The 115,343-nt window shown below is 71.5% G+C and carries 92 protein-coding genes, 1 pseudogene and 1 riboswitch (2 of these 94 only partly in view); of the genes and pseudogenes, 70 read left to right on the plus strand and 23 right to left on the minus strand.

All coding sequences use genetic code 11. The features are described 5' to 3' along the window. Both ACYVNR_RS01970 and ACYVNR_RS01975 read left to right on the plus strand, forming a co-directional pair. Positions 1-730 carry the 3' portion of a malic enzyme-like NAD(P)-binding protein gene (locus ACYVNR_RS01970; protein WP_461046204.1) on the plus strand. Its footprint begins 677 nt before the window's first position, so the window shows 730 of its 1,407 coding nt (coding positions 678-1,407); its start codon lies beyond the left edge, outside the window; it ends in the stop codon at positions 728-730. Positions 731-743: 13 nt separating this feature from the next. Further along, the gene (locus ACYVNR_RS01975) at positions 744-1,604 is read left to right on the plus strand and encodes an SDR family oxidoreductase (RefSeq protein WP_461046206.1); all 861 of its coding nucleotides are present in this window, start codon (positions 744-746) and stop codon (positions 1,602-1,604) included. Positions 1,605-1,646: 42 nt separating this feature from the next. Here ACYVNR_RS01975 and ACYVNR_RS01980 read toward each other — a convergent pair whose 3' ends face one another. Further along, positions 1,647-2,054, minus strand: coding sequence for a hypothetical protein (locus tag ACYVNR_RS01980; RefSeq protein ID WP_045190302.1), 408 nt, complete (start codon positions 2,052-2,054; stop codon positions 1,647-1,649). Positions 2,055-2,272: 218 nt separating this feature from the next. Here ACYVNR_RS01980 and ACYVNR_RS01985 point away from each other — a divergent pair, with 218 nt between their 5' ends. Next, the gene (locus ACYVNR_RS01985; RefSeq protein ID WP_458800917.1) at positions 2,273-3,283 is read left to right on the plus strand and encodes an aldo/keto reductase family protein; all 1,011 of its coding nucleotides are present in this window, start codon (positions 2,273-2,275) and stop codon (positions 3,281-3,283) included. Positions 3,284-3,366: 83 nt separating this feature from the next. On the opposite strand, the gene ACYVNR_RS01990 is transcribed toward ACYVNR_RS01985, so the two are convergent. Further along, positions 3,367-5,364 carry a hypothetical protein gene (locus ACYVNR_RS01990; RefSeq protein ID WP_461046209.1) on the minus strand — a complete coding sequence of 666 codons (1,998 nt, stop codon included), beginning with the start codon at positions 5,362-5,364 and terminating at the stop codon, positions 3,367-3,369. Positions 5,365-5,535: 171 nt separating this feature from the next. Between ACYVNR_RS01990 and ACYVNR_RS01995 the strand changes: the two are divergent. From ACYVNR_RS01995 to ACYVNR_RS02015, 5 genes and pseudogenes are all read left to right on the plus strand, one after another. Further along, positions 5,536-5,667 (plus strand): annotated as a pseudogene (locus tag ACYVNR_RS01995) (hypothetical protein); the annotation flags it as partial. A gap of 71 nt (positions 5,668-5,738) precedes the next feature. Next, a complete protein-coding gene (locus tag ACYVNR_RS02000) occupies positions 5,739-7,199 on the plus strand; it encodes an ATP-binding domain-containing protein (RefSeq protein ID WP_461046211.1) in 1,461 nt (486 codons plus the stop codon). A gap of 211 nt (positions 7,200-7,410) precedes the next feature. Then, the gene (locus tag ACYVNR_RS02005; protein WP_045190008.1) at positions 7,411-7,986 is read left to right on the plus strand and encodes a cupredoxin domain-containing protein; all 576 of its coding nucleotides are present in this window, start codon (positions 7,411-7,413) and stop codon (positions 7,984-7,986) included. A gap of 50 nt (positions 7,987-8,036) precedes the next feature. Beyond that, positions 8,037-8,465 (plus strand): hypothetical protein, encoded by a 429-nt coding sequence (locus ACYVNR_RS02010; protein ID WP_461046213.1) that lies wholly within the window; start codon positions 8,037-8,039, stop codon positions 8,463-8,465. 80 nt (positions 8,466-8,545) lie between these two features. Next, complete coding sequence (locus ACYVNR_RS02015) at positions 8,546-9,925, plus strand: pyridoxal phosphate-dependent decarboxylase family protein (protein WP_461046215.1); 1,380 nt, start codon at positions 8,546-8,548, stop codon at positions 9,923-9,925. Positions 9,926-9,960: 35 nt separating this feature from the next. Here the strand turns inward: ACYVNR_RS02015 and ACYVNR_RS02020 are convergent, their stop codons facing one another. Further along, positions 9,961-11,319 (minus strand): wax ester/triacylglycerol synthase domain-containing protein, encoded by a 1,359-nt coding sequence (locus ACYVNR_RS02020; protein ID WP_461046217.1) that lies wholly within the window; start codon positions 11,317-11,319, stop codon positions 9,961-9,963. 277 nt (positions 11,320-11,596) lie between these two features. Here ACYVNR_RS02020 and ACYVNR_RS02025 point away from each other — a divergent pair, with 277 nt between their 5' ends. The 3 genes from ACYVNR_RS02025 to ACYVNR_RS02035 all read left to right on the plus strand — a co-directional run bounded on the left by ACYVNR_RS02025 (position 11,597) and on the right by ACYVNR_RS02035 (position 15,211). Continuing rightward, the gene (locus tag ACYVNR_RS02025) at positions 11,597-13,684 is read left to right on the plus strand and encodes a CARDB domain-containing protein (protein WP_461046219.1); all 2,088 of its coding nucleotides are present in this window, start codon (positions 11,597-11,599) and stop codon (positions 13,682-13,684) included. Next, positions 13,681-14,136, plus strand: coding sequence for a hypothetical protein (locus tag ACYVNR_RS02030; RefSeq protein ID WP_458800930.1), 456 nt, complete (start codon positions 13,681-13,683; stop codon positions 14,134-14,136). The genes ACYVNR_RS02025 and ACYVNR_RS02030 overlap by 4 nt, the downstream gene beginning before the upstream one ends. A gap of 157 nt (positions 14,137-14,293) precedes the next feature. Beyond that, a complete protein-coding gene (locus ACYVNR_RS02035; RefSeq protein ID WP_461046221.1) occupies positions 14,294-15,211 on the plus strand; it encodes a universal stress protein in 918 nt (305 codons plus the stop codon). Positions 15,212-15,226: 15 nt separating this feature from the next. Here ACYVNR_RS02035 and ACYVNR_RS02040 read toward each other — a convergent pair whose 3' ends face one another. The 3 genes from ACYVNR_RS02040 to ACYVNR_RS02050 all read right to left on the minus strand — a co-directional run bounded on the left by ACYVNR_RS02040 (position 15,227) and on the right by ACYVNR_RS02050 (position 18,637). Continuing rightward, the gene (locus ACYVNR_RS02040; protein WP_461046223.1) at positions 15,227-16,549 is read right to left on the minus strand and encodes a nuclease-related domain-containing protein; all 1,323 of its coding nucleotides are present in this window, start codon (positions 16,547-16,549) and stop codon (positions 15,227-15,229) included. Between the two features lie 133 nt (positions 16,550-16,682). Then, positions 16,683-17,237: a universal stress protein gene (locus ACYVNR_RS02045; protein WP_052677190.1), complete on the minus strand. Its 555-nt coding sequence runs from the start codon at positions 17,235-17,237 to the stop codon at positions 16,683-16,685. Continuing rightward, entirely contained in the window at positions 17,234-18,637 is a 1,404-nt protein-coding gene (locus ACYVNR_RS02050) for an MFS transporter (protein WP_461046365.1), read from the minus strand. Before ACYVNR_RS02050 ends, ACYVNR_RS02045 begins: the two co-directional genes overlap by 4 nt. Before the next feature lie 271 nt (positions 18,638-18,908). Here ACYVNR_RS02050 and ACYVNR_RS02055 point away from each other — a divergent pair, with 271 nt between their 5' ends. The 3 genes from ACYVNR_RS02055 (at position 18,909) to ACYVNR_RS02065 (ending at position 22,105) form a co-directional block, all read left to right on the plus strand. Beyond that, positions 18,909-19,343 (plus strand): ChaB family protein, encoded by a 435-nt coding sequence (locus ACYVNR_RS02055; protein WP_458800936.1) that lies wholly within the window; start codon positions 18,909-18,911, stop codon positions 19,341-19,343. Between the two features lie 241 nt (positions 19,344-19,584). Beyond that, on the plus strand, positions 19,585-20,997 hold the full coding sequence (locus ACYVNR_RS02060; RefSeq protein ID WP_461046226.1) for a S8 family serine peptidase: 1,413 nt from the start codon (positions 19,585-19,587) through the stop codon (positions 20,995-20,997). A 184-nt stretch (positions 20,998-21,181) separates the two neighbouring features. Further along, positions 21,182-22,105, plus strand: a complete 924-nt coding sequence (locus tag ACYVNR_RS02065; RefSeq protein ID WP_045189993.1) for a universal stress protein — start codon at positions 21,182-21,184, stop codon at positions 22,103-22,105. Positions 22,106-22,124: 19 nt separating this feature from the next. On the opposite strand, the gene ACYVNR_RS02070 is transcribed toward ACYVNR_RS02065, so the two are convergent. Beyond that, on the minus strand, positions 22,125-22,559 hold the full coding sequence (locus ACYVNR_RS02070) for an SRPBCC family protein (RefSeq protein ID WP_458800940.1): 435 nt from the start codon (positions 22,557-22,559) through the stop codon (positions 22,125-22,127). A gap of 99 nt (positions 22,560-22,658) precedes the next feature. Between ACYVNR_RS02070 and ACYVNR_RS02075 the strand changes: the two genes are divergently transcribed. Further along, positions 22,659-23,039 carry a VOC family protein gene (locus tag ACYVNR_RS02075; RefSeq protein ID WP_045189989.1) on the plus strand — a complete coding sequence of 127 codons (381 nt, stop codon included), beginning with the start codon at positions 22,659-22,661 and terminating at the stop codon, positions 23,037-23,039. Between the two features lie 30 nt (positions 23,040-23,069). On the opposite strand, the gene ACYVNR_RS02080 is transcribed toward ACYVNR_RS02075, so the two are convergent. The 3 genes from ACYVNR_RS02080 to ACYVNR_RS02090 form a co-directional block, all read right to left on the minus strand. Further along, positions 23,070-25,484 carry a Tex family protein gene (locus tag ACYVNR_RS02080; RefSeq protein ID WP_461046229.1) on the minus strand — a complete coding sequence of 805 codons (2,415 nt, stop codon included), beginning with the start codon at positions 25,482-25,484 and terminating at the stop codon, positions 23,070-23,072. A gap of 78 nt (positions 25,485-25,562) precedes the next feature. Then, positions 25,563-26,348 (minus strand): FadR/GntR family transcriptional regulator, encoded by a 786-nt coding sequence (locus tag ACYVNR_RS02085; protein ID WP_045189987.1) that lies wholly within the window; start codon positions 26,346-26,348, stop codon positions 25,563-25,565. Then, complete coding sequence (locus ACYVNR_RS02090; RefSeq protein ID WP_461046232.1) at positions 26,341-27,771, minus strand: amidase; 1,431 nt, start codon at positions 27,769-27,771, stop codon at positions 26,341-26,343. Before ACYVNR_RS02090 ends, ACYVNR_RS02085 begins: the two co-directional genes overlap by 8 nt. Positions 27,772-27,934: 163 nt before the next feature. On the opposite strand from ACYVNR_RS02090, the gene ACYVNR_RS02095 reads away from it, so the two are divergent. The 11 genes from ACYVNR_RS02095 to arfC all read left to right on the plus strand — a co-directional run bounded on the left by ACYVNR_RS02095 (position 27,935) and on the right by arfC (position 37,978). Continuing rightward, complete coding sequence (locus ACYVNR_RS02095; protein WP_045189983.1) at positions 27,935-28,990, plus strand: isocitrate/isopropylmalate dehydrogenase family protein; 1,056 nt, start codon at positions 27,935-27,937, stop codon at positions 28,988-28,990. Further along, positions 28,987-30,522 carry an ABC transporter substrate-binding protein gene (locus tag ACYVNR_RS02100; RefSeq protein WP_461046234.1) on the plus strand — a complete coding sequence of 512 codons (1,536 nt, stop codon included), beginning with the start codon at positions 28,987-28,989 and terminating at the stop codon, positions 30,520-30,522. Before ACYVNR_RS02095 ends, ACYVNR_RS02100 begins: the two co-directional genes overlap by 4 nt. Before the next feature lie 3 nt (positions 30,523-30,525). Then, complete coding sequence (locus ACYVNR_RS02105) at positions 30,526-31,476, plus strand: ABC transporter permease (RefSeq protein WP_045189979.1); 951 nt, start codon at positions 30,526-30,528, stop codon at positions 31,474-31,476. Continuing rightward, the gene (locus tag ACYVNR_RS02110) at positions 31,473-32,390 is read left to right on the plus strand and encodes an ABC transporter permease (protein ID WP_082080818.1); all 918 of its coding nucleotides are present in this window, start codon (positions 31,473-31,475) and stop codon (positions 32,388-32,390) included. The genes ACYVNR_RS02105 and ACYVNR_RS02110 overlap by 4 nt, the downstream gene beginning before the upstream one ends. Then, a complete protein-coding gene (locus tag ACYVNR_RS02115) occupies positions 32,387-33,445 on the plus strand; it encodes an ABC transporter ATP-binding protein (RefSeq protein ID WP_461046236.1) in 1,059 nt (352 codons plus the stop codon). Before ACYVNR_RS02110 ends, ACYVNR_RS02115 begins: the two co-directional genes overlap by 4 nt. After that, entirely contained in the window at positions 33,442-34,272 is an 831-nt protein-coding gene (locus tag ACYVNR_RS02120; protein WP_045189975.1) for an ATP-binding cassette domain-containing protein, read from the plus strand. Before ACYVNR_RS02115 ends, ACYVNR_RS02120 begins: the two co-directional genes overlap by 4 nt. Next, positions 34,269-35,795, plus strand: a complete 1,527-nt coding sequence (locus ACYVNR_RS02125) for an aldehyde dehydrogenase family protein (RefSeq protein WP_461046238.1) — start codon at positions 34,269-34,271, stop codon at positions 35,793-35,795. The genes ACYVNR_RS02120 and ACYVNR_RS02125 overlap by 4 nt, the downstream gene beginning before the upstream one ends. After that, complete coding sequence (locus tag ACYVNR_RS02130; protein ID WP_458800960.1) at positions 35,788-36,573, plus strand: SDR family NAD(P)-dependent oxidoreductase; 786 nt, start codon at positions 35,788-35,790, stop codon at positions 36,571-36,573. The genes ACYVNR_RS02125 and ACYVNR_RS02130 overlap by 8 nt, the downstream gene beginning before the upstream one ends. 78 nt (positions 36,574-36,651) lie before the next feature. After that, positions 36,652-37,086: a hypothetical protein gene (locus ACYVNR_RS02135; RefSeq protein WP_045189971.1), complete on the plus strand. Its 435-nt coding sequence runs from the start codon at positions 36,652-36,654 to the stop codon at positions 37,084-37,086. Positions 37,087-37,223: 137 nt separating this feature from the next. Then, a complete protein-coding gene (locus ACYVNR_RS02140; RefSeq protein ID WP_461046241.1) occupies positions 37,224-37,487 on the plus strand; it encodes a hypothetical protein in 264 nt (87 codons plus the stop codon). Further along, positions 37,484-37,978 (plus strand): channel accessory protein ArfC, encoded by a 495-nt coding sequence (arfC, locus tag ACYVNR_RS02145; RefSeq protein WP_461046243.1) that lies wholly within the window; start codon positions 37,484-37,486, stop codon positions 37,976-37,978. Before ACYVNR_RS02140 ends, arfC begins: the two co-directional genes overlap by 4 nt. 145 nt (positions 37,979-38,123) lie before the next feature. Here the strand turns inward: arfC and ACYVNR_RS02150 are convergent, their stop codons facing one another. Then, positions 38,124-38,552 carry a hypothetical protein gene (locus ACYVNR_RS02150; RefSeq protein ID WP_461046245.1) on the minus strand — a complete coding sequence of 143 codons (429 nt, stop codon included), beginning with the start codon at positions 38,550-38,552 and terminating at the stop codon, positions 38,124-38,126. A 476-nt stretch (positions 38,553-39,028) separates the two neighbouring features. Continuing rightward, positions 39,029-39,658, minus strand: a complete 630-nt coding sequence (locus tag ACYVNR_RS02155; RefSeq protein WP_461046247.1) for a DUF6318 family protein — start codon at positions 39,656-39,658, stop codon at positions 39,029-39,031. A 360-nt stretch (positions 39,659-40,018) separates the two neighbouring features. Here ACYVNR_RS02155 and ACYVNR_RS02160 point away from each other — a divergent pair, with 360 nt between their 5' ends. From ACYVNR_RS02160 to ACYVNR_RS02180, 5 genes are all read left to right on the plus strand, one after another. Next, complete coding sequence (locus ACYVNR_RS02160; RefSeq protein ID WP_461046249.1) at positions 40,019-42,838, plus strand: McrB family protein; 2,820 nt, start codon at positions 40,019-40,021, stop codon at positions 42,836-42,838. A gap of 7 nt (positions 42,839-42,845) precedes the next feature. Further along, a complete protein-coding gene (locus ACYVNR_RS02165; protein WP_045189961.1) occupies positions 42,846-44,078 on the plus strand; it encodes an McrC family protein in 1,233 nt (410 codons plus the stop codon). A 116-nt stretch (positions 44,079-44,194) separates the two neighbouring features. Further along, entirely contained in the window at positions 44,195-44,794 is a 600-nt protein-coding gene (locus tag ACYVNR_RS02170; RefSeq protein ID WP_461046251.1) for a DoxX family protein, read from the plus strand. 168 nt (positions 44,795-44,962) lie between these two features. After that, positions 44,963-48,313, plus strand: a complete 3,351-nt coding sequence (locus ACYVNR_RS02175) for a TM0106 family RecB-like putative nuclease (protein WP_461046253.1) — start codon at positions 44,963-44,965, stop codon at positions 48,311-48,313. A 158-nt stretch (positions 48,314-48,471) separates the two neighbouring features. Continuing rightward, positions 48,472-50,205 (plus strand): 13E12 repeat family protein, encoded by a 1,734-nt coding sequence (locus ACYVNR_RS02180; RefSeq protein WP_461046255.1) that lies wholly within the window; start codon positions 48,472-48,474, stop codon positions 50,203-50,205. Between the two features lie 297 nt (positions 50,206-50,502). Here ACYVNR_RS02180 and ACYVNR_RS02185 read toward each other — a convergent pair whose 3' ends face one another. Next, complete coding sequence (locus ACYVNR_RS02185; RefSeq protein ID WP_461046257.1) at positions 50,503-51,948, minus strand: ADP-ribosylglycohydrolase family protein; 1,446 nt, start codon at positions 51,946-51,948, stop codon at positions 50,503-50,505. A gap of 140 nt (positions 51,949-52,088) precedes the next feature. Here ACYVNR_RS02185 and ACYVNR_RS02190 point away from each other — a divergent pair, with 140 nt between their 5' ends. The 3 genes from ACYVNR_RS02190 to ACYVNR_RS02200 are packed head-to-tail and all read left to right on the plus strand — an operon-like array spanning position 52,089 to position 54,306. Further along, positions 52,089-52,451, plus strand: coding sequence for a hypothetical protein (locus ACYVNR_RS02190; protein WP_461046258.1), 363 nt, complete (start codon positions 52,089-52,091; stop codon positions 52,449-52,451). Continuing rightward, complete coding sequence (locus ACYVNR_RS02195; RefSeq protein ID WP_458800981.1) at positions 52,444-52,977, plus strand: hypothetical protein; 534 nt, start codon at positions 52,444-52,446, stop codon at positions 52,975-52,977. The genes ACYVNR_RS02190 and ACYVNR_RS02195 overlap by 8 nt, the downstream gene beginning before the upstream one ends. A 24-nt stretch (positions 52,978-53,001) precedes the next feature. After that, entirely contained in the window at positions 53,002-54,306 is a 1,305-nt protein-coding gene (locus ACYVNR_RS02200; protein ID WP_461046260.1) for a lipid II:glycine glycyltransferase FemX, read from the plus strand. A gap of 17 nt (positions 54,307-54,323) precedes the next feature. Here the strand turns inward: ACYVNR_RS02200 and ACYVNR_RS02205 are convergent, their stop codons facing one another. From ACYVNR_RS02205 to ACYVNR_RS02215, 3 genes are all read right to left on the minus strand, one after another. Then, positions 54,324-55,223: a hypothetical protein gene (locus ACYVNR_RS02205; protein ID WP_461046261.1), complete on the minus strand. Its 900-nt coding sequence runs from the start codon at positions 55,221-55,223 to the stop codon at positions 54,324-54,326. A gap of 70 nt (positions 55,224-55,293) precedes the next feature. Then, the gene (locus tag ACYVNR_RS02210; protein ID WP_461046262.1) at positions 55,294-56,094 is read right to left on the minus strand and encodes a hypothetical protein; all 801 of its coding nucleotides are present in this window, start codon (positions 56,092-56,094) and stop codon (positions 55,294-55,296) included. A 112-nt stretch (positions 56,095-56,206) separates the two neighbouring features. Further along, positions 56,207-56,827 (minus strand): DUF4232 domain-containing protein, encoded by a 621-nt coding sequence (locus tag ACYVNR_RS02215; protein ID WP_461046264.1) that lies wholly within the window; start codon positions 56,825-56,827, stop codon positions 56,207-56,209. Positions 56,828-56,926: 99 nt separating this feature from the next. On the opposite strand from ACYVNR_RS02215, the gene hrpA reads away from it, so the two are divergent. Both hrpA and ACYVNR_RS02225 read left to right on the plus strand, forming a co-directional pair. After that, the gene (gene hrpA, locus ACYVNR_RS02220; protein ID WP_461046266.1) at positions 56,927-60,862 is read left to right on the plus strand and encodes an ATP-dependent RNA helicase HrpA; all 3,936 of its coding nucleotides are present in this window, start codon (positions 56,927-56,929) and stop codon (positions 60,860-60,862) included. A 103-nt stretch (positions 60,863-60,965) separates the two neighbouring features. Next, complete coding sequence (locus ACYVNR_RS02225) at positions 60,966-61,889, plus strand: proteasome assembly chaperone family protein (protein WP_045193064.1); 924 nt, start codon at positions 60,966-60,968, stop codon at positions 61,887-61,889. Positions 61,890-61,907: 18 nt separating this feature from the next. On the opposite strand, the gene ACYVNR_RS02230 is transcribed toward ACYVNR_RS02225, so the two are convergent. After that, the gene (locus tag ACYVNR_RS02230) at positions 61,908-63,665 is read right to left on the minus strand and encodes a DNA polymerase (RefSeq protein WP_461046268.1); all 1,758 of its coding nucleotides are present in this window, start codon (positions 63,663-63,665) and stop codon (positions 61,908-61,910) included. Then, positions 63,658-64,842 carry a MalY/PatB family protein gene (locus tag ACYVNR_RS02235; protein ID WP_461046270.1) on the minus strand — a complete coding sequence of 395 codons (1,185 nt, stop codon included), beginning with the start codon at positions 64,840-64,842 and terminating at the stop codon, positions 63,658-63,660. The genes ACYVNR_RS02230 and ACYVNR_RS02235 overlap by 8 nt, the downstream gene beginning before the upstream one ends. 194 nt (positions 64,843-65,036) lie before the next feature. On the opposite strand from ACYVNR_RS02235, the gene ACYVNR_RS02240 reads away from it, so the two are divergent. The 6 genes from ACYVNR_RS02240 (at position 65,037) to ACYVNR_RS02265 (ending at position 71,565) form a co-directional block, all read left to right on the plus strand. Continuing rightward, positions 65,037-65,786 carry an EcsC family protein gene (locus ACYVNR_RS02240; protein ID WP_461046272.1) on the plus strand — a complete coding sequence of 250 codons (750 nt, stop codon included), beginning with the start codon at positions 65,037-65,039 and terminating at the stop codon, positions 65,784-65,786. Continuing rightward, a complete protein-coding gene (locus tag ACYVNR_RS02245; RefSeq protein WP_461046273.1) occupies positions 65,783-66,283 on the plus strand; it encodes a YkvA family protein in 501 nt (166 codons plus the stop codon). The genes ACYVNR_RS02240 and ACYVNR_RS02245 overlap by 4 nt, the downstream gene beginning before the upstream one ends. 97 nt (positions 66,284-66,380) lie before the next feature. Further along, the gene (locus ACYVNR_RS02250) at positions 66,381-67,553 is read left to right on the plus strand and encodes a DUF4192 domain-containing protein (RefSeq protein ID WP_461046274.1); all 1,173 of its coding nucleotides are present in this window, start codon (positions 66,381-66,383) and stop codon (positions 67,551-67,553) included. Between the two features lie 102 nt (positions 67,554-67,655). Continuing rightward, positions 67,656-67,770: riboswitch (SAM riboswitch) on the plus strand. Positions 67,771-67,785: 15 nt separating this feature from the next. Continuing rightward, positions 67,786-69,060 carry a homoserine O-acetyltransferase MetX gene (gene metX, locus ACYVNR_RS02255; RefSeq protein WP_461046276.1) on the plus strand — a complete coding sequence of 425 codons (1,275 nt, stop codon included), beginning with the start codon at positions 67,786-67,788 and terminating at the stop codon, positions 69,058-69,060. 133 nt (positions 69,061-69,193) lie between these two features. Continuing rightward, a complete protein-coding gene (locus ACYVNR_RS02260) occupies positions 69,194-69,592 on the plus strand; it encodes a universal stress protein (protein ID WP_045193071.1) in 399 nt (132 codons plus the stop codon). Between the two features lie 341 nt (positions 69,593-69,933). Further along, positions 69,934-71,565 (plus strand): RNA polymerase sigma factor, encoded by a 1,632-nt coding sequence (locus ACYVNR_RS02265; protein WP_461046367.1) that lies wholly within the window; start codon positions 69,934-69,936, stop codon positions 71,563-71,565. A 54-nt stretch (positions 71,566-71,619) separates the two neighbouring features. Here the strand turns inward: ACYVNR_RS02265 and ACYVNR_RS02270 are convergent, their stop codons facing one another. Genes ACYVNR_RS02270 through ACYVNR_RS02280 form a run of 3 tightly spaced genes read right to left on the minus strand, consistent with a single transcriptional unit; the run spans position 71,620 to position 76,203 of the window. Further along, positions 71,620-73,938: a transglutaminase family protein gene (locus ACYVNR_RS02270; RefSeq protein WP_461046278.1), complete on the minus strand. Its 2,319-nt coding sequence runs from the start codon at positions 73,936-73,938 to the stop codon at positions 71,620-71,622. After that, complete coding sequence (locus ACYVNR_RS02275) at positions 73,935-75,143, minus strand: DUF58 domain-containing protein (protein WP_461046280.1); 1,209 nt, start codon at positions 75,141-75,143, stop codon at positions 73,935-73,937. Before ACYVNR_RS02275 ends, ACYVNR_RS02270 begins: the two co-directional genes overlap by 4 nt. Before the next feature lie 49 nt (positions 75,144-75,192). Then, entirely contained in the window at positions 75,193-76,203 is a 1,011-nt protein-coding gene (locus ACYVNR_RS02280) for an AAA family ATPase (protein ID WP_045193075.1), read from the minus strand. Positions 76,204-76,695: 492 nt separating this feature from the next. Between ACYVNR_RS02280 and mraZ the strand changes: the two genes are divergently transcribed. The 18 genes from mraZ (at position 76,696) to ACYVNR_RS02370 (ending at position 97,241) form a co-directional block, all read left to right on the plus strand. Then, complete coding sequence (gene mraZ, locus ACYVNR_RS02285) at positions 76,696-77,127, plus strand: division/cell wall cluster transcriptional repressor MraZ (RefSeq protein WP_045193076.1); 432 nt, start codon at positions 76,696-76,698, stop codon at positions 77,125-77,127. Positions 77,128-77,474: 347 nt separating this feature from the next. Then, positions 77,475-78,485: a 16S rRNA (cytosine(1402)-N(4))-methyltransferase RsmH gene (gene rsmH / locus ACYVNR_RS02290; protein ID WP_461046282.1), complete on the plus strand. Its 1,011-nt coding sequence runs from the start codon at positions 77,475-77,477 to the stop codon at positions 78,483-78,485. Beyond that, the gene (locus tag ACYVNR_RS02295; protein ID WP_458801012.1) at positions 78,482-79,171 is read left to right on the plus strand and encodes a hypothetical protein; all 690 of its coding nucleotides are present in this window, start codon (positions 78,482-78,484) and stop codon (positions 79,169-79,171) included. Before rsmH ends, ACYVNR_RS02295 begins: the two co-directional genes overlap by 4 nt. A 497-nt stretch (positions 79,172-79,668) precedes the next feature. Next, positions 79,669-81,456 (plus strand): peptidoglycan D,D-transpeptidase FtsI family protein, encoded by a 1,788-nt coding sequence (locus ACYVNR_RS02300; protein ID WP_461046283.1) that lies wholly within the window; start codon positions 79,669-79,671, stop codon positions 81,454-81,456. A 47-nt stretch (positions 81,457-81,503) separates the two neighbouring features. Then, the gene (locus ACYVNR_RS02305; RefSeq protein ID WP_461046285.1) at positions 81,504-83,075 is read left to right on the plus strand and encodes a UDP-N-acetylmuramoyl-L-alanyl-D-glutamate--2,6-diaminopimelate ligase; all 1,572 of its coding nucleotides are present in this window, start codon (positions 81,504-81,506) and stop codon (positions 83,073-83,075) included. After that, a complete protein-coding gene (locus ACYVNR_RS02310; protein WP_461046287.1) occupies positions 83,072-84,448 on the plus strand; it encodes a UDP-N-acetylmuramoyl-tripeptide--D-alanyl-D-alanine ligase in 1,377 nt (458 codons plus the stop codon). The genes ACYVNR_RS02305 and ACYVNR_RS02310 overlap by 4 nt, the downstream gene beginning before the upstream one ends. Further along, positions 84,445-85,530: a phospho-N-acetylmuramoyl-pentapeptide-transferase gene (mraY, locus tag ACYVNR_RS02315; RefSeq protein WP_045193082.1), complete on the plus strand. Its 1,086-nt coding sequence runs from the start codon at positions 84,445-84,447 to the stop codon at positions 85,528-85,530. The genes ACYVNR_RS02310 and mraY overlap by 4 nt, the downstream gene beginning before the upstream one ends. Then, positions 85,527-87,017, plus strand: a complete 1,491-nt coding sequence (murD, locus tag ACYVNR_RS02320; RefSeq protein ID WP_461046289.1) for a UDP-N-acetylmuramoyl-L-alanine--D-glutamate ligase — start codon at positions 85,527-85,529, stop codon at positions 87,015-87,017. Before mraY ends, murD begins: the two co-directional genes overlap by 4 nt. Then, a complete protein-coding gene (ftsW, locus tag ACYVNR_RS02325) occupies positions 87,014-88,288 on the plus strand; it encodes a putative lipid II flippase FtsW (protein WP_045193084.1) in 1,275 nt (424 codons plus the stop codon). Before murD ends, ftsW begins: the two co-directional genes overlap by 4 nt. Then, a complete protein-coding gene (gene murG, locus ACYVNR_RS02330) occupies positions 88,285-89,394 on the plus strand; it encodes an undecaprenyldiphospho-muramoylpentapeptide beta-N-acetylglucosaminyltransferase (protein ID WP_461046292.1) in 1,110 nt (369 codons plus the stop codon). The genes ftsW and murG overlap by 4 nt, the downstream gene beginning before the upstream one ends. Continuing rightward, on the plus strand, positions 89,391-90,902 hold the full coding sequence (gene murC / locus ACYVNR_RS02335) for a UDP-N-acetylmuramate--L-alanine ligase (protein ID WP_461046293.1): 1,512 nt from the start codon (positions 89,391-89,393) through the stop codon (positions 90,900-90,902). The genes murG and murC overlap by 4 nt, the downstream gene beginning before the upstream one ends. After that, a complete protein-coding gene (locus tag ACYVNR_RS02340) occupies positions 90,902-91,669 on the plus strand; it encodes a cell division protein FtsQ/DivIB (RefSeq protein WP_461046369.1) in 768 nt (255 codons plus the stop codon). Before murC ends, ACYVNR_RS02340 begins: the two co-directional genes overlap by 1 nt. Before the next feature lie 327 nt (positions 91,670-91,996). Beyond that, the gene (gene ftsZ / locus ACYVNR_RS02345) at positions 91,997-93,340 is read left to right on the plus strand and encodes a cell division protein FtsZ (RefSeq protein WP_045193087.1); all 1,344 of its coding nucleotides are present in this window, start codon (positions 91,997-91,999) and stop codon (positions 93,338-93,340) included. Positions 93,341-93,422: 82 nt separating this feature from the next. After that, positions 93,423-94,169 (plus strand): peptidoglycan editing factor PgeF, encoded by a 747-nt coding sequence (gene pgeF, locus ACYVNR_RS02350; RefSeq protein WP_461046296.1) that lies wholly within the window; start codon positions 93,423-93,425, stop codon positions 94,167-94,169. Continuing rightward, positions 94,166-94,918 (plus strand): YggS family pyridoxal phosphate-dependent enzyme, encoded by a 753-nt coding sequence (locus tag ACYVNR_RS02355; RefSeq protein WP_461046298.1) that lies wholly within the window; start codon positions 94,166-94,168, stop codon positions 94,916-94,918. The genes pgeF and ACYVNR_RS02355 overlap by 4 nt, the downstream gene beginning before the upstream one ends. 39 nt (positions 94,919-94,957) lie before the next feature. Next, a complete protein-coding gene (locus tag ACYVNR_RS02360; protein WP_045193090.1) occupies positions 94,958-95,440 on the plus strand; it encodes a cell division protein SepF in 483 nt (160 codons plus the stop codon). A gap of 96 nt (positions 95,441-95,536) precedes the next feature. Beyond that, entirely contained in the window at positions 95,537-95,821 is a 285-nt protein-coding gene (locus ACYVNR_RS02365; RefSeq protein ID WP_045193091.1) for a YggT family protein, read from the plus strand. A 130-nt stretch (positions 95,822-95,951) separates the two neighbouring features. Continuing rightward, positions 95,952-97,241: a DivIVA domain-containing protein gene (locus tag ACYVNR_RS02370; RefSeq protein ID WP_461046301.1), complete on the plus strand. Its 1,290-nt coding sequence runs from the start codon at positions 95,952-95,954 to the stop codon at positions 97,239-97,241. 131 nt (positions 97,242-97,372) lie between these two features. Here ACYVNR_RS02370 and ACYVNR_RS02375 read toward each other — a convergent pair whose 3' ends face one another. Next, positions 97,373-98,254, minus strand: a complete 882-nt coding sequence (locus tag ACYVNR_RS02375) for a hypothetical protein (protein WP_461046303.1) — start codon at positions 98,252-98,254, stop codon at positions 97,373-97,375. A gap of 19 nt (positions 98,255-98,273) precedes the next feature. On the opposite strand from ACYVNR_RS02375, the gene ACYVNR_RS02380 reads away from it, so the two are divergent. The 8 genes from ACYVNR_RS02380 (at position 98,274) to ACYVNR_RS02415 (ending at position 112,170) form a co-directional block, all read left to right on the plus strand. Further along, positions 98,274-98,756 (plus strand): TraR/DksA family transcriptional regulator, encoded by a 483-nt coding sequence (locus ACYVNR_RS02380; RefSeq protein ID WP_458801028.1) that lies wholly within the window; start codon positions 98,274-98,276, stop codon positions 98,754-98,756. A gap of 44 nt (positions 98,757-98,800) precedes the next feature. Next, positions 98,801-99,406 carry a signal peptidase II gene (gene lspA, locus ACYVNR_RS02385; RefSeq protein WP_045193093.1) on the plus strand — a complete coding sequence of 202 codons (606 nt, stop codon included), beginning with the start codon at positions 98,801-98,803 and terminating at the stop codon, positions 99,404-99,406. After that, positions 99,399-100,331 (plus strand): RluA family pseudouridine synthase, encoded by a 933-nt coding sequence (locus ACYVNR_RS02390; RefSeq protein ID WP_461046305.1) that lies wholly within the window; start codon positions 99,399-99,401, stop codon positions 100,329-100,331. The genes lspA and ACYVNR_RS02390 overlap by 8 nt, the downstream gene beginning before the upstream one ends. Before the next feature lie 115 nt (positions 100,332-100,446). Continuing rightward, positions 100,447-104,037 carry a DNA polymerase III subunit alpha gene (gene dnaE, locus ACYVNR_RS02395; protein WP_045193094.1) on the plus strand — a complete coding sequence of 1,197 codons (3,591 nt, stop codon included), beginning with the start codon at positions 100,447-100,449 and terminating at the stop codon, positions 104,035-104,037. Positions 104,038-104,047: 10 nt separating this feature from the next. Further along, the gene (locus ACYVNR_RS02400; RefSeq protein ID WP_461046308.1) at positions 104,048-105,190 is read left to right on the plus strand and encodes a winged helix DNA-binding domain-containing protein; all 1,143 of its coding nucleotides are present in this window, start codon (positions 104,048-104,050) and stop codon (positions 105,188-105,190) included. Continuing rightward, positions 105,191-106,156, plus strand: coding sequence for a pseudouridine synthase (locus tag ACYVNR_RS02405; RefSeq protein ID WP_045193095.1), 966 nt, complete (start codon positions 105,191-105,193; stop codon positions 106,154-106,156). A gap of 161 nt (positions 106,157-106,317) precedes the next feature. Continuing rightward, positions 106,318-109,749: an ExeM/NucH family extracellular endonuclease gene (locus ACYVNR_RS02410; protein ID WP_461046310.1), complete on the plus strand. Its 3,432-nt coding sequence runs from the start codon at positions 106,318-106,320 to the stop codon at positions 109,747-109,749. 312 nt (positions 109,750-110,061) lie between these two features. Beyond that, entirely contained in the window at positions 110,062-112,170 is a 2,109-nt protein-coding gene (locus ACYVNR_RS02415) for a S9 family peptidase (protein WP_461046312.1), read from the plus strand. Positions 112,171-112,203: 33 nt separating this feature from the next. Here the strand turns inward: ACYVNR_RS02415 and ACYVNR_RS02420 are convergent, their stop codons facing one another. Further along, on the minus strand, positions 112,204-113,463 hold the full coding sequence (locus tag ACYVNR_RS02420) for an endonuclease (RefSeq protein ID WP_461046314.1): 1,260 nt from the start codon (positions 113,461-113,463) through the stop codon (positions 112,204-112,206). A gap of 233 nt (positions 113,464-113,696) precedes the next feature. Between ACYVNR_RS02420 and ACYVNR_RS02425 the strand changes: the two genes are divergently transcribed. Both ACYVNR_RS02425 and hisD read left to right on the plus strand, forming a co-directional pair. Beyond that, entirely contained in the window at positions 113,697-114,293 is a 597-nt protein-coding gene (locus ACYVNR_RS02425; RefSeq protein ID WP_461046316.1) for a DedA family protein, read from the plus strand. Positions 114,294-114,337: 44 nt separating this feature from the next. Then, positions 114,338-115,343: the 5' portion of a histidinol dehydrogenase gene (gene hisD, locus ACYVNR_RS02430; protein WP_461046317.1), read on the plus strand. Its footprint extends 362 nt past the window's final position; only the first 1,006 of its 1,368 coding nucleotides appear in the window; it begins with the start codon at positions 114,338-114,340; its stop codon lies beyond the right edge, outside the window.

A 115,343-nucleotide genomic window follows, 5' to 3' on the forward strand; every position in this document is an offset into this window, starting at 1 on the left:
CCTGCTCGACATCCCGGTCTTCCACGACGACCAGCACGGCACGGCGATCGTCGTGCTGGCCGCCCTGACGAACGCGCTGCGCGTCGTCGGGAAGTCCATCGAGGACGTCCGCATCGTCGTCTCGGGGGTGGGTGCGGCCGGTCACGCCATCATCCGGCTCCTGCTCAGCCAGGGCGCCGTCGACATCGTCGCGGCGGGCCGCGACGGCGCGGTGCACGCGGGTGACGAGAACATGGAGCCGTTCCGTCGGTGGATCGCCGACCACACCAACTCCCGGCACGAGACGGGCTCGCTACGCCAGATCCTGGTCGGCGCCGACGTGTTCATCGGGGTGTCCGCGCCCGACCTGCTGACCGGCGACGACATCGCGACCATGGCCCCCGGTGCCGTCGTCTTCGCCCTCGCCAACCCGGTTCCGGAGGTCGACCCGATCGCCGCCGGCGAGCACGCCGCCGTCGTCGCCACGGGCCGCTCCGACCACCCGAACCAGATCAACAACGTGCTGGTCTTCCCCGGCTTCTTCCGCGGGCTGCTCGATGCCGGGGTCTCCGACATCACCGACGAGATGATGGTGGCCGCGGCCACGGCCATCGCCGACACCGTCGAGCCGGGCGAGCTCAACCCGAGCTTCATCATCCCGAGCGTCTTCGACGCCACGGTCGCCCCCGCCGTCGCCGCCGCCGTATGCCGTGTGGCCGGGTCCGTGCCGCGGCAGGGCCCGGCGCGCTGAGAGGGGGAGGGCCATGATCGCGATCGTCGGCGGCACCGGCCGCCTCGGCCGGCTCGTTGCAGCACGTCTGGTGGAGGGTGGGCACGACGTGAGGGTCGTGGCCCGCTCGGCGCCGAGCACGCCCGTTCCCGGTGCACAGTTCGTCGCAGCCGACCTGCGCGAGCCGGACAGTCTCATGGCGGTCCTTGACGGCGTCGACACCGTCGTCGCGGCGGCCCACGGCCTGGACCCGACCAAGGGGGAGTCGCCGGCTGAGATCGACCGGGACGGCAACATCGCCCTCATCGACGCGGCCCGGGCTGCCGGGGGCGTCGACGTCGTGCTCGTGTCAACCGTGGACGCGTCGCCCGACCACCCGCTGGAGCTGCACCGGATGAAGTGGCAGGCCGAGCAGCACCTGCGGGGCAGCGGGATCGGCTGGACGATCGTGCGAGCGAGTGCCTTCGCCGAGATGTGGATCGAGCTGATGCAGACCTCGGCGCGCAACGGGAAGGGGCCGCAGATCTTCGGGCTGGGCGAGAACCCGCTGAACCTCGTCAGCGTCAGGGACGTCGCGGTCGCGGTCGCGCGAGCCGCCACGGACCCGAGCCTTCGGGGCCACGTGGTGGACGTCGGCGGGCCCGAGGACCTGACGTTCAACGAGCTCGCCCGGCTCGTGCGGCCGGGCGTGGCTCCCCGTCACGTCCCGCGCGTCGCCTTGCACGTCATGGGCCAGACCGCTCGGCCGTTCCGGCCCGCTCTGGCACGCATGGCCCGGATGGGGCTGGCAATGGACCGCGCGGACCTGCGGTTCGACCCGTCGGCCAGCCGGGCGGCATACCCGTGGCTGCCGTGCACCTCGGTGCGCGACCTTGTTGGCAGCGCCCGGCCGTGACAGGGCCCGTCCGCGAGCGGGCGGGCCCGGTGATCCGGCCGGTCAGGCCGCCCGACGGCTCCGTGAACCGGCATGCACGACGGCGCCCTCGCGCACGACGTCGTCGCTCTCGACCCTCGCGCCGTCCCAGATGTGGGCGTGCGCGCCGATCTTGACGCGCGCCCCGATCCTCGCGTCGCGTCCGACGACGGCTCCGGCGCCGACGTGCACCGTCGAGCCGATGACGGCGTGCGGGTGGACCGCGGCCTCACGGTCGACCCACGCGCCCTTGCCGATACGGGCTCCGGCTCCGACGACCGCACCGCGGTCGACGTACGCAGACGGCCCGATGTAGGCGGTCGGGTCGACGTGGGCGTGCGACTCCACGAATCCGCCGCCGTTCTCGTGACGGACGTAGCGCAGCATCATGCCGTTGTCCTCTTCGAACTCCTCGTACTTCCTCTGCCGCATCGGGTGCACCCCCTTCGTGTCCAGACGAGGGCACTCTGCCCACGCGTCACTCATGCGGATCAACGTTCAAGTGAACTTCAAGATTCCGCGGAGGCCGGCTGCAGGACCGCCGGTCTCACCGCAACGTCTGTACCCGTCCGGACAGTTCCTCCGACACCTGTCTCACCACGCGACTTCACCGTTCCGTGACCCCCGGCCACCCGGCATACGGTGTGGGGATGAACTTCCGATACCTGGGTAACAGTGGACTCAAGATCTCCGAGATCACCTACGGCAACTGGCTGACCCACGGCTCACAGGTCGAGAACGACGTCGCGACGCAGTGCGTGCGAGCCGCGCTCGAGGCGGGCATCAGCACGTTCGACACCGCCGACGTCTACGCCAACACGAAGGCCGAGACCGTCCTCGGCGAGGCCCTCAAGGGCGAACGGCGCGAGAGCCTCGAGATCTTCACGAAGGTCTACTGGCCCACCGGACCGGGCGGCAAGAACGACACCGGCCTCTCTCGCAAGCACATCATGGAGTCGGTCAACGGCTCGCTGAAGCGGCTGCAGACCGACTACGTCGACCTCTACCAGGCGCACCGCTACGACACCGAGACGCCGCTCGAGGAGACGATGCAGGCGTTCGCCGACGTCGTGCGCCAGGGCAAGGCGCTCTACATCGGCGTCAGCGAGTGGACCGCCGAGCAGATCCGTGAAGGCGTCTCTCTCGCGAAGGAACTCGGCTTCCAGCTCATCTCTAGCCAGCCGCAGTACTCCATGCTCTGGCGGGTCATCGAGGGCGAGGTCGTGCCGACGTGCGAGGAGCTCGGCGTCAGCCAGATCGTGTGGAGCCCTATCGCCCAGGGCGTGCTCACCGGCAAGTACCAGCCGGGCCAGCAGCCTCCGGAGGGCTCCCGGGCCGCCGACGAGAAGGGCGGCGCCGACATGATCAAGCGCTTCATGAACGACGACGTGCTCACCCGCGTGCAGGGGCTCAAGCCGATCGCCGACGAGGCCGGCCTGACCATGGCGCAACTCGCGGTCGCTTGGGTGCTCCAGAACCCCAACGTCGCCGCAGCGCTCGTGGGCGCGTCCCGCCCCGAGCAGGTCGCCGAGAATGTCAAGGCGGCCGGCGTGAAGCTCGAGCCCGAGCTGATGAAGCGGATCGACGAGGTGCTCGGCGACATCGTCGAGCGCGACCCGGGCAAGACGAAGGAGACGGCGCCGCAGCAGCGCGTCGCCTGACGTCGACGTCAGCGTGCGTATGCCGCCCAGCCGGATTCGCGAGGCTGGGCGGCATACGCTTCTAGCCGTGTGTCAGGCGGACACTACGGCGTGATCTTCGTCAGGCGGGTGGACCAGTTGCCGAGCGAGGTGCGCGTGCCGCCGCAGCTGCCGATCGGGGCCGTCAGGTACTGGCTGAGCGTGCACGTCTGGGCGATGTACTCGGACGCCATCCAGATCGAGCTGCCGTCGGTGACGGCGGCGCCGTAGTCACCCCAGCGCGTGCGCGGCGGGTCACCCACGAATGCCTTGTAGCTGGTGAACCCGTCATCCGGGCCGAGACCCTTGCCGACGATGTGGATCTGTCCGACCGCGCCCGTGGACGAGATGGGGACGTAGCCCGCGCTCGGGTAGTGGTTCGAGCCCGTCACGGTGAAGGCCATGGCCCCCTGGCCGCTTGGCAGCATGGTGATCGCCGGGTAGGTCAGGTCGCTGTCAGCGAGGGCCAGGTAGCCCTGCTTCTTGATCGATCCGCCGACCTTGCCGGCGCCGTTGATCGACGGCTGCAGCGAGAACCATGCGATTCCCGCTCGCAGCTGTCCGTTGACGCGCACCGCGGTGTCGAGGGCACCCCACAGCACGCCGCTGGTGTACCAGGTCTGCTGCATGCGGGTGTCGTTCGCGTCGGGGCTGGAGAGCACCTCGTCGTGTGCTGGCTCGTCGACGAAGAAGAGGTTCCAGCATCCCGTGAGGCCACCGACGACCGTCGTCGTGTCGTTGATGCACTCGCCGAGCGGGATGTCACCGGACTTCTGTTGCATCGTGGGTGGGAAGACGTAGGTCTGGCTCGTGACCAGACGGCTCGTCACCCGGAGATCCGGGGTCGACGCGTCGAGCGACGCGGTGTTCGTCAATGCCCAGAGACCGATGCGCTTGGCCGTGCCGGTCGGGTTGCCGGTCTCGGAGCCGTCACCGGCCACCGAGCTGAGCATGAACTCCGTGCCGTTCGCGTCGGTGGCGTACTGGCTGGCAGGTGACGTCGCGGGCCAGACCGTGAAGCCCGGCGTGCCGGAGAGCTGAAGGTTCTGCACCAGGGTCACGTCGAGAGACGCCGGGTGCTCGGCGAGCTGCCGCTTCGAGAACGCGAAGACCTGGGCGGCGTTGAAGTTCGGGCCGAAGAGGTCGTACTCGTTCGTCGTGACGTAGATGCCGTTCGCGTCTCCACCGATGTGCGGGTAGTCCTGGAAGCACGGACCGGGCGCGGTGCCGTCGAGCGTGCAGTGGTGGTTCGGCGTCCCGTCAGTTCCGTCGTTCTGCGCGGGCACGGAGTAGACCGTCCACGCCCCGGTCGGGTCCCCGGTGTTCGACACGGCGACGTCGATCGTGTTCTTGCCGTTGAAGTTGCCCTGGTCATCGACGAACAGCGTCGTGATCGCGACGACGAAACGGTTGAAGTCCGGGTCGTAGTGGCAGACCGGGTCGATCACGTTGGGTCCGACCGCGCCTGTGGCCCGGTCGATCGCCGCCGGGTAGCGGAAGAACGTGTTGAGGTCCTGGACGGCGGTCACGGGCACGGCGTTCGCGTTGTAGACCCGCAGCACGCTGTTGACCGACTCGACCGTGAAGCCGTTGCCGACGCAGAGCGCCTGGTCAGGTGGCTCGAGCGAGAACTGGTTGCCGCCGTTGGCGAGGCGCTGGTCGCGGTGGTTGAGGCCCTGGATGCTGGCCTGGACGTCCGGGTTGGAGGCCGCGACCGCGCTGGACGCCACCACCGGGGCGTCGAGCGGGTGCTTCGGGAAGATTCCGTGCTTGAAGTTCGGGTCGGGTCGTGTGGACGGGACCGCAGGACCCTCGTCGTCGGGTCCGGCTCGCAGCTCGGGCTGTTGCAGCCCGTCGGCGCCAGCAGCGAAGGAGCGGATCGATGTCGTGCCAGTGGACGGGACCTGGCGGGTGTCAGAAGGGGCGGCGTTCGCGGCTCCTGGCAGACTCAGCAGGGCTGCAGCGATGGCTGCGGCTCCGCCGGTGGCGATGATCTTTCGCATGAGCACCTCCGAGGGGTTTCTGCACCAGCGCGTCGCGTGGGCCTCCTCCGGGTCGTTCATGCGGAGCTCGGCCCACACGACTTTCGAATCTACGCTCGGCGTTGTGTTGCCGGACGGCTTTGGGTTTTTTGCCCTCCGGGTGCGCAATGCCTGCAGGTGTCCGGTCGGCGCGCGCGACGGCATACGTCCGATGTGCCGCACTCGGCGCCCCCGGGTGGCTAGCCTGCGGCCATGGCACAGGGGGAGGCTGCGCGCTTCGCGCACGAGTCGGAGCGGGTCGTGTGGGAGCGACTGCGGGGCACGGTGGCCGACGGCACGGTCCTGCTGGCCAACGTACGCCTCACGTCGCAGCGCAAGGACCACGAGCTCGACATTGTGGTGCTCATGCCCGACGTCGGCATCGTGGTCGTGGAGGTCAAGGGCGGAGTGTGTCGGTGGACGCGCAGGGTCAGTGGTGGTCCGGCGGCGGCACCCGCAAGAGCCGCGTGCGCCCCGTCGAGCAGTGCCGCGACGGGAAGTACGCGCTGCGCGAGTTCATCGAGGCCGACCCTCGGTGGAGGAACCACCGCAGCAGGGTGCGGTTCGGCCACGCGGTAGTCGTGCCCTTCACCGACCTCGCCGACGACTTCGCCACGACGGACTGCCCCCGCTGGATGATCAGCGGCAGCCGCGACCTCGACGACCTCGCCGGGCGCATCCACGACGTCGCCGCCATGCAGGAGAACGAGCAGCGCGTCCCGAGCGACGGCGACATAGCGCTCGTCGTCGAGATCCTCACGGGCAGGGGTCGTCCCGTGCCGGACGTCGCGGCCGACGCCGACGAACGCGCGGCGACGGCCGACCGCCTCACGCAGGAGCAGGCCGCGCTGCTCAAGGCCACGCGGCTCATCCCGCGCATGGAGATCCGCGGTGGGGCCGGCAGCGGCAAGACGATCCTGGCGCTGACCCAGGCGAAGGACCTGACGCGGGGACAGGGCGACCGGCCGGCGCAACGCGTGGCGCTCGTCTGCTACTCGATCGGGCTGTCGCAGTACTTCATGCGCCAGCTGGCCGGGGTGCCGCGGCGCCACCACCCGGCGTTCGTGGGCTCGTTCGAGGACCTCGCCAACGAGTGGGGCATCGACACCGCGTCGCACGACCGCAACGACGCGGACTTCTGGGAGCGTGACCTCGCGGCCCGGATGACCGAGATCGCGAGCGGGCTGCCCGACGGCAAGAAGTTCGACGCCGTCATCGTCGACGAGGCGCAGGACTTCGCGGACCACTGGTGGTTCCCGCTCATGAAGGCGTTGCGCGACGAGGACGAGGGTGGGCTCTACGTCTACTCGGACGAGAACCAGCGCATCTTCGCCCGCTTCGGTCAGCCGCCGGTGCCACTCGTGCCGCTCGTGCTCGACCACAACCTGCGCAACACGCAGCAGATCGCACGCGCGTTCGGCCCGCTGGCGCCCATGCGCATGCACCTACGCGGCGGTGACGGCGCCGAGGTCACCTTCGTGCCGTGCGCCCGCGACGACGCGGTGGGCGTCGCCGACGACCAGGTCGACGTGCTGCTCGCCACGGGCTGGGAGCCGCAGCACGTCGCGCTGCTGACGATGGGGTCACGACACCCGGCACAGGTCGAGCGACAGGAGGCCCAGGGGCACGTCGGCTACTGGAGGTCGTTCTGGGACAACGACGACGTGTTCTACGGGCACGTCCTGGGCTGCAAGGGGCTCGAGCGGCGCGCGGTCGTGCTCTGCGTCAACGCCAAGAACACCGAGCGCGCGCGGGAGATGCTCTACGTGGGCATGTCACGCGCGACCGACCAGCTCGTCGTCGTCGGCGACCCCGACTTCGTCCGCGAGATCGGAGGCAGCCAGGTCGCCGCGCGGCTCGGTCTCGAACCTCGCTGACAGAGGCAACGTGGGTGCGCATGGAAACCGAATTCTCCGTCCGCGCAGGATGATTCGGACGCAAGCGCACTCTGGCCCCACCACACCGAGCGCTACGGCCGATTCACCGGCAGGCAGTCGTTGAAGGGCGTAGCGTGCGGGGTTGCGATACGTGCGGGCCCTCCCCTCGAGAGCACTCTGCCCCCGACGCCCGCCCCGCAGTGGAGAAGACATGTGGCACAGGAAGATCAGCATCGCCTTGTCAGCCGGTTCTCTCGCAGCACTCAGCGCCCTCGCCCTCGCCGGACCGACCGAGGCCTCGCACCAAGGGGGTGAGCGCGTCAGGATGCACGACGACTGCGACCCTGCGACCTTCAACGCAGTCCTGGGCCCCGGCGCGTGCGTCGGCGACGGGGAGACCACCGTCGACCAGCTCTTCGCGGAGCTGACCGCCACGCAGACCGCCAGGGCATGGAACTTCGACCCGTCCATGCTCACGATCCGAGAGGGCCGTCCGGTCCTCGTCGAGAACAGGGGCGGCGAGACGCACACCTTCACGATGGTCGAGCACTTCGGCGGCGGCTTCGTGGCGCCCCTCAACCAGCTGTCAGGCAACCCGGTCCCGGCCGAGGAGTGCGCCACCACGCTGCCGAACGGCGACCTCGCGCCGAAGCCGCCCTCGAAGGTGAACGTCTTCGTGACCGCCGGGGCGAAGGAGGCCTTCAGCACGGCCCACCTCATGCCGGGCACCTACCTGTTCGAGTGCTGCATCCACCCGTGGATGCGGGTCGTGCTCACGGTCAGGTAGCTGGGGACAACTCCGACGGGGCAGGCCCCAGCCCGGCCACGATGGCGGACATGACCTTCCAGGACCTGCCCCCACGGGCCACCGAGATCCCGCTCACCGACGTCCGCATGGCCGGCGACGTCATCGACCTCATCATCGGTGAGGCCGACCGCGACAACGGCTGCGTCGGGCTGATGATCTGCGACGAGCAGCACCGCGGCGTCCAACCCGTCGTGCTGCACGACCTGGGCGACGAGACCGGCCCCGACGGGCTGGTCGGCCTGCTCGAGCTCGTGCTGCCACTCGTCGCCGAGAGTCGGGGCTCTTTGCTGGTGTCGCGGGGCCGACCACGCGGGACCGCCGCCGACGACGTCGACCGTGCCTGGCACCAGACCGCCATCGACCTCTGCGCCGGGCACGGTGTCCGTCTGCTCGGCTTCCACGTCGCCACCGGTGACGGTGTCTTCCGGCTGCCCGACCCGCTCACGGCTGCCTCCTGACCTCGCAGCGGGCGGCACCCGCGGCCCGTCCGGCTCAGAGGCCTTGCGCGTGGGGCATCAGGGCGAGGAGCGTGCCGCACATGGAGCCTGATCTCGAGCATCTCTTCACCCGCGCCGCAGCCGAGGGGGCACGCCACCGGATGACCGTCGCCGACCGGCCCGTCCACCCGTACCCCGACCCGGCAGCTCTGGCGCAGGCGTTCGGCGGGCCGCTCCAGGAGGGGCCGACCGCCCCCGCCGAGGTCGTCGACGAGCTCGTCGCGGCCGCCACGCCGGGTCTGGTCGGCACCGTCGGCCCGCGCTACTTCGGCTTCGTCATCGGGGGCGCCTCGCCGGCGGCGACGGCTGCCGACCTGCTCGCGTCCGGGTGGGACCAGTGCGCCTACAGCGAGGCCCTGTCGCCCGCGGCGGCTGCCGCCGAGCGCGCGGCGGCCGCGTGGCTGACGCGCCTGCTGGGACTGCCCGCGACCGCGTCGGTGGGCTTCGTCACCGGCGCGCAGGCGGCGAACACGGTCGGGCTCGCGGTCGGGCGTCAGCGCGTGCTGGCCGACGTCGGATGGGATGTCGCGCGCGACGGGCTCTTCGGCGCACCGCCCGTCGCCATCGTCGCCGGCGACGAGCGCCACGCCACGATCGACAGGGCCGCGCGGCTGCTGGGGTTCGGCACGGCGAGCATCGTCCCCGTCGCGACCGGTGCCCAGGGTGCCGTGGACGTGCCGAGGCTGGCTGAGGCGCTGGAGGCGCTGGGGGGCCGTCCCACCATCGTGTGCCTTCAGGCGGGCAACGTGAACACCGGCGCCTGCGACGACCTGCTCGCCGCCATCCCGTTGGCCCGCGAGCACGGTGCCTGGGTGCACGTCGACGGCGCGTTCGGGCTGTGGGCAGCAGCCTCACCGCGGACCGCCCACCTCGTCGACGGGCTGGAGCTGGCCGACTCCTGGGGCGTCGATGCGCACAAGTGGCTCAACGTCCCCTACGACTGCGGGCTCGCCATCTGCGCCGACGCGGGGCTGCACGCCTCCACGATGTCGTATGCCGCCGCGTACCTCACTGGTTCGGGCGCCGTCTCCGACTTCGTCCTCGGCGACCTCACCCCTGAGTCCTCCAGGCGTGCACGGGGATTCGCGGTGTGGGCAGCGCTACGGGAGCTCGGAAGCGCTGGGGTGGCCGACCTTGTCGACCGGTCGTGTGCGCTGGCGCAGCGCATGGCCCAGCGGCTGACAGCGGGGGGCGCGACGATCCACAACGACGTCGTGCTCAACCAGGTGCTCGTCAGCATCGGGGACCCGGCTCGGACCGACGCCATCATCGAGCGCGTGCAGCGCCAGGGCGTCTGCTGGGTCGGCGGCACCACCTGGCGCGGGCTACGGCTGATCCGCGTCTCCGTCTCCAACTCGACGACGACCGAGGCCGACATCGACCTCTCGGCAGACGCGATCCTCGCCGCGGCTGCGGAGTGAAACGCGCTCTTGCGCAGTGCCGCCCGCGACACTGATCAGCGCAGCAGCAGGTCCATCTCGTCCCTCAGGTGAGCCATCAGGGGTTCCCGGTCCGCCACGACGTCGGGGTCGGTGACGACGCAGACGGAGAGGGTGCCGGCATACGAGAGCACGTCGAAGGTCACCGCGACGTTGCCGGGCGTGACGGCGATCGGCAGCAGTCGCGTCACCTCGCGACCGCAGAAGGTGAGCCGGTCGGACGGGCCGCGGACGTTGGTGACGAAGGAGTTGACCAGCCGCTGGTGGTCGACGAACCACTGCAGCAGCCCCGCTCGGGCGAGTCCGCGGAAGACGACGCCGAGCGGGGCGGCGGAGGCGGCCCGCGGTCGCCCTCGCTGCTGACGCGTGAGGTCCGCGACGCGCTCCAGCCGGTCGAGGGCATCGGTGCCGACGGGGATCCGGAACGGCACGACCCCGGTCTCGTTCCCGAGCCTGCCGGGCGTCGTCGACGTCCGCGACGAGTAGGGCACGGAGAGAACCACCGAGTCGACCGGCCCACCACGATCGGCCAGCGCGCGGCGCATCGCGCCCGCCACGGCAGACAGCAGGAGGTCGTTGAGCGTTGCGCCGTGCCGGTGGGCAGCCGCGATCGCCTCGCCGAGCGGGGCCTCGAGGACGGCCACCCGTCGGCGCGGGCCGGTCGGCCGGTTGAACGCCGTGCGCGGGCACAGGCGAGGTCGTTCCCGCCGTGCCCCGAGGTCGTGCAGGCCGGACCGGACGAGACGCAGCCGCGGGCCGACGGACCTGACTCCTGCGAGCCGGTCATGCCACGCCTCCGTCGCGAGGGCGCGGCGGGTCGGCGCGCTCGCGCCCACGTGCGCGACCGGGATCGCCGGCGTGCCGTCGGAGAGGGCGGCCAGGACCGCCAGCCCGCCGATCCCGTCGGTCAGGACGTGGTGTGTCACGAACACGAGCGCGGCCTCGCCCCCGGGGAGGCCGCTGAACCAGTGCGCAGCCCAGAGGGGGCGGTCACGGGGTAGCGCGTGGCAGGCGAGCTCGGCGGCACGGTCGAGGAGAGCCTCGTCGCTCTCCACCTGCTCGAAGGTGAGGTGCCTGGCGACGTCGAACCGGTCGTCGTCGCGCCAGTACGGGCGGCCGCAGCCGAAGGGCGCGGCGCGCAGACGTTGCCGCAGTCGAGGAACCTGTTGCGCCCCATCGCGAACCGCCGACACCACGACCGACGGGTCGAGCCGGGAGCCGCCGTCGACGACGAGGACCGCCGCGATGTTCATGGGGGCCGGGCCCCGGTCGCTCAGCAGCGTGGTGAGGTCGTTCGGCGTGAGGCGCCGGACGGCCCCGTCCCGGCGGGGGTCATCGGTGTCGCCTCTCGGGTGTGGGCGCCTGCCCGTGGCCATGCATCCACGCTAGGCCCGTCACGCAGCCGATCGGTCGGCTCTCGCGAATTTGTCGTGTGTCTGCTGCGTCACGGGGCCTCCTCCCAGCCATCGTCCAGTCTTGCCCCAGCGGAGACCCAGCAGTTCCTGACCACCTCTTGACCAAGCAGTCCGTAGCCGGGCCCGACCCGAACTCGTTGTCCCTGTCGAGCGAGCGCGCGTGTAGTCGCGTCGCCGGTCACCGGACCGAACGCCTCGGGGGTGTTCTTCACACCAGCGGACCCAGGAGCTGCCCCGCATGCCGACATCATCCAGAAACCACCGTTCACGCGCGCTGCCGCTCGTCGCGGCGGCCGGGCTCGTCGCAGCCTTCGGCGTGGCCGCTCCGGCGATCGCCGCAACGCCGGACTCGGGGTCGCTGTCCGACACGAGCACGAGCGTCCAGTGGAGCGCAGGTCCCTTCGCCGCCCCCAACGTCACGGGGACCGCGGGTGACGTCACGTGTGGACCGGAGCTGTGCGACGACTTCGCGCTGCACGTGTCCACGCCGAGCGGCTACGGCGACACGCACCAGCTCACGATCAAGGTCGGCTGGCCCACTTCCGCCGCCGACTTCGACGTCTACCTGCTCGACACGAACGGGGCCGTCGTCGCGTCGGCCGCGTCGTCCTCCGACCCGGAGGTGATCATCGCGCCGCCGACGAGCGGCGACTACACGGTGCGCGTGGTGCCGTTCGCGCCGCTCGGTGACACCGTCACGGCGACGGCGACGCTCACTGACCTTCCCGCCAACCCGCCACCCGGCACGGCGACGCCGCCGACGTTCTCCCAGTACGGCGCCCCGGAGTCGTTCGCCCAGGCGCACGATGCCGGTGAGCCGTCGATCGGCAGCAGCCACAAGACCGGCGCGACCTTCTACCAGGCGCTCTTCGGCACCTTCAAGGCGACGTGGGACGACACCGTCTCGCCGTCGCGGGTCTCGTGGGCCGACGTGTCCGCGACGCCCGCCAACGGCTGTGCCACTGGCGGCTCGACCTCGCTCGACCCGATCGGCTTCACCGACCCGACGACCGGCCGCGTCTTCGAGAGCCAGCTCGCGGGCAAGACCTCACTCATGTGCTACTCCGACGACGACGGCACGACGTGGTCGCCCAGCCAGGGCGGCGGCCTCAACTCCGGCGTCGACCACCAGACTGTCGGCGGAGGCCGGTTCTCTCCCAACGGTGTCGGCCCGTTGCCCACCTCCACCTACCCGAACGCCGTCTACTACTGCAGCCAGGACATCGCCGACGCCAACTGTGCGTCGAGCCACGACGGCGGCGTGACGTTCGGGCCGGCGGTGCCCATGTACTCGCTCCTCGACTGCGGAGGCCTCCACGGCCACGTCAAGGTCGCCCCGAACGACGGCACGGTCTACGTGCCCAACAAGTCGTGCGGTGGCAACCAGGCGGTCGCGGTCTCCGAGGACGGCGGCACCACGTGGTCGGTGCGCAAGGACCCCGCGAGCACGACCGGGGACTCCGACCCGAGCGTCGGCATCGGGGCCAAGGGCACCGTCTACATGGGCTACCAGGCTGCTGACGGGACACCGCGGGTCGCAGTCAGCCGTGACAAGGGCCGCACCTGGACCGACGACCAGAACGTCGGAGCCGCGCTCGGCATCCACAACACCGTCTTCCCGGCCGTCGTGGCGGGTGACGACGACAGGGCCTCGTTCGCCTTCATCGGCACGACGACGCCCGGCAACTACCAGGACGCAGCGACCTTCACGGGCGTGTGGCACCTCTACGTCTCGATCACCTACGACGGCGGCAAGAGCTGGGTCACGGTCGACACGACGCCGACCGACCCCGTGCAGCGCGGCTCGATCTGCACGGCCGGAACGACGTGCGGCAACGACCGCAACCTGCTCGACTTCATGGACGCGACGGTCGACAGGACCGGTCGGGTCGAGGTCGGCTACGCAGACGGCTGCACGGGCGCGTGCGCCCAGCCCGGCGGCGCGCAGAACTTCGACGCGTACGCCACGATCGCGCGGCAGCAGAGCGGCAACACCCTGTACGCCGCGTACGACGCCCTGCCCAACCTGACGCCGAGCGCGATGTCGGTGGCGAAGACCGGCGGGCTCTACGCCACGACCGCGACGGTGGCCAACACCGGCAAGGCAGCGGCCTCGGGCGTCACGACGCGCCTGTTCGTCGACGGGGTCAACGTCGCGACCTCGGTGCCCACCGACATCGCGGCCGGACGCTCGGCCACGGTGGGCTTCCCGGGCGTGCGTCTGGGCAAGGGCACCCACACGGTCGCGGTCGTCGCCGACCCCGACGGGCACGTGCGCGAGTCCGACGAGGCCGACAACCGCCGCCAGACCCAGGTGAGCCGGTGAGAGCGGGCCGCGCGCTGGTCGCGCTCGTCACCGTCGGCGCCGTGACCCTGCTGGCCGGCTGTGCCGACGAGATGGAGGACGCGATGGCCCAGACCGGTTCGGGCTCCACGCCTGCCGCGCTGGTCTGCGCGGCCGACGCGAAGGCCGTCGACCTGCCAGAGGGCTATCCCGCGCAGGCGGTCCTGCCCGACGGGATCGTCGTGACCGGCGTGCAGTCGCGCACCCAGGGACGCACGGTCGTCACCGGTGTCTCCGCGAAGCCGTTCGCCCAGACCCTGGCGGACATGCAGCGGGCCTACTCGACGCGAGGCTGGACCGCCTCCGAGGGGGAGGTCGAGGACCGTGACGCCGAGTCGAACTTCGACGGCAACGGGCTGCGGGGGAGATGGGCCATCCGCGAGATCCCCGACTGCACAGGCAACACCTCGGTGAGCGTCCTCATCGGGAAGTGATCCCTCGGCGGCGAGCGCAGTCCAGCGCTCGCCGCCGGTCCTGTCGCCCAGCGCTTGCATGTCTACGTGGTCACAGGGTGCTGCCGTCGCGCCCGCGAAGCGGGACGATGGAGGTGGCCGGAGCACACGGCCCCGACCGGCATGGAAGGGGAGAGCGATGGGCGCCGAAGCCAGCCCCACGAACACCACCACGAGCCATGGCATCGTCGTCGGATACGACGGGTCCCCCGGAGCACGCCTCGCCCTGGACTGGGCGATCGAGACCGCCAAGCGCGACGACCGTCCGCTGACCCTGATGCACTGCGTGGGCCTGACGATGACCCCGACCTTCCGCGCGTACGACCCCGGGGTCCACGCCCACACCTACGAGGAGCTGTCCCGGGGCGTTCTCGCCGAAGCCATCGACATCGCGTCGGAACAGATGAGCCGCAAGGACGTCCGGCCGCTCAGCGCGGTCGGCAACGCCTCCGCGGAGCTCGTCGGCGTGTCGCCGCAGGCGGATCTCCTCGTCACCGGATCGCGTGGCCACGGCACCATCTCGTCGGGCCTGCTCGGCTCGACCTCGTATGCCGTCACCGCGCACGCACACTGTCCTGCCGTCGTCGTGCGTGGTCCTGCGGTCGTCCATGCCGGTCCGTCGCACTCCGTCGTCGTCGCCTTCGACGACTCGAAGCCGGCCCAGACCGCCCTGCAGACGGCCATCCAGGTCGCTGCCGCGGCGGAGGCACAGCTGCACCTCGTGTCGGTCGACAACGTCGGGGGACTGGAGGCGTGGCCCGAGACCGACACCATGCTCGGCCGCGAGGAGGTCGTCGAGTCGATGCACCGGCAGGTCGAGAAGACGGTCGGTGACGTCGCCGACGAGGCCCGACGCGACCACCCTGGACTCGACGTGCGCACGAACGTCGTCGGCGGGCCCGCCGGCCATGCGATCGCCGGCTACGCGGCCGACGTGTCAGCGGGCCTCATCGTCATGGGCTCGCGAGGCCACGGCGGGTTCACCGGCATGCTGCTCGGCTCGGTCAGCCACCGCGTGATCCACGATGCCGCGTGCCCCGTCATGGTCGTGCGCTGAGACACCCGAGCCGTGCTAGCCCGTGGACCCACGGCGAGCCAGGGCGATGGCGGTCTGCTCAGCCAGCCGCGTCACCGTGCGCTCCGCCGCGGCCTCGGTGGCCAAGGCTTTTCCCTGACTGGCGCCCTCGGGGTAGCTGAACCGGAACGAGACCGAGAATGGCTGCGCCGCCTTGCTGCTCGGTTTCCAGCCGGCGAGCGCCGTGCCTTCGGGCAACCAGGCGGTCACCTCTCCGGGAAGCATGTCGATCCTAGGCTCCTGTGACGCTGTCGAGCTGAGGGAGATCCTGATCCCCAGCCCCGTGCTGACCGTCACGTCGGCGCGCTGACTCGCAAAGCGTGGCTTGCTGAGCCACCACGCGCAGGCGTCGTCGTGACGTGCCTGTTCGACCACGACTTTGGCTCCGGTCGTCCTGGCGATCACAGACCTCGTGAGGGCCTGGCAGTCCTTTCGCGGCGACGCTGGGGTGCTCGCCGACGAGCCCCCGAAGGGTGAAGCCAAGAGCGGCAGCCCTCCCTGGAAGAGCTGTGGAGCGCGCAGCGCCACCTGACTGAGAACCACGAGCATGCCGAAGCCGGCCAAGGCCCTTGTTGCGGACGGGCGGCGTCGTCCACGCCGCGTCCCGCGACCGGAACCCCGGCTGCCACGACTGCGGCTGGTCGAGTGACGCGCCTCCAGGACGGCTGGCACCGTGAGGGTGGTCGTTGAGCGGGGCCCGTCGGGCACCCCTGCTGACGCTGGTGGGTAGCAGTGGTCGATCCTGCGTGCCAGCAGCTCCCCGGAGATCGGGTCTGTCGTCAAGGGCTGGCGACGCAGCCACCTCGCTAGACGGGCGTGAGGCACGATCTCGACGCCGCGAACCCGTCGCGGGCGGAACCTCGCACCGTGCCCGCCGGCGAGAGCGACGACGGGCACCACCGGCGCTCCGAGCGTCTTCTCCATCTCACCCGCGAAGCCGGCGAGCTTGTCAAGCTCGGCGCCCTTGGCCGAGCTGCGGCCGGCGTGCTGCCAGAGGTTGTCGTCGTGCACGCTGAGACCGCCGGCCCAGTTCTTGGCATCGACGAGGAACACCCCACCGGGGCCGACGACGACGTGGTCGATGTTGGTCAGGCTCGTGCCCGGTCGCAGCAGCCGGTCGTGCAGCACGACCCAGCCTCTGGGCAGGTCTCGGAGGGCACGCGCGACGCGCCGTTCGCCTTCGGCACCCGCGGCCCAGGCACCGGCCTGCGTCTCCAACGCCTCTGCCCTGAGTCGGGCCTCGTGTTCACGCTCTCGCTCGGCGGCCGCGCGTGCCCACAGCTCCTCCGCTCGCGCCCGTGCCGATCCACCGTCCGCCATTCCCTCTTCCCCCCTGTGCCTGTGCCGCGTCGCGACCTTAGGCGGGGACAGGCAGGCCTCGGGCCCGAATCGGCACAACTCATGTCGATCCGGGCCCGAAGCAGGTCATGCCTGGGCGTGCGCAGGCCGCCCCTCAGCGCCCCGGTGGGCGCTGGAAGCCGGGGCGTCCCGCGGTGCCGGCGGCACGCTCGACGGAGCGCCCGAGCTTGCCGACCGCCTGGCCGAACGCACCCGTGCCGCGGCCGCCGAGACCCGGCGGCACGACCACGACGGGGCAGTGCGAGGCGCGAGCGATCCGGCTGCCGAGCCAGCGCGCGCCCACCTCCGTCGAGCGTCCGGCATCGATGACGACGAGGTCGGCCGACCGGCTCTCCTCGAGCATCACCGCTCGCCGCTTGCCGCCGACGACCCGGGTCTCGACCACGTGGTCGTGCCCGAGCACCCGCGCGACGTCCTCGGCCAGCCGCGACTCCTCGTCGGCCAGGGCCCTGTCGTCGGAGACGACCGACGGCACGCGACCCCCGGTCGCGGTCTCGGGGGCGTGCGGGCGCCAGGCCCGCACGGCCACGACCCGCCCGCCGCGGACGGACGCCTCCTCGACGGCCCACCTCAGCGCACCGGGCGACCCGCTCGTGGGGCTCACCCCGACGACGATCGTGTAGGTGCGTCCCAGCGCGGCGAGGTTCATGCCGCGGCTCCCGACTCCTCCGACACCTTGCTCAACGGGTCGGCGATGTCCTCGAGCGACTTGCGCTCGGCGTCGATGCCGATCGCGAGGGCCACGACGCCACCGATGATCATGATCACGGCACCGGCGACGTAGCCCCACGTCAGCGGCATACGGTCCTTGCCCTCGCCGATGAGCGTGCCGTAGAGCACCGGTGCGATCGCGCCGGCGCACTGGGCGATGACGAAGAAGTACGAGATCGCCTGGCCGCGCACCTCGAGCGGGAAGATCTCGCTGACCGTGAGGTAGGCCGCCGACGCACCGGCAGAGGCGAAGAAGAACGAGACGCACCAGAAGATCGTGTGCGTCGTCGCGCTGAGCGCCTGGGCCTGGAAGAGCCACGCCGACACGAGCAGGACGATGCCGGCCACCGTGTAGGTGAAGAAGATCATCTTGCGACGGCCGATGGTGTCGAAGAGGTGGCCGAGCAGCAGCGGGCCGAGCAGGTTTCCGGCCGCGAAGGGCAGGAAGTAGAGCGAGGTGCCCGCCTTGTCGATCTGGTAGAAGTTGGTCAGCACGAGCGCATACGTGAAGAAGATGGCGTTGTAGAGGAAGCTCTGCGTGACCATCATCGTGAGGCCGAGCACGGTGCGCCTGCCGTAGCGCCGCACGAAGACGTCCCACAGGACCTTCGGGCCCATCGCGTCCTCGGGCTTGACGAGGATCGCCCTGCTGTCGTCGACCTCGGACAGCTCGCCGCCTTCTCGCCGCACGCGTTCCTCGATCTCGTCGACGGTGCGTTCGGCCTCGTCGGCGCGTCCGTGTGTGAGCAGCCAGCGGGGGCTCTCCGGGATGTGGCGGCGCAGGTAGATGATCGACAGGCCGAGGACCGGGCCGATGAAGAACGCGAGACGCCAGCCGAGGTTCTCGGCGACGTTGTCGGGGTTGAGCAGGTAGAGGTTCGCGAGGGCGCCGAAGAAGGCGCCGAACCAGTACGTGCCGTTGATCGCGATGTCGACGCGCCCGCGGTAGTGCGACGGGATCAGCTCGTCGATGGCGGAGTTGATCGCTGTGTACTCGCCGCCGATGCCGAGGCCGGCGATGAAGCGGCAGACCCACAGGAAGCCCATGTTCGGCGCGAAACCGGCCAGGCCGGACCCGACGAGGTAGATCACCAGCGTGATGATGAAGAGCTTGCGGCGGCCCCACCGGTCGGTGAGCCGACCGAAGGTCAGCGCCCCGACGACCTGGCCGATGAGATAGATCGTGCCCGTGAGCCCGACCTGGGCGGCCGACATCCCGAGCGACTTCTGGAAGCCCGACTCCGACACGATCTGGATCTCGAGACCGTCGAGGATCCACGAGATGCCGAGCCCGATGACGACGGACCAGTGGAACTTCGTCCACGGCAGCCGGTCCATTCGCGCCGGCACCAGACTCCTGATCGCACCGTCCGTGCGCTGTTGTGCGACAGCCTCGCTCATCACATCTCCTTTGATCGATCGCTCCAACCGTCGGGCGGGGCCGTGCGGCGCCACGTCCTCGCCGTCGAGATGCGTACCCCCTGCCGAGTCGCGAGCAACGCACCCGTCGGAATGCGCCCATCGCGTATGCCGCCGCGCCCGCCCTCGCGGGTACGTGACTGTCGGGCGACGGCACAGGGACCCCGTCGGTGACACCAGGAGGAGCGACATGCCCGCCAGGAAGCGAGCCAGCAGCAGGGGCACCGACCTGCCCTCGACCCTCGAGCGGTCCTCGAAGAAGGCGCAGGACACGTGGCTGGCGACGCACGACGCCGCCGTGGAGCAGTACGGCGAGGGGGAGCGCGCCCACCGCACGGCCTTCGCGTCGCTGAAGCACTCGTTCGAGAAGGTCGGTGACCACTGGGAGGAGAAGGCCGAGAAGGGCCCGAGCGACCCGCAGGCCGCCCGCCGCGGCGCCGAGGCGCGGGCCCACCTCGACGACGGTGACACGGCTGGCGGCGTCGACACGAACGCCTCGAAGTCGCACCTCTACGACATCGCCAAGCGCCTGGGCGTGCAGGGCCGCTCGCGGATGAACAAGGCCGAGCTCGTGGAGGCGATCCAGCGCGCGAACGACCGCGCCACCGCGGCCGCCCGGGACTGACGATAGGGCTCGTCCGTCGGCTGCGACAGTTCTACGCTGGTCAGTTGGGCCGCCACGGAGACGGCCGGTGCGGTGGGACGACCACGCCGCCACCGCGGAGGAGTGAGCCATGTCGGTGTCACGAACACGGAATGGAACTCGGGGATCTCGGTCAGTAGCAGCACTCGGGGCGGCGGCTCTCGTCGCCGCCGCTGCTCTGGCCGCGGGAGTCACGGCCTCGGGGGCCTCGGCTGCGGGAGCGATGACGACCTATGTCGTCGTCTACCGCAGCGGGACGGCGACGACGGGGGCAGCGGCCGCAGTAGGGGCCGCCGGAGGGGAGATCGTCGCGAACTACGGGCGGATCAACGTCGTCGTCGCGCGCTCCACCAGCGTCGACTTCGCAGCGCGGATGAAGCAGGTCAACGGGGTCGAGGGCGCGGTGGCGACCACCCGCTTCGCCACCTCCGTCGATGGTGGCGGCGCAGCCACGAACGTCGCCGACGTCTCGACGCCGACGACGGGCGCTGCCACGTCCGCCGAGCCCCTGGCAGGTCTGCAGTGGGACATGGCGCAGATCAACGCGTTCCAGGCGCACGAGGTGACCAGGGGCAGCTCGGACGTCCTCGTCGGCGACATCGACACCGGCCTGGACTACACGCACCCTGACCTGGCCGCCAACGTCGACGACAGTGCGAGCGCCAACTGTGTCGGCGGCGTAGCCGTACCCGGCAAGGTTGCCGCGGCGGACGACAACGGCCACGGCACCCACACGGCTGGCACGATCGCGGCAGCGGCCAACGGCATCGGCATCGTCGGTGTGTCACCGGCAGTGAGGATCGCCGGTATCAAGGCAGGCGACGCCGACGGGTTCTTCTTCCCGGAGGCCGTGATCTGCGCCTTCATGTGGGCCGGCGACCACAAGGTCGACGTCACGAACAACAGCTATTTCGCCGATCCGTGGCTCTTCAACTGCAAGAACGACCCGGAGCAGCGGGCCATCTGGACCGCCGAACGCCGCGCGATCCAGTACGCCCAGAAGAACGGCGTGCTCGTCGTCGCGGCCGAGGGCAACCAGGCCGACGACCTCTCGCACCCGACGCAGGACGAGACGAGCCCAGACAACACGACGCCGGTCACCCGAGACATCACCAACGCCTGTGCCGTCGTGCCGACGGAGGTCCCCGGCGTGGTCGGCGTCAGTGCCACGGGCAACAAGCGGCTCAAGTCGTTCTACTCGTCCTTCGGCACGTCGTCGGTCGATGTCGCAGGGCCAGGCGGCGACTCGGTCCTGCAGCTGACCGCCGCGGCACCGAACGGACGCGTCCTGTCGACGTGGCCGGCCTCGTTGCTGACCGTCACCTGCCTGCCGGCCCGGCGCCTCGTGGATCCTGTCAGCGGGGCGGCGTACTGCTACCAGCAGGGCACGTCGATGGCGTCACCGCACGCCGCCGGTGTCGCCGCGCTCATCGCGAGCCGGACTGCTCAGAGCGGCAGCGCTCTTGCCGCCGCCCTACAGCGTGCCACCAACCCTCTCGCGTGCCCGGCGGACCCGACGGTCTACGACTTCTTCCCGGCCCTTGACGGCGGGGCCCTCCAACGGTGCCAGGGCGGCATCGGCCACAACAGCTGGTTCGGCTCGGGGGAGGTCGACGCGCTCAAGGCGGTCGGCTGACCCAGCCTGTACGCCGTCGGGCCGGGTCCGCGTGGCCCGACCCGGCGGCTACGCCGCGGGTGTGGCCGGTCTGTCTGAGTGGTCACACTCGCCTGCCGCTGCCCACCCTGGGGCGGGACGATGGAGGTGGCCGGAGCGAGCGGCCCCGGCGACAGCGAACGTCCAGCCCAGGAAGAGGCGCACCATGAACGGCCAGGCTCGCACCACGTACGGCATCGTCGTCGGCTACGACGGGTCGCCGGGCTCCCGGCTCGCGCTGACCTGGGCGGCGGAAGAGGCCCGCCTGCGGGGCAAGCACCTCACCATCGTGCACAGCGTGAACGTCGCGGCCGTGCCGGCCTACCCGGCCATGGACCTCAGCCAGCTCGAGCCCTCCTTGGCGCAGGCGGCCAAGACGCTCGTGGACGACGGCGCGGTGCGCGCTGCCGAGACGCTCGACGCCGCGCAGGTGGAGACGCAGTACTGGCTGGGCAGCCCTGCCGCCCAGCTCGTCGACGCCTCGAAGGAGGCTGAACTGGTCGTCGTCGGCAGCCGCGGCCGTGGTCGGGTCCTCGCCGGAATCCTCGGGTCCACGTCGTACGCAGTGGCGGCGCACGCCAGGTGCCCGGTCGTCGTCGTGCGCGGACCGGTCGACTCGTCGTCCGACGAGCCGAAGATGCCACCGCGGCCCGGGAGGGGACACGACGTCGTCGTGGGCGTCGACGACTCCGACAGCGCCGCCCGCGCGGTGGACGTGGCGGCGGAGGTGGCCGAACGCGAGGGTGCCGTGCTCCACGTCGTCCGCGTCGCGCACTCCGCCTCGATGGAGGCCTGGACCTACGCCGAGGTGGCCAAGGGCGGCACCGAGGAGACGCACGCACTGCGCGACCACGCCGAGCAGTCGGTCACCCGGGCGGCGAACCGCGCACGGGCCCGGCACCCCAAGGTGCTGGTGACCACCGAGGTGCTCTACGGCGACCCGGGTCAGTCCCTCGCCGACCTCGGCTCGACCGCCGGCCTGGTGGTCGTCGGCTCACGCGGGCACGGCGGATTCACGGGCATGCTCCTCGGGTCGGTCAGCCACCGGGTCATCCACGACGCGGCCTGCCCGGTCATGATCGTGCGCTGAGACTCGTCGAGCTCGTCGCCTACGAGTCGAGTGCCTGTGCGAAGCGCCCGAGCGCCTCGTCCCAGCGCGACTTGTCGCCGGCGCCGTCCTCGGCGATGCCCTGGCCCTCGTGGTAGAGGTCGACGCGCGTTCCGTCGCCGTCGGGCTTGAGCTGGAGGTCGACGATGCTGAGGGGTCCGTCCTCGTGCGGGTGCCACGAGACGCGGATCTGTTCCATCGGGTGGTAGCTGCGCACGACGCCGTGGGGGCCGTCGGCGCTGTGCCAGGACTCGCCCTTGCTGCCGAGCGTGACACCCGGACCGAGGAGCGCCTCGGTGCCGCGGGAGCTGATGAGGTGGCGCCACACCTCGTCGACGGGCGCACCGACCGTCAGCGTCGAGTGCACGCCCGCGGGAGATCCCTCGAAATCGGCGTCCTCTGCGTTCTCGGGGATCGACTGCGTTGAACTGCTCATGGGCACCTCCGGGTCGCGTGGACCGGCCCCTGATGGGCCGGACCCACCACAGACAGTCGACCAAAGACTGGGCGCGAAGACAATGGTTAGCCTGCCCCCATGATCGATCACTTCGGCATCAACTGCTCCGACCTGGCCGCCAGCGCCCACTTCTACGACGAGGTGCTGGCGGTGCTCGGCTACAGCAGGCAGATGGACGTCGGCGTCGCCATCGGCTACGGCTCCGAGGGCCATCCTGACTTCTGGATCAGCGCGTGGCAGGGCAGCGAGCCCAACCGCGAGATGCACTGCGCGTTCCACGCCGACTCCGTCGATGCGGTGCGGGCGTTCCACGCCAAGGCCGTCGAGCTGGGCGCCGAGTCGCTGCACGAGCCGCGCCTGTGGCCGGAGTACCACCCCGGCTACTTCGGCGGCTTCGTGCGCGACCCCGACGGCAACAACGTCGAGGCCGTCTTCCACGGCGCCGGCCCGAACGGGTGACGGCGCCGGGCGGGCAGGCGTGACGCCGCGTCAGCCGGTGTAGCCGGCCCGGCGCAACGCGTCGGCCATGGCGCTGCTGGCCGGCGGGTCGTCACGCCGCGGGCGGTTGCCCTGGCCGCCGCGGTCGCCGCGGTCGCCCTGACGCTGGCCCCCACCGCGGTGGGGCTGGCCGCCCTGGCGCTGACCGCTCGGGGCCCCCGGGCGGGCACCGCCGCGGTTGCCGCGGTCGTCCTTCGAGCCGTCGGTCGGCACCTCGTCGTCGAGCCGCAGCGTGAGCGAGATCCGCTTCCGGGCCACGTCGACGTCGAGCACCTTGACCATGACGACGTCGCCCGACTTCACGACGTCGTGCGGGTCGCGGACGAAGCTCTTCGACAGCGCCGACACGTGCGCGAGGCCGTCCTGGTGGACGCCGACGTCGATGAACGCCCCGAAGGCCGCGACGTTGGTGACCACGCCCTCGAGGGTCATGCCCGGCTCGAGGTGCTTGATCTCCTCGACGCCCTCCTTGAAGGTGGCCGTCTTGAAGGTGGGCCGCGGGTCGCGGCCCGGCTTGTCGAGCTCACGGATGATGTCGGTGACCGTGGGGAGTCCGAACGTGTCGTCGACGAAGTCGGCGGGCCGGATCGCCTGCAGCGCTGTGGTGTTGCCGATCAGCGAGGTGAGCTTCTGCCCGGTCGACTCGAGCAGGCGGCGCACCACGGGGTAGGCCTCGGGGTGCACGGCGGACGCGTCGAGCGGGTCGTCGCCGCCGGAGATCCGGAGGAACCCGGCCGCCTGCTCGAACGCCTTGGGCCCGAGGCGCGGCACGTCCTTGAGCGCCTTTCGGCTGCGGAACGGTCCGGTCGCGTCACGGTGCGCGACGATGCTGTCGGCGAGCCCGGCGGTGATGCCGGACACGCGCGTGAGCAGGGGAGCGGAGGCGGTGTTGACGTCGACCCCGACCGCGTTGACGCAGTCCTCGACGACGGCGTCGAGCGAGCGCGAGAGCGCCGTCTGGGAGATGTCGTGCTGGTACTGGCCGACCCCGATCGACTTGGGGTCGATCTTGACGAGCTCGGCGAGGGGGTCCTGCAGGCGCCGGGCGATGGACACGGCGCCGCGGAGCGAGACGTCCATGCCGGGCAGCTCCTGCGAGGCGAACGCCGAGGCCGAGTAGACGGAGGCGCCCGCCTCCGACACGACGGCCGTGGTCAGCTTCAGCTCGGGGTGGCGCTTCACCAGGTCGGCGGCGAGGCGGTCGGTCTCGCGCGAGGCGGTGCCGTTGCCGATGGCGACGAGCTCGACGTCGTGCTCCTTCGCGAGCCGCGCGAGCGTCGCGATGGACCGGTCCCACTGGTTCTGCGGCACGTGCGGGTGGATGACGTCGGTCGCAACGACGCGTCCGGTGCCGTCGACGACGGCGACCTTGACGCCGGTGCGGAAACCCGGGTCGAGACCCATGGTGGCTCGGGCCCCGGCCGGCGCCGCGAGCAGCAGGTCGCGCAGGTTGGCGGCGAACACGCGTACGGCCTCCTCCTCGGCGGCCCGGCGCAGCTGCATACGGGCGTCGATGCCGAGGTGGACGAGGATCTTCGTGCGCCAGGCCCAGCGCACCGTGTCGGCGAGCCACTGGTCGGCCGGCCGGCCGGCGTTCTCGATGCCGAAACGTCGCGCGATCGCCCGCTCGTATGCCGTCGGGCCGGGCTGCTGCTCGGCGGCAGGGTCGTCGGGGTTGATCTCGATCGAGAGGACGTCCTCCTTCTCGCCGCGGAAGAGCGCGAGGATGCGGTGCGAGGGGAGCTTGGCGAGCGGCTCCGAGAAGTCGAAGTAGTCGGAGAACTTGGCGCCGACCTCCTCCTTGCCCGAGCGCACGCTCGAGCCGACGTGGCCCTGCCTCCACACCCGCTCGCGCAGGTCGCCGATGAGGTCGGCGTCCTCGGCGAAGCGCTCGACGAGGATCGCCCGGGCGCCGTCGAGCGCGGCGGCCGCGTCAGTGACCTCGCGGTCGGCATCGACGAATCCTGCTGCGGCCGTGGACGGCTCGGTGTCGGGCGACCGGATCAGCAGGTCGGCGAGCGGCTCGAGGCCGGCCTCGCGGGCGATCTGTGCCTTGGTGCGGCGCTTCGGCTTGAAGGGGAGGTAGATGTCCTCGAGACGCGCCTTCGTCTCGGCCGACATGATCTGAGCCCGCAGGGTGTCGTCGAGCTTGCCCTGCTCCTCGACCGAGGCGAGCACGGCAGCGCGTCGCTCCTCGAGCTCGCGCAGGTAGCCGAGCCGCTCCTCGAGCGTGCGCAGCTGCGCGTCGTCGAGCCCGCCGGTGACCTCCTTGCGGTAGCGCGCGACGAAGGGGACCGTCGAGCCACCGTCGAGCAGGGCCACGGCCGCGGTCACCTGCCCGTCGCGGACGCCGAGCTCCTCCGCGATGCGACGCTCGATCGACGCGACCTTCACCTGCACGCTCACGGGCTGTTCTCCTAGTCGTCGACGACGTGACCGAGCCACGCATTCTGCCGTGCGGTCCCTGTCGGCCGTCGGGCAGGGTCACTCGTCGAGCAGGGCCTCGAGGGCGGCGCGCTCGGCCTTGGGGACGTAGCTCGCGTAGTAGTCGTAGAGGCTGTGCAGGGACGCCCGTCCGGCCTCGGGGCCGTCGCCGGCACGGATCGCCGCCAGCACCTGCTCGTGGTGGCCGAGGGACCGCTTCATCAGCGCCTGCGCGTTGCGGGCGTGGGCGATCTTGTCGGAGATGAGCGAGAGCACCGTGTCACGGACGACCCCGTTGCACACCTGGATGAGCGTGTTGCCGCTCGCGCGGGCGATGGCCTCGTGGAAGGCGAAGTCGGCCTCGCTGAACGAACCGTAGCCGCCGTCGACGGCGGTGCGCATCTGCTCGATGGCGGCGTCCATCTCGGCGAGCTGGGCCTCGGTGCGCAGCACGGCGGCGAGACGGTTGGCCGTCGAGTCGAGCATCATCCTCGACACGAGGAGCTGCGAGAGGGAGAGCCCGTCGGCGCGCGCCAGCCGGCGCATCTGCTTCGTCAGCCCGCCGGTCGTGAACGGCAGGATCTCCGGGCCGTTCGGGTCGCCGGGGCGTGATCGCACGACGCCGTTGCTCTCGAGGACCCGCAGCGCCTCGCGCACCGTGGCCCGGCTGGTGCCGAACTGGACGACGAGCTCGCGCTCGCTGGGTAGGCGCTGTCCCGGGCGCAGCTCGCCGCGGGCGATCGCCTCCTCGACCTGCTCGACGATGCGCTCGTAGAGGCGGACCGAGCGCACCGGCTCGAAGCCGCGGCCGGTCGGGGTGTGCGAGGCGGAGGGGTTGTCAGCCACGCTGGTCTCCTGCCGCGGGGATCGGCCACACAGGCGTCGCAGCCGCGCCTCGATGCTCCTCGAACCAGTCGACGGCGCGCAGCACGCCGACGTCGTCGAAGCGGCGGCCGGACACCTGCAGCCCGATGGTGCGCCCATCTGCCGTGAAGCCGCAGTTGACCGACGCGGCGGGCTGGCCCGACATGTTGTAGGGCGCGGTGAAGCCGATGTGGGCCATTCCCTCGTCGTCCTCGCCCCACGGCATCGGCCACTCGGCGGGAAAGGCGAGGACCGGCGCGACGGGGGAGAGCACGAGGTCGAAGGCCTCGGTCGCCGCGACCGTCGCCTGCTGCAGCGCCATGATGCTGGCGTAGTCGCGCAGCACCGAGCGGCCGTCGACGTCGCTCACGGCGAGCACCCACCGCTGGATGAACGGCAGCACTCTCTCGCGGGCCTCGGGGGCGAGGGCGTCGAAGTCGGCCAGCGACCGCACCCTCCAGAACTCGTCGAGGTCGTGGAGCATGCGTGGGGTCATGAACGGGTCGAGCGGGGCGACGTCGGCACCCGCGTCGGCGAACACCTGGGCGGCGGCCTCCACCGCCGAGCGCACCTCGGGGTCGAGCGGCAGGCCGCACCCGGCGTCGAGGTGCAGGCCGATGTGCAGGCCGCGGACGTCGAGGGGCTCGGGCGGCAGCACCGTGCCGAGGTCGGTCGGGGGCAGGCTGGTCCAGTCGCGGGCGTCGGGTCGGCTGATGACCGACAGCAGCAGGGCGGCGTCGCGCGCCGAGCGGGTCATCGGTCCAGCCGCCCGGCCGAGGTAGGGGGTGTCGAGGGGTACGCGGCCCGCGCTCGGCTTGAGCGTGGTCAGCCCGAGCCACGTGCCGGGCAGGCGGATCGAGCCGCCGATGTCGGTGCCGACGTGCAGGGGCCCGTACCCGCCTGCTGCGGCTGCGCCGGCGCCCGAGCTCGAGCCTCCGGTCGTCAGGGCCGGGTTCCATGGTGACCGGGTGATGCCGTGCAGGCTGGAGACGCCGGAGCTGAGCATCCCCCAGTCGGGCATGACCGTGGAGCCGAGCACGACGCCGCCGGACTCGTCGATGCGCTCCGCGACAGGGCTGCTGCGCGTGGGCACGACCGGCTCGACGCCGGCGTTGCCGGCCGGCATGGGCACGCCGGCCCGGCCCAGGTTCTCTTTGATGGTGACCGGCACACCGTCGATGGGTCCCGCGGGCTCGCTTCTGCGCCAGCGTTTCTCGCTGGCGCGAGCCGACGTCTCGGCGCCCTGGAGGTCGAGCTGCCAGAACGCGTTGAGCTCCGGCTCGCGAGTGGCGATGACGTCTGCGACGTCACGCAGCACCTCGACGGGCGAGAGGTCACCCACGGCATACGCCCGCACGAGCTCGGTGGCGGTGAGGCTGGCCGGCCGGCCAGGGGGGTGCGGCATGGGCGTCCTTCCGCGTCGGACGGCTCTCGGCCGCCTGGGCCGCCGGACGAGGTCTTGACATCCGGCCTGATGAGAGAAACGGTACCTCTCACGGCGAAAAAGTCTACTGGTCAGACCAGTGCAGATCCGAGGGTCGACGACGACCAGCACGGACAGGAGAGCGATGACGGTTCGGCTCGCAGCGATCCCCGGCGACGGCGTCGGGCCCGAGGTGGTGGCCGCCACCCTGCCCGTCCTCGCCGCCGCGCTCGAGAGCCACGGCGAGCACCTCGAGGTCACCGAGCTGGACTGGGGCGCGGACCGATTCGTTCGCGAGGGCGCTGCCATGCCCAGCGACGGCGCCGAGACCGTACGCCGTCACGACGCCGTCCTGTTCGGCGCGGTCGGTCGACCCGACGTCCCCGACCACGAGCTCGTCTGGGGCCTGATCATCGGTCTGCGCCAGCAGCTCGACCTCGCCGTCAACGTCCGCCCGGTGCGCGCCTTCGAGGGCGTCCCGAGCCGCGTCCGTGACGTGGAGGGAGTGGACCTCGTGATCGTCCGCGAGAACACCGAGGGCGAGTACGTCGGAGCCGGCGGACTGGCTCACGCGGGCACCGGCCACGACATCGGCATCGAGGTGGCCGTCCACTCCCGGCGGGTCATCGAACGGGCGGCCGAGTACGCGTTCGGGCTGGCCGCGCAGCGGCGCGGGAAGCTGGCGCTCGTGACGAAGTCGAACGCCATGCGCCACGGATACCCGCTCTGGGACTCGGTGGTGCGCGAGGTCGCGCAGCACCACCCGGAGGTCGAGCTCGAGGTCGTCCTCGTCGACGCGATGGCCGCCCGCCTCGTGCAGTCCCCGCACTCGCTCGACGTCCTACTGGCCGGCAACCTCTTCGGCGACATCCTCAGCGACCTCGCGGCCGTGCTGGCCGGCGGCATGGGCATGGCGCCCAGTGCGAACGTGCAGCCCGGTGGCGCCGTGCCGGGTATCTACGAACCGGTGCACGGCTCGGCGCCGGACATCGCCGGCCGAGGCATCGCCAACCCGACGGCCTGCCTGCTCTCCGGGGCCATGCTCCTCGACGACCTCGGGCACTCCGGACCCGCCGACGCGATCCGGACCGCACTCACCACGACCCTCCGATCCCCACAGCACCACACCCCCGACCTCGGCGGCACCGCGAGCACCTCGCAGCTGGCCGCAGCGGTCCTGCACGAGATGGAGTCACGATGAAGCCCACCCGCATCGGCACGGCGGCGTCCGCGGCGCTGCTCCTCGCCCTCACCGCGGCCTGCTCGGCAGGCTCCGGCTCGTCCAACTCGGGAGGCACCGGCGGTGCCGGCGGCTCCCAGGGCGGCGGCGACACCTCCCTGACGGTCGGCCTCGTGGCCGAGCCGGCGAGCCTCGACTTCACCACCAAGGACGGCGCCGCCATCCCGCAGGCCCTGCTCGACAACGTCTACGAGACCCTCGTGACCGTCGACCAGGACGGCAAGATCACGCCCTCGCTCGCCACGTCGTGGACCGTGTCGCCCGACGGCAAGACCTACACCTTCGAGCTCGTCGACAACGCGAAGTTCACCGACGGGCAGGCCTTCACCGCGAAGGACGCCGTCTACTCGATCAACCGGGTCAAGAAGGACTGGACGATCTCCCTCAAGGCCGCCATGGACGTCGTGGCCGACGCGAAGGCGCTCAGCGACACCAAGCTGCAGGTGACCCTGAGCAAGCCGAGCAACGACTGGCTCTACCGGATGTCGACGCGCATCGGCGCCATGATGACCGAGAAGGCGGTGGCCGACCTCGCGACCCAGCCGGTCGGCACGGGCCCGTTCGTCTTCGACCAGTGGCGACGCGGCGACTCGATCAGCCTCAAGGCCAACCCGGGCTACTGGGGCAAGAAGCCCTTCTTCCAGCAGGTCACCCTGAAGTACTTCAAGGACCCGACGGCGCTCAACAACGCGCTGCTGACGAAGACGATCGACGTCATCGGCACGGTGCAGGCACCCGAGTCGCTCGCGCAGTTCCAGGGCAACGACGCGTACGAGATCGTCGAGGGCACCACCAACGGTGAGGTGCTCCTGTCGTTCAACAACGGCAAGGCGCCGTTCAACGACCTCAAGGTGCGCCAGGCCGCGCGCTACGCCATCGACCACAAGGCCCTCATGGACACCTGCTGGGCCGGCCGCGGCACCCTCGCCGGCAGCATGGTCCCGCCGACCGACCCGTGGTACGAGGACCTGACGGGTCTCTACCCGCACGACGTCAACAAGGCGAAGTCGCTTCTCGCGCAGACGAGTGCGGCCACGACCCCGGTCCGGCTGCGCATCCCGTCCCTGCCGTATGCCGTCTCGTGCGGTCAGGTGGTCAAGAGCCAGCTCGAGCAGGCCGGCTTCAAGGTCACCCTCGACCAGCTCGAGTTCCCGGCCGTCTGGCTCTCGACGGTCTTCACCGACGCCGACTACGACATGTCGATCGTCGCGCACGTCGAGCCGCGCGACCTGCCTGCGGTCTTCGGCGACCCGAAGTACTACACGCGCTACGACAACAAGCAGCTCCAGGCAGACCTCAAGGCGGCAGACTCAGGCTCGCCCGAGCAGCAGGTGACGCTGATGAAGAAGGCGGCCCGCGAGCTGTCGGAGGACGCAGCCGGTGACGTGCTTTTCATCCTGCCGAACCTCATGGTCGCCGAGAAGGGCATCACGGGCCTGCCGAAGAACGCGATCACCGAGTCCTTCGACCTCGCCGGGCTCGCCCGCTCCTGACGGATGCTGCTCCAGGTCCTCAGACGCACCGCGACCCTCGTCGCGAGCCTCGTCGTCAGCTCGGTGCTCGTGTTCGTCTTCATGGCCCTGCTGCCGGGTGACCCGGCGCGGGTCGCCTTGGGGGTCAACGCGTCCGAGGCGTCCGTGGCGCAGCTGCGTCGGGAGTTCGGGCTCGACGAGCCGCTCGTGAGCCAGTACCTGTCCTGGATGGGTGGGTTCCTCCGCTTCGACCTCGGCAACAGCTACGTCTCCCGGGTGCCGATCGCGCCGCAGATCGTCGACCGCCTCCAGGTCACCCTGTGGCTCGTCGTGTGCGCCATGGTGCTCGCGCTCGTCATCGCGGTGCCGTTCGGCACCGTGATGGCCCTGCGGCACCGCAAACCGAGCGGGCTCGTCCTGTCGGCGATCTCGCAGGTCGGCGTCGCCGTTCCTGCCTTCCTCGCAGGCATCCTGCTCGTGACGATCTTCGCGGTGAAGCTGCAGTGGCTGCCGGCCAACGGCTGGACCCCGCCGAACGAGGACCCCGCCCAGTTCCTGCGCCAGCTCGTGCTACCGGTGCTGTCGCTCGGCCTCGTGCAAGGGGCCGTCCTCACGAGGTACGTCCGCAGCGCCATCCTCGACGTGCAGCGCGAGGACTACATCCGCACGGCCCGCGCCAAGGGCCTGGGGTCGCTGCAAGCATTGCGCCGGCACGGTTTCCGCAACGCGGCGATCCCGGTCGTCACCGTGCTCGCCCTGCAGCTGGCGACCCTGCTCATCGGGGCGGTCGTCGTCGAGCGCGTCTTCGTCATCCCCGGCCTCGGCAGCCTGTTGCTCGACCAGGTGGCCAATCGCGACCTCATCTTCGTGCAGGACATCGTCATGCTGCTCGTGCTCGCCGTCCTGCTCGTCAACTTCGTCGTCGACCTGCTCTACCTCGTCATCGACCCGAGACTGAAGGTGGCCACGCGATGAGCACCGACGCCACGCCCCGCCCTGCCGGGTCCCTCGACGGGCCGAGCGCCCCGACCGTGGCCACCGATCCGGTCGCGGTGGGCTCGGGTCCGCGTCGGCGTCCCGGCGCGAGCTTCTTCGTCGGCGCCGTCATCGTCGGCGTGGTGGTGCTGATGGCGCTCGTGTCGTTCGTCTGGACCCCGCACGACCCGACTTTCGTCGACGCCGCCGCGCGGCTGCGTCCCATCGGCGACCCCGACTACCTCCTGGGCACCGACAAGCTCGGCCGCGACGTGCTGAGCCAGGTCCTCGTCGGCGCGCGGACCACCCTTTTCGTCGGGCTCGTCGCCGTCGGCGTGGCCGGCCTCGTCGGAGTGCCGCTGGGCATCATCGCCGCCATGGCGCCCCGGGTGCTGGGCGAGCCCCTCATGCGCGGCATCGACCTGCTGCTCGCGTTCCCGGCACTGCTCCTCGCCATCATGTTCAGCGCTGTCTACGGCGGTAGCACCCTCGTCGCGATGGTCGCCATCGGCATCGCGTCGGTGCCGAGCTTCGTGCGCCTCGTCCGCAGCGGGGCGCTGCAGGTGCTCTCCACCGAGTACGTCATGGCGGCCCGGGCGGCGGGCCGTGGACCGTGGGCGATCGGCCTGCGCCACGTCCTGCCCAACGTCAGCGGCCTCGTCATCGTCCAGGCCTCGGTCTCCTTCGCCATCGCGGTGCTCGCCGAGGCAGCGCTCTCCTTCCTCGGCTTCGGCACGCCACCACCGACGCCGAGCTGGGGACGCATGCTGCAGGAGAGCCAGGAGCTGCTCTTCGCCGCGCCGAGGCTGGCAGTCGTGCCCGGCATCGCCATTGCACTGGCAGTGCTCGGCTTCAACCTCCTCGGGGACGGGCTCCGGGACCACTACGACCCGCGGATGGAGGACCGGCGATGAGTGCCGTTGCAGCGCAGCCGAGCTCACGGAGCGACGGTGCCCAACGGGTGCTCGACGTGGTCGGTCTCGACGTGCGCATCGGCCGGCACCACCTGCTCCACGACGTCAGCTTCAGCATCGACCGGGGTGAGCGCGTCGGCCTCATCGGCGAGTCGGGCTCCGGCAAGTCGCTGACCAGCCTCGCGCTGCTCGGTCTGCTGCCCGACGACACCGACGTGAGTGGCTCGATCCGACTGGCCGGTGTCAGCTGCGACCTCGTCGGTGCCCGCGAACGCGACCTCGCCGGCGTCCGGGGCCGCGACGTCGCCATGGTCTTCCAGGAGCCGATGACCGCGCTCAACCCGACCATGCGGGTCGGCGACCAGGTGGCTGAGACCATCACGGTGCACGCCGGTCGCCGGGGTCGCGACGGTCGCGGCGGGCGCGACGGTCGCGGCGGCACCGACCGGCGTACGGCTCGCCGGCGGGCCGTGGAGCTGCTCGACCAGGTGGGGCTGCCCGATCCCGGCGACGCGGCGAAGGCGTACCCCCACCAGCTCTCCGGCGGACAGCGCCAGCGCGTCGTCCTCGCGATCGCCCTGGCCAACGACCCGGCCCTGCTCGTGTGCGACGAGCCGACGACGGCCCTCGACGTCACGGTCCAGGCCCGCGTGCTCGACCTCATCGTCAGGGGAGTCGAGGCCCGTGACGCCGCCCTGCTCTTCATCACCCACGACCTGTCGGTCGTCGCCACGGTGTGCGAACGGGTGCTGGTGATGTATGGCGGTCGCGTCGTCGAGGCCGGCGCCGTCGACGAGGTGTTCCGCCGGCCCCGACACCGTTACACGCAGGGCCTGCTCGCCGCCTCGGACCTCGACGACGCCCCACCCGGTGGACGCCTGCCGACCATCCGCGGCACCGTCCCCGCGGCCGGCGCCTTCCCCGAGGGCTGCGTGTTCCGCAGCCGCTGCGACCACGCCACCGAGGTGTGCGCGACGACGCCGGCCTGGACCGGTCCTGACCCTGGCGAGGGGTTCGCCTGCCACCATCCCGCTCACGAGGAGCGCGCCTCATGACCACGCCGGCGATCACCGTCCGCGACCTGCGCCGCGACTACCGGCGACCGCGCACCTCGCTCCGGCGTCCCGGGCCTGTCGTCGAGGCGCTCAAGGGGGTGTCGTTCGACGTGGAGCGGGGCGAGCGCTTCGGCATCGTCGGCGAGTCCGGCTGCGGCAAGTCGACCCTGATGCGGCTGCTCGCCGGCCTCGACCAGCCGACGAGTGGCGAGGTGCAGGTCGAGGGGCAGACGGTCTCGGGGCTCCCGGAGCGCCGCCTCGGCTTCCTCCGCTCGAGCCTGCAGCTCGTCTTCCAGGACCCCATGGGCTCGCTCGACCCGAGGATGCGCGTGCGCGACATCATCGCCGAGCCGCTCGTCGCTCAGGGCCTGCCCGGCCGCCAGGGCCGCGTCAGCGAGCTGCTCGAGGCGGTCGGTCTGAGTCGCGAGGCGGGGGAGCGGTTTCCGCACCAGTTCTCGGGTGGGCAGCGTCAGCGCATCTCGATCGCGAGGGCGCTCGCGCCGAAGCCGTCGATCCTGCTCGCCGACGAGCCCGTGAGCGCCCTCGACGTCTCGGTGCGTGCGCAGGTGCTCAACCTCATCACCGACCTCGTCGGCGACCTCGGCCTCACGCTCGTGTTCGTCTCGCACGACCTGTCGGTGGTGCGCCACGTCTGTGAGCGCGTGGCGGTCATGTGCGCCGGCGAGATCGTCGAGACCGGTCCCACCCAGCAGATCTTCGACGACCCTCAGCACCCGTACACCCAGCGCCTCCTGCGGGCGGCGCCCAGCATGCGCCGAGCCCTCGCCGGGGCCGGCGCGGCCGACCTCCTCGGAGACCCCTCATGACCAGCACCTACACCCCGGAGCACCCCGCAGGGCTTCCCGTCGGAGACGGCTGGGTCGACGTCCAGGAGACCGCTCCCGTGACCTTCCCCTTCACCGGAGAGACGGTCGCGCAGGCGCCGATCGGCACCAGCGAAACTGCCGCACAAGCGCTTTCGTATGCCGCCGCCGTCCGTGAGCGCATGGGCTCGCTCCCGTCGCACGTCCGTCGCGCAGCACTCGTCGAGACGCACCGGCAGCTCTCCGAGCGCCGAGCGGACATCGAGCAGCTCCTCGTGCTGGAGACCGGCAAGCCGCTCGTCGACTGCCGGGTCGAGGTCGACCGAACGCTGCTGACGCTCGTCACGGCCGCCGAGGAGGTGGCGCGCCTGCACGGGGAGACGGTGCCGCTCGACCTGCTGCCGAGCGGGGAGGGGCTGATCGGGTTCTGGGTGCGCAAGCCGGTCGGTGTCGTCGTCGGGATCGCCGGGTTCAACTACCCGCTCCTCCTCGCAGTGCACAAGCTCGCGCCGGCCCTGGCGGCGGGCTGCCCGGTGGTCGTCAAGCCGGCGCCGCAGACGCCGCTCGCCACGCTGTGGCTGGTTCACGTGCTGCGCGAGGCGCTCGCAGCCGCTGGTGGTCCACGGGCGGGCATCCAGCTCGTCACGGGCGGCGTCGAGGTCGGGGTCACCCTGACCACCGACCCGCGGGTGGCTGCCGTCTCGTTCACCGGCTCGGCCTCCGTCGGTCACCAGATCGCTCGTGACGCGGCGCCCACCAAGGTGCTGCTCGAGCTGGGCTCGAACGCCGCCCTCGTCGTCGCTGCCGACGCGGACGTCGACGCCGCGGCCGACGCCGTCGTCCGTGGTGGCTACTACGCCTCGGGGCAGGCGTGCATCAGCGTGCAGCGCGTCGTCGTCGTCGAGTCGGCGCGCGCCCGTTTCCTCGACGCGCTGTCGTCCCGGATCGACCAGGTCGTGGTGGGCGACCCCCGCGACGAGTCGACCCGCGTATCGGCGCTCATCGACGCGCGCTCGACGGAACGGGTGTCGCAGTGGGTCCGCGCCGCCTGCGACGCCGGGGGCACCCTCGTGCACGGCGGCGGCATACGCGACGGGGTCATCGAGCCCACGGTGCTGCTCGACGTGCCCGACGGGGAGCTCGCGTGGGACGAGGAGATCTTCGGACCGGTCGTCGTCGTGCGGTCGGTGCCCGACCTCGACGCCGCCATCGAGGTGGTGAACCGCTCGCGATACGGCCTGCACGCGAGCGTCTTCACGGAGGGGCTCGGCTCGGCCTTCGCGGCGATCGACCGCATCGAGGCAGGAGGCGTCGTCGTCAACGAGGTGCCCGGCTTCCGGTCCGACGTCATGCCCTACGGCGGCGTCAAGGACAGCGGCGTCGGGCGAGAGGGACCGCGGTTCGCCATCGAGGAGCTGACCGTGACCCGGATGGCCATCATCCGGCCGTCGGCGAGCCGCGTGAAGACGTCGACGACAACCGACCCGGCCACGGAGCCGGAGAAGCAGGGGGGCGTCCGTGACTGAGCACGACCGACCCGACTACACGCAGCTGTTCCGCCTCGACGGGCGCCGGGCCGTCGTCGTGGGAGCCGGCAGCGGCATCGGGCGCGAGAGCGCCCTCGCCCTCGCGGCCCACGGCGCGGAGGTGGTCTGCGCCGACCGGGACCTTGCAGCGGCGCAGGAGACGACGTCGCTGGGAGCCGGCGAGGCGGCGTACGCGCTGGACGTCACCGACGGCCAGGCAGTTGCGCGTGCCGCGGACGACCTCGGAGACGTCGACGTGCTCGTCTTCACCGCGGCGACCAATGTGCGCAAGCGCCTGTTGGACTACTCGGCGGAGGAGTTCGAGCGGGTGGTCGCCCTGAACCTGCGCGCCTCGTTCGACCTCGTGCGGGCCTTCGGGGCCGGCATGGCCGAGCGTGGTCGCGGGAGCATCATCGGTTTCAGCTCCATCCGGGCGGTCACCGTGGAGCCCGGGCAGGGTGTCTACGCGGCCACCAAGGCCGGTCTCGTGCAGCTGCTGCGCACGGCGGCGGTGGAGCTCGGGCCGCGCGGCGTGCGCGTCAACGCCGTCGCACCGGGCATCGTCGACACGCCCCTGACGGCTCAGATCCACGCTGTGCCCGCGTGGTCGGAGGCGTACGCGAGCAAGAGCGCGCTGGGCCGGTGGTCGCGCCCGGACGAGCTCGCCGGCGCAGTCGTCTACCTGGCCTCCGATGCGTCGTCGTTCGTCACCGGCAGCCAGCTCTTCGTCGACGGCGGGTGGACCGCGATCGACGGGAGGTACACGCCGCCGACATGAGCCCGTCCCGGGCCGGCGTGCCCACGGGTGTGTGGACAACGCCGACCCACTGTCACCGGTCACCGTCATGCTCGTCTCATGCGCTTCGAGGATCTGCCGAGGGACTGGGCCCAACGACCGATCACCGACCCTGCCGTGCTCGAGGGTGTGGTCGACCTGATCGCCACCGACCAGTCGCGGGACGACGGCGCCACCTACCTGTTGTTGTGCCATGCCAACCGGCGGCTGCTGCAACCCGTGTGCCTGCCCGACGAGCCACGACTCGTCGACCCGTCCGAGGTGGGCGAGCGCGTCTCCCTGGCGTTGACCGAGGCCGCAAGACACGGCGTGCACGACGTCGTGATGGTCATCGCCCGGCCAGGCCGTTCGTCGGCCACGCCGCGCGACCACGACCTCCGGGCCGCCTTCGAGCGTGCCTGCCGCAGTGCGGGCGTGACGCTTCACGCGGTCGCCGTCGCGGCTCCCGAGGCGGTCACCGTGCTGCGGGGCGCAGGGGACAGCGCAGCCGCCTGAGAGACGCTCCCGCGCAGGGGAGCCGACGGGCGGCGACACCCCGCTTTCCTCCGTGTCTCGTCGTCACGGCCGGGTGTCATCGGGGTACCGTCCAAACGTGGCTGCTGTTGCGGCCGTGCCCCGATCTTGGAGGACCGATGACCCAGGCCCATCCCGCGCCGAGAGCTGGTGCGCGGTCTCGTCCTCTTGGCTGGCCGTGGTGGGCCGCGCTCGTCGTCGTGACCGTGGTGCTCGGCTTCGCGGGACGCAGCGACGGCGGGTTCTGGGGCGTGTTCCTGTGGAGCGTGGTCGGCTTCGTCGTCGGGTCGCTGGTCGCCATCGCCGTCACGGGCCGAGGAACGGCCGCGCCGGCGGCCGCTGCGCCGGTCCACGGAGAGATCACACCCGGAGGTCAGCGATGAAGTGGTGGCTCGTGCTCGTGGCCTTCGTGCTCGGTGTCCTCGTCACCTGGCTGATGACCAGGCGGGGCGACGAGGAGCCCCTCTCGAGGAGTGATCGCCCGGTCTCAGCCAGCGACGACGCCGACGCCGACGCCGGCGAGAGGCTCGATGGGGCCTCGGCCACGGCGGTGCCTGACGAGTCTCCGGGCGAGGTCGACGACGCGTCAGCCTTTGCGGGCTCACCGTCGGAGTTCTCGTCCGACCCCGGGGCGGCCGAGAGCTGGCACCGCGACGCCCAGGACGAGGATGCGCTGCTCTCGCACGAGTCAGAGCGGGAGGCGACCCGTGCCGACGTCGAGGCGAGCGTGCCTCCCGTGGCCGAAGCGACGCCCAACGGCGACGTGGCCGGAGTGGGCGAGCCCGAGACCGTCAAGGCAGTGGACGCGGTCGAGGTGGAGCCTGGCTCGGTGGGTGACGACGAACCTGACGGCGGGCCTGGCCAACGGGTCTGAGCTGCGCCTGAGGGGAGAGGTTCCTGTCACGCTCTCCGTTGGTTCACCCCATCGGGCCAGAGCTTCCTCCGTTACTGCGAGGCCGCCGCGGCACTACCGAGTCACCAGGCGACCCGATGCACAGCGGTCCGGCAGCGGTGCGCGCTCAGTGGTTGACCAGCACGCCTTTGGCCTCTCGCACGGTCACGACGGTGCTGGGACCGGGAACGGTGACCGTCGAGGGGATCTCGTCCCACGTGGTGCCGTCGAGGCTGAAGTCGGCGCCGAACGTCGTGTCGACACGGGCGGGGAACTGGCCCCTGACGCTGTAGACGTGGGTGATGTCCCCATCCGGGTAGACGCCGCCGGTCGACGTCGTCGGCCCCACTGATGAACCATCGCCGAAGACGTAGGTGAAGCCGACGAGCTTGGGACGGATCTGCACGGGGATCCCGCGCAGCACAGACCGGTCGACCTCCCCGGGCTGAAAGCCGTTCGGAGTCCAGTTGACCTTGTAGAACGTGCGCAGGTTGACCAGGGTCGTGTTGCCTGCCGGCTGGCTCGAGATCTGCGGCTTCGACCAAGGCGTCCGCATGAACGCAGCCTTGAGATCCGCCATCGTCAACGTGGGCCGCGCGCCTGGGGCGACGTCAGACGCGCAGGTATATCCGCGGATGCTCCAGGGCTCGGTGACGGCTGTTCCAACGACGGTCCGCCGCCAGATTCGGAGGAGCGGGCCGATTTGATCATCAGGGCAGTCCCGAAGCGCGTGGGTGCACGTCACCTGTTCGGTGACAGTCCCTGGACGAGCTGGCGCACAGTCGTTCAGCGACATGTACTCGTATCTGGGGGCGTCCTCCGGTCGGTCCACTATGGTGTCGCCCTGATCTCCCGGAAACTTTTCCAGCGCCAATACCTCGGCGCGCGGCATTAACTTTGCGTACGCGGAGGTTTGGTCTGCTCCACACTGCACAACTAGCGTGCACGGATCGCTAGGCTTCGGGCCGGTTGCGTTAGCCCCGGGCGCTGAAGAAAGCAGAAAGCATGCGGCCACCCCCAAGACCGCGGCCCTCATGACGTGGCCTTTTGCAGCCTCGTCATGCTCCATCGGCCAGCTTTGAAGTCGACGGACGCCACGAACGAGGCCTTGCCCCCTGGCGTTATACCGACTCGCGCGCCGGTTTTGTTTAGGATGGGGACGGAACCTTGCTCAATCTCCAAAAGTATGCTCTTGGCGTCTTGGCCGAACGTTATGGGGCTTGCGTTGGACACACTGACCAGGTCTCCCCCGTACCTCTGGCCTTTCGCTTCCAGTTGTTCGACCCCTTCCGCGAATGCTTTGCACGTTACGCACGAGTCTTCGCCGAGCGCCGCCAAGAATTCAGCATGGCCCGTGCGGAAAGCTCGGTTCAGGGCGTCGAAGTAAAACTGGGCGAACGCGACAGCACCATCTCGGTTATTCGTGCGGGCGGCGGCGGGGATTTTGGCGATGACGGGGTCGACCGTGGCGGTCGATGCCGGCGTGGTCGTGGTGGATGGGGACGCCGTCGTGGTGGTTGTCGCCGTCGACGTCACCGGGGGCGTCGCCGTGGCCGGGCCGGGGTCGCCGCCCGAGCAGGAACCGAGCGTCGCGGCCGCGACCAGCGCGGCGGCATACGGCAGAAGTCTTCGGTGTCGGTGAACCCTGGCAGCGGCGGTCATCGGCGTCCCCTGTCGATCGTCGATCATCGTGCGTGGTGTCGGCGGTTGCGTCGTCTGAAGGCCGTCGCGCCCGCTCGGTTCCTCCTCGGAACCTAGAGCCATCCTGCCCGAGCCGCACCCCGAGCGACGCCCGTCGTCCACAGCCCCCCGAGTTCGCTTCCGCCGGCCCAACGGGTGACAATGGTGACGATTCGCTGCCGTCAGGGGCCGTTCGACGCTGCGATTCCGGGGTCTCACCGGTGACACACCCACGAGTTTCGGAGCACGGGCGACTGGCAGGTAACCTTTCCGCGGTCCTGTGCGCACCTCCACGCGCGCAGTAGCTATTTCGCCCTAGAAGTGGGCGTGCAAGGGAGCCCCATGTCTCGCACCGACAGCGTCGACGTCAAGCGTTGGCGCGCGAAGTACGCGTTGATCGAACGTGCCGCTGAGGCCGACAAGGACGCCCAGGCACTGTTCGCCGAGCTCGACTCCGAGCGCGCGGCACGCAACGGGGAGCTGCGGGAGATCCTCGCCGACCTCGTGGCCTCCAGCGACCTCCTCGCCTTCAAGGAGGCGATGAACCAGTGGACCCGCAAGGACGGGCCCTACGTCGGCTTCGGGCCGATCGGTGGCCCGTGGCTGGCCGCCCTGGTCCGGCGTGCCGAGGAGGAGTACCCCGAGGTCGTCGACCTCCTCAAGCTGACCCTGCAGACCCCGGCCTCGCCGCAGGACGCGGCCGACAAGCTCCAGTCGATGGAGGCGTTCCTCGCGCGCGGGGGCGCCAGGGGTCAGCGCGCCCCCGGGCCCGGCCACACGGCATACGTCCTCTCGCTCTTCTGGTCGACCGACGACGGCGGCGAGTGGCCGCTCATGTGGGAGAACGCCCCGCACATGCTCCAGCGGCTCGGCTGGCTCGAGCGCGGCCTGAGCCACGCCGAGCGCTACGTCGCGTTCGCCGACCTCTGCGGCGCCCTTCGCCCCGAGGACCCCAAGTACGCAGCCCGCATCCTCTGGTACCTCAAGGAGACCGAGGCGTTCGTGGGCATCGCCCCCAGCGCTCTCGACGTCTGCGTCGAGGCCGCCGAGATCGCCGCTGACTTCCGCCCCTCGTCGGGCTACAGCAACGGCAAGCGCGAGGAGCGCGCCGCCGACCTGGCGCGCCAGCTGCGCGGCGAGGCCGACCACATCTCCGACAGCCTCATCGAACGACTCTCGGCCGAGACCGGCCTCTACCTCGAGGCCCCCACCCTGGCCCTGCAGCAGCACGCGGGCGAGGACGCCGCCTACCGCTCCGACCTGTATGCCGCGTGGATCCTCGTCGGCGGCGCCGGCGCCCCGGGCTTCCGCCTGTGGGTCACCCCGTCAGGCGTCGCGTTCGGCCTGCACGGTGGCTGGGAGGGCGAGAGCGACGAGCAGCACCGCGAGGTGGGCACGATCGTGCAGGAGCACCTGCCGCGTGGACTGACCTTCTTCAAGGTCCACGAGGACGGCCGCGCCGACCGCCTCGAGCCGGCCGGCCGCGAGTACCCGTCCGGCGAGGCGTTCGTCGGACGCTGGTGGAAGGGCGACGAGGCGCTGGGTCGTGCCGACTTCGTCGACGAGATCATCGCCACCGCCCGTACGCTGACGCCGCTGCTGCGCTTCATGACCTCCAGCCAGCGTGGTCCCCTCGACGACCCCAGCCTCGAGCTCGCCGCGATGGTCGACCTCGAGAGCGAGGTCGAGATCTTCCGCACCGAGCGGCCCTACCCGAGCGAGCGCGACGCCTGGCACCAGGAGCAGCGGCGCGTCTTCGCCGCCTGTGTCTCCCGCGAGGGCCTCGAGGACTTCGACCTCGCGACCTTCAAGCGCATCGTCTCGACGCGCGGCTACGGCGACATCGGCGCCCAGTCCGTGCTGATCAGCAGCATCAACGCCCTCGACGCCACCGGCATCGACGAGCTCCGGCTCATGGTGCGCGAGCTGCTGTGGGGCGAGGGGCGCGACGAGGAGCGGATCAACCGCGTCCTCGGCTCCGACGACGTGCCGGTGCAGGGCTTCGGCGAGAGCGTCGTGCTCAAGCTCTTCGCGATCGCCCACCCGGAGCACTGGCTGCCGCTCTTCGCCCTGGGCGGTGACTCGGGCAAGATCGCCATGCTCACCCGGCTCGGCGGCCCCGCCCGCTGGACCGACGGCAAGTCGCGCGGTCGCACCCACGTCGAGACCAACGCCCTGCTCAAGCAGACGCTCGACCCGCTGCTGCCGGATGATCCGTGGGGGCAGGCGCAGCTCGCGTACTGGCTCATGCGCCGCTCCGACAAGGCGCTCATGCCCGACCACGACGCGCTCGGCGAGGCTGCCCAGGAGCTGCTCATCGAGGAGGACTTCCTCCGCGAGATCCGCGCGCTGCTGGAGGAGAAGAAGCAGGTCATCTTCTACGGCCCTCCCGGCACCGGCAAGACCTACCTCGCGCAGCGGTTCGCCCAGGCCCTCCAGCCCGACCCGGCGAAGCGCGACATCGTCCAGTTCCACCCGAGCAGCAGCTACGAGGACTTCTTCGAGGGTTTCCGGCCGCAGATCGACCACCAGGGCCAGATGGTCTACGAGCTGCGCAAGGGTCCGCTCGCCCTGCTCGCCGAGGCGGCCGAGGCCGACCCGCTGACGCCGCACATCATGATCATCGACGAGATCAACCGTGCGAACCTGCCGCGGGTCTTCGGTGAGCTGCTCTTCCTGCTCGAGTACCGCTCGCACTCGGTCAAGACGAGCTACCGCCCCGACGAGGGCTTCGAGCTGCCGCCGAACCTCTACTTCATCGGCACCATGAACACCGCCGACCGGTCGATCGCGCTCGTCGACGCGGCCCTGCGCCGCCGCTTCGACTTCGTGCCGTTCATGCCGCACGACGGACCCATGGAGGGTCTGCTCCGCCGCTGGCTCGAGGCCCACGACGGTCCGGTGTGGGTCGCCAACCTCGTCGACCGCGTCAACGAGGACCTGCGGCGCGCGCTGCGGGGCCCGCACCTGCAGATCGGCCACTCGTACTTCATGCGTCCCGGACTCGACGGCGACGAGGCGACGCTGCGGCGCATCTGGGACTACAACGTCTACCCCTTCATCGAGGACCAGCTCTACGGACGCGAGCACGAGCTGGCCCAGTTCCGCTGGGAGAACGTGTTGGCCCGCTACGGCCAGCAGCTCGACCTGACGCGACCGTGACGAGCCGATGACCATCGAGCTGCCCCCGATCCCCGAGCACGGACGCTCGGGGCCGGTCCGGCTGTCCCGCGACACCCGCGCCGCCCTCGTGGCGGCGGCGGGGGAGCGGCTCGTCATCCACGCGACGGCCGACCCCGACGTCGTCACGATCGGGGCGACGAGCTGGGTGGGCGCCCTCGCCGTGCCGGGCCTCGTCGTCCGCGTCATGCCGAAGGTGTCGGTCACCAACTTCTTCGCGATGCTCGGGGCGGGGGTCTCACCCGACGCCTTCGACCACGAGCACGTGACCTGGAGCGACACGGACGAGCTGATCGACGGCGTGGCCTACTTCGCGATCCGGCTCATCGACTCGGCGACGATGCGCGGCCTCGTGCACGGCTACGTCCCTCGCGAGGAGCGGATGCGGACCATTCGCGGCCGGCTGCTCGTCGAGGAGTTCGCCCGCCGCCCGTGGAGCGCTGCCGAGCCGCAGTGCCGGTTCGACGACTTCACGGCCGACATCGTCGAGAACCAGCTCTTCCGCTGCACCCTTCAAGCGATGCTCGCGTGGCCCCAGCTCGCGCCGCACGTGAGGCGCGAGGCCCTGCGCGTCCTCGGTCGTTTCGACGGCGTCGCCGACACGCCTGCCACGAAGCACACGGCCCCGCTGCCGATCACGCGCCTCAACGAGCACTACGAGGACGCGATGCGCCTGAGCCGCCTTGTGCTGCAGGCGATGTCGCTCAGCCACGAGGCCGGCGACCAGCAGGCCAACAGCCTCATGGTCGACATGGACGACCTCTTCCAGCGCTGGATCGCCCAGGAGCTGGACCTGCGTCTCGCGCCCGACCTGCGCATCGAGAGCGACGAGGACGTGTGGCTCGACGAGGGACGCGCGGTCACGATGGCGCCCGACCTCGTCGTACGCCGGGGCAGCGAGGTCGTCCTCGTCGGCGACGCGAAGTACTCGATGGGTGCCGACGGCTACATGGCCTCGCGCGACTACCTCGAGCTCATCGCGTACACGACCGCCCTCGGGCTGCCGACGGGTGTGCTCGTGCACTGCAACAGCGACCGGGCTCCCGAATCCGAGATCGTCATCCGCAACGCGGGCACGCGCATCCTGTGCCGTCCGATCCGGCTCGACGGGTCGTATGCCGCCGTGTGCAAGTCGCTCGACGCGCTCGCCGACCTCGTGCGCGAGCTCGCGGACGCACCGGGTGAGCTCGAGGTGCCCACGCTGATCCGTTCCCGTCGCTGAACCACCTATCTCACAGATCACACTCCTACTCCTTGTAGTAGCCGAACGTCATTACTACGCTTTGTAGTACCGACAGAGAAGCTGCCGGAACACACCGAGTTCTGGAGTTGAGTTCCATGCGCACCATCCACCGCGACACACGCGTTCACGACACAGCCAAGGGTGCGGCCAGCGTCATCGACCACGCGCCGACCCACGGTGTCGTGACCTTCCAGGAGGAGGTGGTTCGTTCGGTCGTGGCCCGTCGTCTGCTCGCCGGTCTGCGCATCGTGCTCGGCTTCACCTTCCTCTGGCCCTTCTTCGACAAGATGTTCGGACTGGGCTACATGACCCCCGCCGCCAGGGCCTGGGTCAACGGCGGCACCCCGGCACAGGGCTTCATGAAGAACGCTGAAGGCCCGTTCGCCAGCTTCTTCAAGAGCATCGCCGGCCCGTGGGCCGACTGGCTGTTCATGGCCGGCCTCCTCGGCATCGGTGTCGCACTCCTCGCCGGCGCAGGCCTCAAGATCGCGGCCTGGACCGGTGCACTCCTCCTGGCGCTGATGTACCTCGCCGAGTTCCCTCTCGGCACCACCGGCGCCTACACCAACCCGCTCATCGACAGCCACTGGATCGAGGCCCTCGGCATCGCGGTGCTCGCTGCGACTCTCGCAGGCGACACATGGGGCCTGGGCAAGTGGTGGGGCCGCCACGTCGGTAACGGCCTCCTGCGGTGAGGAGGCGGTGGCCGCGGCCCCGCGCCGCGGCCACCGGCAAGGGCCCGGATCCGGCCCGAGCACGCAAGGCGGCCCTCTTCGGAGGGCCGCCTTCCTGCTGTGCCAAAAGGGTGGCTGAGGAGCCGGGTCGGCGTCTGCCTGTCGGTGGCGGACGGCATACTCGGCGGCATGCAGCGCATCGACGGCCACCTGGTCCTGAGCCCGACGGACCTCACCAAGCACGTGGCCTGCGCGCACATCACCACCCTCGACCTCGCCGCGCTCGACGCCGCCGAGACTCGCGGCGCCCGGCCCTCTGGCGCCGACGACTCGCTCAACCTCGTCTTCACCAAGGGACTCGAGCACGAGCGCGCCTACCTCGACCGGCTCGTCGCAGAGGGTCGCGTCGTCGAGGACATCGCGGCGCTCGGCCTGCGCGGCATCGCCGCCGAGGCGGCCACCGTCGACGCCATGCGTCGCGGCGTCGACGTGATCTACCAGGCCACCTTCTACGACGGTCACTGGGTCGGCCTCGCCGACTTCCTCCTGCGCGTCGACCTCCCCGAGGGTGGACGCAGCGACCTGGGCCCGTGGCGCTACGACATCGCCGATACCAAGCTCGCCCGCCGGCTCAAGGTGCCGGCGCTGCTGCAGATGGCGACGTATGCCGCCCGCCTCGAGACGTTGCAGGGTGTGCCTCCGCAGTGGCTGACGGTCGTCACCGGCGACACCGAGGCGCACCCGTGGCGTCTCGTCGACGTGGCCCCCTATGCGCGCCGCCGCCGGGCCGAGCTGCTCGACGCCATCGCCAACCCGCGCGAGACCGAGTCGTCCCGTGTCCAGCACTGCGGCCAGTGCCGCTGGAAGGAGCGGTGCGCGCAGGAGTGGCTCGACCGTGACGACCTCATCCAGGTCGCGGGCATGCGCGCCGACCACCGGGCCGCCCTCATCGACCTGGGCATCCCGACGCTGCGCGCCCTGGCCGCCTCGACCGACGAGCAGCTCGCGCCCCGCCTCTCGACGGGCACCCGCCGCCGCCTGCTCCAGCAGGCCCGGCTCCAGCTCGCCGAGCGCGAGACGGGGCGGGCGCAGTACGAGCTGCTCGACCCCGAGCCTGCGCGCGGCCTGCAGATGCTGCCCGATCCCGACGACGGCGACGTCTACCTCGACTTCGAGGGAGACCCGTGGGCCGACGGTGGCGCCGGCCGCGAGTACCTCGCCGGCATCTGGACACGGCAGGGGGAGTTCGTCGAGTTCTGGGCCCATGACTTCGACGAGGAGGGGCGCCTCACGTCCAACCTGCTCGACTGGCTCACCGAGCGCTGGCGGCTGCATCCCGGAATGCACGTCTACCACTACGCGCCCTACGAGACGACCGCCCTCAAACGGCTCGTCGGACAGCACGCCACCCGCGAGGCCGAGCTGGACCAGCTGCTACGCCACGAGGTCTTCGTCGACCTCTACGCCGTCGTCCGGCAGGGCGTGCGCATCAGCAAGGGCTCCTACTCCATCAAGAAGCTCGAGGAGTTCTACTGGGGCCACACGCGCAAGGCCGAGGGTGACGGCGTCGCCGACGGCCTGTCGTCCGTGGTCGAGTACGAACGCTGGCTCGCCGGCCGTGACGACGGCGATTCCGACCAGACGATCCTCGACGACATCCGCCGCTACAACGAGGAGGACGTCCGCTCCACCCTCGCCCTCCACGACTGGCTCGAGGCGCGGCGGGCCGAGCTGGCCGCGTCCGGGCACGATCTGGCCCGACCGGTGCCCGAGGAGCTGCGCGAGATCGGCGACGAGGAGCGGGCCGAGATCCAGCTCGCCGAGTCCCTCGTCGACGCCGGGCACCACCTGATTGCCGGGCTCGTCGGCTGGCACCGGCGTGAGAAGCGCCCCGAGTGGTGGGACTTCTTCCGCTACAAGGAGCTCGAGACGGCCGAGCTCGTCGAGGACGGCACTGCCATCGGCGACCTCGGCGAGCCAGAGGAGATGCGGATCGTCAAGCGCAGCAAGGTCTGGCGCTACCCGTTCCCGCCGCAGGACTGCAAGGTGGCCGTCGGCAAGTACGTGCCGGACGTCGACACGCACGCCCCCGTCGGCAAGGTCGTCGGCCTCGACGCCGTCGACGGCTGGGTCGAGCTGTCGATGAAGAAGTCGCTCGAGCCACCGCGGCCACGGGGCCTGGGCGGCCCGGGCCCGGTCATGGACAAGGAGCTGCGGGCCAGCATCGCCCGCACCGGCGCGCTGGTCCTCGGCGGACGCAGCAACCTCGCCACGCGCCTCCTGGACCGCGTCGTGCCGCCCGCCGACGTGCTGCGGCCTCGCGAGGGTGAAGCGCCCAAGGACGTCGTCGTGCGCGTCGGCCTCGGCCTGGACGGCGAGGTGCTGGCGGTCCAAGGCCCTCCCGGCACGGGCAAGACCTACGCCGGCTCTGCGCTCATCCGCGAGCTGCTCGACGCGGGCCTGCGGGTGGGCGTCACGGCGCAGTCCCACGCCGTCGTGCTGAACCTCCTCGACGAGGTGCAGCGTCCTGCGTGGCACAAGGACGGCACCAACATCGAGGAGGGTGCCGAGCCCGACGACCCCAACGCGCTGATCCGACACACCACCGACAACGCGCAGATCGCGGCGGCTCTCGCGAGCGGCGAGGCCAACCTCGTCGGCGGCACCGCCTGGCTCTGGTCGCGCGAAGACATGGTCGACTCCGTCGACGTGCTCGTCATCGACGAGGCGGGCCAGTTCTCGCTCGCGAACGCGGTCGCGGTCGCTCCGGCAGCCAGATCTCTTGTCCTGCTGGGCGATCCGCAGCAGCTGACCCAGCCGACAAAGGCTGTCCACCCCTACGGCTCGGGCGTCTCGGCGCTCGACCACGTGCGCACCGACGACGACGGGGGAGTGCACGACGTCATCCCGCCTCACCGCGGGGTGTTCCTCGACCGCACGCACCGCATGCACCCCTCGCTCACCGCGTTCGTGTCGGAGCTCGCCTACGAGGGTCGGCTCGAGTCCGCACCCGGCCGCGACCTGCTCGCAGTCGACGCGCCGGGAGCCCTCTCCGGGGACGGGCTCAGGTGGGTCCCCGTCGAGCACGACGAGCCCTGCGAGCAGTCGAGCCGGCAGGAGGCTGCTGTCGTGAGCGAGCTCGTGGCCGACCTGCTCAGCGGCACGTGGACCGACGCCGCTGGGGTGACCAGGCCCATCGGCATCGACGACATCCTGGTCGTGGCGCCGTACAACGCCCACGTCGCCACGCTCGCGTCCGCGCTGCCCGCGGGGGCCAGGGTCGGGACCGTGGACAAGTTCCAGGGTCAGCAGGGAGCGGTGGTCATCTACTCGATGGCCAGCACGACCGCGGCGCTCGCGCCACGCGGAGTCTCGTTCCTGTACGACCTGCACCGGCTCAACGTCGCGATCTCCCGCGCGAAGGCCATGGCCGTGCTCGTCGGCAGCCCGCTGCTCACCGACGCCGAGGTGCACACGCCGGACGAGCTGCGCGCGGTCAACGCGCTGTGCCGCTACGTCGACGAGGCCAAGGCGGTCTGAGCTCGGCCTCGAGCGGGCCCTGCCAGGGTGGGTCTGCCGCCAGTCGCACTGTGGCGCAGTCGAACTCGTTGTCCACAGATGTGTCGCACCCCTTGCCATGTTATCGAACATTTGTTCTACTGGAGGTAGGGCAACGAGCAGACAGGGGAGGTGGCCGTATGCCGTACATCGCGTCGTCGCGAGCCTCCGCCGGCCTGCTCGGTGGCGGTTCACCCCGGGTGCTCGACGTGACCTGGGTGCCTGACTCCAGGCGAGTGGGCGGTTCGCTGCAGCCGGTCGTCTCGGTCCTGTCGGCCGCCTTCGCCGGGGAGGTCGAGTACGAGAGCTCGAGCAGCCACGGGGAGGCGCATCGCGCCTCCCGGTCTGCTGCCCGCGACGTGGCCGGCCTCGCGGTTCGCTGTGCACTCGACGCGGGTGTGGCGGAGAGGTCGATCGATCGGCCCGAAGGAGCGGGCGGAGCGGCGCGTGATGAGCGGGCCCGGTCGGTCAAGGTGACCGAGACGCTGCTGCGGGCGAGTGAGCGGGTGATGGCGCGGGTCGAGGAGCTCGAGGCCGCGAAGGCGCGCGTGGAGGCCGACCTGATGGCTGCGTACGGGGCCTTGCACACCATCGCCGAACAGCAGATCCAAGCCTTGCCGGCGGGGTCCTCACGGCGGGCCGCGGCGCTGGTCTCGCCGGTGCGGGTCGTCGCGGAGGAGATCGCGCTCGCGACCGGCGTCGGGGCCGGAGAGGTCGGGCGCCGGTTGACGCTCGCGACAGCCCCACGGCGACACCGGCGTCTGCTGGCCGCGCTGCGAGAGGGCGGCACGTCGCTCTACCGGGCGGTGCAGGTCGCGTCCGAGACGGTCCAGCTGCCGGATGCGGACGTCGCGGCGGTGCAGGAGGCGGTGCTCGCCCCGTCGCGGGACGGGCGCCCGGTGGGGCAGCGGACGTTCACGGCCCGGTTGCGGCGCGCGGTCGCCTCGGTCGACACCCGCGGCACGGCCGAGCGGCGCGACCAGGCCAGGGCGCGGCGGGGGGTGTTCGGGCGGATGGTCGAGGACGGCATGGGCTGCCTGACGATCACGGCTGACGCGGGCACGGTCGCGGCGATCCTGGACCGGCTCGACACGACCGCGCGGAGCCTGCGCGGCACTGGCGATCCGCGCACGCTGGACCAGCTGCGCTGCGACCTGGCCACCCACGCCCTGCTGCGCAACGCCCTCACCCCGTGCGACGCCGGCGTGGTCGGCGGCGCTCGGGCCACGGCGACCGGCGAGCCCGCCGCCGCGGGTGCGGACGGTGTGCCGGTGCCGTTCACGGGTGACGCGGCGGCGCGGGTCTGGCTCGTCGTGCCCTTCGAGGTCGCCACCGGCCAGAGCGACGCCGGGTGCGAGCTGCCCGGGCACGGCTGGGTCACCGCCGCCCACGCCCGCGAGCTCATGACCCGCCCCGGCTCGGTGTGGCAGACCCTCCCGGTGAATGTTCGCGACGGCCGCGCGATCTCCCGCCCCACGAGGGCCTACCGGCCCACTGACGCGATGGTCGAGCACGTCCGGGCGGTCGACGGCACCTGCCGTGGACCTGACTGCCACGTCCCCGCCGCCCGCTGCGACCTCGACCACGAGACGCCGTGGCCGGCCGGTGAGACGTCGGTGGGCAACGTCTATGCCAAGGAACGTCGGCACCACAACCTCAAGACCCACCAGGTCTGGACCAGCACCCCGACCCCTGACGGCGGCTTGCAGTGGACCACCCTCGCCGGGGCCCGCTACACCACCTACCCCAAGAACTGGCGGGACGGCATTGGTCCGCCACAGGGCACGGATCCACCCGATTCGGCTCCGGCAGTGCACGATCCGTCAGATGAACCCCCGCCACCGTTCGGGCTCGACGACGTCCCGCCGTTCTGAGGCTGTCCGACCTGCACCTCGCTGGTCTCGGGCCTGGACCTGCACGAGAGCGCGCTGACCGGCCTCACTGTTGGGGTAGCGCGGCCTCGTCGGTCAGGCACAGCACTGCATGCACGCGCGACAGGAGCCAGTGGCTGCGACCGAGGTTGGCACCCGGTACATCGGGCACGAGGCTCCAGTGGCGCAGAGACGCGTAGGCGCGGGCCAGCATCGCGTCATCGTCCTCGGGAGAACGACGCTCGCGACCAAGCAGCTCCCGCGTCGCGTTGTCGAGGTCGACGCCGAGACGCTGGCAACCTAGGCGCCGTGGGCGGCGACGTGCCAGAGCCGTCCCTCACCGCGGAGTCCCGGCAGCGCGTCGCGGATGGAGCGTTCGGCCAGCTCGGGCGCGACGCCGAGGTCGACGGCATACCGCAGGGCGACCGCGGGGGTGCGCTTGGTGCCGAGCCGGCAGTGCACGAGCACGCGCTTGCCCTCGGCCCGGAACTGGCGCAGCGCCGAGGACGCGTCGTCGAGCACGAAGTCGAGGTGCGGGTTCGAGTCCTCGTGCTCGCCGTCGTTGATCCAGAACTCGATGTGGTCGCGGGCGGTCATGCCCTCGGCCGGGATGTCGTCCAGCCCGAGCGGACACAGCGACACGATGGCCTGCACCCCGAGCTCGCGCACGCGGCCGAGGTCGGTGATGGTTCCCAGCACGATGTCCGGGTCGATCGGGTGGGGGATGCCCTGCGCGGGGATGTCGGCGTCTGCCATGGTCTCGACCGACGGCCAGATGCCGGGTCGGCGGCCACCCACGGACACCGACACCGCCAGCTCCACGAGGTCGTGGGCGCGCAGGCCGGGCCAGCCGTGGACCATGCGACGCCACTGCGTGGGCACCGCCGACGCGCCGTACCGCGCGCCGAGCAGCGATCCGGCGATGGCGGCGACCGTGTCGGTGTCGTGTCCGGCGCGCACCGCGGCCTGCAGCCCGCGCTGCAGGTGCATGGCCGAGCCGTCGCCGCGGTCGGTCGTCGTGATGGCTGCCCACGCGTCCTGGAGGGCCGTGACCGTGAAGCCGTTGTTGCCGAACTGTCCGGGCTCGGCTCCGGTGGCCGCCTCGATCCAGTCGCCCCACTTGCCGACGTTGGCGGCGCTGACGAGGTCGACGCCGGCGGTGAGGTCGAGCCGCCCCTCGGTGACAGCGACGCGGATGGCTTCCGACCACAGCACGGCCGAGTCACCGGCGAGCGGGTCGGCATGGGTGAGCTGCGCGATGGCGCGCGCCGCGCGGGCCGTGGCCTGCCGGTCCCCGAGCGCCGAGAGCCCGACGATCGGGGTGCGCATCAGGGCGCCGTTGCCGGCAGTGAGGCCCGTGCGTGCGTGCAGCGCCTCGCTGGCGGCAGTGAGCCGCTCGTGGGGTGAACCTCGCAGCGACTTGGCGTCGGTCAGCACCGCTTGCGTCTGCACGCCGACGTCAGTGGCTCCGCCGTCCAGCCAGGCGGTGAACGCGTCGGAGATCGCATCGAGCGCCTTCGCCGACGTGAGGTCGTGCCCCTCGGCTGCCACGCGAGCGACGCACAGCGTCATCTGGGTGTCGTCGCTCCACTCGCCCGGGTCGTAGGGCCCGAGACCGCCGCCCTTCATGACGGCCTCGCCGACGGGCGGGGCCGCCATCTCGTACGGCACCCCCAACGCGTCGCCGCAGGCCTCGCCGAGCAGCACGCCGGCTGCGCGGTCCATGGCGAGGGGCCGGATCGACACGGTCGCTCCTCGAGGTCGGGCCGCGTGGCAGGCAGGGGCGGCAGGTGGCTCGTCGAGAGCAAAATACCGGGCCATGACCTTCGGGCTCGCTCCCGGGACCGCGCGTCGGACAGAGCCCGCGTACGCCGTAGGCTTCTCGCGTGCTCCAACCCCTGACCGTCGTGCTGCTCGTCGCGTGCGCCGTGCTCGGCCTGCTGGCCGCCCATCACCTCCTTCGCGGCCGTCTCGTCGACGACCCGATCGTGCTCGTCGGCGCCGCACTCGAGCTGGCCCTGCTCGTCCAGCTCGTCGTCGGGCTCGGCAAGGCGTCGGCCATCGGGGACGGTGCCGAACGCGCCACCTTCATCGCCTACCTCTTCACCGTGCTGGTGGTGACGCCGGCTGTGATGCTCATCGCCATCAAGGAGAAGACCCAGTGGGCGATGGGGGTCGTCCTGGGCGGTGCCTTCGTGGTGGCGATCCTCGTGGCCCGTCTGCAGCAGGTCTGGAGCCTCAATGTCTGAGCCGAACGTGAACGCCGAGACCGGTGCGACCAGCGAGACGGGACCCGCCGAGCGACCCCACACCGGCCACGGCTTCGGGCGCCTGCTCGTCGCCGTCTACGGCCTGCTTGCCCTGGCGGCCACCGGTCGCTCGATCCTCCAGATCACGGAGTACTTCGACCGCGCTCCGGTGCCGTTCCTCCTGTCGGCGCTGGCCGCGCTCATCTACCTCGTCGCGACGTTCGGGCTGGCCCGAGGCGACCGTGCGTCGGTGCGGCTGGCCACGATCGCCCTCGTCATCGAGCTGGCCGGTGTGCTCGTCGTCGGCACGTGGTCGCAGGTCCGGCCGGAGGCCTTCCCGGAGAAGACCGTCTGGTCGCACTTCGGGCAGGGTTACGGCTACGTGCCCCTGCTGCTGCCGGTCCTCGGCCTCTGGTGGATCCGCCGCACCGCCCGCGCCACCGAGGACTTCGACCCCGCGGCCGTGGCCGGCCCGGACGAGCACGGCGACCCGACCGGCACGAACCCCGCGCGGTCAGCGGACTGACGCCGCGCCGATAGGGTTGCGGCCATGAGCGAGCAGACCCCTGCCCCTGCGCCGACCACCGCGCCGACCCCCGCGCCGCCCACCTCGCCGAACCCGGACAGCACGTCCGTGTCAGCGCCCGTGGCCGGCCCGCTGACGGTCCGTGAGATCAGCGCCGACGAGGCCGTCGACACGCTCCTCGAGCTCGGCGGCAGCTTCCTGCAGACCCCCGCGTGGGGGCGGGCCAAGCAGGGCTGGCGCCGCACGCACCTCGGGTGGTTCGACGCCAGCGGCGCCCGGGTGGGGGCCGGTCTCGTGCTCTCGCGCACCATCCCGCGGCTGTCGCGCTCCTACGCGTACCTTCCCGAGGGGCCCGGCCTGCCCTGGGAGCTCGTCGCCGCAGAGCCCGCCCGGTGGCTCGACCCCCTCGTCGCCTGGGCCAAGAGCCGCAAGGCGTTCGCCCTGCGCCTCGGCTATCCGGTCGTCTCGCGCATCTGGGACCGCGAGCCGGTGAAGAAGCAGGTCGTCGAGAACGGTCTCCTGAGCTTCACGACCCTGCCCACGGCAGTCGACAACCCGACCGCACGCACCCTCGAGGCGTGGCTCGACCGAAACGGCTGGCTGCCGCTCGGCGCCGACGGCGTGGCTGTGGGCCAGCCGCGACTGCTCTGCATCGTCGACCTGCGCGGGCGCACCGAGGCCGAGCTGCTCAAGGGCATGAACCAGCAGTGGCGCCGCAACGTCAAGAAGGCCGAGAAGGCCGGCGTGCAGGTGCGGGCTGTCGGCCCCGAGGGCCTCGACACCTTCCACGACCTCTACGTCGAGTCGGCGCAGCGTGACAACTTCCTGCCGCGCCCCAAGGCGTACTTCGACGCGATGGTCCGCGCCTTCGACTCCGAGGGCGCCGCCGCCAGTGAAACCGAGCCGCGCGTGTCGGCCCGGTTCTACGAGGCGCACGTCGACGGCGACGTGCTCGCCTCCGCCCTGATGATCCGTTTCGGCCGCACGTTCTCCTACCTCTACGGTGGGTCGACCGAGCGCAACCGCGACGCCCGCGCCTCCAACGCCCTGCAGTGGCAGGCGATGCGCGACGCCTCCGCCGCGGGCTGCGACGCCTACGACTTCCGCGGTTTCAACACCTCTCTCGGTGCGACGAGCCCGCTCACCGGGCTGCTGCTCTTCAAGCTCGGCGCCGGCGCCGACGTCGTCGAGATGGTGGGGGAGCGCGAGCTCGTCATCAGTCGTTTCTGGCACTTCGCCTTCGCGCGGGCGATGGCCGCTCGGATCGCGATCAACAAGCGCCGCAAGGCTGCTCGCGCCAGCACCGACGCCGACGCCGCCGACGTCTGACGGCCGGCGGCCGCGGCTCAGCGGCGCTGGATGTCGTAGTACGGGCTGATGTAGCAGTTCGCGTAGCCGCGACCCTGCTGAGACGTGACCACGATGCCGTCCACCAGGATGCGGCACGACACCGCCCCGCGGTCACCGGAACCCGTGGGGTCGTAGAGGCGTACGCGAAGGCTGTAGTAGTCGTTGCTCGACACGTTCTTGCCGATCGGTGTCTCGAACGCGACCGGCGCGGTGCGGACCGGGTAGTCGTAGCGCGTGTGGCGGGCGTCCGAGAGCGACACCTCGACGCGGGCGCCGCCGGCGGCATACGACTCGAAGCGGATCGTCCGGGCATCGGTCGGCACCGGGGTCACCGGGATGTCGGGCACCTTCACGATCGGCGGCGGGGCTGTCCGAGGTGAGCGCGTGGGCGCCTGCGCGCCGGAGGGTGGGCGTGGCGCGGCCGGCGACGTGACTCCGGGCAGCTGGGGAACTGCGATGGAGCGCGACGGAACGGCCGGGCGAGCCAGGGTGGGCCGGACGCGCGTGGCGCCGGTCGTGGCCCGCTCCAGGGGGTCGTCCGTCAGGCTCGCGACGGCCCAGACGCCGGCCGGGATGAGCAGTCCCGCCACGATCGCGACGACGTGCCACGCCTGGAGGCGGCCGCCGAGGAGGCGGGCAGCCTGACCGCCACGCAGGTCCAGGGTCCGGGATGCGGGGACCTCAGGCGGCCCGGACCGCACGGGCGCGTGACCCGTGGGCTGCGCGCCCGAACGCTGCGGCACCCAGCTGGGCTCGACCGGTGCCTCGCGCCCGAAGGAGCTGTCGTATGCCGGCGGCCCCGCGGGATCGCTGCCGTCGTCGCCCGGGTCGGGCAGGTCGGCAGGGGAGGCCGGGGAGGCCGGGGAGGCCGGCGGCGTCGAGGGCTGGTCTGTCATGGGTTCCCCTGTGTCATGTGGTTGCTCGTGAGTGCGCAGCGATCTGGTGTGCCGGTCGCGTCCTGCTGCTTCACATCCGCGGTGAGCAGGTCACGTCCGAGGTCCCGGTGTCGACGGCGACGAGGATGTCGTCGGCGTAGATGCGGCACTGGAGCGGGCCGGGGTCCGGGGTGGAGGTCCGGGCGGTCACGGTGAGCGTGGCGGGGCGCTCGTCGAGGAAGAGCTCCTCGGCGTACGGCGCCTGACTCGTGCTGCTCCCCACGGACTGTCCGGCAGCGAAGGACTCGACGTCGATGTAGGAGCCTTGCGCACCGACGACCTCGACGCGGAGGACGGTCGAGTCCGCGGGGACGTCGAGCACGGTCGGCTGGCCCTCCAGGAGAGTGGCGTCGATCGAGGCGGCGTCGACGACGGGTTCGCTGCGGACGAACACCGGGTCGGGACCGGCGCCGCCCATCGGCATGTCGCCACCCATCGGCATCTCGACGCCGGTGCCCCCGTCGCCGGTGTAGCCGACGTCGTCGTGGAAGCCGCCGGAGAAGAAACCGAGCATGACCGGTACGAGCACCAGCGCCGCCAGCACCTTGGCCCCGCGCGAGCCGTTGCCGCTGCGGGAGCCCGACGCATACGCACGGTTCGGCGGTGTCGTCAGGACCGAGCCGGGCGGCACGTTCGGCTGCCACGACGACACCGAGGGCGCCGGCTCGGCGGGCCGCGGAGCCCAGGCCTCCGGGGGGAGCGACGTCCCCGCCCCCGCGGCAGCACCCGCTGCGGAGCCGTCCCGACCGATGCCGTCGTCGTCGGGGAAGGCGACATGGCGGTCGTGCTGCGGGTCCGGGAGCTCCGGGCGGTGGGGGTCTGAGTCGGACAACACTGCCTCGTTTCGGGTCGGGACCACGGTAGGTCCTGTGCCACGTCGTTCGTCGCACATCAGACCGCCAGGTTGCTCGGCGAGTTCCCGACGTGGCGGAGACGCTTGCGGCTCAGTCGGCCCCCGGCCTCCACCCGCCCACCCGCACCTCGGTGCCGTCCACGATGTCGACCGGGGAGGTGGGGTCGAGCTGCACGACGGCGGGCGTGGAGCCGTCCGTGACGACGAGCCACAGGACTCCCGCGCGCTCGACGCCGGCGGCGGCCAGGTCGCCGCGCCACCCGAGGTCGACGTGCGCGCTGCCGCCCGGCTCCAGCGGGACCGTCTGGGGCTCGCCGCCGTCGCCGGTGAGGCGGCCGCGCGGGTTGGTGAACGCCGTCCCGGCCGTACCGCGGGCCGCGACCGTCGCGTAGCCCGCCAGCACGCACGGCACACGGCTGTGGTTCGTCACCCTGACCCTCATCTGTCGGTAGCCCAGAGCCGGCTCCACCGGACCAGCCACGAGGTCGAGCTGACCGGGCGAGCAGGGCCCGTCGGGAAACAGCGGCTCGGCAGGGTCGCCCGGCGTCGGCGTGCCCGTGCCGGGCACGGCGATCGACGGCTCCGTCGGCAGCACCGTCATGGCTGTCGAGGTCGGCTCCGGCAGCTCGGGTGGGGGTGGCGATGCGCAGCCCGCGAGCAGGCAGGCCGAGACCACGACGGTGCCGAACGGAAGGGTCACGGTGGATCGCACGACCGCAACGCTAGGCGAGCGATGCCGCCACCCGCGCGCCGAGCACGTGCACGGATATCCGTTCGGAGGCACCGACCCGGCCCGCCTATCCTGTCCGTCATGCCCGAAGAGCCTGCGAACGCCCCAGCGCGCTCGCGGCCACCCCGGCGCCGGGGTCGCCCCGGGCAGGGTTCCCGCCGGCGACCCACGCAGGGCGGACCGACACCCGAGCAGCGAGAAGCACGTCGCGCGGCACGCGCGGCGACCGTCCCGCCGATCACGTATCCGGAGCACCTGCCCGTCGTCGACCGGCGCGAGGACATCGCCGAGGCCATCCGCGACCACCAGGTCGTCGTCATCGCCGGAGAGACGGGTTCGGGCAAGACGACCCAGATCCCGAAGATCTGCCTGGAGCTCGGGCGCGGCCTCGACGGGCAGATCGGGCACACCCAGCCCCGCCGCATCGCAGCCCGCGCGGTGGCCGAGCGGCTCGCCGAGGAGCTCGACGTCGAGCTGGGGCAGGCCGTCGGCTACCAGGTGCGCTTCACCGACCACGCCACCCGCGACACCCTCGTCAAGGTGATGACCGACGGCATCCTGCTCGCCGAGATGCAGCGTGATCGCGAGCTCCGGCGCTACGACACGATCATCATCGACGAGGCCCACGAGCGCAGCCTCAACATCGACTTCATCCTCGGCTACCTCAAGCAGCTGCTGCCGCGCAGACCCGACCTCAAGGTCGTCATCACGTCCGCGACGATCGACCCCGAGAAGTTCGCGGAGCACTTCGCCGACCCGACGACGGGGGAGCCCGCCCCGATTATCGAGGTCTCCGGTCGCACGTTCCCGGTCGAGATCCGCTACCGACCGCTCGTCGACCCCGACCGTCCCGGCGACGACGAGCGCGACATGGTCACGGGCGTGTGCGAGGCCGTCGAGGAATTGTGGACCGAGCGCCACACCGGCTCGGGCAGCGACATCCTCGTCTTCTTCTCCGGCGAGCGTGAGATCCGCGACGCCGCAGACGCGCTCAACGGCATGAAGCTGCCCGTGACGGAGGTCGTGCCGCTCTACGGCCGCCTCTCCGCCGCCGAGCAGCACCGGGTCTTCTCGCCGCACACCGGACGACGGATCGTCCTGGCCACCAACGTCGCCGAGACGTCCCTCACCGTCCCGGGCATCCGCTACGTCATCGACACCGGCACGGCGCGCATCAGCCGCTACAGCCAGCGCACCAAGGTGCAGCGGCTGCCGATCGAGCCGATCAGCCAGGCCTCGGCGAACCAGCGCAGCGGCCGCTGCGGGCGTGTCGCCGACGGCATCGCGATCCGGCTCTACTCCGAGGACGACTACGACAGCCGCCCCGAGTTCACCGACCCCGAGATCCTCCGCACCAATCTCGCCTCGGTCATCCTCCAGATGACGAGCCTCGGCCTCGGCGACATCGCGCGCTTCCCGTTCGTCGACCCACCCGACTCGCGCCAGATCGTCGACGGCATCAGGCTGCTCGAGGAGCTCCAGGCGTTCGAGCCGGAGGACGAGACCGGGCCGACAGGTCGAGGTCGCCGGCGTCCGGGACGCCGCCTGACGGCATACGGCCGCACCATCGCGACGCTGCCGATCGACCCGCGCCACGCGCGCATGGTGCTCGAGGCCGACAAGCGCGGCGTGCTGCGTGAGGTCCTCGTCATCGTCGCGGCACTCTCGATCCAGGACCCCCGCGAGCGGCCCCAGGAGAAGCAGGAGCTCGCCAACGCCTCGCACAAGAGGTTCGCCGACGAGACGAGCGACTTCATCGGCTGGCTCAACTTGTGGGCCTACCTCAAGGAACAGCAGAAGGCCCTGAGCTCCAGCGCTTTCCGCCGTCTCTGCAAGGCCGAGTTCCTGCACTACCTCCGGGTGCGCGAGTGGCAGGACCTGCACAGCCAGGTGAAGCAGGCCGCCAAGCAGGCCGGCCTCGACGTCACGCGCGGCAGCGTGCACGGCGAGGTCGACGCCGACGCCGTGCACCAGTCGCTGCTCTCCGGTCTGCTCTCGCACGTCGGCGTCCGTGACGAGCAGAAGCGTGAGTATGCCGGCGCGCGGGGTGCGCGTTTCGGCATCAGTCCAGGGTCGGCACTCTTCCGCAAGCAGCCGCAGTTCGTCATGGCCGAGGAGCTCGTCGAGACGACACGCCTCTGGGCCCGGATGAACGCGCGCATCGACCCGGCGTGGGCCGAGCAGCTCGGCGAGCACCTCGTGAAGCGGCAGTACTCCGAGCCTCGCTGGTCCGGACGTCGTGGTTCCGCCGTGGCCACCGAGCGCGTCACGCTCTACGGCGTGCCGCTGGTGGTGGGTCGCCTCGTCGGGCTCGGCCGCATCGACCCCGAGCTCGCTCGCGACCTCTTCGTCCGACACGCCCTCGTCGAGGGCGACTGGCACACCGAGCACGCCTTCCTGCGCGACAACGCCGCGCTCGTCGAACGCCTCGGCGAGCTCGAGGCGCGCACCCGTCGACGCGACATCGTCGTCGACGACAGCACCCTGGTCGCCTTCTACGACAAGCGGATCCCGGCCGAGGTCGTGTCGGGCCGGCACTTCGACACGTGGTGGAAGAAGGCCCGGCGCCAGACGCCCGACCTGCTGACCTTCACCGAGGAGCTGCTGCTCCGCGAGACGGCCGGCAGCCTCGCCGACGACGACCACCCGACCACGTGGACGCAGGGCGAGAACGTCCTGCCGGTCACGTACCAGTTCGAGCCCGGCTCGGAGCAGGACGGCGTCACGGTCCACATCCCCGTCGACCGCCTCAACCAGGTCACCGCCGACGGCTTCGACTGGCAGGTGCCTGGCTTCCGCGAGGAGCTCGTCACGGCGCTGATCCGCAGTCTCCCCAAGGGGATCCGCCGCAACCTCGTGCCTGCGCCCGACCACGCGCGGGCCGTGCTGCCCGAGCTCGACCCCACGACCGGCCCCCTGCTCCCGACGCTCGCGACCGTGCTGCGCCGCCGGGCCGGGGTCGCCGTGAGCGCCGCCGACTTCGAGTTCGAACGCGTCCCCGCGCACCTTCGCGTGACCTTCCAGGTCGACGGTCCCGACGGAAAGCCGGTCGCCACCGGCAAGGACCTCGAGTCGGTCCGTGAGGTCGCGACGCCGCAGCTGCGCCGGCAGGTGAGCCGGGCCGGGTCGGGCATCGAGCGCGCCGGGCTCACCGAGTTCCCCGACGAGGGGGTCGCACCGACCTTCGAGAGCACGAGCGGCATCCAGGGCTTCCCCGCGCTCGTCGACGTCGGCACGGCGGTCGACCTGCGGGTGCTGCCCACCCGGGCCGAGGCCGACGCGGAGCACCGCCTCGGCGTCCGCCGCCTGCTGCTCCTCGGCATCACGCCGCCGTGGAAGCAGATCCTCGCCCGGCTGACCAACGCCCAGAAGCTCGCGCTCGGGCACAACCCGCACGGCAGCGTGCCCGCCCTGCTCGACGACTGCCTCGCCGCCGCCGTCGACGCGATCCGGGACGACGCCGTGACGGACCGCATCGACCACACCGTGCGCACCCGCGAGGACTTCGAGTGGGCGCTGTCCGCCGTCCGCACCCACACGACCGCCAAGGTCGTGCAGGTCGTCGGCCTCGTCGAGCCGATCCTCGCCAAGCACCTCGCGCTGACGAACCGGCTCGCCGAGCTCGACCGGTCGAGCAGCACCGCCATCCGGCCGATGTTGGCCGACGTGCGCGCCCAGCTGCGCGAGCTCGTGCGCCCCGGTTTCGTCGCCGACACGGGCATGCGCCGCCTGCCGGACCTCGACCGCTACCTGCGCGCCATCGCCCACCGGCTCGACAAGGCCCCGGCCAACCTCGCGCGCGACGCGCAGGCCCTCGACCAGGTCGACCTGGTCGAGGGCCGCTACGCCGACCTGCTCGACTCGCTCCGGCCCACCCAGCGAGGTGCCGCCGACGTCGTCGACATCGGCTGGATGATCGAGGAGCTGCGGGTCTCGCTCTTCGCGCAGACCGTCGGCACGGCGTACAGCGTGTCCCCGCAGCGCATCCTCAAGGCCATCGCGAAGGTCAAGGCCTGACCGCTGTCGCCGGAAGCGCCACCCCGCGGTGGGGAATCATGGGGAATCATGGGGTGGAGCGGGACGTTGGACGTGAGGACCGCGTACGACGAAAGGCCAGACCGTGCAGGACCCGACCGAGCTCTTCCAGTTCGAGAGCGACACCTCGCCGAGCATGCTCCAGGAGCTGCAGGCCTCCGTGCTCGTCGTCGCCCTCGGCGGATTCATCGACGCCGGCCACACCCAACGACTGATGGCCGACCACATCCTCGAGACGCACGAGTCGCGCGTCATCGCCTCCTTCGACGTCGACCAGCTGCTCGACTACCGCGGCCGTCGACCCGTGATGGTCTTCGACCGCGACCACTGGACGAGCTACGACGACCCGAGCCTGCTGCTGCACCGCGTCGTCGACAAGGAGGGCGTGCCCTTCCTGATGCTCGTGGGACCCGAGCCCGACTACCAGTGGAACCGCATGGTCGAGGCCACGACCCAGCTCATCGACACGTTCGGTGTCGACCTCACCGTCAGCGTCCACGGCATCCCCATGGCGGTGCCCCACACCCGCCCGCTCGGCGTGACCGCGCACGGCACCAACCCCCGGCTCGTCGTCGGCAACGACCCGGCGTTCGGCCAGGTTCAGGTGCCCGCGAGCTTCTCGTCACTGCTCGAGTTCCGTCTCGGCGAGGCCGGACGCGACGCCATCGGGTTCGCTGTGCACGTGCCCCACTACCTGGGCCAGAGCGAGTTCGCCGACGCCGCCGTGCTCGGCCTCGAGCGGGTCCGCGCCGCGACCGGCCTGGACCTCGACCTGCGCGACCTCGCCGCTGCCGCGGGCCTGAACCGCGCGGAGATCGCTCGCCAGATGGAGGAGAGCGAGGAGATCACTGCCGTGGTCCGCGCCCTCGAGCAGCAGTACGACACCTTCCTCGAGGGCCGGCAGCAGCGCAGCCTGCTCGCGACGGACCTGTCCGACCTGCCGACCGCCGACGAGATCGGCGCCGAGTTCGAGGCCTTCCTCAAGGACGTCACCGACGACGAGGAGTAGCCCGCTCCGGGCGCCGGCTCAGGCTTTGGCCTCGCTCCAGCGGCGCACGACCGAGGTGTCGGCGACGAAGCGCACCTCGTCGGTGCCCGCCCAGGTGCGCGCTGCGCTGCCGAGCGTCTGCTCGACGGCCAGGGCTGCTGCCTCGGCGTGCTGCTCGGGCACGTGCACGAGCAGCTCGTCGTGCAGGCACAGCACGATCTGACCGCCCAACGGACGCACCGCGTGCCGCACCGTGGCCGCCCAGGCCTTGAAGAGCTCTGCCGCCGACCCCTGGATGACGGCGTTGCGGGCGTAGCGCCCCCGCGCCCCGTCGGCCCCGGTGGCGGAGAACTCGCCCGCACCGGGACGGCCGGCGGCGAGGTCCTCGGCGACGGCACCCGCCACGGGCACCCCGCCGAAGCGGATGAGCCGGCCGCCCCACGTGCGCACCGGCCTGCGGGCGACCCCGTCGGCGTACGCGCGGTCGAGCAGCCCCATGGCCACGGGGTAGGCGCGCTCGAGGTCCTTGAGCGCCTCACCGGCGGCGCCGGAGCGCTGGCCGTACATCGCGGCGAGCACGGCCACCTTGGCCTTGGGTCGGTCGGCGCCGAGCTTCGCGGCGACCGGGGCGTAGAGGTCGTCGGCGCGCGTGGCCTCGGCGAAGGCACGGTCGGCGCTGACGACGGCGAGCACCCGCGGCTCGATCTGGCCGAGGTCGGCACGGACGAAGACGTGACCGGCCGCGGCGCAGATCGCGGGGCGCAGGGGAGCGGGGAGGTTGTGCAGGCCGTTCTGCGCCGTCATGCGCCCGGCCGCGCCGTCGCACGCCGTCCAGCCGCCCCGGAGCCGGTCGTCGGGGCCGACGTGCTCGTCGAGCCAGCGGTAGCCGTAGGTCGTCGCGATGCGCTCGTCCTTGCGCCAGCGCAGCAGGGCGTCGACGAGCGGGTGGGTGTGGCGGTACGGCTCGAGCACCCAGGCGCGCGTGTTGGGCACGTCGACGCCGACCGAGAGCAGCAGCTCGCGCACCTGGCCTGGGTTGCGCAGGTCGGTGCCCTGACGCCCTCGGGCGTGGCGCAGCACCGCCTCGTCGCGCTCGGCACGGATGGTCGCCGCGTGGGCGTCGTCCCGGGCCCGCGGCCCTGCGGACGCAGCGATGAGGTCCTCGGCCGCGGCCCGGTCGACGGGCAGCCCGTCCCGCTGCAGCTCCAGGCAGAGCACGGCGGCGGCCGACTCGGACCAGACCGTGCGTTCGAGCCGCGCGACGTGCGCGCCGCCGATGCCCTCCAGCGCGTCCCGCTGGGCGCGCTGGCACTCGAGCGCGAGCTGCGCCAGCTCGCGCAGGCGCCCGTCGTCGGTGGCCCGCGCCGACGCGTCGGCGATGAGATGGCCGTCCGGCGTGAAGATCGACACGTCGTCCCCCGCCGCCGCGTCGAACAGGTCGCCGTCGAAACCCCTCAGGCGAGGCACCCGCGGCGCCGGCACCTGCGCCTCGTCGAGTCCCCGACACCCGGCGACGACGTGACCCGGGGTGGCCCACCAGCCGCCGTGGATGATGCGGTGCGCCTCTGCGAGGTCCCAGGTGCGGTTGACCTCGACGCCCCCAGCGAGGACGCCCTGCAGCGCGGCGGCCGCCGACCAGACGACCCAGCGCGGCGCCAGCCGGGCGTTGAGGTCGACGAACCGCGGGGTCACCTCGCCGAGCGGCCACGACTCGTCGACGCCCGGCCCGACGGCATACGCCCCGGACGGCCCCAGCACGAGCGCGACGAGTGGCGGCCCGGACGCCTTGTCAGCCAAGGGAGCTCGCGATGCGATCGACGGCCTCGCGCAGGATCTCGGGCGAGGTGCCGAAGTTGAGCCGGGCGCAGGTGCGGTTGCCGGAGCCGAAGATCGCGCCGGGCGAGAGCGCCACGCGCGAGCGGTGCAGCAGCTCGAGCGCCGGGTCGGGGCCCAGGCCGAGGCCGTCGAGGTCGAGCCAGGCGAGGAACGTGGCCTCGGGCATCACGAGGCGCACCCCCGGCAGGCGTTCGGACACCAGGGCCCGGAGCAGGTGCCGGTTGGCGTCGAGCTCGGCGACCAGCCGGCGCAGCCAGTCGCGCCCGTCGCGATAGGCGGCCGCCTGCGCGATGACACCGAGGTGGCTGGCGCCGTAGGTCAGGAAGGGGTGGAGGCGGCGCACGTCGTCGACGGAGTCGGCGCCCGGCACGACGACGGCCGCCTTGAGCCCCGCGAGGTTCCAGGACTTGGAGGCCGACGTCACGGTGAACCCGCGCTCGGTGCCGGCGACGGTGAGGTAGGGGACGAAGGTGCTCGTCGGCATGACGAGCGGCCCGTGCACCTCGTCGGACACCACGCGCACCCCGTGGGCGTCGGCCAGCGCTGCCAGCGACACGAGCTCCTCGGCCGAGTGGACCGTGCCCGTCGGGTTGTGCGGGTTGGAGAGCAGGTATGCCGTGCGCTCGCCGGCCGCGGTGAGCTCGCCGAAGACCGTGGCGAGACGTTCGAGGTCGAGCCGGTGGTCAGCGGTGAGCGGTGCCTCGACGACGCGGCGACCGCACGCCTCGATCACCTCGAAGAAGGCGTTGTAGGCAGGCACGCTGGTCACGACCGGACCGCCCGGGTCGGTGAGGAGGCGGAGCAGGTGCGTGACGCCCGACAGCACGTCGGCGACCCCCACCGTCACGGACGGGTCGACCTGCCAGCCCATCTCGTCGGCGGCGAAGGAGGCGAAGGCTTCGATGTAGGACTGCGTCGTCGCGTAGCCGGTGTCACCGCACCCCACGGCGGCCTGGACGGCCTCGACCACGGGCGGGCACGGAGTCGAGTCCATCTCGGCGATCCACATCGGGATGACGTCGTCGGCGTAGCGGCGCCACTTCACCGAGGTGCGGTCGCGGCTCAGCTGCACCAGCGGGACCGACAGGATCGGCGCGTCGCCCGCTGCGCCGCCGACCTCGTCGCGCGTCTCGACCATGGGGTGACCCTACGAGACCGCGCCGACGCCCGTCGGACCGCACCGACCTGGTGACGTCCCGGCGAGCGCGGGTACGGGCGTAGCAGACCGACGACCTGCGCCGACGCCGCCGCCGACCCATCCGGCATACGGTGTCGACTGCAGGTCCGTCGGGCCGCACACACACGTCGAGCGAAGGATGGAAGCCTGTGGGCATGTTGGGTTGGGGCAGGAACGAGACCGTCGCGGCGTCGGACGCCACCGCCACACGGGTTCGCGACGCCAAGAGCGCCGGCGCGCTCGAACGCGCCGCCCAGCCGCCCCAGGGCGGGCTGTCCGGCGCCGCCACCCGGCTCGTCGAGCGGCTCCTCGACATCGGCATCGACGGCAAGGGCCCGTTCGACTCGGCACACACGGTCGCGGCCAAGGCCCTCCAGCAGGCGGGCGGCGACCGTGACCAGGCGCTGCGCATCCTGCTGCGCGACCACCGCCAGCTCGGCGCGGTGGGCGGCTTCGCCACCGGGCTCGGCGGGTTCTTCACGATGCCGGTCTCGCTGCCCGCCAACGTCCTCGAGTTCTACCTGCTCGCGACGCGGATGACGGCAGCCACCGCCAAGGTGCGTGGCTACGACATCGACCAGCCCGAGATCCGGTCGGCGATCCTGCTCACCCTCACGGGCGCCGACAGCGACGACCTGCTCAAGAAGGCCGGCCTGCAGGTGGCCGGAGGCAAGCTGTCCTCCCTCGCCTTCGAGCGGCTCCCCGCGCCGGCCCTCATGGTGCTCAACAAGGCCGTCGGCTTCCGGCTGCTCGGTCGCATCGGGCAGGGCACGTTCGCCAAGCTCGGCCGCGGCGTGCCGCTCGTCGGCGGCCTCGTGGGGGCGGGCGTCGACGTGTACATGCTCGGGCGTATCGGCAAGCAGGCCGCCAAGGAGTTCCCGCCCGTGGAGACCTTCGGCCGGTGACCCCCGGGCCAGCCATGAAGAACGCTTCGCGCATCAAGACGGCTGCGGCCGTCGCTTCGGTCGTTCGCGCCTCGCTGCGTCCCGGGGGCCCCGGCATCGCCGAGCGGGTGCAGGCGGTGCCACGGCTGGTGCGCAGCACCGTCGAGGGCACGTATGCCGGCACGACCCTCCGGCGCCTCGGCCTCGTCGCGGGTGCGATGGCGTACGTCGCGTCTCCCGTCGACCTGCTGCCGGAGGCGGTTCTGCCCGTGCTGGGCGCGGCCGACGACGCCGTCGTGATCACGTGGGCCGTCAAGACGTTCTTCGAGGAGACCGACCGCTTCATCGCGTGGGAGATCGGGCAGGGCGCCCACCTGCGTGGGCAGCCCGGCCCCGCGCGCCGGAGCTCTGGGCGGACGGAGTCCGGGCGGGCTGAGCTCCTGCGCCTGCCCGAGGGGATGCGCCAGGCGGCCACCGACCGCGTCCTCGAGTCCGTGCGCAGGCGCCTCGAGGGCTGAAGCCCCACGATCCACACCCCCTCGGGCCGAGCGGCCCCGGTCCACAGGCGCGCTCGGGGGTCTGCCGGTGAGCGGCAGACGCGGCCACGCTCGGGACATGCCGAAGATCTCACTGTCAGGGCCAGCGGAGCTGCTGACCATCATTCCCTTCCACCTCGGCTTCCAGCCCGAGCGCAGCGTCGTCGTGGTGTGCTTCCACGGCAAGCGGCTCGGGCTCGTGGCCCGGCTCGACGCCGTCGGCGACCCGCTCGCGTCGGCCTCGGCGGCCCAGCTGCTGCCGACCGTCCTCGAGGGCTCGCCGTCGTCGGTGGCCGTCGTCGGCTTCGAGGACGAGCCGGACGGGTCGCTGCCGCTGCTCGAGGAGCTCGTCGAGGGCCTCGAACGCGCCGGTGTGGTCGTGCGCGAGCGGCTGGTCGTCCGCGAGGGCAGGTGGCGTTCGGTCGGCTGCGACTGCTGTCCCGACGAGGGTTGGCTGCTGCCCGAGCAGGCCGACGTGCCCGCAGTCGCGAGCTACGTGGCGCTCGGCCACTCCGTGCTTCCTGACCGCGCCGGTCTGGCCCGCCTGGTCGAGCCCCTCGAGGCCTCCGCCCCGCGGTACGCGCTCACGGTCGGCGCCATCGAGGACTGGCAGCGGCGGTTCGCCGAGGCCGGACGCCCTTCGCGCAGGTCCGGCCCTGCCCGCGGCGGCCTGAGCGTGCTCGACGGCGGTGAGCTGTCGGCGCGACAGTTCCTCGTCAACGACGCGCTGGTGGCCTGGGGCGGCCTGCTGCACGGTGAGATCGAGGGATTCGGGCTCGAGCACTGGTTGCCGGCGGTGGTCGGCCCTCTGGGCGACAGGGAGTTTCGCGATGCCCTCGTCGGGTGGCTCTGCCCCGGTGCGTCCTCGCTCGAGTCGCTCCCCGACGAGCTCGTGACGATGCTGGAGGTGTTCCTCGGTCCCGACCTCCGGGTCTTCTCTGCGACGCCGGCGGGCCACGTCGGGTCGACGGGCTCCGCCGGCCGCCTGGACCCGGAGGGTTGGGACGACTGGGACCACGCTGCCGCGCCGCGCCTGCTGCTCTCCCGGCTCGAGGCGGTGTGCCGCATGACGCCGGCCGCCCACGCCGCCCCCGTGCTGTCGCTGCTCGCCTCGCTGGCCTGGTGGTCCGGTGACGGGGCCCGTGCCGGCATCGCGGCCGACCGGGCGCTCGAGCTGGAGCCCGACAACCGCCTGGCCGGGCTGGTCCGGCAGTCGCTCGACCACGGCCTTCGCCCGCCGGCCTGCGCCTGAGTGGGGCGACCGTCACGGTGTCCTGCGGACCCGGTGGTCGTCGCGTCCAGGTCGTGGACCGGAGCCTCGGCTGCCGCATCGGGCTCGGTTATGGTGGGTCCAGGTCATGAGTGCCAGCGACAAGCCCCGGCTCGCTGGTCGGCAACCCTCCTTCGCGGTGGGGTGCCCCGGGTGAAGACCTGGCCACACCCGTCCCGGGTGTGCGCAAGCGCGAAGAGCGAGGAGTGCCTTGATGACCGTTACCCACCGGACGCAGAGCACGCGACGCCTGACGCGCCCAGCCGCCGCTCCCGGCTCCGCTCCGGGCTCCGCACCCTCTGTCGACTCCCGTCGCGTCGGGCACGAGCAGGCCCACGACGAGTCGTCGCGACGGCAGCGGACCGACGGCGCGTGGCGTGACGGCGACCCGGTCGGCCGGCGGCAGTTCGCGACGATCGGCGACGTGGAGCTCGAGCGCGGGGGACTGGTGCCCGACGTCCGTCTCGCCTACGAGACGTGGGGCCGGCTCAACGAGGCCAAGGACAACGTCATCCTCGTCGAGCACGCGCTGACCGGCGACAGCCACGTCGTGGGCGAGGCCGGCGACGGTCACCCGTCGCCGGGGTGGTGGAACTCCCTCATCGGCGCCGGCCGCACCGTCGACCCCGACGAGTGGTTCGTCATCGCCGCGAACGTGCTCGGCGGCTGCCAGGGCAGCACCGGCCCCGCGAGCACGGCTCCCGACGGAGAGGCCTGGGGGAGCAGGTTCCCCTATGTCACCGTGCGAGACCAGGTCGCGGCCGAGCGGGCGCTGCTCGACCACCTCGGCATCCGCCGGCTCGCCGCGGTCGTCGGCGGCTCCATGGGCGGGATGCGGGCCATCGAGTGGGCGGTCACCCACCCCGCCGACGTCGACCGCTGCATCGTCCTCGCGTCGACGGCGTACGCGACGGCTGACCAGATCGCCTGGTGCCAGCCGCAGCTGCTCGCGATCCGCAACGACCCGGACTTCGCCGGGGGCGACTACTACGCGGGCGACCGTCGGCCCGATGCCGGGCTCGGTCTCGCGCGTCGCATCGCCCACATCACCTACCGCACCGAGACCGAGCTCGACGAGCGCTTCGGCCGCGAGGCCCAGCTCGGCGAGGACCCCCTCCGGGCAGGTGACCGCGGCCGCTTCGCCGTCGAGTCCTACCTGGACCACCATGCCGGCAAGCTCGCCCGCCGCTTCGACGCCAACTCCTACCTCGTGCTCACCGAGGCCATGAACTCCCACGACGTCGGACGCGACCGTGGCGGCGTCGCCGCGGCTCTCGCTCGCGTCGAGGCGGACTGCACGATCGTCTCCGTCGACACCGACCGGCTCTACCCGCCGCGGCTGTCCGACGACCTGCACTCGGCGCTGCGCCGCTCGCACCGCGAGCACATCACGTCGGCGTTCGGCCACGACGGCTTCCTCATCGAGGAGGAGCAGGTGGGCCGCATCGTGCGCGACGCGCTCGAACGAAGGCCGCACGACCACGCCTGAACCCTGCTGCGGGCCGGGCGTTTCGGCTCGTCCGCGGCGGTGCCGGCCAGGCTCCGCGCGGCACGCGCCGTGTGACGTGATTTCGGGTACGGTGCGAGCACTGCTTGTTTCCGTCCCAAGGAGGTCCGGGAAAGTGGCCATCGTCGTTGGTTATGTCGCCACCAAGGAAGGACGCGCGGCGCTCAGGCGAGCCGCCGAGGAATGCGTCCTGCGAGGCACGAAGCTCGTCGTCATCAGCTCCCACCGGGGAGGCAAGGACTTCGACGCCAACGAGGCGAGCCAGTTCGAGACCGAGCTCGCCCGCGTGCAGACGCTCCTCGAGGAGAAGGGTCTGGAGCACGAGGTGCGCCAGCTGGTGCGCGGCAACGACCCGGCCGAGGACCTCATCTCCGTCGCCGAGGAGGAGAAGGCCGACTTCATCGTCATCGGCCTGCGTCGTCGCAGCCCGGTCGGCAAGCTCATCCTGGGGTCCAACGCCCAGCGCATCCTGCTCGACGCGAGCTGCCCCGTCCTGGCCGTCAAGGGCGACTGACGCCCTCCAACCGGTCGCGACCGGCACCGGACCACCTCCGGAACAGCCGGTCCGCGGCGCGCTGGTGCCCCGTGCGTTCGCTCGCACGCCGCGGGGCGTTTTATAATGTCTGAGTGCCGGATCGCACGAGGCGCACCGAGAGATCGACTCAGGGATCGACTCCGACAGGCCAAGCCCTTCCGGCACCAACCCCCATTCTCGTTCGTTGTGATGATGCATGCCCGCGTCCGGGCCGATCATCCGGCGAGACCGTGCGACGAAAGGCGACTGCATCCGTGCCCAAGGCAACAACCGCTGGAGCTCCGAAAACCCTGCCGAAGGTGTTCCAGCACGAGGCGATCATGCAGCTCCTGGTCAAGGGCAGCACCAACGGGTCCATCACCGGCACTGAGATCGCGCGAGCTCAGGTCGACGCCGGTCTCGATCTGAAGCAGATGAAGCCGGTCCTCACGACGCTCGAGGCGCACGACATCGAGATCGTCGTCGACGCGCCGCACTCGAGCACGACGAAGAAGACCCGTTCAGGGACCAAGGGAGGCAGTGTGGCCACCGCACGCAACACGACTGCCGCCGCGACGAAGTCCGCCACGCGGACGACGACCGCGACGACGAAGACCGCAGCGAAGAAGACAGCCGCCAAGACCGCGCCGGCGCGAAGTGCTGCCGCCGACAGCGACGAACCCACCGCGGCCACCAAGGCGACCGCGGCCAAGACGACGACGAAGAAGGCCGCGACCAACGCCGGAGTGGCCAAGGCCGCCGCGAAGCCCGCGGCGAAGAAGGCTGCCACCAAGAAGACCGCCGCGAAGTCGGCCACGAAGACCGCAGACGGCGCCGACGTCGCCGGTGAGGTCGACGAGGATCTCGAGGACGCCGAGCCCGAGGACGCCCCCGAGGGCGAGCTCGTGGAGGTCGAGATCACCGATGAGGGCGCCGAGGACTCCGACGACGCCGAGGGCACCCCGGCCGCAGGCGCCAAGGCCGACGAGCCGGAGGAGTCCGGCTTCGTCATCCGCGACGACGACGAGGACGACGCCCCCGCGCAGCAGGTCGTCACCGCAGGCGCCACGGCCGACCCGGTCAAGGACTACCTCAAGCAGATCGGCAAGGTCGCCCTCCTCAACGCCGAGCAGGAGGTCGAGCTGGCCAAGCGCATCGAGGCCGGCCTGTTCGCCGAGGAGAAGCTCAACTCGGGCGACAAGATCGAGATGAAGCTCAAGCGCGAGCTGTGGTGGATCGCCCAGGACGGCAAGAAGGCCAAGAACCACCTCCTCGAGGCCAACCTGCGTCTCGTCGTCTCGCTCGCCAAGCGCTACACGGGCCGCGGCATGCTCTTCCTGGACCTGATCCAGGAGGGCAACCTCGGCCTCATCCGTGCGGTCGAGAAGTTCGACTACACCAAGGGCTACAAGTTCTCGACGTACGCGACGTGGTGGATCCGCCAGGCCATCACCCGCGCCATGGCCGACCAGGCCCGCACCATCCGCATCCCGGTGCACATGGTCGAGGTCATCAACAAGCTCGCTCGCGTGCAGCGCCAGATGCTCCAGGACCTGGGCCGCGAGCCCACCCCGGAGGAGCTGGCCAAGGAGCTCGACATGACGCCCGAGAAGGTCGTCGAGGTCCAGAAGTACGGCCGCGAGCCGATCTCGCTGCACACCCCCCTCGGCGAGGACGGCGACAGCGAGTTCGGTGACCTCATCGAGGACTCCGAGGCGGTCGTCCCGGCCGACGCGGTGAGCTTCACGCTCCTGCAGGAGCAGCTGCACTCGGTGCTCGACACGCTCTCGGAGCGCGAGGCCGGCGTCGTGTCGATGCGGTTCGGCCTGACCGACGGCCAGCCGAAGACGCTCGACGAGATCGGCAAGGTCTACGGAGTCACCCGCGAGCGCATCCGCCAGATCGAGTCCAAGACCATGAGCAAGCTGCGTCACCCGAGCCGCAGCCAGGTGCTGCGCGACTACCTGGACTGACCGGCGCGACCCGTCGAGAGAGCAGCTCGTCCCCGAGGGGCGAGCTGCTCTCTCTCAGCCGCGGCGCCTGAGCGCGCCCAGCCGGTCGGGCAGCGACCGCCAGAAGGAGACGGCGGCCGCGGGCCAGAGGAATCCCTTGACCCGGGTCTGCCACGCACGGGTGCGCCCGACCTGCCTGCGGATCGACTGGATGTCGTGGTGCAGGCGGATGGCCTCCTGCGGGGACGTGCGTTCCGGGCGGTCGTAGCGCGACCTCTCGAGCGTCGCGGTGACGCGGCCCATCGCGGCCGCGTTCTCCTCGTCGAGGTGGCCCTCGGTGACGTACCGCCGCTGCAGCTGGCGCAGGGTGACCCCGTCGGGCGAGGTGAGCCCGAGGTCACCGAGGTGGCTCGTGAGGTCCATCCACTCGACCTCGATGAGCTCCTGCTGGGTGACGGCGGCGCGTCGTCGGCGCAGCCGCAGCCACCAGGCCGTGATCGGCATGATGAAGGCGGCGAGCAGCCCGATGACGATCGCCAGCGCGGTCACGATGTTGCGCACCGAGAACCAGGACCCGATCGAGCCGACCAGCGAGGGCTGCGGGGTAGCGGCTCCGTCGGCGGCCGGGTTGTCCAGCGTCTTCCGGACACTCGTCGCGCCGCCGGTCGCGCTCGAGCTGTCGACGTCACGGCCACCAGCGGTGGAGCCTCCGCCGGGTCCGAGCACGGCATACGGCGGCGGCGTGCCGGAGCGCGCCCCCGGGGTGGGCTCGAAGCGGAGCCAGCCGTAGCCCTGGAAGTAGAGCTCGGGCCACGCGTGGGCGTCGCTCGCGCGCACGGTGTAGCGGTTGTCGCCGGAGGCGAGCCCGGGCAGGAAGCCGATGGCCATGCGGGCCGGGATGCCCTGCGCGCGGGCCATCATGATCATGGCCGTCGCGAACTGGACGCAGTAGCCGCGGCGCGTCTGGTAGAACGCCTGGATCGGCTCGAGGAGCCGGCCCTCGGCGTCGCGCGGCTGCTGGCCGAGGTCGAGCGTGTAGGTGTAGCGCAGGCTGTCGCGCAGGTGGGTCTGGATCGCGATCGCGCGGTCGAGGGGGTTGTCGGCGCCGCGGGTCACCTCGTCGGACCACCGTTGGACGAGGTCACGCGAGCGGTCGGGGATCGAGAGGTCGTCCTCGGTGATGTCGGGGGAGTCCGGCGTGCCCGACTGGCGCAGCTGGGGCGGCGAGGGAGCGAGGTCGGCGTACTTGATGCGGTAGCTGCCCACCGGCGTGGCCACCCGGACGTCACGGGTGATCGGGTCGATGCTCCACTGCGTGCCCGGCATGGAGACCTCGACAACCGGGTAGGGCGCGGCGATGCGCGGCGCGGCCAGCGTGTTGTCGGTGACCGTGATGACGTAGTCACGGCGCTGCGACGCCGGCGGCAGCGATGCGGGGTTGTCGGGCCTGTTGCCGCCCTGGTTGACCACGAGCCATTGGCCGCGCGAGTAGTACGAGGTCGCGAGGACCCGCAGCGGGGCCCGCGTGAACGCGGTCGTCGTGTAGGTCAGGACGGGGGACTGGTCCTGGTTGTTGAGGCTGCGGGCGAGGTCGAGGGTGTCGTTGAAGCCGACCGAGCCCTCTCCGCCGCCTCCGGAGCGTCCGAGCCCCTCGGTGAGGTAGCGCGGCGGGAAGTGCGGGGTGACGGCCGGCACGAGCAGCGCCACCACGACGCCGACGGCGCCGAGCTTGAGGGCGCCGGCCGTGAACGAGCGCAGCGCCTCGCGGTCGTGTGCGGCCTCGTCGATCTCGCTCCGCTCGTTCGCGCTGGCCGTGCCCCAGCGACCGAACTGCGCGCGAGCCGTCGTGTGCAGCATGACGAGCCAGAGCGCGACGGGTACGACGAAGAAGCGGAGCGCCAGCGCGGACTGCCCGTTGGCGGCCGTGATGAGGTATGCCGTCAGCAGTGGCAGTCCCGCTGCGGCGGGGCTGCGCCAGGTGGCGGCCATGGCGTCGACGGCGATCGCCACGGCGGCGATGGCGACGATGAGGCAGAAGGTCACTCCGTCGTTGAGCGGGGCGGGCGCGGAGTAGCGCTGGATGGTGTCGAGGGCCTGGAGCCCGAGGGAGTTGGCGGCCTCGAGGGTGGTCGGCGTCGGCAGCACGAGCCAGAAGCTGTCGCCGGTCCAGCGGGCGAGGATGACGTAGGTGGTCACGAGCACCTGCACCGCGACCACGAGCAGGCGTGACCGGGTGAGGCCGCGGGCGGCGAGGCCGAGTGCGGCGACGAGGAAGACCATGAGCACCGCCTCGGGCAGCCAGCCCGCGTCGGTGAACAGGCTGGTGATCGGGAAGACCGCGGCCAGCGTCGCGAGCGCTGCGAGCAGCGTGATCCTCCAGCGGCGTCGGGTCATCGGCTGCCTCCTACGGTCGCGGCTGTCAACACGGCCCAGACGTGCGCGACGTCGTCGTCGCGCTTCACGGGCACGGCCCGCCAGCCGGCGAGGCGGAGCGCATCGACGTGCGGCTCGGCCTCGTCGGCCTCGGTTGCGCCGAAGCTGTGGGCGTCGAGCACCAGGGCGAGTCCGGTGGTCCCGGGCTGGCGCAGGCTCGCGACCCGTGAGGTGACGTCGCGACCGTGCGCCCCGGTGAGCGCCACGAGGAAGCCGCCGGCTGCGGCGAGGCTCTGGGCCGCCCGCAGGATCTCGTCCTCGCCGGTGTCGTCACGTGGCGCGGTGGTGGCCAGCACGTCGAGCACCTCGTCGGCCGTCATCGTCTCCATGGCCCGGCTGGTGTCGACGGTCTCGGCACAGACGAGGTGGACGGCGTAGCCCGACTCGTAGAGGTGGGCGGCCACGGATGCGGCCGCGGTCACGGCCCACTCGAACGAGCTGCTCGCACCCGCCCCGCCGTGTGCGGTCGGGCGCGGGTCGAGGAGCACGACGGCTCGGCGCTGTGCGGGACGGTCCTCCTGGCGCACCATGAGGTCGCCGGTGCGGGCGGTGGCCGGCCAGTGGATCCGGCGCAGGTCGTCGCCGTCGCGGTACTGGCGGATCGTGACGTCGTCCTCACCGTGCAGCGAGATGAGGTGGGCCTGCTCACCCTCGGAGCCGACGCCTGCGCTCGGCTGCCGGTTCGAGGAGAGCGGGTGGACCGCCGGCAGCACGACGAGCTCGGCGGTGCCCTGCAGCACCGCGTGGCGGTTGGCGAGACCGAAGGGGTCCTGCACCTGCACGCCGAGCGGGCCGAGCTGGTGACGGCCGCGCAGGTGCGACCGGACGGTGTAGTCGATGGCGCGCACCCGGCCCGGCGGGATGCGGCCCACCACGAAACGCGGGCGGTCGCCGAGCACGTAGTCGAGCCTCTCCTCGGCGAGGAAGAGCGGGGTCGTGGAGGCCGAGACGTTCTCGAAGGAGAGCGTCACGTGGGCGTCCTGCCCGACGCTGATGCGCTCGGGATGGATGTGCCGCTCGATGCGCATGCGGGTCTTGCGGGTGCGCACCAGCACTGCCGAGATGAGTGGGAGCGCGACGAGCAGCACGCCGAACCGCGTGATGTCACGGAAGCCGAGGACGACCCCGGCGAGGAAGAGCAGGATGCCCGAGAGGAAGAAGGCCATTCCCCTCGTCGTCAGGACGCTGCGCAGGGCGCGCACGGCGTCGCCCCGCTCAACGGGCTGCCGGCGGCACCGGCACCTGGCGCAGCAGGTCGGTGACCACGTCGGCGGTCGTGCGGCGGGCGAGCTGGGTCTCGCTCGAGGGCATGAGGCGGTGGGCCAGGACGGGGCCGGCCAGAACCTGGACGTCGTCGGGGATCACGTGGTCGCGTCCCTCGAGCGCGGCGTACGCCCGGGCGGCCCGGAGCAGGTGGAGGCCGGCTCGGGGCGATGCGCCGAGGCGCAGGGCCGACGTGGAGCGGGAGCGCGCGACGAGGTCGACGATGTACTGGCGTACGGCGGGGCTGGCGTGCACGTGCGCGACGGCCTGCAGGACGCGGTTGATGGTCTCGGCGTCGGTGACGGGGGTCAGCCCGTCGAGGGGCGAGGTGGCCCCGTGGCTCTCGAGAAGGTCGAGCTCGGCGCCGGCCGAAGGGTAGCCCATGGAGATGCGCGCCATGAAGCGGTCGCGCTGCGCCTCGGGGAGGGGGTAGGTGCCCTCCATCTCGATCGGGTTCTGGGTCGCCATGACGATGAACGGCGCCTGCAGCGTGTAGGTCGTGCCGTCGACGGTGACCTGCCGCTCCTCCATCGACTCGAGCAGGGCCGACTGCGTCTTGGGGGAGGCACGGTTGATCTCGTCGCCCACGACGACGTTGGCGAAGATCGCACCCGGGCGGAACTCGAACCGTCGTGCATCCTGGTTGAAGATGCTGACGCCGGTGACGTCGCTCGGCAGCAGGTCGGGGGTGAACTGGATGCGGCGCACCGTCGCGTCGATCGACTTGGCCAGCGTCTTGGCGAGCATCGTCTTGCCGACGCCCGGCACGTCCTCGATGAGCAGGTGGCCCCCGGCGAAGAGCACGGTCACGGTCGTGCGGACCACGTCGGGCTTGCCCTCGATGACGCTCGTCATCGCGGCCATCAGCCGGTCGGCCACGTCGTGGATGAGGCCGAGGTCTGCCGCGTCCGCGGCGCCGTCCCGTCCTGCCGTGGTCTCGAGCCCGGTGTCCGTCGTCGTCACACTGTCCTCCGCTTGTCGTCCCCGTGTCCTGCGCCTCGTGCGGCGCAGCCCTTGCCCGGCGGGTGCGTGACCCGTCAGGAGATCTTCTCCCATGGACCCCGGCCGCGGGTAGGGATGCCGCGCACGTGTCGTACGCGGCCGTCACCCTGGGGCGCGGCGGCCGGGACGAGCACTCTTCCACTTTCCTCCACAGGCGACGTCCGCAGGGCCCGATCGGTTCGGTTCGAGGCCCTTCGCCGCGTGCCGTGAGCACGGACGGGGGTCATCGCTCGGTCGCGTCACCCGGTGCCGCTGCATGCCGTGGCCTCGCCGCGGCGCCGGGGCCGTCACGGCCCTCCACATCGCTCCACCCCGCCTGACCTGCGTAAATACGCGACGCGGAGGTCGGATTTCGGTCAAAGTTCGTTGACGGTGGAGCAAAGTGGAGTATCGTGGGGCATCAAGGTAGGGAATGGGGACGCCTGCGGGTCGACAAAGGGGAGGTGGCGGTCCATGTTTCTCGGGACGCACACACCCCGGCTCGACGAGAAGGGCCGCCTGTTCCTGCCCGCGAAGTACCGCGAGCGCATGGCCGCCGGCCTGGTCGTCACGCGCGGCCAGGAGCGCAGCCTGTTCATCTACCCCATGGACGAGTTCGTCAAGGTCGCCGAGCAGATGCGTCAGGCACCGACCACGAGCAAGGCGGCGCGCGACTACATGCGCGTCTTCCTCTCCGGCGCCTCCGACGAGATCCCCGACAAGCAGGGCCGTTTCACCATCCCCGCCAACCTACGCCAGTACGCCGGACTCGACCGCGAGGTCACCGTCATCGGTGCCGGCTCCCGCCTCGAGGTCTGGGACAGCGCGGTCTGGAACGCCTACCTCGAGGAGACCGAGCAGAGCTTCGCCGACACCGCCGAGGAGGTGATCCCCGGCCTCTTCTGACCCGCCGCTCGTGGCGACGTGCACCTGAGTGCCGGCCTCCAGCCGCTCCGCTCCCGGGACGACTTCCCCCGTCCCGGGCGAGGTAGCGGATGGGGACCAGCCCGCAGGTCCAGGACCCGCAGCGCCACTCGAGACAGCCCACCGACGACAGCCCACCGACGACAGCCGACCCAGCCGACAGCCGATCCAGCGCCGACCAGAACCCTCCACCTGGTCACCGCCACGACTGACGCCGCAGCACATCCGCACCCACCCCGACCACGGTGGACACCTGTGTCCTCCGACCGGTCACACCAGTCACACCAGCCACACCAACAGCAGCAGCACCAGCGTGAGAGGGACGCACCATGAGCGATCGAGGACAGGCGCACGACCGCCACGTCCCCGTGATGCGCGACCGCATCCTCGACCTGCTCGCCCCGGCCCTCGAGCGTCCCGGCGCCGTGCACGTCGACGGCACCCTGGGCATGGGTGGTCACGCCGAGGGCGTCCTCACGCGCTTCCCGGAGTGCGTGGTCATCGGCATCGACCGCGACCGCGAGGCCCTGGCGCTGGCGGGGGAGCGGCTCGCGCAGTTCGGCGACCGGTTCCGGCCCGTCCACGCCGTCTACGACGACATCAAGGACGTGGTGGCCGGCCTCGACGTGCCGGCCGTCGACGGCATCCTCTTCGACCTCGGGGTCAGCTCGCTGCAGCTCGACGAGGCCGACCGCGGGTTCGCCTACCGCGTCGACGCCCCGCTCGACATGCGCATGGACCAGTCGACCGGCAGGACCGCCGCCGACGTCCTCAACACCTACTCGGTCGAGGACCTGACGCGGATCCTGCGCGACTACGGCGAGGAGCGGTTCGCGAACAAGATCGCCAAGGTCATCGTCCACGACCGCGACCTCGAGCCGTGGACGACGTCGGGGCGGCTCGTCGAGATGCTGCGTCGCGTCATCCCGGCGGCCTCGCAGCGACAGAGCGGGCACCCGGCCAAGCGCACCTTCCAGGCGCTGCGCATCGAGGTCAACGACGAGCTCGAGGTCTGGCGCCGAGCCATCGACGAGGCGATCGACGTGCTCGCGGTCGGCGGCCGGATCGCCGTGCTGTCGTACCACTCCCTCGAGGACCGGGCCACCAAGCGCGCCTTCGCCGAGGGTGCGACGTCGAGCACCCCGCCCGGTCTGCCCGTCGAGCTGCCCGAGCACGCGGCATACCTCCGCCTCGTCACGCGCGGGGCCGAGGCGCCCGGCGACGACGAGGTCACCACGAACCCCCGGGCCGCGTCGGCCCGCCTCCGTGTCGCCGAGCGCGTGCGCGACACCGGCACGCACCCCTCAGCCAGAAGCCCCAGGAAGGGAACCCCCCGATGAGCCAGATGACCGCCACGGCCCGGCCGCTCCGCGTCCCGCGGCGTGGGCCCGCCCCCACGCCGCTGCGCGTCATCCCGGCCCGGATCACCCGCACCGGCAACGGCGCCTTCGTGGCGATCTGCATCGGGCTGCTCACCGGCGGTCTCATCTCGCTGCTGCTGCTCAACACCGCGCTCGCCCAGGGCTCGCTCGCGCTCGGTGACCTCAACCGGGAGTCCGCGCGGCTCGGCGACACGGCGGGCAACCTGCAGGAGGAGATCGACCGGGCCTCCGCCACCGGCGCCCTCGCCCGCAGCGCAGCCGGGATCGGCATGGTGCGGATGAACACCCGTGGCTACGTCGACCTGTCCAAGGGGACCGTGACGGGTGACGCCGAGCCGGCAACGACGAACAACGCCTTCCCGATCGTCACGAGCCCGACTCCGCCGGCCGTCACGGCCAGGGTCAAGAAGCTGCTGTCGTCGGCGACGACCGCCACCAACGCCGCCTCCCACGCCGACCTCGCCCAGCAGGCCAAGGCCGACCAGCAGAAGGCCGACAAGGCGGCGTCCGACAAGGCGAAGAACGACAAGTCCAAGGCCGACAAGGCCGACAAGGCCGGGAGCGGCGGCCAGGGCGCCACGCCGACGGTGCCGGGTGCAACGGACGGGACGTCCGGGGCGCCCACACTGGGCACCACGGACTAGCAGACTCTCGACGACGACGGTGAGGTGAGACCGTGACGCAGCACCGAGGCGCCGACCCCCGGCGGACCGGCCGCGGCGCCGCGCCCGCCCGTGCCCCCCGGCCCTCACGCGCCACCGGCGCCGGCACCGGCACCGGGCAGGGCAGCTCCGGGAGGCCGGCCAAGCCCACCGGCAAGGTCGCCGGCAAGCAGCCGCCACGTCAGGCCGGCGGCGTCCGTCGGCAGGCGCCCTCGCGTGCGCGCGCTGCAGGTGCCGCTGCAGCGTCGGCCCCCCGACCCGGCGCCCGACCCGGCGCCCGACCCGCGGCCCGGACCGCGGCGCGACCGGGCACCACCTCCCGCCAGGCCCCCGCCCGCGGACGAGGCCCAGCGCCCAAGCGGTCTGCTGCGGCGGGCGCCGGCCGGGGCGCCCGAGGTCCCCGTGGCCCCAGAGGCCCTCGCCGGCCACGCCGCCCGCTCCGCATCTCCAAGGCCAACCCGCGCCGCAGGGCGCGGGTCATGTTCGTCGCCGTTCTCTTCGTCTTCACGATCTTCGCCGGGCAGCTGCTGCGCATCCAGGCGTTCGACGCGTCGGCGACCCAGGAGGCCGCGCAGTTCAAGCGGTCGGTGAAGACGACCACCCCGGCCATGCGCGGACAGATCCTCGACACCAACGGCCAGGTGCTCGCCGACTCCGTCGAGCGCTTCACCATCGCGGCCGACCCCAAGATCATCCCCGAGTACACCGTCAAGGTCGACGGCAAGCGCGCGAAGGTCGGTGTCACCCGTGCTGCCACCGACCTCGCGCCCCTGCTCGACATGTCCACCGCCGCGCTGACCAAGCTCTTCACCCGGTCGAACACCCGCTACGTCGTGGTGAAGAAGGAGGTCAACCCCGCGATCTACCGCGAGATCCGCGCGCTGGGCATCCCCGGCATCACCGGCTCGCGCACCGCCCAGCGCATCTACCCCACCTCGATGGCACTCGGCCAGCTCGTCGGCTTCGTGCGGCCAGACGACCAGAGCGGTGCCGGCGGGGTCGAGCAGATGCTCGACACCGCGCTCAAGGGCACGCCCGGGGTGAGCGTCGCCGAGCGGGCGCGCGACGGCTACATCATCCCGGGCTCGCAGCGCGTCGACACGCCGGTCGTCAACGGCCGCGACGTCAGGCTGACGATCGACGCCGACCTGCAGTGGTACGCCCAGAACGCCCTCGCGAAGCAGGTCACCGGCGTCGGGGCCGAGTCGGGCACGGCGGTCGTCCTCGAGGTGGCCACGGGCAAGGTGCGGGCCGCCGCGAGCTACCCCACCTTCGACCCGAACGACCTCGCCGACGCCAAGAAGGCGTCGCTGGGCAACTACGCCTTCAACGACGCCTTCGAGCCCGGGTCGACCGGCAAGCTCATGACGATGGCCGCAGCCCTCGAGCAGAAGGTGATCACGCCCGACACCGGTGTCATCGTGCCCCCGCGCCTGCCCCGTGCCGGCACCTCCTTCAAGGACAACGAGCCGCACGGCGTCGAGAACATGACGGCCACGGGCGTGCTCGCCAAGTCGTCGAACATGGGCACCATCCTCATCGGCGAACGCGTGACGCCGCAGGTCATGGAGGCGTACTACCGCAAGTTCGGCATCGGCGCCAAGACGCCGGTGGGCTTCCCCGGTGAGTCCGCCGGGCTGCTCGCCGGCGCGAAGGACTGGGTCTCGACGCGCCGCTACACGATCCTCTTCGGCCAGGGATATGCCGTGACGGCGATCCAGCAGGCCGGCGTCTTCCAGACCATCGCCAACAAGGGCGTACGCGTGCCGCCGTCGCTCGTGGAGGGCACGGTCAACGACAGCGGCACCTTCATCCCGTCCGCCGCGACGACGCCGTCGCGGGTCGTCACCGAGGACACCGCCGTCAAGCTGTCGCGGATGATGGAGGAGGTCACGGGCCAGAACGGCACCGCGAGCGCCGCCCGCATCAAGGGCTACCGCGTAGCCGGCAAGACGGGCACGGCCGACCGCTACGACGACAAGCTGAAGCGCTACAACGGTTTCACGGCCTCGTTCATCGGTTTCGCGCCGGCCGAGGCGCCGAAGTACGTCGTCGCGGTCTTCATCCAGAAGCCCTCGGCCGGCATGTTCGGCGGCATGCTCGCCGGGCCGGTCTTCAACCAGATCATGACCTACCTGCTCGAGCGCACCGGTGCCCCGCCCAGCCCCGCGTCGAACCTCGACTACCACGTCTGGGCCGAGAAGCCGCTGTCGTCCGACGACCCCCGGGTCATCAGCAATGCGCGGGCCCTGCGGGATGGCCTGTAAGTTGGGATGACGTGTCACCTTCCCCCCCAAGACCCGCCTCGTCGCGCGTGCACCTCCGCGACCTGACCGCCCGGATCGGGGCCTCGGCCGAGCTCGACGGACTGGCCGACGGAGTGGCCGACGGAGTGCTCGTGACCGGTGTCACGCTCGACAGCCGTGCCGTCGTCCCGGGCGACCTGTATGCCGCCCTGCCGGGCTTCAACGTGCACGGGGCGCGGTTCGCCGAGGACGCCGTGCAGGCCGGGGCCGTCGCCGTCCTGACCGACCCGGAGGGCGGCAACCGGCTCGCCGGCTGCGCCGTGCCGGTCCTCGTGGTCGACGACCCTCGAGCCGTCCTCGGGGACGTCGCCGACCTCGTCTACGGGCACCCGTCGGCCGACCTCACCATGGTCGGGATCACCGGCACCAACGGGAAGACGACCACCGCGTACCTGGTGGAGTCGGCGCTGCGCGCGCTCGGCCGGCGCACCGGCCTCATCGGAACCGTCGAGACGCGCATCGGCGACGAGCGCATCGAGTCGGTGCGCACGACCCCGGAGGCCACCGACCTCCACGCACTGCTGGGGGTCATGCGCGAGCGCGGCATCGACGCCTGTGTGATGGAGGTCTCGAGCCACGCCCTCGAGCTGCACCGGGTCGACGGGGTCGTCTACGACGTGGCCCTGTTCACGAACCTCTCCCAGGACCACCTCGACTTCCACGACTCGATGGACGACTACTTCGCCGCGAAGGCGTCGCTCTTCACCGCGCGGCGCGCCCGCGCAGCGGTCGTCTGCGTCGACGACGCGTGGGGCCGCCGCCTGGCGGAGCAGTCCGGAGTGCCCACGACGACGCTCGCGACGGGGTCCGGGCCCGAGGCGGGGACGCCCGACCCGGCCGACGCGGACTGGACCGTCGAGGAGTCGTCCGGCGGTGCGTTCCACCTGCGGGAGCGGGCGACGGGAGCCGCGCTCGCGCTGGTCTCGCACCTCCCCGGGCACTTCAACGTCGCCAACACCGCCCTGGCGGCCCTCGCCCTTCTACGGCTCGGCGTCGAGCCCGCCGACGTCGAGGCCGCGATGGCCGTGCAGCCCGACGTGCCCGGGCGCATGGAGGTCGTCGCCCCCGGTGGCCCCGACGGGCCCCGGTGCATCGTCGACTTCGCGCACACCCCTGATGCCGTCGACGCGGCGCTCTCGGCCCTGCGCTCCACGACCGAGGGCCGCCTCATCGCCGTGCTCGGCGCCGGTGGCGACCGCGACCGTGGCAAGCGCCCGGCCATGGGCGCCGCCGCTGCGCGCCGCGCCGACGTCGTGGTCGTCACCGACGACAACCCGCGCTCCGAGGACCCCGCCGAGATCCGCGCGGCGGTCGTCGAGGGGGCGCAGCAGGTGGTCCGTGACGGCGCCGCGCGGGCGACTGAGATCATCGACGGCGGCACGCGCGCCAGCGCGATCGCCGAGGCCATCGCGCTCGCGGTGGTCCACTCGGGGGACGACCGCCCTGTCGACACCGTCGTGGTGCTCGGCAAGGGACACGAGAAGGGTCAGGAGATCCACGGAGTGAAGCACCCGTTCGACGACCGCGACGCCGTCCGCGCCGCCCTCGCAGCCGCCACCTCCTCGGGGGTGACGGCGTGATCCCCTTGTCGCTGAGTGAGATCCGCGACCTCACCGGGGGCGAGGTGCACGGCACCACCGCCCCGGAGGAGATCTCGGTCGAGGGCACCGTCACGACCGACTCGCGCGAGTGCGAGCCCGGCAGCCTCTACGTCGCCCGGGTCGGCGAGACGGCCGACGGGCACGACTACGTCCCGGCCGCGGCCGCAGCCGGGGCCGTCGCAGCCCTGACCTCGCGGGCGGTCGACGGCCTGCCGTGCGTCGTCGTCGACGACGTGCAGACGGCCTTCGGTCGCGTCGCCCGCGGCGTCGTCGACCGTGCCCCCGAGCTGCGCGTCGTCGGCATCACCGGCTCGTCCGGCAAGACGAGCGTCAAGGACCTGTTGGCCTCCGTGCTCTCGTCCGTGGCCGAGACCGTCGCACCGGTCAACTCGCTCAACGGCGAGATCGGCGTCCCGCTGACCGTGTGCCGGGTGACCCCGACGACCCGATTCCTCGTCGCCGAGATGGGTGCCCGTGGCATCGGCCACATCGACTACCTCACGCGCATCGCGCCCCCGCAGGTGGCGATCGTGCTCAACGTCGGCAGCGCGCACGTCGGCGAGTTCGGCTCGCGCGACAACATCGCGATCGCCAAGGCCGAGCTGCCCCAGGCGGTGCCCGCCGAAGGCCTGTCGATCCTCAACGCCGACGACCCCGTGGTCGCCGCCATGGCCACCGGTCTGCGCTCACGCGTGCAGCTCGTGGGGCTCTCGGCCGATGCCGACGTGCGCGCCGAGGACGTCGTGCTCGACGAGCGCGGCAGGGCGGCATACACCCTCGTGTGCCCGCAGGGCACCGCGTCGATCTCCTTGCGCCAGAGCGGAGCCCACCACGTGGGCAACTCCCTCGCCGTCGCGGCCGCCGCTCTCGAGCTCGGCCTCTCGCTCGACCAGGTCGTCGCCGGGCTCGGTGCCGCCGAGGCCGTGAGCCGATGGCGCATGGAGATCACCGACCGTCCCGACGGGGTCGTCGTCGTCAACGACGCCTACAACGCCAACCCCGACTCGATGCGGGCGGCACTCGATGCCGTCGCCGCGATGACGACGACGGGGGAGCGGTGGGCCGTGCTCGGCGGGATGCTCGAGCTCGGGGCCGACAGCGACGCCGAGCACGCGGGCGTGGGGGCGTATGCCGCCGAGCTGGGTCTCGACCACGTCGTCGCCGTGGGCGAGGGGGCGCGCCCCATCGCCGAGGCGTTCCCGGGCGCCGAGTGGGTGGCCGACACCGACCAGGCCTACGCGCTGATCTCGTCGCGCGTGCGGCCCGGCGACGTGGTGCTGCTCAAGTCGAGCCGTGACAGCGGTCTGCGCTGGCTCGGCGACCGCCTCGCCGCCGAGGCGGTGGCGCGGTGAAGGGCGTCCTCCTCGCAGCGTCCATCTCGCTGCTGATCTCGCTGTTCGGCACCCCGCTGTTCATCAAGTTCCTCGTCAAGCGCGGCTACGGCCAGTTCATCCGCGACGACGGCCCGACCTCGCACCACACGAAGCGCGGCACGCCGACGATGGGCGGGGCCGTCATCCTCGCCGCGACGCTCGGCGCCTACTTCCTCGCACACGTGCTCACCCTCAACCCGCCGACGGCGAGTGGGCTGCTCGTGCTCTTCCTCATGGCCGGGCTCGGCTTCGTCGGCTTCCTCGACGACTTCATCAAGATCCGCAAGCAACGCAGCCTCGGACTGCGCTCCAAGCAGAAGCTGCTCGGACAGGCCCTCGTCGGCATCACGTTCGCCGGCCTCGCGCTGCAGTTCCCCAACGAGCAGTACCGCACGCCCGCGTCGCTGCTCGTGTCGTTCGTGCGCGACACCAACATCAGCCTCGCGCTCGGCGGCAGCACCGTCGTCGGCGTCATCCTCTTCGTCATCTTCGCCAACGTCATGATCGCCGGCGCCTCCAACGGCGTGAACCTCACCGACGGCCTCGACGGCCTCGCGACAGGCGTCTCGACGATGGTCTTCGGCGCGTACGTCCTCATCAGCATCTGGACCTACAACCAGAACTGCCAGACCAACCCGGGCATCAAGTGCTACGAGGTGCGCGACTCCCACGACCTCGCCCTCGTCGCCGCGGCCGGGATGGGCGCGTGCTTCGGGTTCCTCTGGTGGAACGCGACGCCGGCGAAGATCTTCATGGGCGACACCGGCTCGCTCGCCCTCGGCGGCGCGCTCGCGGGCCTCGCCATCACGACGCACACCGAGATGCTGCTCGTGATCCTCGGCGGCATGTTCGTCCTCGAGACCCTTTCCGTCGTCGCGCAGGTCGCCTCGTTCAAGACCACCGGTAAACGGGTGCTGAGGATGGCACCGCTCCACCACCACTTCGAGATGGTCGGGTGGAACGAGGTCACCGTCGTGGTCCGCTTCTGGATCATCGCCGGACTCTTCGTCGCCTTCGGCCTGGGCGTCTTCTACGCCGAGTGGGTGGTGGGCTCCCAGTGACCTTCGACCCCACCTACGAGCCCCGAGAGGGCCTGACCCACCGCGACGCCGACTGGTCCGGCATCAACGTGCTCGTCGTCGGCCTCGGGGTCTCCGGCTTCGCCGCTGCCGACGCGCTGTCAGAGCGCGGGGCGCGGGTCACTGTCGTCTCGCGCGACGCCACCGACGTCATCACCGAGCGCGCGACCATCCTCGGGATCCTCGACGTCGACGTGCGCCTCGGGCCCGAGCACGTCGTCGAGCCGCCCCCGGGCACCGAGCTCGTCGTCACCTCGCCGGGCGTCCCACCGCACGACCCGCTCATGCTCGCGGCCGCCACGGCCGGCATCCCGGTGTGGGGCGAGGTCGAGCTGGCCTGGCGCATGCGGGCGCGCGAGGGCGCCGCTCCCTGGCTCACCGTGACGGGGACCAACGGCAAGACCACGACGGTCAACATGCTCGCCTCGATCCTCCAGCACGCCGGCCTGCGCGCGACGTCGGCCGGCAACGTCGGCACGCCGCTCCTCGAGGCGGTGCTGCACCCCGAGCCCTACGACGTGCTCGCCGTCGAGCTCTCGAGCTTCCAGCTGCACTGGCAACGCTCGATCTCCGCCGTCGCGTCGGCCGTGCTCAACGTCGCCCCCGACCACATCGACTGGCACGGCAGCTACGCCGAGTACCTCCGCGCCAAGGGCAAGATCTACGAGAACACCCACCTCGCCTGCATCTACAACGTCGCCGACATCCAGACCGAGCAGCTCGTCATGGAGGCCAACGTCGTCGAGGGCTGCCGCGCCATCGGCTTCACGACGGGCATCCCGGCGCCCTCGATGGTCGGCATCGTCGAGGACGTCCTCGCCGACCGCGCCTTCGTCGAGCAGCGGCAGCGCTCCGCCGCGGAGCTGTGCACGCTCGCCGACCTCCAGGGCGACGCGCCCTCGGTCGCGCCCCACTACGTCGCGAACGCGCTGGCCGCCGCCGCCCTGGCGCGGGCGTACGGCGTCGGCCCCATGGCCGTGCGCGACGGGCTGCGTGCCTTCCGCCCCGACCGCCACCGCATCGCCGAGATCGCCACGGTCCAGGGGGTGCGCTTCGTCAACGACTCGAAGGCGACCAACCCGCACGCCGCCGCGGCGGCGATCCGCTCCTTCGACTCCGTCGTGTGGGTCGCGGGCGGCCTGCTCAAGGGCGCCGACGTCGACAGTCTCGTCGAGGAGATGGCCTCGCGGCTGCGTGGCGTCGTTCTCATCGGCGCCGACCGCGCCCAGATCGCCCTCGCCCTTTCCCGACACGCGCCCGATGTGCCGGTCGTCGACGTGTCCGAGACCGACACTGGAGTCATGGACCGTGTCGTCAGGGAGGCAGCCCGCCTCGCCCAGCCGGGCGACGTCGTGCTGCTCGCTCCTGCCGCCGCGTCGATGGACATGTTCACCAACTACGGGGCCCGCGGAGACGCCTTCGAGGAGGCGGTCCGGCGGCACCTGGAGGCACACGGGGGTCCGGAGTGAGCGCGACGACCGCCGACGACAAGGCGGGCACCGCCTCCACCGGGCCGCGCCCGCTGCCCGTCATCGGCAAGCTCGAGTCGCCGCTGACGACCTACTACCTCATCCTCGGCGCCACCTCGACGCTCGTCGTCTTCGGCCTGATCATGGTGTTCTCCGCGTCGAGCGTCGAGGCGCTCATCGCCGACGAGGCCTCGTACTCGATCTTCGTGCGCCAGCTGCTCTTCGCCGTCGTGGGCGCCGTCCTCGCCGGCCTCGCCAGCCGGCTCGACGTGAGCTGGTGGAAGCGCCTCGCCTTCCCGACCATGGTGGTCTCGGTGCTGCTGCTGGCTGCCGTGATCCCGTTCGGCAAGACGGTCAACGGCAACCGCAACTGGATCGCCCTCGGGCCGGTGCAGTTCCAGCCGGCCGAGTTCGCCAAGGTGGGTCTCGTGCTCGTCGGGGCCGTCATCTTCGCCAACAAGGCATCGCGGATGGCCAGCATGCTGCACGTCGCGCTGCCCTACCTCATCCCCGTCGCCACCGTCGTGCTCGGGCTCATCCTCGCCGGGCACGACCTGGGCACCGCCATGGTCGTGCTCGTCATCATCGCGGCGGTCCTGCTCGTGGCGGGAGCCCCGATGCGCGTCTTCGCGATCGCGGGCGCCCTCGCGGCCGTCGGTGTCGCCGTCATGGTGACTGGCAGCAGCAACCGCATGGACCGCATCGCCCGGTGGCTCGACCCGACCTGCCAGGCCGACCCCGACGGCTGGTGCGGCCAGTCGGTGCACGGGCTCTACGCGCTGGCCGACGGCGGCTGGTGGGGCGTCGGGCTCGGGGCGTCCAAGGAGAAGTGGGAGTGGCTCTCCGAGGCGCACAACGACTTCATCTTCGCGATCATCGGCGAGGAGCTCGGCCTGCCCGGCACGCTGATGATCCTGCTCCTCTTCGGCATCCTCGCGTGGGCGTGCTTCCGGCTCGTCAGCCGCACCCAGGACCGCTTCGTGCGCATCGCCGGGTTCGGCATCATGGCCTGGCTCCTCGGACAGGCCATCATCAACATCGGTGCAGTCATCGGTCTCTTCCCCGTGATCGGCGTGCCGCTGCCGCTCGTCTCCGCGGGCGGCTCCTCGCTCGTCACGACCCTCGTGGCGCTGGGCATCCTGCTGTCCTTCGCCCGCAACGAGCCCGGCTGCAAGGCGCTGCTCGACGCACGCCCCAGCCTCGTCCGTCGGTCGCTCTCGGTGCTCCCGTCCCGGGTGCGGTCCGTTCCGCAACGTCGCAGAAGTCGGTGATCCCCCTGTCCTCGCCCACCTCCGTCCTGCTCGCCGGGGGAGGCAGCGCCGGCCACGTGTCGCCCCTGCTCGCCCTCGCCGACGCGCTGCGGCGCCGCCACCCCGACATCAGGGTGACCGCGCTCGGCACGCAGGAGGGCCTCGAGGCGCGCCTCGTGCCGGCCCGTGGCTACGACCTCGCGGTCGTGCCGAAGGTGCCGCTGCCCCGCCGCCCGAGCGCCGACCTGCTGCGCCTCCCTGCCCGGCTCAAGGCCGCCGTCGACGCCGCGGGCCGGGCCATCGACGAAACCGGGGCCGAGGTCGTCGTGGGCTTCGGCGGCTACGTCAGCACGCCCGCCTACCTCGCCGCGCGGCGCCGCGGCGTCCCCATCGTCATCCACGAGCAGAACACCCGGCCGGGGCTCGCCAACCGGCTCGGCGCTCGGTGGGCCACTGCGGTCGCGACCACCTTCGCCAGCACGTCGCTGCCCGGCGCCCAGCGCATCGGCATGCCCCTGCGCCACGAGGTCGCCACGCTCGACCGTGCCGCGATGCGACCCGAGGCCATCGCGCACTTCGGCCTGAGGTCGGGCCTTCCCACCGTGCTGGTCACCGGTGGGTCGCTCGGCGCGCAGCGCCTCAACGACGCGTTCCGGGCGCGGGTCGAGGCGCTGAGCCGCGCCGGGGTGCAGGTGCTGCACGTGACCGGCCTCGGCAAGGAGTTCGCCCCCGAGGCGCCGGCCGAGGGCGCCCCGTACGTCGTCGTCCCCTACGCCGACCGCATGGAGCTCGCGTATGCCGCCGCCGACCTCGTCGTGGCCCGGTCGGGTGCCAACACCGTCTGCGAGCTGACCGCGGTCGGGCTGCCCGCTGTCTACGTGCCCCTGCCCGTCGGCAACGGCGAGCAGCGGGCCAACGCCTCAGAGGTCGTCGCCGCCGGTGGAGGCGTGGTCGTCGACGACAGCGACTTCACGCCGGCCTGGATCGACGCCGAGCTGCTCCCGCTCGCCACCGACGCCGAGCGGGTGTCCCGGATGGCCGCGGCCGCCCACTCCCTGGGTGAGCCCGCCGCCGACGAGAAGCTCGCCGACCTCGTCGACCGTGCAGCAGAGAGCCGGACCCCGTGACCCAGAGCCCGCGCACGCCCACCGTCGACGACCCGTTCGCGTCGGCTCGTTTCGACTTCCGGGCCCCGGTGCCGAACGCCGCGGACCTCGGCCACGTGCACTTCCTCGCGATCGGCGGCGCCGGCATGTCGGGCGTCGCGCGCATCATGCTCGCCCGCGGCATACGCGTCACCGGCAGCGACGCCAAGGACGTGCCGGTGCTCAAGGCCCTCGAGAGCGAGGGGGCCGGCGTCTGGGTCGGCTTCCACGAGGGCCACCAGGAGCGAGCCGACGCCATCGTCATGAGCAGCTCCATCCGCGACGACAACGTCGAGCTCGTGGCGGCCCGCGAGCGCGGCGCGACGGTGCTGCACCGGGCCCAGGGGCTGGCCGCGCTGATGCACGGACGGCGCCCGGTCGCCGTCGCCGGCGCCAACGGCAAGACGACGACCACCTCGATGCTCACGGTGGCGCTCCAGGGGTGCGGCCTCGACCCGTCGTTCGCCGTCGGCGGCGAGCTGGCCAAGCACGGCACCAACGCCCACGACGGGTCCGACGACGTCTTCGTCGTCGAGGCCGACGAGAGCGACGGGTCGTTCGTCGTCTACCGCCCCGAGGTCGCGATCGTCACGAACGTCCAGCCCGACCACCTCGACTTCTACTCGAACTTCAAGGTTGTCGAGGCCGCCTACGACGCGTTCGTCGGCACGATCCGACCCGGCGGCCTGCTCGTGACGTGCGCTGACGACCCGGGTGCCGTGGCCCTCGCCGAGCGGGCCCGGGCTGCCGGCACGCGGGTGCTGACGTACGGCTTCGACCCGGGGTCCGACGTCGTCCTCGGCGACCACCACCAGGACGGCGTGACCTCCTCGGTGACGCTCGTCGACCGCGTCGCCCGCGCCGACCGCGTCGACGACGCTGCGGGGGAGCCCGAACGGCTGATGACGCTCGGCGTCCCCGGGCGCCACAACGCCCTCAACGCAGCGGCGGCCTACGCCGCGGCGGTCCACGGACTCGGGCAGCAGCCCGACCGGGTTCTGGCGGGGCTCGCCTCGTTCACCGGCACCCGACGCCGGTTCGAACCCAAGGGGGAGGCCGGCGGGGTCGTCGTCGTCGACGACTACGCCCACAACGCGGGCAAGGTCGCGGCCGTCGTCGAGACCGCGAAGGCGCTGGTCGGCGAGGCCGGCCGGCTCGTCGTCGTCTTCCAGCCGCACCTCTACAGCCGCACCCGGGACTTCGCCACCGAGCTCGGGGCAGGCCTGTCGCCGGCCGACGTCGTGGTCGTGATGGACGTCTACGCCGCGCGGGAGGACCCCGTCCCGGGTGTCTCGGGTCAGCTCGTCGCCGACGCCGTCAGTGCGGCGCGGGCCGGTGCGGAGGTCCACTACGTGCCCTCGTGGTCCGACGTCGCGGGCCGGGTGGCCGCGCTGGCCAGAGCCGGTGACCTCGTGCTCACGGTCGGTGCCGGCGACGTGACGATGGTCGGCCCCGAGGTGCTCCGACTCCTGGGAGGAGAGTCGTCGTGATGCTCGAGCGGGGGGCGGCCCGGCGGGTGGCGGGCACGGGTCTCGCGTCGTCGCGCACGCGCTTCGAGAAACGTGCGGCCGCCGCGCGGCGTCGTCCGCGCCTCGTCGCGGGCGTGCTCGTGGGCCTCGTGCTGGTGGCGGGCTTCGTGGCCTGGCTCGGCTGGTTCAGCGGCGTGCTCATCGCATCCAAGGTCGAGGTGACGGGGGTCTCTGCCGCGGGTGCCGCGCAGGTGCGCAGCGTCGCAGCGGTGCCCCTCGGCGGGCCGATCATGCGCGTCGACACCGACGAGGTCGCTCGTCGTCTGGTCGAGGGCAAGGCCTGGAGCGGGGTAGCGGTGAGCCGGAGCCTGCCCGACACCATCCACATCGACGTGAACCCCAGGGTGGCCGTCCTGGCCGTGCGCAACCCTCGAGGTCAGGTGGACGTGGTGGACCGAGACGGCTTCGCGTTCCGTACCGTGTCCACGCCGCCGGCAGGCGTGCCCCTCGTCAGTGCGGGCTCCGACCAGGTGACGAAGGCCGGCGTGACCGCGGCCCTCCAGGCCCTCGGCTCCCTCGAGGCGGCGGTGCGAGCCGACGTGTCCGGCGTGTCGCTGTCGTCCGCCGACCAGGTCTCCTTCACGGTGCAGTCGGGGGAGCGGCGCAAGACCGTCGTGTGGGGCGGCGCCGGCGACGGGGAGCGCAAGGCGAAGCTCGTGAAGATCCTTATGGCAGAGCCAGGTTCGACCATCGACGTGAGCGTGCCCTCGTCACCCGTGACCCGTTGAGGTGTCCGCCCGGGAGTCGTGGCAGGGTCGGTCGGGGGAGCGTGCTGACACCTGTCATCCGTGTGTCCGATGGGGCTGTTGTTGCTGCTGGGACCCGCTAGCGGCAAATGCCTCAATCCCCGTCGCGACACGCCGCGGCGTGGGTTGATCGGCCTTGCGCCTCGTCATACCGTCGGGGCACTGGTTCGTGACCCAACTGTAACCTTTATCTCCACGTTTAAGGTTTGAGGGCTTACAGGCTCACCACGAGCCGCGACACCGACAGCTCCACGCACCGTCCCCAGACCATCGCAGCACCGGCACCACCAGTCAGGAAGGCCCACTCTCGTGGCAGCAGCACCGCAGAACTACTTGGCCGTCATCAAGGTCGTCGGCATCGGCGGCGGCGGCGTCAATGCCATCAATCGCATGATCGAGGTCGGCCTCAAGGGCGTCGAGTTCATCGCCATCAACACCGACGCGCAGGCGCTGCTCATGAGCGACGCCGACGTCAAGCTCGACGTCGGTCGCGAGCTCACCCGCGGCCTCGGCGCCGGCGCCGACCCCGAGGTCGGCAAGAAGGCCGCCGAGGACCACGCCGAGGAGATCGAGGAGGTCCTCAAGGGGGCCGACATGGTCTTCGTGACCGCCGGCGAGGGGGGCGGCACGGGCACCGGTGGGGCGCCCGTCGTGGCCCGTATCGCCCGCGAGCTCGGTGCCCTGACGATCGGCGTGGTCACGCGACCGTTCACCTTCGAGGGTCGCCGCCGCGCCAACCAGGCCGAGTCCGGCATCGGCAGCCTCCGCGAGGAGGTCGACACCCTGATCGTCATCCCCAACGACCGGCTGCTCTCGATCAGCGACCGCAACGTCTCGATGATGGACGCCTTCCGCTCGGCCGACCAGGTCCTGCTCTCCGGTGTCCAGGGCATCACCGACCTCATCACGACGCCGGGCCTGATCAACCTCGACTTCGCCGACGTCAAGTCGGTCATGCAGGGTGCGGGCTCGGCCCTCATGGGCATCGGCTCGGCCCGTGGCGAGGACCGCGCCGTCCAGGCCGCCGAGCTGGCCATCAGCAGCCCGCTGCTCGAGGCCTCGATCGACGGCGCCCACGGCGTGCTGCTCTCGGTCCAGGGCGGCAGCGACCTCGGTCTCTTCGAGATCAACGAGGCCGCCCGCCTCGTCCAGGAGGCCGCCCACCCCGAGGCCAACATCATCTTCGGTGCCGTCATCGACGACGCCCTCGGTGACGAGGTGCGGGTCACGGTCATCGCCGCCGGTTTCGACAGCGGCGGTCCCAGCCAGCGACACGACGACCGCGCGCTCGGCCAGGTCATGGGGCGGTCGCAGCCGGCACCTCAGCAGCGTCCCGCGGCGCCGGCACCCCAGCAGGCTCCGCAGCACTCGAACGGCGTGGCGCAGACCACCAACGGAGTCGCCCACGGCCAGCAGGCCCCCCAGCACTCCGCGCCGGCGGCGGCCCCGCAGGCCCAGCCCGCCCAGCAGCTGCCGACGCAGCAGCAGGTCCCGGCCCCGGTGCAGCACCAGCAGGCGCAGCCCCAGCACGCGCAGCAGCCGCAGCACGCGCAGGCCCAGCACCACGCGCCCGCCCAGCCCGTGCAGCAGCCGCCCCGGCAGGTGACGTTCGACGAGGGCGACGACCTCGACGTCCCCGACTTCCTCAAGTAGTCGAGCCGAAACATCACCGCGACGGGCGGGAGGCGACCACCGCCTCCCGCCCGTCGCGCGTGCCGGGGATAGGTTGGTCCCCGTGTTCTACTGGCGATCCTCGACCGACACCGAAGCTCCCTCCGGGGCCGTCGAGCTCGGCTTCACCGGACGGTCCGCGGGCCGGGGCACCGGGCCGTATGCCGGACTGAACCTCGGCGGTCACGTCGGCGACGACGCCGGGCGCGTCGAGGACAACCGTCGCGCACTCGCCGCGGAGCTCGGCCTCCCTCGCGAGCGGGTGGTCTTCATGAACCAGGTGCACGGCGCCGAGGTCGTCGAGGTCGACGGCCCCTGGGTGGGGGAGCCTCCTGCCGTCGACGCGGTCGTCACGCGCGCCCCGGACCTCGCGGTCGCGGTGCTCGTCGCGGACTGCGTCCCCGTCCTGCTCCACGACGACGACGCCGGTGTGCTCGGCGCAGTGCACTCCGGACGTCCCGGCCTGCTCGCGGGCATCGTCGGACAGGCCATCGGGGCCATGCGCGACCTCGGCGCCCGGTCGATCTCGGCCACGGTGGGTCCCTCCGTCTGCGGCCGGTGCTACGAGGTGCCCGAGGAGATGGCTCGAGCCGCTGCCGCCACGACCCCCGCCTCGGCGGCCCGGTCGTGGACGGGCACCACGGCGATCGACGTCGCGGCCGGCGTCGTGGAGCAGCTCGCCGAAGAGGGGGTGGGCGTCCAGTGGGTGCCCGGCTGCACCCGCGAGAGCGACGACCTCTACTCCTACCGCCGAGACGGGCGCACCGGCCGGTTCGCCGGAGTCGTGCTGCGCCGGTCGGTGACGGCATGACGCCGCCCTCCGGTGAGCGGCCCGTGGCACCCGACCAGCAACGCCTCGACGAGCTCCGCGGCAACCTGGCCGCCGTCCACGACCGCATCGGGCGCGGCTGCGACGCCGCCGGGCGCGACCCGCGCGAGGTCACCCTCGTCGTCGTCACCAAGTACTTCCCCGTCTCGGACGTCCTGCTGCTCCACCGGCTCGGGGTGCGCGACTTCGGCGAGAACCGTGACCAGGAGGCCGGCGAGAAGTTCCGCGCCGTCCGGGCCGCGCTCACCGAGGCCGGCGAGGACGACCTGACCCTGCACTTCATCGGTCAGCTCCAGAGCAACAAGGCGGGCCACGTCGCCGGCTATGCCGACGTCGTGCAGTCCGTCGACCGGTCGAAGATCGTGGGGGCCCTCGACCGCGGCGCGCACGCGGCCGACCGTCGGCTGCGTCTGCTCCTCCAGGTGAGCCTCGACGGCGACACGGCGCGTGGCGGCGTGCTCCCCGAGGAGGCGGCGCACCTCGCCGACGAGGTGGCGGGCCACGAGCTGCTCACGCTCAAGGGTGTGATGGCCGTGGCGCCGCTCGGCGCCGATCCCGACGAGGCCTTCGCCCGGCTGCGCGAGGTCGGCGACGGCATACGGGCGTGTCACCCCGACGCTGACTGGCTCTCGGCTGGCATGAGCGCCGACCTCGAGGCGGGGCTCCGGCACGGGGCGACACACCTGCGTGTCGGCACCGCAATCCTCGGATCACGTCCGTCACTTCTGTAACGTCGGCAGCGACCGCAATCGAGCGTTTGGGAGTTGGCCATGGCAGGGGCACTGCGCAAGACGATGGTGTACCTCGGACTCAGCGAGGAGGACCAGCGCCACGACCGTTACGACGACTACGACGCCTACGACGAGTCCGACCGCTACGACGACGAGCCCGAGCACACCGCTGCCGTGACGCAGCTGCCGACCAAGCGACCCGTCGCCGCGGTCGTCCGCGACGTGGAGGTGGGCTCGCTCAACCGCATCACCACGATCCACCCGCGCACCTACAACGAGGCCAAGAACATCGGTGAGTGGTTCCGCGATCAGGTGCCGGTCATCATGAACCTCAGCGACATGGACGACGCCGACGCCAAGCGCCTCGTCGACTTCGCCGCCGGCCTCGTCTTCGGCCTGCACGGCACCATCGAGCGGGTCACCTCCAAGGTCTTCCTCCTCTCGCCCGCCCACGTCGAGATCTCGGCCGACGAGCCCGAGACGCCCACCGCCTCCACCCGCGGCTTCTTCAACCAGAGCTGAGCAGCCGGTCCGAGAAGAGCCTTTCGGGGTCACGGTCGCGCATTGATCTCGACCCCGGTTCACACTCTCGCCCGCAGATCAGAGACACTGGCCGACATGGACGCGTTCTGGACCATTTACGGGGTGGTGGTCTTCACCTTCTTCATCGCCCTCATCGGTCGCTTCGTCATCGACTGGGTGCAGGTGCTGGCCCGCTCGTGGCGGCCCTCCGGGGTGGTCCTCGTCCTGGCCGAGGCGGTCTACACCGTCACCGACCCGCCCCTGCGAGCCCTCCGAAAGGTGATCCCGTCGCCGAACCTCGGTGGCGTCCGACTCGACCTCAGCTTCCTCGTCCTGATGTTGCTGACCTCTCTCGCCCTCAACGTGCCGAGCTTCTTCTGACCGTCGGCGTTCGTCGGATCTCGCGGTGCGGGAGACGACCAGCACGCCGATCCGTGAGGATGGCTTTGGTTCGTGACCGGAACGTTAGATACCGTTGACCCGAACCATTACGTCTGTATCGAGGTGACACATGGCGCTTACGCCGGAACAGGTGCTCAACAAGCACTTCCAGACCACGCAGTTTCGCCGTGGCTACGAGGAGCGGGACGTTGACGACTTCCTGGACGAGATCGTGGCGGAGATGCGCTCGCTCATCGAGCAGCGAGACGACTACCTGAAGCAGCTCAACGACTGCCGCGCGAGCAAGAACCAGTCGGCGGTGCGCGCCGACGGCGCGACCGCTGCCATGCCTGCCGTCGGGCGCCCCGGCGACGAGGCGAAGCTCGGTGGGCTCACCGCGAAGATCCAGGACGCCGAGCGTGCGTTCAAGGCGGCCACCGACCGTGCCGCCAAGGCCAAGGCCGACGCCGAGAACGCCGAGCGTGCGGCCAAGGAGCGCATCGAGCGCGCCAAGGCCGAGGCGGAGCGTGCCGAGGCCGCCGCGAAGGCAGCGGTCGACTCGCAGGCCCTCAACGACGCCCAGGCCAAGCTGAACGGCCTGAACTCCCAGGTCGCCGAGGCCGAGGCCAAGCTCGCCAAGGCCCAGGAGAACGCCCGCGCCGCCGACGAGCGCGCCGCCAAGGCGCTCTCCGACGCCGAGGCCGCAGCGGCCGACGCCAAGCGCGTGCGCGACGAGGCCGCCGCCGACGCTCGGCGCCAGCGCGAGGAGGCCGCCAAGGCGCCCGCCGCTCCGGCTGCTGCCGCCGCCGCGGCCCCCGACACGCAGGCCGTCTCGGGCAACCTCGACGCCGCGGGCGTCATCGCCCTCGCACAGCGACTGCACGACGAGCACGTCGCCGCCGGCGAGGCCAAGCGCAACGAGCTCATCACCGAGGCGGAGACCCGCCACCGTGACATGCTCGCCGCCGCGCAGGCTCGCCACGACGAGCTCATCAACACCGGTCAGGCCCGTCACGACGAGGCCACGCAGCAGGCCGAGCAGCTGGCCGCCGCCGCGGCGAGCCAGCGTGACCAGATGATCGCCGAGGCCACCTCGCAGCGCGACCAGATGATCGCCGAGGCCACGTCCAAGCGCGACCAGATGCTCAGCGACGCGAGCGCGCAGCGCGACCAGATGCTGACCGAGGCCCGCGAGCGCGCTACCGGCATGGTCGCCGAGGCGCAGCAGAAGAAGGCGGCGCTGCTCGAGGAGCTCGACAAGCAGAAGGGGCTGCTCGACCGCAAGATCTCCGAGCTGCGAGGCTTCGAGAAGAACTACCGCACCAACCTCAAGTCCTACATCGAGGGCCAGCTGCACGACCTCGACTCGAGCGTCCAGGAGCCGGCTCACGCCGGTGCCGGAGACGGCAACCAGGGCTGACCCCCACCCTCGAACAGACGCACGCAGGCCGTCCGGGAACCCTCCCGGGCGGCCTGCGTTGTACTCGAGGGGCGAACACTTCGGACGCATCTGCGTTTCGCGTTTGTGCACGCCCCGTGAGGGGCTTATTGTCAGCCCCACTTGTCAGCGTCGACGGCTCGAGCGACGGAGGATCTGATGGCGGCGAAGAAGACGACGGCAGCGGCGACCGCGGCCACCCGCTCGACCGCGACCAGCAGGACGCGGGCAGTGACGAGCACGAAGAGCACGTCGGCAGCGTCGAAACGCTCTGCGACGCCATCGAAGGCTGCTGCAGCCCAGAGCCCCTCGAAGAACGGCTCCGCGAAAGCCGCCTCGAAGACCTCCGCGAAAGGCGGTGGCGCACGCACCGCCGTGGCACGCACTGCCGCGAAGGCTGCCGGTGCGGTGAAGGGCGCCGTCGCGCGAGCAGCGGGCCGCAAGGCGAGCAGTGCTCCCGCAGCCAAGTCACCGACCAAGGCACCTGCCAAGGCGCCTGCCAAGGCGGCAACCAAGGCAGCAGCCAAGAAGTCGCCCGCCACGAAGAGCGCCACGAAGACCGCCACGAAGAGCGCGGCCAAGGCGGCAACCGTGAAGAAGGCCGCGCCCGCGAAGAGCGGGGCTGCCACGAAGAGTGCGACGGCCAAGCAGCCGGCCAAGGCCGCGCCCGCGAAGACGTCGGCTGCGAAGGCCACCGCCAAGACCGCCACCAAGACCGCCGCCAAGACCGCCGCCAAGACCGCGCCCAAGACCGCGCCCAAGACCGCGCCCAAGACCGCGTCGAAGCCGACGGCGAAGACGACGACCAAGACGACGACCAAGAAGACGACGACGGCGAAGAAGGCGGCCACCACGAAGAAGGCAGCCGCGAAGAGTGCATCCGGGTCGACCGCCCGCACGTCCCCCCGAACCGCAGCGGCCGGAAAGCCGTCTCCCACGACATCCACCCGAGCGGGTGCGGCGAGCACGAAGTCCGCCGCGAAGGCCCCCGCCACGCGTACGAAGAAGGCAGCAGTGACGACGAGCTCAACCGCAGGTCCCCGCTCCAGCGCGACGAAGACCGCGACGAAGACGGCAAGCAAGCCCAGCGCCCGCGCCATCGCCGAGCGCCTGAGGGTCAAGGACGACGAGTCCCCCTGGAGCGAGGACGAGATCCGCGAGGTGCGCGAGGTCCTGGTCGAGGAGATCGAGCAGCACCGCGTCGAGCTCAAGCTCGCCGAGGACGAGCTCGACGACCTGCTCCGGGCCTCGGGTGACGGCGCCGGCGACGACCAGGCCGACGCCGGTGCCAAGACGGCCGAGCGTGAGCACGAGATCTCCGTGGCCGCCAACGCCCGCGCGAGCCTGCGCCAGGCCGAGCACGCGCTCGAGCAGCTCGAGGCCGGCACGTACGGCATCTGCGAGAACTGCGGCAACCCGATCGGCAAGCTTCGACTTCAGGCCCGTCCTCGTGCGACCCTGTGCATGACATGCCAGCAGAAGCAGGACCGCCACTGACGCCAGATCACGCCACGTCGACGCCCCGAGCGGGCGTCGATGGCGTGTCCACCACGACCACCGACGAGACCGTGAGCTCGACCCCTCCCGACGAGAGCCGCCCGACGCCAGCCCGGCGCCAGCGCCTCTTCGTCGTCCTCGGGGTCGTCGCGGTGCTCGCCTTCCTCAGCGACCAGCTCACCAAGCTGGTCGCGCTCGACGTCCTCGCCGACGGCGAGCCACGGCCGTTCATCGGCGAGTTCATCCGCTTCAAGCTCATCGGCAACCCCGGCGCGGCGCTGTCGCTCGGCTCCGGCAACACGTGGGTGATGACGGGCATCGCCATCGCCGTGCTCGTGGCGATCGTCGTCGTCGCGCGCCAGCTTGGCTCGCGCGCCTGGGCGGTTGCCCTCGGCCTGCTGCTCGGGTCGGCCATCGGCAACCTCACCGACCGCTTCGTGCGGCCGCCGGGTGGTGGTCAGGGCCACGTCGTCGACTTCATCGACTACAACCGGTGGTTCATCGGCAACGTCGCCGACATCTGGATCGTCAGCGCGGCCGGCCTCATCGTGGTGCTCGCGCTCGTCGGCATCGGCGTCGACGGCCGCCGTGAGCACGGTTCGTCGAAGGCCGACGCCGACACCTCCGGTGGGCGGGGCGACGATGCCTGACGTGCGCACCGTTCTCGTTCCCGACGGGCTCGAGGGAGAGCGCGTCGACGCCGGCGTCGCCCGCCTCTTCGGGGTCTCACGCACCAAGGCGGCCGACCTCGCCGCCGACGGCCACGTCGTCGTCGACGGCAAGACCGTCGCGAAGTCCGAGCGGCTCTCGGCCGGTGCGATGCTCGAGGTATCGCTGCCCGCCGCCGAGCAGAGCCCCAGCATCGCGGTGATCGCGCAGCCCGTGCCCGGCATGACGATCGTCCACGACGACGACGACATCGTCGTGGTCGACAAGCCCGTGGGCGTCGCGGCGCACCCGAGCCTGAACTGGACCGGGCCCGACGTCGTCGGGGGACTGGCCGCCGCCGGCTACCGCATCTCCACCTCGGGCGCCCCGGAGCGACAGGGCATCGTGAGCCGGCTCGACGTCGGCACGTCGGGCCTCATGGTGGTCGCGAAGAGCGAGTACGCCTACTCGCGCCTCAAGCAGATGTTCCGCAGCCGCCAGGTCGACAAGACCTACCACACCCTCGTGCAGGGGTTGCCCGACCCGCTCGTCGGCACGGTCGACGCGCCCATCGGCCGGCGTCCCGGGGCGGAGTTCAAGTTCGCGGTGATGAGCACCGGCAAGCCGTCGGTCACGCACTACGAGGTGCTCGAGGCGTTCCGGCACGCGAGCCTGCTCGAGGTCCACCTCGAGACCGGGCGCACCCACCAGATCCGCGTCCACATGGCCGCCCTGAAGCACCCGTGCTGCGGCGACCCGCTCTACGGCGCCGACCCGAAGCTCGCCGCGCGCCTCGGGCTCGACCGCCAGTGGCTGCACGCCACGGGGCTCGGCTTCGAGCACCCCGGCACGGGTCAGTACGTCCACTTCGAGAGTGCCTACCCCGAGGACCTGCAGCGCGCGCTCGACATCGTCGCGACGCTCTGATCCTTCACCCTCGAGCAGAGGGTGAAGCCTGCCGTCGGCGGGAGCCGTATGCCGTCGCCGACACCCCCGACGACACGCGCGGGGGCGTCGGTGGCCGGGCTTAGACTCGTCCACGATGTCGACCGAAGCAGCCCCGCGCAACGACCAGAACTTCGTGCACCTCCACGTGCACACGGAGTACTCCATGCTCGACGGTGCGGCCCGCATCGGCGACCTCTTCTCCGAGGCGGCGCGCATGGGCATGCCGGCGCTGGCGACGACCGACCACGGCTACGTGTTCGGCGCTTACGAGTTCTGGAAGAAGGCGCAGGGCACGGGCGTCAAGCCGATCATCGGGGTCGAGGCCTACATCACGCCGGGCACGCACCGCACCGACCGCACCAAGGTCAGCTGGGGCGACGGGGGCCGCGACGACATCTCGGGCAGCGGCGCCTACACGCACATGACGATGCTCGCCCAGAACAACGAGGGCATGCACAACCTGTTCCGGATGAGCTCCATCGCGAGCCTCGACCAGGTGTACACGAAGTGGCCGCGCATCGACCGCGAACTGCTCTCGACCTACGGCAAGGGCCTGATCGTCACCACCGGGTGCCCGTCCAGCGAGATCCAGACCAAGCTCCGTTTCGGCATGTACGACGAGGCCCGCGAGGTCGCCGGCGAGCTGCGCGACATCTTCGGCAACGAGAACGTCTACGTCGAGCTCATGGACCACGGCCTCGACATCGAACGGCGCACCCAGAAGGACCTCATCCGACTGGCCCGCGACCTCAAGCTGCCGCTCGTCGCCACCAACGACCTCCACTACACCCGAGCCGAGGACGCCAAGGCGCACGCGGCCCTGCTCTGCGTGCAGTCCGGCTCGACCCTGATGGACCCCAACCGGTTCAAGTTCGACGCCGACGACTTCTACCTCAAGTCCGCCCAGGAGATGCGCCACCTGTGGCGCGAGCTGCCCGAGGCCTGTGACAACACGCTGCTCATCGCCGAGCGCTGTGAGGTCTCCTTCACCGAGGGCGAGGGCCGCTACATGCCGCGGTTCCCCTGCCCCGAGGGCGAGGACGAGACGTCGTGGTTCATCAAGGAGGTCGAGACCGGCCTGCAGCGGCGCTTTCCCGAGGGGGTGCCCGACTACGCCCGCAAGCAGGCGGCCTTCGAGGAGGACGTCATCGTCTCCAAGGGCTACCCCGGCTACTTCCTCGTCGTCGCCGACTTCATCAACTGGGCCAAGCGCAACGGCATCCGCGTCGGCCCCGGCCGCGGCTCCGGTGCGGGTTCGATGTGCGCCTACGCGATGGGCATCACCGACCTCGACCCGGTGCCGCACGGACTCATCTTCGAGCGGTTCCTCAACCCCGAGCGCATGTCGATGCCCGACTTCGACGTCGACTTCGACGAGCGCCGGCGCGGTGAGGTCATCAAGTACGTCACGGAGAAGTACGGCTCCGAGCGCGTCGCGCAGATCGTCACCTACGGCACCATCAAGGCCAAGCAGGCCGTCAAGGACGCCAGCAGAGTCATGGGCCATCCGTTCGCGGTCGGCGAGCAGCTGACCAAGGCGATGCCGCCCGACGTCATGGGCAAGGGCGTGCCGCTCTCCGAGATCTACAACCCTGAGCACAAGCGCTACAACGAGGGCGTCGACTTCCGGGCGCTCGTGCAGACCGAGAAGCACTTCCAGGACGTCGTCGACACCGCCAAGGGCCTCGAGGGCCTGAAGCGCCAGTGGGGCGTCCACGCAGCTGGCGTCATCATGAGCAGCGAGCCGCTCGTCGACGTCATCCCCATCATGAAGCGGCTGCAGGACGGCCAGGTCATCACGCAGTTCGACTACCCGAGCTGCGAGTCGCTCGGCCTGGTCAAGATGGACTTCCTCGGCCTGCGCAACCTCACGATCCTCGACGACGCCATCGAGAACATCAAGGTCAACCGCGACGAGGACATCGACCTCGACGCCCTGTCCAAGGACATGAGCGACAAGGCCACCTACGACCTGCTCGGTCGCGGTGACACGCTCGGTGTCTTCCAGCTCGACGGTGGCGGCATGCGGGCGCTGCTGCGCCTCATGCAGCCCGACAACTTCGAGGACATCTCGGCCGCCCTCGCGCTCTACCGGCCGGGCCCGATGGGCGTCAACGCCCACACGAACTTCGCGCTGCGCAAGAACGGCAAGCAGGAGCTCATCCCGCTCGACCCGCAGCTGAAGGGCAAGCTCCAGCAGGAGATGATCGACGCCCTCGACCCGATCCTCGGCATGACCTACGGCCTGGTCATCTACCAGGAGCAGGTCATGGAGATCGCCCAGAAGCTCGCGGGCTACACCCTCGGCAACGCCGACCTGCTCCGCCGCGCGATGGGCAAGAAGAAGAAGGAGGTCCTCGACGCCGAGTACGTCCCCTTCTCCGAGGGCATGAAGGCGAAGGGCTTCAACGAGGCGTCGATCGCGGCCTTGTGGGGCGTCCTCGTCCCGTTCTCCGACTACGCGTTCAACAAGGCGCACACCGCGGCCTACGGCCTCGTGTCCTACTGGACCGGCTACCTCAAGGCCAACTACCCCGCCGAGTACATGGCGGCGCTGCTGACGAGCGTGCGCGACGACAAGGACAAGTCGGCGCTCTACCTCAACGAGTGCCGCCACATGGGCATCAAGGTGCTGCCGCCCGACGTCAACGAGTCGGTCGCCAACTTCGCCGCCGTCGGCACCGACATCCGCTTCGGGCTCGCCGCCATCCGCAACGTCGGCCTGCCGGTCGTTCAGGCCATCGTCAAGGCCCGTGAGGAGAAGGGCGCCTTCGCCTCGTTCAAGGACTTCCTCTCGAAGGTGCCGGCGGTCGTCTGCAACAAGCGCACCATCGAGTCGCTCATCAAGGGCGGCGCCTTCGACTCGCTCGGCGAGAGCCGGCGCGGCATGGTCGAGGTGCACGAGCGCTACATCGACGCCCTCGTCGAGGTGAAGAAGCAGGAGGCCATCGGCCAGGACAGCCTCTTCGGCAGCTTCGACGAGGCCGACACGGGGGCCGCCGACGGGCCGGGGGCCTTCGACGGCCTTCCGCCCGTGCCGTCGATGGAGTGGGACAAGGCGACGCTGCTCTCGTTCGAGCGCGAGATGCTCGGTCTCTACGTCAGCGACCACCCGCTCTTCGGCATCGAGCACATCCTCGCCACGCACGCCGACACCTCGATCGCCTCGCTCATGGGAGACGACCCCAAGGCCGACGGCACTCCCGTCACGGTCGCGGGCCTCATCACGAGCCTGCAGCTCAAGCGCACCAAGAAGGGCGACCTCTGGGCCATTGCCACGGTCGAGGACCTCGACGGCGCCATCGAGTGCCTCTTCTTCCCGTCCGCCTACATGACCTACTCGACGATGCTCGCCCAGGACACGGTGTGCGCCGTCAAGGGCCGCATCAGCGCCCGCGACGACTCGATCTCGATCTTCGCCCAGGAGCTGACGATCCCCGACATCAAGGAGGGGCCGCGTGGTCCGGTCGTGCTGACGCTGCCGCTCGGGCGAGCCACCCCGGCGGTGGCCGAGAGCCTCAAGCGTGTGCTCGGTGAGCATCCCGGAGCGACCGAGGTCCAGGTCAAGCTGACGCAGCCGGGCCGGTCGGTGCTCATGTCGCTCGACGACTCGCTGCGCGTCAACGCGACGTCCGCGCTCTTCGGCGACCTCAAGGCTCTGCTCGGTCCGGCGTGCCTGAGCTGACGTGAGCCCGATGACGGCGGCCGACCGCAAGCGCTTTCGCCGGGCGCGGATGGCCGCCCTCGGGCTCGCCCCCGCTCTGGGCGGTCCCGCCTGCCCGGTGTCGGCCCTCGACGTGGCCCGCAGCCTCGGCGCCCTCCAGGCCCAGGACTACGGCAGCGGCGTCTGGTCGCTCGGCGTGCGCTCGGGCCTCACCCTCGCCGAGGTCGAGCAGGCCGTCGAGCGCCGTGAGATCGTTCGCACCTGGCCGATGCGCGGCACCATCCACTGGGTGCCGGCCGAGGACGCCCGTTGGATGTGCCAACTGCTCGCGGCCCCGCGCAGCACGGCGCTCGCCACCCGCTACGCCCAGCTGGGCATCGGCGAGTCCGACATCGAGCTCTCCGGGCGCCTCTTCGAGGAGCACCTGGCCGAGCCGATGAGCCGCCCCGACGTCGTCGCGCTGCTCGTCGACGCCGGCATCGACCCCACCGACCAGCGGGCCTACCACCTCGTGGGTCACCACTGCATGACCGGGCTGCTCTGCCAGGGGCCCGTCATCGGGAAGCAGCCCAGCTTCGTGCTCATCGACAGCTGGGTTCCCCACTCGCGCAAGCTGTCTCGCGAGGAGGGGCTGGCAGTCATGGCCGAGAGGTACCTCCGCGGCCACGGCCCGGTCACCGAGAAGGACTTCGCGGGCTGGCTGCTCAAGCCTCTCGGGATCGCGCGCGAAGCACTCGCCCTCGTCGAGCAGCAGGTCGTCCGCGAGCAGCTCGACGGCCAGGTGTGGCTGTCGCACGTCGACGCGGCCCAAGATCCCGCTGGCGGCTCGGACGCGCCGGAAGCCTTGGGGCACAGCGGAGTCCACCTGCTGCCGCAGTGGGACGAGTTCCTCCTCGGCTACAAGACCCGTGACGTCACGCTGCCGCCCGAGCACTTCCACCGGGTCGTCCCGGGCCGCAACATGGTCTTCAAGCCCACCCTCGTTGTCGACGGCGAGGTGGCCGGCACGTGGCGACGTCGGCAACGGTCGCGCCAGACGGTGCTCGAGGTCCTGCCGTTCGTGCCGCTGGGCAAGGCGAGGGGGCGCGGCGTGGAGCGGGCGGCGACGGCATACGGCCGGTTCCTCGGAGCCGACGTCGACGTCGTGTGCCTCGACACCGCTGAGGTGGGCTGAGTGGCACGTGGTGCCATCCCGCCGTCTCCGCTGCGCCCGCGCCACGGCGTCGACGCCCAACGCTTCCGTATGCCGCAGGGTGGGCCGTGGTCGTCCCTGCGCGACCACCTCGTGGAGCGGCTCGCCCCCGGGCTACCGCCCGACGAGGTCGACCGCATGCTGGTGACCGGCGAGTTCGTCGACGCCGCCGGGACGCCCGTCCAACCGGACGCTCCGTTCGTGCCGCAGTCGGTCGTGTGGGCCCACCGCGACCTGCCGGTCGAGGTGGCCCACCCCGAGGAGCTCGTCGTCCTCCACCGTGACGACCGCATCGTCGTCATCGACAAGCCGCACGACATGGCGACGATGCCGCGCGGCCGCCACGTCGTGCAGAGCGCGCTCGCTCGCACGCGGGTGCTCACCGGGCTCGACCGGCTGACCCCTGCCCATCGGCTCGACCGGCCCACGGCGGGCGTGCTGATGTTCACGACCGAGCAGCGGTGGCGCGGCGCCTACCAACGGGTCTTCGCGGAAGGACTCGCGCACAAGGAGTACCTCGCTGTCGCTCCCGTGCGCGACGACCTCGCCCTCCCGCTCGTGCGACGCACGCACCTGGTCAAGCAGCACGGCACCCACCAGGCCCACGAGGTCCCGGGAGCCGAGCACAACGCCGAGACGCTCGTCGAGCTGCTCGACACGGCCCGAGGCCTCCGCGCCGAGTCGGGCGACGAGGTCGGGCTCTACCGCCTGACGCCTCGTACGGGGCGCACCCACCAGCTGCGCTGCCAGCTCGACGGTCTCGGCATCCCGATCCTCGACGACCCGCTCTACCCGGTCGAGGTCGACGTGGCCCTCGACGACTTCTCCCGGCCCCTGCAGCTGCTCGCCGCCGTCCTGGCCTTCGACGACCCCGTCGACGGCCGACCCCGGCGGTTCGTCACGCGGCGTCGGCTGGCGGCCTGGCCCGGCCCCTGGCCGGCCCTCTGATCGTCCCTCTGATCGTCCCTCCGATCGTCGTCGAGGCGGAGCCGCTTCCCTGTCACCGGCCGTTCAGCAGGGCGACGGGATCTCGACGCGCGAGACGGCGGGACCCCGTCTAGGGTGACCCGCAGACCGAGCGGAAGAGCCGGTCCCAGGGAGGATCTTCAATGCGTCAATCTCGTCCTGCCCTGCGTCGGGTCGCCGCGGTCACCACCGCTGCGCTCGCCGTGGGCATCACCCCCTTCGTCGCGGCCGGACCGGCCTCAGCGGCACCCCCGAGCGAGCTGTTCTTCAGCGAGTACGTCGAGGGCTCGAGCAACAACAAGGCTCTCGAGATCTACAACGGCACCGGGGCCACGGTCGACCTCGCCGCGGCCGGCTACACCGTGTTCATGTCGTTCAACGGTGGCACCACGACCGGCACGGTGCCGCTGACCGGAAGCGTCGCCAACGGCGACGTGTACGTCTTGGCCGCCTCGACCGCGTCTGCCCAGATCCTCGCGCAGGCGGACCAGACGACCTCAGCGTCGCTGTACAACGGCGACGACGCGATCGTCCTCCGGAAGGGTTCCGCGTCGGTCGACGTCATCGGGCAGATCGGGGTCGACCCGGGCTCCGAGTGGGGTTCCGGCCTCACCTCGACCATGGACAACACCCTGCGCCGCAAGGCGTCGGTCACCGCCGGCGACACGAACGGCTCCGACGCCTTCGACCCCGCCGCACAGTGGGACGGCTACGCCGTCGACACCTTCGACGGCCTCGGCAGCCACGCGGTCGACAGCGGTCCGGCGGACGACGTGGCGCCCACCGTCTCCTCGACCACGCCGAGCCAGGGCAGCACGAACGTCGTTCCCGGTGCGAACGTCTCGGTCACGTTCTCCGAGCCGGTCACCGCTCCTGCGAGCGCGTTCTCCCTCGTCTGCTCGGTGGGCGGTGCGAGGGCCTTCACGCTGAGCCAGACGGCGCAGACGACCTACACGCTCGACCCGACGTCGGACTTCGCAGCCGGCGACTCCTGCACCCTGACCGTCTCGGGCGGCGCTGTCGCCGACGTCGACACCATCGACCCGCCCGACACCCTCGCGGCCGACTTCGTGCTGCGCTTCTCCACGCCGGCCGGCAACCCCTGCGAGGCGTCGATCACGCCGATCCCCGAGATCCAGGGCACCGGAGCCACGAGTCCGCTCGTCGGCCGCTCGGTGACGACGCGCGGCGTCGTCGTGGGCGACTACGAGGGCGCGTCACCGGCGCTGCGCGGCTTCTTCATCCAGGACCCGGCCGGTGACGACGACCACGCGACGTCAGACGGCCTCTTCGTCTTCGAGGGCAGCAACGCCGACACCGTCAAGGTGGGCGACCTCGTCACGGTGACGGGTGCCGTCGGCGAGAACCAGGGCCAGACCCAGATCAGCCTGCCGCCCGGGGCCGCGCCGTCCGTGTGCGGCACCGGCTCCGTGACGCCCACCGAGGTCCGTCTTCCCGTCGAGTCCGCCACGACCCTCGAGCAGTTCGAGGGCATGCTCGTGACGCTCCCGCAGTCGATGAGCGTCACCGAGCACTTCCAGCTCGGTCGCTTCGGCCAGGTGACGCTCTCGCAGGGCGGCCGCCTCGAGCAGCCGACCAACGTCGCCGCCCCGGGTGCCGACGCAGCCGCGGTCCAGACCGCCAACAACCTGCGCAAGATCATCCTCGACGACACCTCGCAGGCCCAGAACGTCGACCCCATCGTCTTCGGGCGCGGTGGTCAGCCCCTCACGGCCGGCAACACGCTGCGCGGTGGTGACACCGTCACCGGTCTCAAGGGTGTGCTCACCTTCACCTGGGGGGGCAACAGCTCGAGCCCGAACGCCTACCGGATCCGCCCGGTGAACCCCCAGGCGCGCGTCGACTTCCAGCCGACCAACCCGCGGCCGACCAGTGCTCCGGGCGTGGGCGGGCAGACCCGCGTCGTGGGCATGAACCTGCTGAACTTCTTCAACACCCTCGACACCACGGGCAACAACTGCACCGGGGGCACGACCGGCGCGCCGATGGACTGCCGCGGCGCCAACACCACCGCCGAGTTCGACCGGCAGTGGCGCAAGACGGTTGCGGCCGTCTCCGGCACGGAGGCGGACGTCGTCGCCTTCATGGAGATGGAGAACGACGGCTACGGAGCCACGAGTGCCGAGCAGTTCCTCGTCGACCGGCTCAACGAGGCCGACGGGGAGGGCACGTGGTCGTTCATCGACGCGGACGCCCGCACGGGCCAGGTCGACGCGCTGGGCAGCGACGCGATCAAGGTCGGCATGCTCTACAAGCCGAAGGCCGTGACGCCGGTCGGCACCACGGCAGCGCTCAACACCGTCGACTTCGTCAATGGTGGCGACTCCGCCCCGCGCAACCGCCCGTCCCTGGCGCAGGCCTTCCGCGACAACACGACCGGCGGCACCTTCGTGGCCGTGGCCAACCACCTCAAGAGCAAGGGCTCGGCCTGTGCCGCACCCGACGCCGGCGACGGCCAGGGCAACTGCAACGCCGTCCGGGTGCGCTCGGCCCAGCTCCTCGCGGAGTGGCTCGCCGGCGACCCGACCGGCACGGGTGACCCCGACGTGCTCGTCCTCGGCGACATGAACTCCTACGCCAAGGAGGACCCGATCACCACGCTCGAGAAGGCCGGGTTCACCAACCTCATCGAGCAGCGCAACGGGCGCGAGGCGTACTCGTACGCCTTCGACGGGCAGTGGGGCTACCTCGACCACGCGCTCGGCTCGGCCTCGATCGGCGGTCAGGTGGCCGGGGTGGCCGACTGGCACATCAACGCCGACGAGCCGTCGATCCTCGACTACAACACCGAGTTCAAGACGGCGAACCAGATCGGCACGCTGTACGCGCCGGACGAGTACCGCATCTCCGACCACGACCCGGTCGTCGTCGGTCTGGACCTGACGAACGCCGCCCCCGTCGTCGGCGACGTCACGGGGCCGTCGGCCGCGACCTCGGTCGGCAGCCCGGTGGAGGTCGGTGCGACCTTCTCTGACGCGGACCGCCTCGACACCCACACCGCGTCGATCTCCTGGGGCGACGGCGCCGTGACCGCCGGCACCGTCGCGGGCTCGGCGGCCGCCGGCAACCACGTCTACACGGCTGCCGGCGAGTACACGGTGACGGTCACCGTCACCGACCAGTGGGGTCACAGCGACGCGGGCACGACGACCGTCGTGGTCTACGACCGCGCGGCCGGGTTCCTCACGGGCGGCGGCTGGTTCACGTCGCCGAAGGGCGCCGTGACCGGCGACCCCGCCGCCACGGGCAAGGCACAGTTCGAGGTGTCGGCGCAGTACGCCGCGGGTGCGACCCGGCCCGACGGCTCCCTCACGCTGGCGACGCCCGGGCTCACGCTCGCCTCCACGGGCCTCGACTGGCTCGTCGTGACGGGCGACACCGCGCGCCTCGCCGGCACCGCCACCGTCGGCGGACTGCCGGGCCGCCAGTTCGAGGTGACCGCGGTCGACGCGGCCAGCGGCGACACGATGCGTGTCGTCGTGCGCGACGCCTCGGGCGCGGTCGTCTACGACAGCGGCACCCAGCGCGTCCAGGGCCAGGTCAAGGTCCACTGACCGGGTCAGGCGCTGGAGCACGGCCCGGGATCCTCGTGATCCCGGGCCGTCCCGCATCAACCGGACGCCACTGACGTACCTCCGGCGTGGCCCCGACTGGGTGGTGGCAGCCTCGAACGGCGGCGCCGACTGGGAGCCCGGCTGGTGGCTAGCACCCGTGGCGCCGGCTCGACGAGCACGTCTTCGACGACGACGGCCACCAGGCCAAGGTCAGCCGCACGATCGCCCTGGTCGTGCTCGCTCCCGTGACCGCCTGACGCGGCCGCGACCCGGCTGCCCGGGGAGTCGACCCCGTCCTCCTAGACTGCTCGGATGCTGGAGCCCCCCGTCGCGCGTCGCGACCCCGTCGTCCGCGAGCACCACGGCGACCGCTTCGAGGACCCGTACGCCTGGATGGCGGACCGCGACGGTGACGAGCTGCGCGAGCTGCTCGCCGCCGAGAACGCGTGGGCGACCGAGTGCACCGAGCACCTGCGGCCCCTCGCCGACCAGGTCTTCGAGGAGTTCCGTTCGCGCATCGAGGAGACCGACCTCTCGGTGCCGGTGCGCCACGACCGCTGGTGGTACTACTCGCGCACCGTCGAGGGCGAGCAGTACGCCGTCGAGGCTCGGGTGCTCGCGGCAGACCATCCGCAGCGTCCCGTGCTCGAGGACGGCCGCCCGCCGGCGGGGGAGCAGGTGCTGCTCGACCAGAACGTGGAAGGCCGCGACCACGAGTTCTTCGCCGTCGGAGCCAGCGAGGTGTCGCCGGCGGGAGACCTGCTCGCGTATGCCGTCGACGTCGTGGGCGACGAGCGCTACGACGTGCACGTGCGGCGCATCGCGGACGGGGAGCAGCTCGACGACTCGGTCCGCCGCACCGGTGGCTCGCTGGCGTGGTCTCTCGACCAGCGCCAGCTCTTCTACACCAAGGTCGACGACGCGTGGCGCCCGCACCAGGTGTGGCGTCACGAGGTCGGCACCCCCGCAGAGGCCGACGTGCTGGTCCACGAGGAGACGGACGAGCGGTTCTTCGTCGGGGTCGGCACCTCGCGCGACGACCGACTCGTCATCATCGCCATCGGCTCGAAGACGACGAGCGAGTTCCGCCTCCTCGACGCCGACGACCCGTTGGGCAGGCCCCGGGTCGTCGCGCCACGCAGGCAGGGTGTCGAGTACGACATCGAGCCGTTCGGCGAGCAGCTGCTCGTCACCCACAACGCGAACCGGGTGAACTTCGAGCTCGCCGTCGCCCCCGTCACGTGCACCTCGGCCGACGAGTGGGTGCCGCTAGGGGTCACCACTGAGGACGAGTACGTCACGGGCGCGGAGGGTTTCGACGACTTCATCGCCGTCTCGCTGCGGCGTGAGGGCGGCACGGGCATCCGCGTCGTGCTGCGCGACGCGCAGGCGCCCAACGGCCTCGGCGAGGCGCACGACATCGCGGTCGGTGAGCCCATCGGCACGCTGCTCGTCGGCGTCAACCCCGAGGCGAGCACCCGCACGCTGCAGGTCGTTCACGAGTCGCTCGTCACGCCCCGCACGGTCGAGGACTACGACGTGCACGCCCGCACCTTCACGCTGCTCAAGCAGCAGCACGTGCGCGGCGATGTCGACCTCGGCCGATACCGGCAGCGGCGCGAGTGGGCCACGGCTCCGGACGGCACCCGCATCCCGATCTCCGTCGTGCACCGCGACGACGTCGTGGCCGACGGCACCGCACCCGGGCTGCTCAACGCGTACGGCGCCTACGGCATCGCCAGCGACCCCTGGTTCTCGGTGCTGCGCCTCTCGCTGCTCGACCGTGGCTGGGTCTTCGCGATCGCCCACGTGCGCGGCGGGTCGGAGATGGGTCGGACCTGGTACGACGACGGCAAGCTCGAGGCCAAGCCCAACACGTTCAGCGACTTCGTCGCCTGCGCCGACCACCTCATCGAGACCGGCATCGTCGCCCCCGACCGGCTTGCGGCAGAGGGTGGTTCGGCCGGTGGTCTGCTCATCGGCGCCGTCGTCAACCAGGCGCCTGACCGCTTCCGGTTCGTCCACGCGCAGGTGCCCTTCGTCGACGCCCTGAGCTCGGTGCTCGACCCCAGCCTGCCGCTCACGGTCGTCGAGTGGGAGGAGTGGGGCAACCCCGTCGACGACCCGGCGGCATACGCCCTGATCCGCTCGTACACGCCGTACGAGAACGTGCGCCCGGGCCCCCGGCCGAGCATCCTCGTGACGGCAGGTCTCGACGACACGCGGGTCCTCGTCACCGAACCGGCCAAGTGGGTGGCAGCGATGCGCCACGCCGACCGGGCCGCGCCGGAGGGGACGAGGACGCCGCAGCTGCTCTTCCGCACCGAGATGGCGGCCGGTCACGGTGGCCGCTCGGGTCGCTACGACCTCTGGCGCCAATGGGCCTGGGAGACGGCCGTGCTCATCGACCAGACGTCGTGAGCACGGCCGTCCCGAACCAGCCGGTCGTGGCGGTCAGGAGCCCCAGATCGAGGTGACCCACTCGGGGTGGTCGACGAACGGGTTCCGGTTGTGCTGCCAGGTGTCGTAGATGACCTGGTTGCGACGCTTCTCGAACGCGTCGGGCGGGTCCTGCAGGTTCCACTGCTTGAGCACCGACAGCTTGCCGATGTACGGGGCGGTGCCGTTGTTCACCGACTCGTTGGGCTCGAGGTTGGGCCACGCGTCGTCGCCCTCGTAGCGCACGGCCATGTAGAAGATCATCCGCGCGACATCACCCTTGACCGCGTCGCGCGGCTGGAACGAGTCGGCGTCGCGGAGACAGCCGGTGCACTGTGCGACCGCTCCGCCGCCGTTGTCGAAGTCGAGGTTGCCGCGGTCGCTGTTGACGGTGACGTCCTCAGGGCGCAGGTGGTGGACGTCGGTGCCGGGCCCGTTGGCGGTGCCGAAGTCGCCGTGGCTCTTCGCCCAGACGTGCTCACGGTTCCACTGGTCGACGCCGCCGCCGTTGTCGGACTTGGCGATGGAGCGGCCCGAGTAGATCTCGACGACGTTGTTCGTGTTGTTCGGGTCCTGGTCGGTGTCCTTGAGCGCGGTCCAGACCTGGTCGTAGGTGAGCACCGTCTGCGTCCTGATGATGCCGTGCAGCGAGGTCCGCAGCGCCGACCCGCTCTTGCCGACGGCGGATGCGTAGTACGTCGAGTCGTAGGGCCCTGTCGTGCTGGTCGGAGTGCCGGTCGAGGTGGTCGAGGTGGTCGTGGTCGGCGGCGGTGTCGTTCCCGACCCGCTGCTGAAGGCGAAAGCCGTCGTGCCCGTCATGCCGGGGTGCGAGAAGTAGGCGGAGAGCGCGCCGGTGACGTCGATCTGGCGGCCCATGAGCGACGGGTTGGTTCTCAACCCCCAGGCGGCACGGAAGGCCGAGGGGATCTGCACGTAGAGCATCCGGCTCGTCGAGGTCTCCGACGCGGAGTCGGCGACGGCGAGGGCGTAGTCGTTGGGGAACCCGGACGTGACGACGGTGCTCGTCGCGGTGGGCTGGCCGACGACGTAGCCGCGCACGGTGGCGCTCTGGCCCGTCTGGCCTGCGATGGCCTGCGACACGGTGAGCGGGGCTGCGGCGACGGCTGCCGGGGCGGCCGGTGCCACGGCGGGAAGGGGCAGCGCCGAGGCCGGCGCGCCGGCGGCAGCCGTCAGCGCGACGCTGGCCGGCACGACGGCGACGACGGCACCGGCGAGGGCCGCGGCGAGGCGGCGCCGGGGGATGACGACGGGCACGGGTTCTCCTGTCGGGTGGGGGCGCAGCGACCCGGTCGGGAAGCGGCCCGACGAGCGTGGCGGACGCGCGGTGGGCGACGGGTCAGCCGTTGGTCAGTCCTTGCCCTGTCGCGGGTCAGGATTCCGTAGGCGCACCGCCGCACGGTCTCGTGGCGACGGGAGTTCACGCCGCGTTGGCGTGCGGGAGGCGGAAGAAGGGGTGCCGCGTCATCCGCCGCCCCTACCGTCCGCTCATGGGTGACACCGCGCTCGAGCTCGTCAGCACCGTCATGACGTCGCCCTGGCTCTACGTCCTCCTCGTCGGCCTGGCGGTGCTGGACGCCTTCCTGCCCCTCGTGCCGAGCGAGACCGCCGTGCTGCTGGCCGGCACCTTCGCGGCCGGCCACGGGCCCGACCTCGCGCTGGTCGTGGTCGCCGGCGCTGCCGGCGCCGTCGCCGGCGACCACGTGGCGTATGCCGTCGGGCGGGCGCTGGGGACCCGCGTCCTCTCCCGCGTCCGCCCGGGCACGCGTACGGCGAGGGCTCACGCGTGGGCCGCGGGGGCGACGGCTCGAGCGGGTGGCCCGGTCCTCGTGGGCGCGCGCTTCGTGCCGGGGGGCCGCACGGCGACGACGCTCACGATGGGGGCGACCGGCTTCCCGGTGCGACGCTTCGCCGCCTACGACTCGGTGGCCTGCGTCCTGTGGGCGAGCTGGTGCTCGGGCGTCGGCTACGTCGGCGGTCGCGTCTTCGCCGACCACCCTTTCGTGGGCGCTGCCGCCGGCACGGTGCTGGCGCTCCTCGTCGGTCTCGTGGCGGCCCTCGCGCACCGGCGCTCCACCGCTCGCTGAGACCTGGCGTCGGGCACCTCCGCGCGGCTTTTAGACTTGGGGCCATGATGTCTTCCCTCGACCTGCGCGGACGCACGCTCGACGTGCGCTTCCTGCGCCGGGCCCTGCCCCGAGCCGAGTTCGACGTCACGGCCGCCCTCGAGCAGGTGCGGCCGATCTGCGAGGACGTCGAGCATCGAGGAGCCGCGGCGCTGCGCGACCTCGGCGAGCGCTTCGACGGCGTGCGCCCCGGCCACCTGCGCGTGCCACGCGCCGTGCTCCGGTCGGCGCTCGACCGCCTCGACCCCGACCTCCGCGCGGCGCTCGAGGAGTCGATCCGTCGCGCCCGCCTCGTGCACGCCGACCAGCGCCGCACCGACACCGTGACCCAGGTCGTGCCCGGCGGCACCGTCACCGAGCGCTGGGTGCCGGTCGACCGGGTCGGCCTCTACGTGCCCGGCGGCCTCGCGGTCTACCCGAGCAGCGTCATCATGAACGTCGTGCCGGCGCAGCTCGCCGAGGTGGGTTCGCTCGCGGTCGCATCCCCGCCGCAGCGCGAGAACACCGGTGAGTTCGCCGGCTACCCCAACCCGACGATCCTCGCGGCGTGCGCGCTGCTGGGGGTCGACGAGGTGTACGCCGTGGGCGGCGCCCAGGCGGTCGCGATGTTCGCGCACGGCTTCGTCGACGACGACCCCGAGTGGGGCGCCGTCGACGGCGAGCAGGTCTCGTGCGACCCCGTGTCGCTCGTCACCGGGCCCGGCAACATCTGGGTCGTGGCGGCCAAGCGCCTGCTCAAGGGTCTCATCGGCATCGACGCCGAGGCCGGTCCCACCGAGATCGCGATCCTCGCCGACGACTCCGCCGACGCCGACCACGTCGCCGCCGACCTCGTCAGCCAGGCGGAGCACGACCCGCTCGCCGCCTCGGTGCTCGTCACCGACAGCGAGTCGCTCGCGGAGGACACCCAGCGCGCCCTCGCGCGACGCGTGCCGGCGACGAAGCACTCCGAGCGCGTCACCGAGGCGCTCGAGGGCACCCAGTCGCGCATCGTCCTCGTCGACGACCTCG

It is taken from the genome of Terrabacter koreensis (assembly GCF_054783315.1).

Excerpts from the sequence above, each read along its gene's own strand:
- ACYVNR_RS02005 (WP_045190008.1), top strand. The coding sequence starts at position 7,411 with ATGTGGCACAGGAAGATCAGCATCGCCTTGTCAGCCGGTTCTCTCGCA.
- ACYVNR_RS02295 (WP_458801012.1), top strand. The coding sequence starts at position 78,482 with ATGAGCCAGATGACCGCCACGGCCCGGCCGCTCCGCGTCCCGCGGCGT.
- ACYVNR_RS02165 (WP_045189961.1), top strand. The coding sequence starts at position 42,846 with ATGACCATCGAGCTGCCCCCGATCCCCGAGCACGGACGCTCGGGGCCG.
- ACYVNR_RS02355 (WP_461046298.1), top strand. The coding sequence starts at position 94,166 with ATGACGCCGCCCTCCGGTGAGCGGCCCGTGGCACCCGACCAGCAACGC.
- ACYVNR_RS02065 (WP_045189993.1), top strand. The coding sequence starts at position 21,182 with ATGAACGGCCAGGCTCGCACCACGTACGGCATCGTCGTCGGCTACGAC.
- ACYVNR_RS02060 (WP_461046226.1), top strand. The coding sequence starts at position 19,585 with ATGACGACCTATGTCGTCGTCTACCGCAGCGGGACGGCGACGACGGGG.
- ACYVNR_RS02195 (WP_458800981.1), top strand. The coding sequence starts at position 52,444 with ATGTCTGAGCCGAACGTGAACGCCGAGACCGGTGCGACCAGCGAGACG.
- ACYVNR_RS02020 (WP_461046217.1), bottom strand. The coding sequence starts at position 11,319 with ATGGCCACGGGCAGGCGCCCACACCCGAGAGGCGACACCGATGACCCC.
- ACYVNR_RS02120 (WP_045189975.1), top strand. The coding sequence starts at position 33,442 with ATGACCACGCCGGCGATCACCGTCCGCGACCTGCGCCGCGACTACCGG.
- arfC (WP_461046243.1), top strand. The coding sequence starts at position 37,484 with ATGAAGTGGTGGCTCGTGCTCGTGGCCTTCGTGCTCGGTGTCCTCGTC.
- ACYVNR_RS02360 (WP_045193090.1), top strand. The coding sequence starts at position 94,958 with ATGGCAGGGGCACTGCGCAAGACGATGGTGTACCTCGGACTCAGCGAG.
- ACYVNR_RS02070 (WP_458800940.1), bottom strand. The coding sequence starts at position 22,559 with ATGAGCAGTTCAACGCAGTCGATCCCCGAGAACGCAGAGGACGCCGAT.
- ACYVNR_RS02240 (WP_461046272.1), top strand. The coding sequence starts at position 65,037 with ATGTTGGGTTGGGGCAGGAACGAGACCGTCGCGGCGTCGGACGCCACC.
- ACYVNR_RS02340 (WP_461046369.1), top strand. The coding sequence starts at position 90,902 with ATGCTCGAGCGGGGGGCGGCCCGGCGGGTGGCGGGCACGGGTCTCGCG.
- ACYVNR_RS02050 (WP_461046365.1), bottom strand. The coding sequence starts at position 18,637 with ATGGACCGGCTGCCGTGGACGAAGTTCCACTGGTCCGTCGTCATCGGG.
- ACYVNR_RS02275 (WP_461046280.1), bottom strand. The coding sequence starts at position 75,143 with ATGGCCTTCTTCCTCTCGGGCATCCTGCTCTTCCTCGCCGGGGTCGTC.
- ACYVNR_RS02135 (WP_045189971.1), top strand. The coding sequence starts at position 36,652 with ATGCGCTTCGAGGATCTGCCGAGGGACTGGGCCCAACGACCGATCACC.
- ACYVNR_RS01985 (WP_458800917.1), top strand. The coding sequence starts at position 2,273 with ATGAACTTCCGATACCTGGGTAACAGTGGACTCAAGATCTCCGAGATC.
- ACYVNR_RS02400 (WP_461046308.1), top strand. The coding sequence starts at position 104,048 with ATGACGGCGGCCGACCGCAAGCGCTTTCGCCGGGCGCGGATGGCCGCC.
- ACYVNR_RS02115 (WP_461046236.1), top strand. The coding sequence starts at position 32,387 with ATGAGTGCCGTTGCAGCGCAGCCGAGCTCACGGAGCGACGGTGCCCAA.
- ACYVNR_RS02010 (WP_461046213.1), top strand. The coding sequence starts at position 8,037 with ATGACCTTCCAGGACCTGCCCCCACGGGCCACCGAGATCCCGCTCACC.
- ACYVNR_RS02365 (WP_045193091.1), top strand. The coding sequence starts at position 95,537 with ATGGACGCGTTCTGGACCATTTACGGGGTGGTGGTCTTCACCTTCTTC.
- hrpA (WP_461046266.1), top strand. The coding sequence starts at position 56,927 with ATGCCCGAAGAGCCTGCGAACGCCCCAGCGCGCTCGCGGCCACCCCGG.
- ACYVNR_RS02040 (WP_461046223.1), bottom strand. The coding sequence starts at position 16,549 with ATGGCGGACGGTGGATCGGCACGGGCGCGAGCGGAGGAGCTGTGGGCA.
- mraZ (WP_045193076.1), top strand. The coding sequence starts at position 76,696 with ATGTTTCTCGGGACGCACACACCCCGGCTCGACGAGAAGGGCCGCCTG.
- ACYVNR_RS02200 (WP_461046260.1), top strand. The coding sequence starts at position 53,002 with ATGAGCGAGCAGACCCCTGCCCCTGCGCCGACCACCGCGCCGACCCCC.
- ACYVNR_RS01990 (WP_461046209.1), bottom strand. The coding sequence starts at position 5,364 with ATGAACGACCCGGAGGAGGCCCACGCGACGCGCTGGTGCAGAAACCCC.
- rsmH (WP_461046282.1), top strand. The coding sequence starts at position 77,475 with ATGAGCGATCGAGGACAGGCGCACGACCGCCACGTCCCCGTGATGCGC.
- dnaE (WP_045193094.1), top strand. The coding sequence starts at position 100,447 with ATGTCGACCGAAGCAGCCCCGCGCAACGACCAGAACTTCGTGCACCTC.
- metX (WP_461046276.1), top strand. The coding sequence starts at position 67,786 with ATGACCGTTACCCACCGGACGCAGAGCACGCGACGCCTGACGCGCCCA.
- ACYVNR_RS02155 (WP_461046247.1), bottom strand. The coding sequence starts at position 39,658 with ATGACCGCCGCTGCCAGGGTTCACCGACACCGAAGACTTCTGCCGTAT.
- ACYVNR_RS02025 (WP_461046219.1), top strand. The coding sequence starts at position 11,597 with ATGCCGACATCATCCAGAAACCACCGTTCACGCGCGCTGCCGCTCGTC.
- ACYVNR_RS02300 (WP_461046283.1), top strand. The coding sequence starts at position 79,669 with ATGTTCGTCGCCGTTCTCTTCGTCTTCACGATCTTCGCCGGGCAGCTG.
- ACYVNR_RS02205 (WP_461046261.1), bottom strand. The coding sequence starts at position 55,223 with ATGACAGACCAGCCCTCGACGCCGCCGGCCTCCCCGGCCTCCCCGGCC.
- ACYVNR_RS02125 (WP_461046238.1), top strand. The coding sequence starts at position 34,269 with ATGACCAGCACCTACACCCCGGAGCACCCCGCAGGGCTTCCCGTCGGA.
- ACYVNR_RS02235 (WP_461046270.1), bottom strand. The coding sequence starts at position 64,842 with ATGGTCGAGACGCGCGACGAGGTCGGCGGCGCAGCGGGCGACGCGCCG.
- ACYVNR_RS02370 (WP_461046301.1), top strand. The coding sequence starts at position 95,952 with ATGGCGCTTACGCCGGAACAGGTGCTCAACAAGCACTTCCAGACCACG.
- ACYVNR_RS02015 (WP_461046215.1), top strand. The coding sequence starts at position 8,546 with ATGGAGCCTGATCTCGAGCATCTCTTCACCCGCGCCGCAGCCGAGGGG.
- ACYVNR_RS02140 (WP_461046241.1), top strand. The coding sequence starts at position 37,224 with ATGACCCAGGCCCATCCCGCGCCGAGAGCTGGTGCGCGGTCTCGTCCT.
- ACYVNR_RS01975 (WP_461046206.1), top strand. The coding sequence starts at position 744 with ATGATCGCGATCGTCGGCGGCACCGGCCGCCTCGGCCGGCTCGTTGCA.
- ACYVNR_RS02055 (WP_458800936.1), top strand. The coding sequence starts at position 18,909 with ATGCCCGCCAGGAAGCGAGCCAGCAGCAGGGGCACCGACCTGCCCTCG.
- ACYVNR_RS02270 (WP_461046278.1), bottom strand. The coding sequence starts at position 73,938 with ATGACCCGACGCCGCTGGAGGATCACGCTGCTCGCAGCGCTCGCGACG.
- ACYVNR_RS02035 (WP_461046221.1), top strand. The coding sequence starts at position 14,294 with ATGGGCGCCGAAGCCAGCCCCACGAACACCACCACGAGCCATGGCATC.
- ACYVNR_RS02150 (WP_461046245.1), bottom strand. The coding sequence starts at position 38,552 with ATGCGGACGCCTTGGTCGAAGCCGCAGATCTCGAGCCAGCCGGCAGGC.
- ACYVNR_RS02110 (WP_082080818.1), top strand. The coding sequence starts at position 31,473 with ATGAGCACCGACGCCACGCCCCGCCCTGCCGGGTCCCTCGACGGGCCG.
- ACYVNR_RS02175 (WP_461046253.1), top strand. The coding sequence starts at position 44,963 with ATGCAGCGCATCGACGGCCACCTGGTCCTGAGCCCGACGGACCTCACC.
- ACYVNR_RS02100 (WP_461046234.1), top strand. The coding sequence starts at position 28,987 with ATGAAGCCCACCCGCATCGGCACGGCGGCGTCCGCGGCGCTGCTCCTC.
- ACYVNR_RS02410 (WP_461046310.1), top strand. The coding sequence starts at position 106,318 with ATGCGTCAATCTCGTCCTGCCCTGCGTCGGGTCGCCGCGGTCACCACC.
- ACYVNR_RS02090 (WP_461046232.1), bottom strand. The coding sequence starts at position 27,771 with ATGCCGCACCCCCCTGGCCGGCCGGCCAGCCTCACCGCCACCGAGCTC.
- ACYVNR_RS02170 (WP_461046251.1), top strand. The coding sequence starts at position 44,195 with ATGCGCACCATCCACCGCGACACACGCGTTCACGACACAGCCAAGGGT.
- ACYVNR_RS02045 (WP_052677190.1), bottom strand. The coding sequence starts at position 17,237 with ATGAACCTCGCCGCGCTGGGACGCACCTACACGATCGTCGTCGGGGTG.
- ACYVNR_RS02415 (WP_461046312.1), top strand. The coding sequence starts at position 110,062 with ATGCTGGAGCCCCCCGTCGCGCGTCGCGACCCCGTCGTCCGCGAGCAC.
- ACYVNR_RS02425 (WP_461046316.1), top strand. The coding sequence starts at position 113,697 with ATGGGTGACACCGCGCTCGAGCTCGTCAGCACCGTCATGACGTCGCCC.
- ACYVNR_RS02095 (WP_045189983.1), top strand. The coding sequence starts at position 27,935 with ATGACGGTTCGGCTCGCAGCGATCCCCGGCGACGGCGTCGGGCCCGAG.
- ACYVNR_RS02390 (WP_461046305.1), top strand. The coding sequence starts at position 99,399 with ATGCCTGACGTGCGCACCGTTCTCGTTCCCGACGGGCTCGAGGGAGAG.
- ACYVNR_RS02250 (WP_461046274.1), top strand. The coding sequence starts at position 66,381 with ATGCCGAAGATCTCACTGTCAGGGCCAGCGGAGCTGCTGACCATCATT.
- ACYVNR_RS02075 (WP_045189989.1), top strand. The coding sequence starts at position 22,659 with ATGATCGATCACTTCGGCATCAACTGCTCCGACCTGGCCGCCAGCGCC.
- ACYVNR_RS02105 (WP_045189979.1), top strand. The coding sequence starts at position 30,526 with ATGCTGCTCCAGGTCCTCAGACGCACCGCGACCCTCGTCGCGAGCCTC.
- ACYVNR_RS02265 (WP_461046367.1), top strand. The coding sequence starts at position 69,934 with ATGCAGCTCCTGGTCAAGGGCAGCACCAACGGGTCCATCACCGGCACT.
- ACYVNR_RS02180 (WP_461046255.1), top strand. The coding sequence starts at position 48,472 with ATGCCGTACATCGCGTCGTCGCGAGCCTCCGCCGGCCTGCTCGGTGGC.
- ACYVNR_RS02160 (WP_461046249.1), top strand. The coding sequence starts at position 40,019 with ATGTCTCGCACCGACAGCGTCGACGTCAAGCGTTGGCGCGCGAAGTAC.
- ACYVNR_RS01980 (WP_045190302.1), bottom strand. The coding sequence starts at position 2,054 with ATGCGGCAGAGGAAGTACGAGGAGTTCGAAGAGGACAACGGCATGATG.